This window comes from Thermocatellispora tengchongensis (assembly GCF_014202315.1).
Classification (GTDB): domain Bacteria; phylum Actinomycetota; class Actinomycetes; order Streptosporangiales; family Streptosporangiaceae; genus Thermocatellispora; species Thermocatellispora tengchongensis.
The window spans coordinates 571,264-680,561 of sequence record NZ_JACHGN010000003.1 but is presented as its reverse complement, the minus strand read 5'-3'; the positions used below and the strand labels follow the sequence as shown (position 1 = coordinate 680,561).

Here is a 109,298-nt window from a genome sequence, read left to right as displayed (position 1 = left end):
CTGGTCGATTCCGGCAGGTCGGTGATCGTGATCGAGCATCACCAGGCGGTGATGGCGCACGCGGACTGGATCATCGATCTGGGTCCGGGTGCGGGCCATGACGGTGGCCGGATCGTGTTCGAGGGTACCCCGGCCGATCTGGTCGCGGCGCGTTCCACCCTCACCGGGCAGCACCTCGCGGCCTACGTCGGCGCCTGAGGCGAGGCCCCGCCGGATCGGGATCGCCAGGTGGTGGGCGCCGGGGACGTGCGAGGGGCGGCCGGACCGCGGCCTCGCACGTCCCGGCCGGTCACATCGGTGATCGGGGGTCCTCGACGCCGATGATGCGGGCACCGCAGAAGAAGGCGAGCAGTTCGGCGTCGCCGTGCCCGCCGATGCCCGAGCCTCCCCAGAATCCCTGCGTCGAGTTCTCGGTGAGGTCCAGCAGGCCGGTGCCGTTGATCTTGATCTCGCCGCACTCCAGCCGCGCGCCCACGTCCATCGCCGCCTCCTCGTCGGCGCCGAAGACGTAGCCCGCCAGGCCGGTGGAACGGCGGTTGGCCAGGTCCACGGCCTGTTCGTCGTCCCGTACCGGGTGCAGGGTCAGCACCGGGCCGAAGATCTCCTCGGTGGCGTCGGCGGGATCGGCGTCGCGGACCACGGCCGGGGCCAGGAACCAGCCGGGGAGATCCGGCATGGGCGTGCTGCCCAGGACCTTGCCACCGGCCGACCGCAGCCGGTCGAGCTGCCCGCGTACCCGGGCCAGTTGCCCCTCGTTGGCCTGCGGGCCGAACCCGGTCCCGGGATCGAGGCCGTGGCCGGCCCGCAGGACGGCGAGCCGGTCGAGGATGGCGTCGAGAAGGGCGTCGTGCCGGGACGCCGGGACGAAGACGCTGCCCGGACTCTCGCACCACTGGCCGTTGAGCTTGGTGAACCCGGCGACCAGGGCGTCGGCGGTGGCGTCGAGGTCGGCGTCGGCGCGTACCACGGCCGGGTTGTTCGAGCCCAGCTCCAGTTGCAGCGCCTTCAGGTCACCGGCGGAGGCACGGACGATCGAGCCGCCCGTGCTCCGCCCGCCGGTGAAGCACAGGGCACGTATCCGGGGGTCTGCGGCCAGCGACGCCCCCGGAGCGGCACCGCCGTGCAGCAACTGGAACAGCCCGGCGGGGGCTCCGGCCCCGGCCAGCGCATCGGCGATCACGTCCGCGATCAGATTGGCGCCGGACGGCGCCGCCGGGGAGGGCTTGCAGATCACCGGCGCCCCCGCGGCCAGGGCGTACGCCGTCTTCTTCACCGCGATGAACGACGGCGCGTTGAACGGGACGATGACGGCCGCGGGCCCCCAGGGCAGCCGCAGCAGCCGCACCGGGCGCACCGCGCCGGGCAGTTCCTCGCGGAGCCGGGCCTCCGCCAGCCGGGCGGCGGCCCCGCGCACCACGTCGGCGAGCCCGGCGCCGAACAACCTGGTGATCGAGATCGGCACGCCGCTGTCGATCGCGTCGGCATGGGCGATCTCCTCGGACCGTCCCGCCAGCCCGTCGGCGATGGCGTGCAACAGGGCCACGCGGTCGGCGATCGGGGCGCCCGCCCAGCGGCCCTCCCGGTGCACCGCGTCCGCGACCGCGAGCGCGCGTTCCACCTGTTCGGGTGCGGACTCCATCGCGGGGGCCACCCGCCGGCCGGTGTTGGGGTCGGTGAGCCAGTCGCCGGTGGGCACCGTGGCGGGGCTCCGGCGGCCCTCGACCAGGTCGCGCTGCTCGGGCAGGACGGGAGTCATGGTCATCGGTTCGGCTCCTGGTCGGTGCGGGTTTCCGGGCCGGCCCCGGCGGCGGTCGCGGTGAGACCGGCGGGGGCCGGAGCCGGGATCTCCTCGTCGTTCCCGTCCTCGAAGGTGAGCCGGGCGGCGTCCATCAGCGCGCCACGGCGCGTGCGCCACAGCAGCGCCGCCACGACCACGCCCGCGGCCAGCCAGCACACGACGATGCCGAGCGCGAGGTTCATCGGCCACGCCGGCAGCGGCCAGACGCTGTAGTACAGGCCCGCGAGGAGGATCGCGGTGCCGGCCACCGGCACCACCCCGTGCCGGATCGGGCCGAACTCCGCGCGGTGTCGCCGCCAGTACAGGCGGATCACCGCGATGTTGCCCAGGGAGTACACGACGATGACCCCGAGGGTGATGAACAGGCCGATGAAGGTGAAGCCGCCGATGGGCCCGAGCCACGCGCCGAGCCCCAGGCAGACGACCACGTTGAGCAGCGTGGTGAGGATGAGCGCGGTGCCCGGGGTGCGGTGGGCCGGGTGGATCCTGGCCAGGCCGCGCGGCAGGATGCCGCTCCTGCCGAGCGCGTACATGACCCGGGCGCCGGCGTTCTGGCCCGCCAGCGCGGCGCCCAGCGCCGAGTTCAGCAAGGCGAAGGCGAGCAGCAGCCAGGCCCACCCGGCCACGTTGTCCGCCAGGGTGAAGAAGGGGTTGTCGGCCTCGGCGATGCCGCCGATCTTCTCCAGCCCCCAGCCGATGACCATCGCGTACGCCACGAAGGCCCAGATCAGCCCGACGGTGACGGTGGACCACAGCACCGTGCGCGGGATGGCCCGGCGCGGGTCGGCGGTCTCGTCGGCCAGCGGGGCGGCCGACTCGAACCCGGTGAACAGCAGCACGGCGAAGACGAACCCGAGGAACACCGGCTGCGGCCCGCCGGAGGTGTCGGGGAACGCCAGCGGGGCCAGGCTCAACTCCCCGCCGGATCGGACGAGCACGGCCACGGCGAACACCACCATGATCACGCTCTCCACGACGCCGAGCACGAGGGTGAGCCGGGCCGACATCTTGATCCCCCGGTACGTCGCGGTGAAGACCACCGCGAGCAGCACCAGCACGATCAGCCACCAGGGGACGTGGACGCCCAGGTTGGCCTCGATGACCGGGGTCAGGATCCCCGCGGTGACCAGGAGCGTCAGCGTGGGCAGCAGCGGGTCGTACAGGAAGTAGGCCCAGGCCGTGACGAAGCCGAGCCGCTCGCCCAGCCCGTGGCTGACGTAGGTGTAGTAGCCGCCCGCCGATGGGAGCTTGCGGGCCAGGGAGGCGACGCACAGGGCGGTGAGCAGCACCGCCACCATGGCGAGGAGCACGATGAGCGGGGTGCTCGCGCCGACGAACCCGGCGAGCACCGGGCCGATGATGATGATGCCGACGGCCGGGCCGAGGTGGCTGATGGCCTGGAAGACGACCTCGCGCTGGCCGAGGACGGCGCCGCGCAGCGCAGGGGGCTGTGCCTGGGGGGATCGCGGCTGGGGGGACCGTGACTGAGGGGACAAGGTGTGGGAGGACAGGGTGTGGGGGGTCGGGTCCGCTGGCATGCTGAACCGCCTTTGCGACGATGGAGCTTGGATTCGGTCGCGGGATGGGCCGGGTGTCCCGGCGCACGACGGGTGGCCGGGGGTCGTGGGGGTGCGGATCAGATGGCTTCGAAGTAGCGGACGAGTTCCCAGTCGGTCACCGAGCGCATGAACTGCCGCCACTCGTGGCGGGCGACGGCGTGGTAGTGCCGCACGACATCGGCGCCGAAGGTCGCGGCGGCGAACTCGCTGTTCAGGAACTGCTCGGCGGCCTCGGCCAGGTTCTGCGGGAACTCCTCGTGGATCTCGCCGTACGCGTCGCCGGCCGAGGGTTTGCCGGGGTCGGCGCCGTCGGCGATCCCGCGGCGCATCGAGCCGAGCATGCCGGCGATGGCCAGGTACGGGTTGACGTCGGCCCCCGGCAGGCGGAACTCCAGCCGGGTCGCCGACGGCTGCCCGGTGAGCACCCGGCAGGTGGTGGTGCGGTTGTCGAAGCCCCAGGTCAGGCCGTTGCCGGCGAAGTCCTGGCTGCCGATCCGCCGGGCCGAGTTGATCGTCGGCGCGTACCACAGCATGAGATCGGCCGCGTGCTCCAGCACGCCCGCGACGGCGCTGCCGAGCACGGCGCTCATGCCGCGGTCGCGGCCGGGGTCGAAGAACGGGGTGCCGCCGTCGAGGCCGCGCAGCGACGCGTGGATATGGCAGGACGAGCCGAGGTCGTCGCCGACCGGCCTGGGCATGAACGTGGCCGTCATGCCGTTGGCGGCGGCGAGGTCCTTGACGGCCTGCTTGAACAGGACGTGCTGATCGGCCGCCGCCATCGCCGGGCCGTACTCCAGGTTGATCTCCCACTGGCCGAGCCCGTACTCCACCTGCGAGACCTCCACCGGGATCCCGCTCGCCTCCAGCGCGCGGCGCACCTGGCGGAAGAACGGCTCCATCTGGTTTCCCTCGCCGATGTTGTAGTCGGCGTGGGCCAGGGTCGTCGGCTCCAGGTCCTGGTAGCGGCGTTTGCGCAGCTCGGCGGGGGTGCCGTGGTAGAGGTAGAACTCCAGCTCCGTCGCCGCGTACGGCCGGTGCCCGGCGGCCTCGAAGGAGTCGGCCTGCCGGCGCAGGATGGTCCGCGGCGCCACGGCGAGCGGTTCGCCGGTGTCCTCGTCCACGCTGTCGGCGAGGCAGATGGCCGTGGCGTCGAGCCACGCCGCGGGGCGCAGCGTGGTCAGGTCGGGCACCAGCCGGAAGTCCTGCCAGCCGGTGTGCGCGCCGGCGAACTCGACCTCCAGGCCGAGGCCCTGCTCGATGTCCCAGGAGTACACGCACGTGCAGATGTGCAGACCCTCGGCCAGCAGCGCGCGGAACCTCCGGGGCGACATCCGCTTGCCGAACAGCCGTCCCTGCATGTCCACGCCGGAGACGATGACGGTGTCGAAGCCGGCCTTCTCCAGGCCGGCCGGGTCCAGCGGCTCGAACGCCGGCTGCCCGTTCGCCTGCTGCCCCGTCATCGTGTCAGCCATCCGCCGTCGACCGGGAGCTGGACCCCGGTGATGAAGGACGCGTCGTCGGAGAGCAGGAACGAGGCCGCGGCGGCGATGTCCTCCGGACGGCCCACGCGATCGACGAGCAGCCGCCGCCCCATGAACTCCATCGCCTCCGGGGACGTGATGTCCCCGCCCGGGATGAAGCCGGTCGCCACCGGCCCCGGCGCCACGCAGTTGACCCGGATGCCGTACCGGGACAACTCGACGGCGAGTGCCTTCGTGAGCATCTTCACTCCTCCTTTGGAGGCGTTGTAGTGGACCTGGCAGAAGCCCTGGGAGGAGACCACGACCTCGGCCTCCACGGTCGAGAGGTTGAGCACGGCCCCGCCGGTGGCCTTCTTCAGGTACGGCAGCGCGAGCTGGGTGACGATGTAGACGCCCTTGAGATTGACGTCCACGACCAGGTCCCACTCCTCGTCGGTGAGCTCCTCCAGCGACGACATGGTCACCAGGCCGGCGTTGTTCACCAGGTAGTCCAGCCCGCCGAAGGCGTCGGCGGTCGCCTCCAGCGCGGCGGAGACCTCGGCCCGGTCGCGGACGTCGGCGCCGAGCGCGAGCGCCCGGCCGCCGTCGGCGGCGATCAGCGACACGGTCTCGGCGGCGCGGTCGTGCTTGACGTCCACGCACGCGACCCGGGCGCCCTCGGCGGCCAGCCGGCGGGCGATGCCGCGCCCGATTCCGGACCCGGCCCCGGTGACCAGGGCGGTGCGTCCCTCATGGCGGTCGTTCATACGGTTTCTCCCTGGTGGTTCTTCGCCTCATCGACGAGCCAGCCGAACAGCGGATCGGGCTCGGCGAACATCTCGGGGTGCCACTGGACGCCGATGACCGGGGCGTCGTCCATCTCGATCGCCTCGACGACCCCGTCGGGGGCGTGCCCGACGGCGCGCAGGCCGGCGCCGACGCGGTCCACCGCCTGGTGGTGGTAGCTGTTGACCACGAGGTCGGTGCCGAGGACGCCGGCCGTGCGGCTGTCCTCGGCGATGCGCACGGCATGGGACCGCCGGCCCCGTGGATACCCCAGGTAGGAGTGCCCTTCGCCGCTGTCGGGCGGCAGGTGCGGGACCAGCGTGCCGCCGAGGGCGACGTTGAGGAGTTGGGCGCCCCGGCAGATGGCGAGCAGCGGCAGCCGCCGGTCGAGCGCGGCGCGCAGCAGCGTGAGCTCGTACTCGTCCCGGTCCGGGTCGAGCGGGGTCTGGAAGGGGCTCGGCGTGCCGCCGTACCTGCGCGGGTCCACGTCCTCGCCGCCGGACAGCACCACGCCGTCCAGCCGGTCGGCGACCGCCTCCGGGGGCGTGTTGAAGGACAGCAGGATGGGCACGCCGCCCATGGCCGCCACCGCGCCGCAGTAGTCGGCGAAGTAGGTGAAGGCGACGATGCCGTACAGCGAGGGCGGCGTGCCGGGAACGCCCATCTGCCGCCGCCCGGTGATGCCGATCAGCGGGCCGCTCACCGCTCGTCCCCGAACAGCAGTTCCCGCAGCTCCGCTCGGGTGCGCTCGATGTGCTCGCGCATCGCGGCGGCGGCCGCCGCCGGGTCGCGGTCGGCGATCGCCTCGTGGATCAGCCGGTGGTCGCCGACGCAGGTCTCGATCTGCTCGACGTAGACGAGCTGGTCGGGGTGGGAGAACAGCTCGCCGCGGGCGTAGTGCACGGCCGCCTCCAGCCGCTTGCTCCGCGACGCGCGGGCGACGGCGCCGTGGAACTGCGAGTCGGCGAGGCGGAACTCCGAGCGGCCCTCGGCCGCGGCCATCCGCTCGATCGCCACCCGCTGGTCGGCCAGGTCGGACTCGCCCCGCCGGGTGGCGGCCAGCGACGCGGTCTGCGACTCGATGGCGATGCGGAAGTCGAGGATGTCCTCCAGCTCCGAGCTCTCCTGGCGCATCTGGCCGATCCACTGGCGGTACGGGCCGTCGAGGTCGGTGACGAACGTGCCGCCGTGCGCGCCCCGCCGCACCACCAGGTAGCCGTGCCCTTGCAGGATCTTGATCGCCTCGCGCAGGCTGACCCGCGCCACGCCGAGGGTCTCGGCCAGTTCCCGCTCGGGCGGCAGACGGTCACCGGGTGATATCTCGCCTTGATGAATCAGCCGGCGCAACCGCTCGGCGACGTCCTCCGTGACGGTTCGGGCTCCCCATTGGTCCATTGGTCTAGTGTTAGGAGCATTAGATGCCCTGTCAATCCCCTACCTCCCGTTGACCTGGGTCATTTGCCGGATTTCCGGGTGCTACAGGTCGCCGGGAGGCAGGAAGACCCGCCATCTCCTGTCGCCCACCGGCAGCTCCACCGCGACCCAGGGGGCGAGGAAGGGGGCCGGGAGGCGCTGGCGGCGGGTGAGGACGCCGACCCACTCGCCGCGGCCGATCGCGGCCCTCAGGGAGGACGGCACGTTCGCTCCGCCGTAGTGGTGGAAGACGCCGTGCGAGGTGCACCGGGCCAGGTAGCCGATCTGGACGGCGTCGTGGCCGTACAGGAAGCACGGGGGGCGCAGCCCCAGCGCCTGGAGGCGCGCCGCGACCAGCGGGGCGGCGGCGCGTCCGGCGTGGGTCTTGCCGATGTGCACGAAGGCCGTCACGCCCTGCACGGCGAAGTAGCACAACACGCCCGCGACGGTGAGCACCGCGGTCGCGCGCCGCCGGCACGCCCAGGCCAGGCCCGCGGCGACGGGCAGCGCCAGCAGCGCGTACGCGGGCAGCAGGAAGCGCGGCGCGGCGTACCCGACCGTGAAGAGGTAGGCGAAGGCCAGGGACGCCGCGGAGGCCAGGGCCAGCGTGAGGGCGCGCCGCCGCGCGGCCAGGACGCCCAGGACCGCGAAGACCGGCACGGCGGCGAACCAGGCGATCTGCTCCGGCGGGAAACCGCCGCAGCCGACGCCGAAGCGGCACAGCAGGGGGCCGTCCAGGGCGCGCAGGTGGTCGGGCAGGGTGAAGTGCAGCCCCGCCGCGTTCTCCACCGTCGCCGCCCTGAACCGCGCGAGCGGACCGCCGTGGTGCAGGAACGCCTCCACGGCCCACTCCCCCCACCCGATCGCCAGGCCCGCGGCGACGCAGCCGGCCACCAGCAGGCGCCTGGTCACGGCGGCGTACACCAGCAGCGGCAGCGCCAGCCACGTGGCGTCGGAGGGACGGAGCAGCGACGCCGCCGCGAACACCGCCACCAGCCCCGCGACGGGACGCAGCGGCCGGCGCCCTCCGGCGAGGCAGGCCAGCGCGACCCCGGCGACGGCGCAGTAGGCCACCCACATGTTCGGCATGACCTCGTTGGCGTAGAACAGCGACAGCCACAGCCCCGCGAAGAGGGCCGCGGCGACCGGGACGACCGGGCCGGGGCGCAGCCGCAGCCACGGCCGGTAGGCCAGGTACAGCCCGGCGCCGGACAGCAGGCCGAGGTAGACGCGTACGGCGGTCACCGAGGGGGTGAACACGGCGACCGGCGCCACCAGGAGCGGGACCCCGCGGGCCCGCGAGGCGGTGAACTCCGCCGCGGGCACGCCGCGGGCCACCTGGCTGAGGTAGACGCTCTCGTCCCAGCCGAGGCCGATCCGGGTGGTGAAGGCGAGCTGCACCGCCGAGTAGCAGATCGCCACCGCGGCCAGCGCCAGGTGCCAGGGCCGGGCGCGCCACCACGGCGGGGGCGCCGCCACCGCGGGCGCGCCCTCCCGCTCCGGGAGGGCCCGGCCGTCGAGCTCGTCGTGCTGCACATGTTCACGCTAGGAACGGGCGGGCCGGACGCCGGTCAGCTCGCGGTCAGCGCCTTGTCTTCCTTTCGTGTGGAAACGGCCGGTCGTGCGGATACGCCTGGGTCTCCTGCCTGGCGCTATCCTCCCGCCCGCCGGCGCCGCCGGGGCCGGGCGCGGGCGGGCCGAGGGCGTCGCGCAACTGGGCGCGCGAGGTGATGCCCAGCTTGGGGAACAGCCGGTACAGGTGCGTGCCCACCGTCCGGTGGGACAGGTAGAGCATCTGGCCGATCTCGCGGTTGGACAGGCCGTCCGCGGCCAGGCGGGCGATCTGCAGCTCCTGCGCCGTGAGCCGCTCGGAGGTCGGCGGGTCGCGTCTGACGGTCGCCTCGCCCGCGGCGCGCAGCGCCCGGCGCGCGCGCTCGCCCCAGGGCGGCAGGCCGAGCGCGTCGAACGCCTCGCAGGCCAGCCGCAGCGGGGTCCGCGCCTCGACCGTCCGGCGCCGGCGCCGCAGCCAGTTGCCGTACGCCAGCAGCAGGCGGGCCCGCGCCACCGGCCAGGCGGTCAGGTCGGCGTCCAGGGCCTCGCGGTAGTGCGGCTCGGCCGCGTCGTCCTCGGCGAGCAGCGCCCTGGCGTGCCTCAGGCCGATGTGCAGGATCGGCGCGGGCGTCCGCTCCGCCACCTTCTCCAGCTCGCGCACCGCCGCCGAAGCGCCGTCGCGCTGCCCGGCGCCGATCGCCGCCTCCGCCAGGTCGCCGATGAGCCAGCAGCGGACGAACGGGTGGTGCACCGGGTCGGCCGGGTCGAACACGCGCCGCAGGTGGGCGTACGCCTCGGCGTGCCGGTCGGAGGACAACGCGATCACCCCGCGGGCGTGCTGCAGCAGCGCCAGGCCGAAGCGGTTGCCCAGCGACAGCACGGTCCGCTCGGCCTCCGCGGCCAGCGCCAGCGCCCGCCGCTGCTCGCCGCGCAGCCCCGCGAGCAGCGCCAGCGCGGTCTGCGCCGCCGCCACCCAGCGCGGCTGCCCGGTCTCGCGCGCCAGCCGCTCGGCCTCCTCGGCCGCGAGCGTCGCCACCGTCCACTCCGCGCCGTGGACGGTCGCGTACGCCTGGCTCACCAGGGTCTGCGCGAGCAGCCCGAGCCGGCCCTGCGCCCGCAGCTCCGCGATCGAGGCGGCGAAGAAGCGGACGGAGAGGTCGAAGGCGCCCGCGGCCGTGGCCGCCTGCCCGCGCAGCCGCGAGATCGCCGCGTCGGCGCCGGGGGCCTCGGCGGCGCCGACCTCGGCCAGGCGCTCGATGACGTCCGCCCCGCGCTCCGCCGGCGCGGCCAGGCCGAGCACCGCGAGCAGCCGCGGGTCGCCGGGCCCCTCCGCCAGCCGTTCGGCCGCCGCCACCACCCGTGCGCGGACCTCCCACCCCGGATCGGCCCACCAGCAGCGCACCGCCGCCGCCCGGACGATGTTCAGGGCGAGGGCGCGGTCGCCGGCGGCCTCGCCGCGCTCGGCGGTCTCCAGCAGCTCCACCACTCTCGGCGCCCCCGCGGCGGGCTCCTCCTCCAGCATCTCGCGCAGCCAGGTCAGCCCGGCCCGCTCGGCGGCGCCCAGGTGGGGCGGCTCCACCTGCCCGAGCAGCGCCGCGACCAGGTCCGCGCGGCCCAGCTCGAAGGCCAGCTCGGCGGCGTGCAGCAGCCGCCGGCCGCGTTCGGCGGGCCGCTCGCTCAGCTCGGCCGAGCGCTGCAGCGCGGCCACGGCCACGGTGATCGCGCCGCGTGCGCGCGCCCGTAGGGCCACCGACTGCAGCTCGCGGGCCACCCCCTCGTCGCGCCGCCCGGTCGCCGCCGCGCGGTGCCAGGCCCTGCGGTCGGGGTCGCCGGCGTGCACCTCGGCCAGCGCCGCGTGGGCCGCGAGCCGTTCGGCGGGCTCGGCCCGCTGGTAGATCGCCGAGCGTACGAGGGGATGGCGGAAGCGGATGGTGCGCTCGTCGGCGCGTACCAGGCCGGCCTCGACGGCCGGGGCGAGCGCGGCGGGCGGCACCGGCGCGCCGGTGATCGCCTCGGCGGCGGCCAGCACGTCGGCCAGGCCGTCGCCGTCGTCGGCCGCGGCGGCCAGCAGCAGCGACCGGGTGGCCGCGGGCAGGTCGGCGGTACGCGCGGCGAACGCCCGCTCCAGCCGGGCGGTGAGCGGCAGGAACTCCGCCTTGGCCGGGGCGGACTCCAGCGCGAGCGGCAGCTCGACCAGCGCGAGCGGGTTGCCCGCCGCCTCGGCCAGCACGCGCCGCCGCATCCCGGCCGCGAGCCGGGGCGACCGGGCGTCGAGCAGCGCCCCGGCGGCCTCCGGGGGCAGCCCGCGCAGGCGCAGCTCCGGCAGGCCGCACTCGTCGAGACCGGTGGGGTAGCCATCGCGCAGCGCCATCACCAGCGCGATGGGCTCCGAGGCGAGCCGGCGGGCCACGAACCCCAGCACGTCCACCGTGGAGCGGTCCAGCCACTGCACGTCGTCGATGGTGACCAGCAGCGGGCCGCGCGCGGCCGCCTCGCCGAGCAGGTTCAGCGCGGCCAGCGCGATCAGGAAGAACTGCGGCGACTCGGCCGCGCCCATGCCGAACGCCCCCAGCAGCGCCTCCCGCTGCCGCGCCGGGAGCGCGTCCGCGGAGCCGAGCAGCGGCATGAGCAACTGGTGCAGCCCGGCGAAGGGCAGGTGGGTCTCGGCCTGCACCCCGGCGGCGCCCGACACCGCCATCGCCCGCCGCGCGGCCCGGCCGGTCGCCGCCTCCAGCAGCGCGGACTTGCCGATGCCCGGCTCGCCCCGTACGACGAGCGCGCCCCCGCGCTCGCCGGCCCGCTCGACGAGGTCGTGGACGAGCGCCAGCTCCTGGTCCCGTCCGTAGAGGATGCCCACCGCCACGCCCCTACTTTCCCATGACGAACGCCGTCTTCCCGGACGGGAGGTGAGCCGCGGACGTAAGTCGTCGTACTCCCCGAAACCGCCTGCCGCGCCCTGCCGCCGTACGTCGGTTGACGGCTGCTTCCCGGGCCCCGCCCGCTCTAGCGTCGATGGCGCCCCGTGCACCACGGCCACCACCGCCCCGAAGGGACAGCGCCCATGTCATCGACCTACGACGCCCGGGAGATCGAGCGGGCCAACGCCTCCGGCCGCGTCCCCGTCGTGTTCGTCCACGGCCTGTGGCTGCTGCCGAGCAGCTGGGACCGGTGGGCTCAGGTGTTCGCCGAGGCCGGGTACGCCCCCGTGACGCCCGGCTGGCCGGACGACCCCGACACCGTGGCCGAGGCCAAGGAGCACCCGGAGGTGTTCGCGCACAAGACCGTGGGCCAGGTCGCCGACCACTACGCCGGCCTGATCGGCAAGCTGGAGCGCAAGCCCGCCGTCATCGGCCACTCCTTCGGCGGGCTGCTCGCGCAGATCCTGGCCGGCCGCGGCCTCTCCTGCGCCTCGGTCGCCATCGACCCCGCGCCCTTCCAGGGCGTGCTGCCCCTGCCGATCTCCTCGCTGCGCGCCGCCGCCCCCGTGCTGACCAACCCGGCCAACGTCCACCGGGCGGTGCCGCTGACCTACGACCAGTTCCGCTACGCCTTCGCCAACGCGGTCCCGGAGGAGGAGGCCAGGGAGCTGTACGACACCTTCTCGGTCCCGGCGCCGGGGGCGCCGCTGTTCCAGGCGGCCGTGGCCAACTTCAACCCCTGGAGCGAGACCAAGGTGGACAGCACCAACCCCGAGCGCGGGCCGCTGCTGATCATCTCGGGTGAGAAGGATCACACCGTGCCGTGGGCGATCGCCAACGCCTCCTACAACAGGCAGGCCCGCAACGAGCACGCGGTCACCGAGATCGTGGAGATGCCCGGCCGCGGCCACTCCCTCACCATCGACCACGGCTGGCGCGAGGTCTGCGACACCGCGCTCGCGTTCGTGCGCCGCTTCGTGTGACGTCGGGCGTGATGCTCGGGTGAGGGCGAGTCGCCCGGCCCGCCCGGTTTCGGCGCCGGATGCGGGTGTTCGCCCGGGACCGCTACCATCCTCCGGTGATCAAGACAGCGGGGAGTCTGGGAGGATTCCGGGTGATCAGGGGGGACGCCGATGGCCGATCGTACTGAGGTCGCTTCCTTCATCATCGCGGGCGTTTGCGTGGCGGCCGGGGTGCTCCTCGGCCTGGTGCTGCGGGCGCTGTTCGCCCGGCTCGCGGGCCGGGCCGCCGACACGGCGACGGCATGGGACGATCTGTGGTGGAACCTGCTCAGGAGCGTCGCCCTGCCGGCCGCGTCCATCACCGGCGTGTGGTGGGCGATCGAGGTGCTGCGGCTCCAGCCGCCGATCCGGGGGTTCGTCGAGCGCATCCTGCTGGCCGTGATCGTGCTCACGGTGGCGCTGACGATCGCCGGTCTGGCCGCCGGGGTGGTGCGCTCGATCGCGCTGTCGCGGTCGGGCGTCGCGCAGTCGGCGAGCATCTTCGTCAACATCACCAGGGTGATCATCGTCGGTGTGGGCATCCTGGTGCTCCTGCAGAGCCTGGGGATCTCGATCACCCCGGTGCTGACCGCGCTGGGCGTCGGCGGTCTCGCCGTCGCGCTCGCGCTGCAGGACACCCTGGGCAACCTGTTCGCCGGCATCCAGATCCTGGCCTCCAAGAAGGTCCAGCCGGGTGACTTCGTCCGCCTGGCCAGCGGCGAGGACGGCCACGTGGTGGACATCAACTGGCGGAACACCACGATCGAGCAGCTTTCCGGAAATATCGTGATCGTGCCGAACGCGCACCTCGCCGACGCGATCCTGACCAACTACCACCAGCCGATGGAGGACACGGGGGTCACGGTCCAGGTCGGGGTGAGCTACGACAGCGACCTGGACCACGTCGAGCGGGTCACCATCGAGGTGGGCCGCGAGGTGATGCGGACCGTGGAGGGCGCGGTGCCCGACCACGAGCCGGTGGTGCGCTACCACACCTTCGGCGAGTCCGCGATCCAGTTCTCCGTGATCCTGCGGGTGAGCCAGTACACCGCCAAATACCTCGTCGTGCACGAGTTCATCAAGCGGCTGCACGCGCGCTACCAGGCGGAGGAGATCGAGATCCCGTCCCCGATCCGCACCATGGTCCTGGCCGACTCCGAGCCGGCCGACGAGCGCGAGCGCGACCGCTCCCGGCTCTCCACGTCCGCCTGACACGACCGCCGGCGGCCGGGCCGACCGCCCCGGCCGCCTCCCGGCCGCCGATGATGGAGGCGTGCCGAGGGGGACGGAGAAGACGGAGAAGACGGAGAAGACGGAGAAGACGCTCATGAGGTCCGACGCCGGCGAGTGGCGCCGCGAGCGCCGCCACCTCAACGCGCACCGGCACGCCCTCGCCGCTCTCGCGCAGGACCTCTACCCCGATCTGGCCCGGGTGGCGGGCACTCCCCTGCTGTGCCGGCCGGAGTGGATCGCCGCCTCGCCCATCGGCCTGGCGGACGTCGTGCTCTCCTGGCGGCCGGACGCGCCGGCGCCGGCGTGCTCGGGCGCCGAGCCGGAGGCGGGGGCCGTACGGGCCGGATACGCGACCTACGCCGAGGCCGTGCGCGCCATCGACCCGCCCCGCCTGTTCGAGAACCGCGTCGCCTACCGCCTCCTGGAGGTGTCCATGGCGGACGGGCACATGGCGTACGGCGAGGCGGCGTACTTCGACGGCGTCAACGTCGGCGAGGCGGCCGCGCACGAGTTCGCCCGCGCGGCGCGTGACGGCCGCCGGCCGGCGATGGCCGAGCTGCCGTTCCGGGCCCGCGTCGGCGACCCGGCCGGCCTCGCCCGCCGCGCCGTCCTGCCCGCGGTGAGCATGCTGACGCTGCGCCGCGACGCCGGGCGCGGCGAGATGACCTTCGTGCTGCACTGGCGCGACCCGGCCAGCGTGGCGCACGGCGGCGGCATGTACCAGGTCATGCCCGTGGGCGTGTTCCAGCCGGCCGACGACGCCCCCGCCTCCAGGCGCCGGGATCTCGACCTGTGGCGGTGCGCCGTCCGCGAGTACAGCGAGGAGTTCCTGGGCGCGGGCGAGGACTACGGCGCCGGCTTCGCCTACGAGACGTGGCCGTTCCACACCACGCTCACCCGCGCCCGCGACGAGGGCATGCTGCGCTGCTACCTGCTGGGCATGGGCGTCGATCCGCTGACCTTCGCCACCGACCTGCTCGCCGTCACCGTGATCGACTCCCGGGTGTACGACCGCGCCTTCGACCGGATGGTGGGCGCCAACGCCGAGGGACGCGTCCTGTCCGGCGGCGCCCGCGGGTTCCGCTTCGACGCCGAGACCGTGGCGCGGCTGACCACGCGGGAGCCCATGCAGGCCGCCGGCGCCGCCGTGCTCGCGCTGGCCTGGCGGCACCGCGACGTGCTGCGGGGGTGACACCGGGAACCGGGGCCCGGCTCCCGGTCGTTCACCGTACGTACAACCGTGCGGCGAGCCGAGGAGGGGGCATGGGCTGGCACTACCGCAAGTCGATCAAGGTGGGGCCGTTCCGGGTCGATCTGTCGCGCCACGGGATCGGGCACAGCATCGGGGGCCGGAGGTTCCACATCTCGACCACGCCCGACGGGCGGCGGCACGTCACCGTACGGCTGCCCGGCGGCTTCCACGTGGGCAAGAGCTTCGGCGGGCGGCGGCGCTACCGCTACTGAGCGTCCAGCTCGCGCAGCAGGGCGGTGAGGGCCGCGCCCAGGGGGGCGTCCAGGGTGACGACGGCGTCGGAGTCGCCTCGGGTCGGGCCCCGGTTGACGATCGCGACCGGGATGCCGCGCTCGGCGGCGTGGCGGACGAAGCGGTAGCCCGACATCACCGTCAGTGAGCTGCCCAGGACGAGCAGCATGCCCGCGCGCTCGGTGAGGGAGAAGCACTCCTCCACGCGCGGGCGCGGGACGTTCTCGCCGAAGAAGATGACGTCCGGCTTGAGCAGGCCCCCGCACCGGTGGCAGTCCACCACCCGGAAGGTCTCCACCTGCTCGTCGGTGAGCACGGCGTCGCCGTCGGGGTTGATCTCGGCGGCGACGGCGTGCCAGCCGGGGTTGGCCGCGGTGAGGCGGCGGTGCAGGTCCTGGCGGGGGCTGCGGCGGCGGCAGGACAGGCAGGCGACGCGGTCGAGGCTGCCGTGCAGCTCGATCACCTCCCGCGCGCCCGCGGCCTGGTGTAGGCCGTCCACGTTCTGGGTGATGATCCCGGCCAGCAGGCCGCGCGCCTGCAACTCGGCGACGGCGCGGTGGCCGGCGTTGGGGGCGGCGCGGGCGATGTGCCGCCAGCCGAGGTGGCTGCGCGCCCAGTAGCGCCTGCGGGCCGGGGCGCTAGAGACGAACGTCTGGTACGTCATCGGCTCGGCCCGCCGCGTGCGCCCGGTCTCGCCGCGGTAGTCGGGGATGCCCGACTCGGTGGACAGCCCGGCGCCGCTGAGGATCACCACCTCGCCGTCGGCGACGAGGTCGGCCAGCGTGCCGAGCGCCCGGCCGGAGGGGGCGGCGTCGTCCACGGTCTTGGTCACCCCTTCATGGTGCCGGACGCCGGCGGTGCCCGTGTCCGGCGCCCCTCGCGGGGTACACGGGAGGCGAGGGGAGGCGCAGTGGACCAGCGAAGGCGCGTGCCGCGCACCGATGCCGTGCTGGCCGACCCGCGGCTGGTCGCGGCGGCGGCGCGCGCGGGGCGGCACGTGGTGAAATCGGCGGTGACGCGGGCGCAGGAGCGGGCGCGCGGCGGGGAGATCGAGCCCGAGCGGGTGGCGGACGCGGCCCTGGAGGAGCTGCGCCGGGTGGCCCCGGCGCGCGCGGTGATCAACGCGACCGGGGTGCTGCTGCACACCAATCTGGGCCGGGCCCCGCTGTCGGCGGCGGCCGTGGACGCGGTGGCGACCGCCGCGGGGAACACCGACGTGGAGTTCGACCTGGACAGCGGCGGGCGGGCCCGGCGGGGGCGGGGGGCGCTGGCGGCGCTGGCGGCGGCGGTGCCCGAGGCCGGCGGGGTGCACGTGGTCAACAACAACGCGGCGGCGCTGGTGCTGGCGGCCACGGCGCTGGCGGCGGGCCGGGAGATCGTGATCAGCCGGGGTGAGCTGGTGGAGATCGGCGACGGGTTCCGCATCCCCGACCTGCTGGTATCGACCGGGGCGCGGCTGCGCGAGGTCGGCACGACCAACCTGACCCACCTGGCCGACTACACCGGCGCGGTGGGGCCGGAGACCGGGTTCGTGCTGAAGGTGCATCCGTCGAACTTCCGGGTGGAGGGGTTCACCGGGTCGGTGCCGGCGCGTGAGCTGGCCGCGGCGCGGCTCGGGGTGCCGCTGGTGGTGGACATCGGCTCGGGGCTGCTGGCCCGCGAGCCGCTGCTGCCGGATGAGCCCGACGCCGCCTCCACCCTCCGGGCGGGCGCCGACCTGGTGACGGCCAGCGGCGACAAGCTGCTCGGCGGGCCGCAGGCGGGGCTGCTGCTCGGGCGGCGCGAGCTGGTGGAGCGGCTGCGGCGGCACCCGCTGGCGCGGGCGCTGCGGGTGGACAAGCTGACCCTGGCCGCGCTGGAGGCGACGCTGCGCGACGCCGAGCCCCCCGTACGCCGTGCGCTGCGGGCCCGGCCGGAGGATCTGGCCGAGCGGGCGGCGGCGATCGTGCGGAAGCTGGAGGGGATCGTGACGGCGGCGGTGGCGCGGGTCCCGGCCACGGTCGGGGGCGGCGGGGCGCCCGGGGTGGAGCTGCCCAGCGCGGCGGTGGCGCTGCCCGCGGAGCTGGCCCGGCGGCTGCGTACCGGGGAGCCCGCGGTGGTGGGGCGCGTCGAGGACGGCCGCCTGCTGCTCGACCTGCGCACGGTACCGCCCGGCCAGGACGAGGCGCTGGCCGGGGCGGTGCTGGCGGCATGCAGGTGATCGCGCCATGCGGGTGAGCCGCGGTTCGGAGACGGCATGCAGGTGATCGCCACCGCCGGGCACGTGGACCACGGCAAGTCCACGCTGGTGCGCGCGCTCACCGGGATGGAGCCCGACCGGCTGGAGGAGGAGCGGCGGCGCGGGCTGACCATCGAGCTGGGCTACGCCTGGACGAGCCTGCCCTCCGGCGAGCAGGTGGCGTTCGTCGATGTGCCGGGCCACGAGCGGTTCCTGGCCACGACGCTGGCCGGGGTCGGGCCGGTGCCGGCGGCGCTGTTCGTGGTGGCGGCCGACGAGGGGTGGATGCCGCAGTCGGAGGAGCACCTGGTCGCGCTGGAGGCGCTGGGCGTGCGGCACGGGGTGCTGGCCGTGACCCGTGCCGACCTGGCCGACCCGGGGCCGGCGCGGGAGGAGGCGCTGGCCCGGCTGCGGCGCGGCCCGCTGGCCGGCGCCGAGGCGGTGGCGGTCAGCGGGCGCACCGGCGCGGGGCTGCCCGCGCTGGCGGCGGCGCTCGACCGGCTCGTGGCCGCGCTGCCCCCGCCCGATCCGGACGCCCCGGTGCGGTTGTGGGTGGACCGGGCCTTCACCGTGCGCGGCAGCGGCACGGTGCTGACCGGCACGCTGCCCGCCGGGCGGATCGCGGTGGGCGACACGCTGCTGCTGGACGGCGAGGAGGTGCGGGTACGCGGCCTGCAGTCGCTCAAGCGGGACGTCACCCAGGCGGTCGGGGTGGCCAGGGTCGCGGTCAACGTACGGGGCTCCGGCGCCGCGGCGCAGGCCGCCCGGGGCGCGGCGCTCACCTCTCCCGGCGCCTGGGCCCGCACCGCCGCCCTGGACGTGCGCCTCGTCCCGGCCGCGCGGGCCGACCCGGCCTCGGTGCCGTCCCGGCTGGTGGCGCACATCGGCAGCGCCGCCGTGCCGTGCTCGCTGCGGCCCCTGGGCGCGCCGGGTCCTCAGGGCGAGCGGCACGCCCGGCTGCGCCTGGACCGGGAGCTGCCCCTGCACGTCGGCGACGTCCTGCTGCTGCGCGATCCCGGCCGGGCGCGCGGCGACACGGCGGCCGGGCGCGTACGGGTGCTGTTCGCGGCCACCGCGCTGGACGTGCGGCCCGCTCCCCTGCCGCGGCGGCGAGGCGCGGCACGCGCGCGGGGCGAGGAGCTGGCGAAGGCGGCGGAGCCGGGGGCCGGGCCGCTGCTGCGCGCGCACGGCTTCCTGTCGGCGGCCGATTTGCGCGCGATGGGCGTGCCCGCGCCGGGCGAGCCGGTCGCGGGCGGATGGCACGCCGATCCCGCGCTGTGGCGGGCGCTTCCGGCGCGGCTGGCGGAGGCGGCGCGCGCGTACGCCGCCGCGCACCCGCTCGACCCCGGCATGCCGGTGGAGGCGGCGCGGCGGGCGCTCGGCCTGCCGGACCGGCGGCTGGTGCCCGCGCTGGTCCGGCCGCCGCTCGCGCTCGACGGCGGGCGGATCACCCTGGGCGGCGCGCCGGGGCTGCCGCCGCGCGTCGCCGAGGCCGTGCGGAGGCTGCACGCGGAGCTGGCGCCGTTCGAGGCGCCGGAGGCGGGCACGCTCGCCGCGCTCGGCCTCGGGCCGAGGGAGGTGGCGGCGGCCGTGCGGGCGGGCGCCCTGCTGCGGCTGGGCGGCGGCGTCGTGCTGCTGCCCGGCGCGGACGAGCGGGCCGCCGCGGTCCTGCGCCGGCTGCCCCAGCCCTTCACGGTCAGCCAGGCCCGGCAGGCCCTGCACACCACCCGGCGCGTGGCGGTGCCACTCCTGGAGCACCTGGACGCCCGGGGGCTCACCCGGCGCCTGTCGGAGGTCCTGCGCCAGTGCCCGGAGGTCGCCGGGGGCGCTATGCCGTCCGGACTGCCGCCTCCTCCGCGGTCAGCGGCGTGGCGATCTCCTCCAGGCTCCGGCACTCGGCCCTGACGCCGAGGAACATCTCCACCAGCCCGGCCGCGATCATCAGGCCGGCCCCGACGCAGAAGGCCAGCGCGGTGTCCCCGGGCACGCCGCTCTCCACCAGCCCGGCGAAGATCAGCGGGCCGGAGACGCCGCCGACCGCGGTGCCGATGGCGTAGAAGAACGCGATGGCCATGGCGCGGGTCTCCATCGGGAAGATCTCGCTCACGGTCAGGTACGCCGAGCTGGCCCCGGCCGAGGCGAGGAAGAGCACCGCGCACCAGCAGGCGGTGAGCGTGACCGCGGTCAGCGCGCCCTGCGCGAACAGCCAGGCCGTGCCGAGCAGCAGCAGCCCGGAGCCGATGTAGGTGGCCGAGATCATCTGCACCCGGCCGACCGAGTCGAACAGGTGGCCCAGCAGCAGCGGGCCGAGGAAGTTGCCGATCGCGATCACCGCGAAGTAGTAGCCGGTGTAGGTGGTGATGCCGAAGAACGTGGACAGGATCTGCGCGTACCCGAAGGTGATCGCGTTGTACAGGAACGCCTGCCCCACGAACAGCGAGAAGCCGAGCACCGTCCGCCTGGGGTAGAGCGCCACCATCGTGTGCGCGATCCTGACGAACCCGATCGAGCGGCGCTGCCGGATCGTGATCGACCGCTCGGGCTCGGCCAGCTCGGCGCCGCTCTCGCGGCGGACCTCCCGCTCGATGTCGCCGACGATCCGCTCGGCCTCGTCGCCCCGCCCGTGGATGAACAGCCAGCGCGGGCTCTCGGGCACGTGCCGGCGCACCAGCAGGATCGCCAGGCCGAGCACGACGCCGAGCCCGAAGGCCACCCGCCAGCCGATGTTGATGGGCAGGTCGTTGAGCAGCGGCACGGTGATCAGGGCGCCGCCGGCCGCGCCGAGCCAGTAGCTGCCGTTGATGATGATGTCGATCTTGCCGCGGTGGCGGCTCGGGATCAGCTCGTCGATGGCCGAGTTGATCGCGGCGTACTCGCCGCCTATGCCGAAGCCGGTCATGAACCGGAACAGGAAGAACCACCACACGCTGAAGGAGAACGCGGTCAGGGCGGTGGCCACGAGGTAGACCGCGAGCGTGATGATGAACAGCTTCTTGCGGCCGAACCGGTCGGTCAGCCAGCCGAAGAACAGCGCGCCCGAGCACGCGCCGATGACGTACAGGGCCGCGGCCGTCCCGGCGACCTGCGCCTGCGTGATGTCCAGCCCGCTGCCTGGCCTGGCGAGCTGCGCCGACAGGTTACCGACGATGGTGACCTCCAGCCCGTCCAGGATCCAGACGGTGCCGAGCCCGATGACGATCATCCAGTGCCACCGTGACCACGGCAGCCGGTCCAGCCTGGCCGGCACCTTGGTGGTGACCGTGCCGGTGCGCACGTCGCTCATACCGGTAACGCGTTACCCGGATTCGACCAAGGAACGCCCGGGGCTCGCCCAGGAGTGGGGCGGGCGGGATGGCGGCGGCGCGGGCGGGTAGGGGCCGGGCATGACCGAATACGAGCGATCACGGACCCTGCACGCGCCGCCCGAGCAGGTCTTCGACCGGGCCGCCGACGTACGCGCGCTGGACGCGTGGCTGCCGCGCGACCTGCACGTGCGCCCGGAGGAGCCGCCCGCGGTGACGGTGCACGAGGACCGCGAGGACCGCGACGAGCGGGCCCTGCTGCGCTCCGAGCGCGACCAGCTCCGGATGGAGTGGGGCACCCGCGACGAGGACAGGTACGCCGGGTGGCTCCAGGTGGCGGGCATCGACGACGACACCAGCTCGGTCACCGTGCACCTGTCGTTCTTCGACGAGGAGCACGCCCCGCCCCCGGAGCAGGTGGACCGGGCCATGGAGGACAGCCTGGACCGGCTGGCCCGCCAGGTGCAGAGCGGCTGAGCATCCCGGCGGCCTCACCTCCTCACCCGGCGAAGAGCTGGGCGACCTTCCGCACCAGTTCCCAGACGCCGTAGGCGAAGGGCACGCCGACCCAGGTCCAGCCCACGGCCATCAGCACCGCGCGCCCGCCGCCGGCCGTCCGGCCGGTCGTCTCGCCGGTCGTCTCGCCGGTCGGGTGCGGGCCGGTCGCGGCGGGGTCCTCGGTGGTCACGACTGCCTGCCCTCCGTGGTGAGCGGACGCCCCGCGGCGGGCGCGCCCGCCGCGGGCTCGTGGAAGCGCGGGTGGACCGGGCGGATCAGCTCGTTGGCGGTGAACCCGCCGACCAGCAGCGCGATCATGATGTAGAGCGAGGTCGTGTAGAGCGCGGGCCCGGAGCGGCCCGCGGCCTCCTGCGCGTCGGCGACCGCATTGACGATCAGCGGGCCGAGCACCCCGGCGGTGGACCATGCGGTGAGCAGCCGCCCGTGGATGGCGCCCACCTGGTAGGTGCCGAACAGGTCCTTCAGGTACGCGGGCACGGTGGCGAAGCCGCCGCCGTAGAAGGACAGGATGCCGAGCGCGGCCACGATGAACAGCGGCTTGGAGGCGTCGCCGGCCAGCGCGATGGCGAGGTAGAGCAGCGCGCCGGCGCCGAGGTAGAGGCGGTAGACGTTCTTGCGCCCGATCAGGTCGGAGGTGGAGGACCACACGATCCGGCCGGTCATGTTGGCCAGCGACAGCAGTGCGACGAACCCGGCCGCGGCGCCGGCGGCGACCGGGGTGGCGGTGCCGGCGAAGAAGTCGCGGATCATCGGGGCCGCCTTCTCCAGGATGCCGATCCCGGCGGTGACGTTGCAGCACAGCACGACCCACAGGCACCAGAACTGCGGGGTGCGGATCGCGTTGCGGGCCGAGACGTCGGCGGTGGTGACCAGCGGGCGGACGGCGGCGCGGGCGGGGGTCCAGCCGCGCGGCAGCCACCCGTCGGGCGGCACCCGCACCAGCAGCACGCCCATCGACATGAACAGCGCGTAGATCACGCCGTGCACCAGGAAGGTGGTGGCGATGCCGCCGGCGCCGGCGCCGAAGGACTCCAGCATCGCGGCCGACCAGGGCGAGGCGATCAGCGCGCCCCCGCCGAAGCCCATGATGGCGATGCCGGTCGCCATGCCCGGCCGGTCGGGGAACCACTTGATCAGCGTGGACACCGGCGAGATGTAGCCGATGCCGAGCCCGATGCCGCCGACGAAGCCGTAGCCGAGCACCACCAGCCAGTACTGCCGCGTCGCCACGCCCAGCGCCGACAGCAGGAAGCCGCTGGAGAAGCAGGTCATCGAGACGAACATGGCCCAGCGCGGCCCGTTGCGCTCCACCAGGGTGCCGCCGAAGGCCGCCGACAGGCCGAGCATGACGATGCCGAGCTGGAACGGCAGCGCGCTGGCCGTGCCGGAGAGCCCGAGCGCCGACTCCAGCGGCGGCTTGAACACGCTCCACGCGTACGCCTGGCCGATGGCCAGGTGGACGGACAGAGCCGCTGGAGGGACCAGCCAACGGCTCCAGCCCGGTGGCGCCACGGTGCGCGAGCGGTCGAGGAAACGGAACGATATGGGGAACCGGGATCGGAGACCGTCGTCACCTGGCATGCGACATACAGTATGCCGGGTTTGCGGCTGAGTCGAGGTCTTTCCGACAGATAGTCAAACACGACCCTGACTCGGCGGTGCGATGTTTCCTGCGGAGTCGACGGACAAGCCCATGCGACGGGAAGGGCTAGATGGAGTCCCAGGGGACCGACGCGTACAGGCCGGTCAGGGTGGTCATCAGGGCCTCGTCCACCGGGAGCGTGACGTCGTCTATGCGGGAGACGGGGGCGATGCCCTGGGAGTTGACGACGAAGGCGGCGGCGTAGGACGGGATGTCGGCCAGCCGCACCGGGCCGCGCGCCGAGGGGATGCCGGCGCCGGGAAGCAGAGGCTCCAGCAGTTGCATCGTGATGCCGTGCAGGCAAGGCGCGTCGGGCCAGACCACGCCCGCGCCGCCGGGCCGGACGAACGCGACGTTGGTGACGGCGCCCTCGGACACGACGCCGCCGGGGCCGGTGAGCAGGGCCTCGTCGTAGCCCTCGGCGCGGGCGAGGCGGCCGAAGTGGAGCTGGCCGAAGCCGCCGAGGTGCTTGATGTGCGCGAGCGGCCGCTGGTAGGGCACCGAGCGCAGGGCCTGCGGCGTCGTGGCCATGCCGGCCGGGGGACGCACGGCGACCAGGACGGACAGCTCGCGGGGGCGCCCCAGGTCGGGCGCGAAGACGATCACACGTACGGAGGCGTCGGCCACGTCGCCGAGGGCGTGCCTGATCCGCGCCCGGACCAGATCGGCGTCCAGGCCGGCGCCGAACAGCTCGATGCTCGCCGCGTCGAGCCGGGCGAGGTGGGCGGCCAGGCCGCGCACCCGCCCGCCGCGAACCTGCATCGCGGTGAAGTGGCCGTAGTTGACGGTCGCGAGGACGCCCATGCCCTCGGCCGTCGCCGCCCGGCCGTCGATCTCGTACCTGGGCAGCCCGCCCCCCGGCGCGGACCCCGTCATACCCGCGGACGCCTCATGCCGGTACGCCATCGGCCATGCGCGCGAGCGTCACCATGCCACCGGTGTAGACGTGCGTGGACACCTGGATATACGTGTGCACACGGCCATACCGTTGGACGCCGTCATGCCGGTGAACGCCGTCATGCCGGTGAACGCCGTCATGCCGGTCACCACCGTCGTGCCCGGCGGCGCGGGCGGCGCCGCCGTGTCAGACCCCATCGGGACGGCTCGCGCTCAGCCCTCGCCGGACTCCTCCGCCGAGCCGTCGCCCTCGCCGGAGCGCGCCTGGCCGTTCACCGTGGCGAGCTCCGCGCGCAGCCGTTCGAGATCTATGTGGTGGGTGGTGTACTTCAGCTCGCGAGCCACCTTGGTCTGCTTCGCTTTGGCTCGACCCCGACCCATTCGCCGCACTCCCTCGCGAGTCACGTTCGATCCTGCGTAGCTAGATTACCTCAGGTTCTCTCAACTTGAAGAGTTATGAAATTTGCTACATCCTGGCAACGTGATCTGGCAGCCGGAATCCACAGGATCGAGCGGGCCCGCGCCGGGCGGACTGCGAGGCGGCGAGGCGAGCTGATCATGACAGCGCCTCTGCACCAAATCAAGGCGGACCTGTTCCGCGCCCTCGGGCACCCCGTCCGGGTACGGGTGCTCGAACTCCTGCAAGACGGCCCCCTGCCCGTGCGTGACCTGCTCCTGGAGATCGACGTCGAGGCGTCGAGCCTGTCGCAGCAGCTCGCCGTGCTGAGACGCGCCGGGATCGTGAGCGCGACGCGCGAGGGCGGCAGCGTGGTCTACGAGCTGTCCAGCCCGGACGTGATCGAGCTGCTCGGCGCCGCCCGCCGCATCCTGACCAAGATGCTGGCCGACCAGGGCGAGCTGCTCGCCGAGCTGCGCGCCGAGTCGGGCAGGCAGTAGCGGCGGCAGCGGCGGCGGCTCACAGGTCGGGCTCGTCGCCGCTCCTGCGCCGTCTTCGCAGCACCATGGTGGCGACGGTCACGCCCATGACCCACATCGTCGCCGCCACCAGGATGACCATGGGTACCGTGCCGACCGCGTCCATGCCCTGCCTCTCCTCGGCGTCGCGTACGCCGTCAGGTACGGCCGGCCGCACGCCCCGGTTCACCGGCGCGCGCTGACGCATGCCCTCGCACTCCCTGAATCGGGCGGGCTGCCCGCCTGCCCGGATTCCCCCGGGTGACACGCTCCGCGCAGCCTCTTGACCGCGCGCGTCATCGGGCGGAGGATTCCGGAAAGGAATTCTAGAGCTTGCTTCTAGAACTCCGCCGCAGGGGCCGCGACGGACGGCCCCGGCAGCGAGAAAGGCGTCACATGCGGTTCTCCTATGTACGCGAGCTCGACGAGTACCCCACGGGTGCCCGCCGCATGCGGATCCTCACCATGGCCGTGCTGGCCATCCTCATCGGCTCCTACGAAGCGCAGATCGCCCCCGTGGTGCCGCTGCTGCTGAAGGACCTGGAAATGTCGCTGGCGACCTACGGCGCCGTCTCGGCCGCCGCGGCCCTGGCCGGGGCCGTCGCCTCCATCGTGGGCGGGCGGCTCACCGACCGGGTGGGCCGGGTGCGGCTGCTCGTGCCGCTGATGATGCTCACCGCCCTGTGCTGCTTCGCCATGACGCTGGTGCACAGCCCCCGCGACCTGCTCATCGCCCGGATCGTGCTGGCGTTCGTGGACGGCGTGGCGATGGCCAGCACCGCCCCGCTGGTCCGCGACTTCTCGCCCCGCCTGGGCCGGGCGCAGGCGTTCGGGTTCTGGACCTGGGGGCCGGTCGGCGCCAACTTCCTCGCCGCCGCCGTCGCGGGCTGGACGCTGCCGATCTTCAACGACTCCTGGCGCTCGCAGTTCGTCATCATGGGCCTCTTCTCGCTGGTGATCTCGGTGGTGATCGCGCTCAACATCGCCGACCTCTCCCCCGAGCTGCGCGCGATGATCCAGCACACCGAGCGCGACGGGCTGAAGGTGGTGGACACGAGCAGGCCGCCGCGGGTGCGCTCGCTGTTCGCGAGCCGGGCCATCTGGGCGCACGTCGTGGGCATCTCGCTGTGGCTGGTGCTGTACATCACGCTGTCGCTGTTCGGCCAGACCATGCTGGTCGGCGCGCTGGGCGTGAGCACCGCCGAGGCGTCCACGATCATGGCCGCGTTCTGGATCCTGGACCTGATCATGCTGATCGTGATCGGCCGCGTCTCCGACCGCACCGGGCTGCGCAAGCCGTTCTCCCTGGGCGGCACGGTCGCCGCCGTGCTGGTCACCGGCTACCTGGCGATCCAGCTCGGCTCCGCGGAGTTCTCCACCACCTCCCTGATGGTCACCGGGGCGCTGCTCGGCGGCTCGCTCGGGGTGGCGTACGCGCCGTGGATGGCGAACTACTCCGAGAACGCCGAAGATGTGGACCCGCGGCTGCAGGGCACCGCGTGGGGGCTGTTCGGCTTCCTGAGCAAGGTGATCGCGGTGGCCGGCCTGCTGCTCATCCCGCACGTCGTCGAGGCCACGAGCTGGCAGACCTGGCTGTGGATCTCGCTGGCCTGCCTGGCGCTGTTCATCCCGGCCATCCTGCTGTTCGACGGGCCGTGGCGGCGCCCGCGGCGCCCGGCCGCGGCGGGCCCGGCCGTGAAGGTGGCGAGCGGCGCCGAGTGACGGACGGGCCGGCGGCCCGGGAGGACGCATCCTCCCGGGCCGCGCGGCGTCATCAGAAGCGGCGTCACTTGTAGACGCGGACGTAGTCGACGAGCATCCGCGCCGGGAACGGGGTGCTCGCGTCCGGCGGACCCGGCCAGTCGCCGCCGACCGCGAGGTTGAGGATGATGTAGAAGGGGTGGTCGAAGATCCACGGGCCCCTGGTGGCCTCCACCGTGGCCTTGTCCACGGTGAACACGGTGCGGCCGTCCAGGGTGTAGGTGATCCCCTTGCTGTTCCAGATGGCGGCCCAGGTGTGGAAGTCGGCCGAGAACTCCGCGCCTCCGGGCAGCGTGTACGGCGAGCCGACCCCGCCCCCGCCGTTGTACGCCGGCGCGTGCACGGTGGAGTAGGAGGTCTTCACGTCCTTGCCCAGGACCTCCATGATGTCGATCTCGCCGTTGTAGGGCCACGGGCGCCCGGTGAGGAAGTCGGCGCCCATCATCCAGAACGCGGGCCACAGCCCGTTGCCCTTGGGCACCTTGATCCGCGCCTCGACCTTGCCGTAGGTGAAGTGGAACTTGTTCCCGGTGTTCATCCGGGCCGAGGTGTACTGGCAGGTGGTGCTGCCGGTCATCGGGTCGGTGGGGCAGGAGGAGCCGGGCGTGGCCTGTTTGCGGGCCTCCAGCACCAGGTGGCCGGCGCCGTCCATGGCCGCGTTGTCGTGGTCGGTGTAGTACTCCAGCTCGTTGTTCGGGCCGGTGCCGGGGTCGGCGGTCCACTTGGCCGGGTCGGGCCTGGCGCCGGCCGGGCCGTTGAACTCGTCGCTCCACACCAGCGTGGTGGGCGGGTCGGCCGGGTCGGGCGGCGGGGCGGGCGGGGTGATCGGCGCGCCGCCGGTGCCGTAGACCTGGAACTCCCACAGGGAGTAGCCGTACGGGGTGGCGCGCTCGGTGCCGTACATGCGCACGTACCGGCCGGTGCCGCTGACGGTGAGGGTCTGCTTGAACCCGGTCCCGCTGGTGGTGGAGTAGATCGGGGTCCAGGTGCTCGCGTCGGGCGAGACCTGGATCTGGAACGACCTGGCGTACGCCGGGTCCCACTGGAGCACGACCTTGCGGATCTGCGCCGTCGCGCCGAGGTCCACGTAGATCCAGCCTGGGTCGGTCCATCCGGTGGTCGAGCTGGTCGCCCAGCGGGAGGCCGGGTCGAGGTCGAACGCCCGCGCCGGCGTGCACTCCCAGCAGTTGCCGTCGTGCTGCGACGACGACGCCACGCCCTGCCGGCCGTACGACAGCAGCCGGTCGCCGCCGGGGTCGGTGGAGCCGGTGCTGCCGTACACCTGGAACTCCCACAGTGAGTAGCCCCAGACGGTGGCGCGCTGGGTGCCGTAAAGGCGGACGTACCTTCCCGATCCGGACACCGTGAACCGCTGGTCGCCCCCGGTGCCGTTCGTCACCGAGTGGATCGTGGTCCAGGAGGACCCGTCGGCGGAGGTCTGGATCTGGAAGGCGGTGGCGTGGGCGGTCTCCCAGTCCACCGCGATCTCGCTGATCGTGGCGGTGGCGCCGAGGTCCACCCGGATCCACTGCGGGTCGGAGAAGGCGCTGGACCAGCGGGTGCCGGGGTCGCCGTCCACGGCCGCCGAGGCGGGGAAGGCGACGCTCTCGGTGGAGGAGGCGGTGACCGGCCTGCCCTGGGAGATCAGCGGGTCGGCCGCGGCGGCGGGCGGCGGGGCGAGCAGGGACGGGACCAGGGCGGTGAGCGCGGCGAGCACGGCGAGCACCGCCGCGGGGCCGGTGCGGGACGGGACCGCGCGGAAGGGCCCGGCGCGGCCTGGGGTCGGGGACGAGCGCATGGCGGCTCCTCGGGGTGGGGGGTGCCCCTCGCAGAAAGGGGTGCGGGTCGGGGAGCGCTCTCTCACGGCGAGAGTGCGCTCGTGGTGAAGCCGCTGTCAAGAGCGCTTCACCCGCCGTCAGCCGGGAGAACGCTCTCTCGTACCCCTTTTCGGCACCCTGAGCTGCGGCTTTGGCCAGGGAGCGTTCCCGGCCCATTGACAGGGCGAACGGCGCGGTTCACCCTGACGAGCAGGGAGCGCTCTCTTCTTGATCGTTTCTTCTGGAGGTCATCGCGTGAAACGCCCCACCCTGGAGGCGGTGGCCGCGCGCGCCGGAGTGTCGAAGTCCAGCGTCTCGCGGGTGGTCAACGGCCAGAGCACGGTCACGCCGGAGATCAGGGAGCTGGTGCTGGCCGCGGTGCGCGAGCTGGGCTACCTGCCCAACCCTGCCGCGCGCAGCCTGGTCACCCGGCGCACCGACGCCATCGCGCTCATCGTCTCCGACCCGCCGGGCGGGCTCGTCTCCGACGACCCGATGTTCTCCGCCGTGGTGCGCGCGGCGAGCAGGACGCTGGAGGCGGCGGGCAAGCAGGTCGTGCTCACGCTCGCCTCCTCCGACGAGGCCCGCGAGCGCGCCGGCAGGTACGTCGCGGCCGGGCACGTGGACGGCGTGCTGCTGGTGTCCATGCACGGAGCCGACCCGCTGCCCGCCATGCTCGCGCGCACCGGGGTTCCGGTGGTCTCGCACGGCAGGCCCGCCCTCGCCGCCGGCCTGCCGTACGTGGACCACGACCACACGGGCGGGGCCGCGCTGGCCGTGCGGCACCTGATCGACAGCGGTCGGCGCCGCGTCGCCACCATCACCGGCCCTCTCGACATGACCGCCGCCCGCGACCGGCTCGCCGCGTACCGCGACACCGTGCGCGAGGCGGGCCGCCGCCCGATCGCCGCGATCGGCGACTTCACCCGCGTCTCCGGCGCACAGGCCATGCGCGAGCTGCTGGCCGACGAGCCGGACGTGGACGCGGTCTTCGCCGCCAACGACCTGATGGCGATCGGCGCGCTGCGCGCCCTGCGCGAGGCGGGCCGCAGGGTGCCCGGCGACGTGGCGGTCGCCGGCTACGACGACATCGAGGCGGCCCTGTACACCGACCCCCCGCTCACCACCGTGCGCAGCCCCATGGACGAGCAGGCGGAGGCGGGGGCGCGGCTGCTGCTCGGCCTGGTGGACGGCGGCCCGGCGGAGCCGGTCGTCCTGCCCACGTCCCTCATCGTGCGCGAATCCGCGTGAGCCCGCCTGAACCCGCCTGAACCCGCCTGGACCAGCGGCGGTCCTGCCGGCGGTGCCGGTCAGGACGCGGCGCCCGGCCACCGGGTCGGACCACTCGCAAGGAAGCCGATGGCCGGGCGTCGCGGGATCGGGGGCGGGCTCAGCCCGCGGCGGGCGCCCGGGAGGCGGCGGCGAAGCGGGCGGCCACGTCGGCCCAGTCGACCAGGGACCACAGCCGGTCCACATAGTCGGGGCGCACGTTGCGGTACTGCAGGTAGTACGCGTGCTCCCAGGCGTCGAAGACCAGCAGCGGGGTGGTGGCGGCCCCGACGTTGCCGTGGTGGTCGTAGACCTGCTCCACGACCAGGCGGCGGCCCAGGGGCTCCCAGGCCAGCACGCCCCAGCCGCTGCCCTGCACGGTGGTGGTCGCGGTGGTGAGCTGGCGCTGGAACGCCTCGAAGGAGCCGAAGTGCTCCTCGATGGCGGCGCCGAGCTCGCCGTCGGGGCGGTCGCCGCCGTCGGGCGACAGGTTGCGCCAGAAGATGCTGTGCAGCACGTGGCCGGAGAGGTTGAACGCGAAGGTCTTCTCCAGCCCGACCAGCCCGGCGTACTCCCCCTTGTCGCGGGCCTCGGCGAGCCGGTCGAGGGTGTCGTTGGCCCCCTTCACGTACGCCGCGTGGTGCTTGGCGTGGTGGAGCTCCAGGATCTCGCCGGTGATCGCGGGCTCCAGCGCCGAATAGTCGTAGGGCATGTCGGGCAGCGTGTATCGACCCATTCCGCCTCCTTGTTGCGAACTTATTGCAACAGCATAATGATCGCAACCATGAGGCCGCCGCGATCGGGGGTGCCGCGAGCGGAGACAGGCGAACGGCGGGGGGCGATGCGGCCTCGCCCCCCGCCGTCGCGGGAGATCGTGTACGGGGTCAGCGGGCGCCGTAGCGGCGCCGGAAGCGCTCCACCCGGCCGGCGGCGTCGAGGACGCGGCCCCGGCCGGTGTAGAACGGGTGGCTCGCCACCGAGACGTCCACGTCCACCACGGGGTAGACGTTGCCGTCCTCCCACTCCACGGTCTTCCGGCTGATGGCCGTGGACCTGGTCAGGAACGCGTAGCCCGCACCGGCGTCGCGGAAGACGACGGGGTGGTAGCCGGGGTGGATGCCCTTCTTCACGGGGTCATCGCTCCTCTCGGAAGTCGGTGTGCCGGCCGAGGACGGGGTCGTACTTGCGCAGGACGAGCCGGCCGGGGTCGTTCCTGCGGTTCTTGCGGGTCACGTAGGTGTAGCCGGTGCCGGCGGCCGACCGCAGCTTGACCACGGGCCGCAGCGCGCTTCTCGCCATCTCGGTTCCCTTCGGAGGTTGCACCGCCCTCAACCAGATGGCAATGGTTTTCATTCCCAAAGCTCGGGGTTCCAGTGGACTAGTCACGCTCCGCCGCCGTCACCGTGCCCCTGGTGCCGTCCACGGTCACCACCCGGCCGTCGGCCAGCACGGAGGTGCCGCGCACCGTGCCCATCACGGCGGGCAGGCCGTACTCGCGGGCGACGATCGCGGCGTGGGAGGCGACGCCGCCGGTGTCCGCCACGACGGCGGCGGCGCGCTGGAACAGCGGGGTCCAGGCGGGGTTGGTGTAGGGGCAGACGAGCACGTCGCCGGGGGCCAGCCTGCCGAACTCGGCCGGGCCGCGGATCACCCGGGCGGGGCCGGTGGCCGTGCCTCCGGCACCCGGGGTGCCGGTCAGCAGGGCGCCGGCGCCGCGGCGTACCGGGAAGACCAGGGCGGGGTCGAGCAGCGGCACCCCCGTCAGCTCCTCCCGCCGGGCCGACCTGGCGCGTACGGCCGTGCGCAGCCGCGCGGCGGCGGCATCGGTGAGCGCGGCGGGGTCACCGGCCGCCTCCAGCTCCTCAAGGCGCAGGTGGAACACGTCCCGCGGCTCGGCCAGCACGCCCGCGTCGCGCAGCCGGCGGCCGATCTCCAGCAGCGCGCGGCGCAGGACGGGCAGCGGCTTGGTGAAGTAGAAGTGGGTGTCCTCGCGGAAGGCGACGCCGGCGCGGGCCGCCTCCACCCACCGGGCCGCGACTGCCGCGGCCCGGCGCCCGCGCAGCGGCGGCCAGGCCAGCAGCTCGCGCATCGCCCGCTCGACCCGCCGCTCCTCGCCGCCGGGCGCGGCGGGCGCGGTGACCAGCGTCTTGACCAGGCCGAGCACGGCCGCCGGATCGTCCTGCCAGGTGGGCGGGGAGACCAGGATGGGGCTCGCGGTCTCGCGGTGGCCGTACTCGGCCAGGAAGGCGCGCAGCGCGGCGGCGAACGCGGGATGCGCGACGGCCACGGCCAGGTCCGCCACATCGGCGGCACCGGCAGTACCGGCGGCATCCGCCGCACAGGCCGCACCGGGCGGTCCGAGTGGTGCGGATGGTGCGGATGGTGCGGCCAGTTCGGCGGGGTCGTGGCGGGCGAAGGCGGCGGCCAGGCCCGGGTCCTCGCGTACCCGCGCGGCCAGGGACTCCAGGGCGCGGTTGGCGTCCTTGGTCCGGGTGCGCGCGCCGAGGATCAGGTCGCCGAACAGGCGCCTGCGCCGGGCCAGGGTCAGCAGCGCCAGCAGCCGCAGCAGCGCCAGGCCCGCGCCGGGCAGGTAGTCCACGCGCAGTCCGGCCACCGGGCGGACCAGGTCCAGGGCCTGCCGGGGCAGCGCGATCAGCTCCGGCCAGGGCAGGGTGGCGGGGTCGCGGGCGGCCAGTTCCCCGGCGCGGCGCAGGAAGGAGGTGAACCGGGGGTCCTCGGTCCATCGGGCGGGGTCGTGGCGGCGGGCGCGGCACAGCAGCCTGATCGGCGCGAGCGGCAGCGTGGGCGCGGGGCGGGGGCTGGGCGGCACCATGCGGTCCACCACGCCGTCGGTCTCGCCGAGGAACGCCGTGAACGAGCGCCGCAGTCCGACGCTGTTCAGCACCCGCTCCATCAGCCCGGCGGGGCCGTGCGGGACCCAGGTGGACATGTCCATCGGGTACGGCCGGACCGGCACGTACTCCAGCAGCACCGAGCCGATCCGGCGCTGGATCGCGTTCAGCCTCACCGGGGGCGGCGGCACGGCGGTCATGGGGCGGGCCTGAAGCAGGTGGACCGCGCCGTCCGCGTACGCCCACTCGATGTCCTGGGGCCGGCCGAAGTGCGCGGCGACGGCCGTGCCCAGCCGGGCCAGCTCGCGCAGCGCCGGGCCGGGCAGGGACGCCCCGGCGCGATCCGCGGCGGGGACGCGGGTGACCCCGCCGCCCTCGGCGGGCCTGATCTCGGCCTCGCCGCGGCCCGGGGTGAAGGCGCGCACCCGGCCGGCCCGGTCCAGCACGTAGTGGTCCGGGGTGACCAGGCCGGAGACCACCGCCTCGCCGAGCCCGCCGCCGGCGTCCACGACGATCTCGTCCCTGGCGCCGGTCACCGGGTCGGCGGTGAACATCACGCCCGCGGCCTCGGCGGGGACCATGCGCTGCACCACGACCGCGATGCGGACGCCGGCGGGGGCGATGCCGCGCCTGGCGCGGTAGGCGATGGCCCGATCGGTCCACAACGAGCCCCAGCAGCGGCGTACGGCGCCGAGGAGGGCGTCCTCGCCGATCACGTTGAGGTAGGTGTCCTGCTGGCCGGCGAACGCGGCGCCCGGCAGGTCCTCGGCGGTGGCGCTGGAGCGTACGGCGACCGGTCCGCCGCCGAGCCGCGCGTACGCGCCGGCGATCTCGCGGCGCAGGGCTCCGGGCAGCGGCGCGTCCTCGAACGCGGCGCGGATCGCCGCGCCGTCCCCCCGATCCAGGCCGGCGGCGATGACCGCGTCGAGCCCGGCCGCCCGCACCACCGCGTCGTACGCGGCGGTGGTGACGACGAAGCCGCCCGGGACCGGGAACCCGGCCCGGACGAGCTCGCCCAGGTTGGCGCCCTTGCCGCCCGCCCGCCCGAGGTCGCCGGCGCCGAAGGCGGCCAGCGGCGCGGTGAACCGCTCGTTCATGCCCGCTCCTCCTCGACGTGCCGGCTCCTCCTCGGCGTGCGCGGCCGGTGCGCGGGGCCGGGCGGGGGTGCCCGGTCAGGAGGGGGTGGTGCCGTGCCAGCGGGCGTCGGCCTCGCTCCAGGCGGTCTCCCACTCGCGGTAGCGGTGACGGTCCAGGACGGCCCGGAAGCAGGCGAAGCCCGCGACCGAGACCGTCACCCCGGCGGTGATGACCAGGCCGGCGCCGATGCCGGACCTGGCGACGGTCTCCAGCCGGGTCTGCGGGGGCGGCACGCGCCTGCCCTCGTCGTCGACCCAGATGCGGACGGGGGCGCCGGCCTTGGCCCCGGTGGGCACGACCACGGTGCCGCTCAGCGTCCGTCCGTCGGGGGCCCGCCAGCTCGCGGGAGCGGTGACCGCGGTGACGCGGCCGTCGGCGGTGGTGACGGCCTGGACCGGGCCCTCCTCGGCCAGGGTGGCGGTGACCTGTACCCGGCCGCCGGGGCCCACCCGTTCGGCCGCGAGCCCGTCGGCGTAGACCGCGCGGGCGGTCAGGACCGCGGGCCAGACGCAGAGCAGGACGATCAGTATCGCGAAGGCCACCGCCGCCGCTTCGATCCGGTCGGATCGCCGGCGCAGCTCGTTGCCGTCCGGCCGGTATCGGCGCAGGCGCAGCAGCAGCCAGTTGTCAGCATGCCGCATTTTCGCACCTCCACCCCATTATCGCCCCTGAACAGGGCTTCTGCCCCGGACAGACGCACTCAGTCCTGTCGGTTCGGGGCCCGTCCGCGGATCATCGGGGGCGGCGGGTCAGGTGCGGGACGTCAGCCCGGAGCGGCCGTAGTCCTTCACCTGCACGGTGTCGTGCAGGCGCACGCGGGTGCGCTGGGTGAGGGCGGCTGCGCGGATCAGGAACCGGGGCAGGCGGGCGACCAGGCGGGTGCCCCGGATCGTGGTCCGGACCTGGGCCGGGGTGGCGGGGATGAGGCGCTTGGCGGCGGCGGCCCCGAACCTGCGGCTGTGGGCGACATAGGCGGCCAGCTCCCGCTCGTACGCGGGGAACGCGCGCTCGTGGTCGCCGCCCGCCGCCGCCAGCTCCCCCGCCAGGACGTACGCGCCGACGACCGCCAGGCTGGTGCCGCCGCCGACGGCGGGGCCGGGCGAGTAGCCCGCGTCGCCCGCCAGGCTGACCCGGCCCCGGGACCAGGTGTCCATGTGGATCTGGGTGATCGAGTCGAAGTAGAAGACCTCGGCGGCGTCCATCTCGTCCAGCAGCCACGGCACGTCGCCGCCCACGCCCTCGTACGCCGCGCGCACCAGCGCCTTCTGCCGGGCGACGTCGCGGTGGTGGTAGTCGAGCGGGGCGCTGTGGAACATCATCAGCGCCCGCGCCTCGCCGTCGAGATGGGCGGCGCTGTAGTACGCGGCCATCCTGCCGGGCGCGGCGCGGGCGATCATCTCGCCGTCGAGAGGCCGCCGGTCGGGCATGGAGAACACCGACAGGTACGCCCCCGTGAAGCGGGCGTACCGCGACTCCTCGCCGAACACCAGGCGGCGCACGGCGGAGTGCAGGCCGTCGGCGCCGAGCACCAGGTCGAAGCGGCGCGGCGCGCCGCGCTCGAAGGTGACGTCCACGCCGCCCGGGTCCTGGGCCAGCCCGCTGATGGAGTCGCCGAAGACGTACTCCACCCGATCGCGGGTGGCCTGGTGGACGATCTCGCTGAGGTCGTCGCGCATGATCTCGACGTGCCGGTCGGAGAAGGCGGCGACCAGCCGGTCCACCTCGATGCGGGCCGGGCGGCCGGCGCCCTCGCCGGTCACCGTGAGCAGCCGGGTGCCGGTCCGCTTGGCGAGCACCGCCTCCAGCAGGCCCATCCGCTCCACGATCCCCGTCGCCGGCTTGAACAGATCGACCGCGTGCCCGCCCGCCTTGCGCAGCGCGGGGGCCCGCTCGACCACGGTCACGGCGAAGCCGTGCCGGTCGAGCCAGTACGCGAGCACGGGACCGGCGACGCTGGCGCCGGAGATCAGGACGTGCATGGCCGGGACTCCCTCGGGAAGGTTACTTACTTAACGGAAGGTAAGCTAGCGCGCCCGGCCGCGCAACTCCTTACCTGTCGTCAGGTCAGTAAGCTGGCCCCGGCGCCGGACGCGGGCTCGCCGGGCCGGGAGGGAGACGTCGCACGTGGCGAGGCCGTCGGACACCAAGGCGCGCATCCTGGCGGTGGCGCGCGAGCTGTTCGCCGAGAAGGGCGTGCAGCAGACGAGCCTGCGCGACATCTCCGAGCGGCTGGGCATCACCAAGCCCGCCCTGTACTACCACTTCGCCTCGCGCGAGGAGCTGCTGCGCAGCGTGGTACAGCCGCTGGTGGACGAGGTGGAGGCGTTCCTGGCCGAGATGGAGGCGGCCGGGCGGCCCGATCCGGAGCTGCTGCTGCGCCGCTACTTCGAGGTCACCTACCGCCACCGCGACATCATCGGGATCGTGGTGCGCGAGCTGTCCATCCTGGACCACCTGGACCTGCCCGGCCGGATGTTCGCCTGGCGGCTGCGGCTGATCGAGCTGCTGCTCGGCCCGGAGGCCGGGCTCGGCGCGCGCGCCCGCGCCGTGGTGGCGATCGGCGGGCTGTCGGACTGCACGGTGGCCTTCCCCGGGGTGCCCGCCGAGGAGCTCGGGCCGCCCGCGGTGGCCGCCGCCCTGGACGCCCTGGGCCTGCCCTAGACGCCTCTCATCTCAGGCGCCTCTCATCTCGCCTTTCGGCGCGAGAGGAGGGTCGACACCCGTCCGCCGCGCCCGCGATGCCGGTGCCGTACGACCCGGGTCGCCGGATGGCACGGCCGCGCCGCGGACGGGTTGCCGCCAAGTCGGAACCGTTGTGTGTCGGTCTCCTCACGCCATACTCGAATCCCCGGTGATCCCAAGTCAATTCCTGGATTTCCTAAGACAAGCCCCAGAGATATCTTGGGCCGGTGACGCTTGACGATCTGCGCGTGTTCATCGCGGTGTACGAGACCGGTAACCTCAGCACCGTAGCGCGTACCATGTCCTGCACCCAGTCGGCCGTCAGCCAGCACGTCCGGCGCCTGGAGCGCGAGACCGGCCTGGCGCTGATCGAGCGCCGGCCCCGCGGCGTGGTGCCGACCCAGGCCGGGCGCATCCTCTACCAGGCGGCGCAGGGCGGCATCGCCTCGCTGGACGCGGCGCTGCGCCGGCTCGGCGAGCTGCGCGACGGCAACGGCGGCGCGGTGAAGATCTCCACCGGCGGCGTGACCGTGCGCCACTTCATGGCCGACGCGATCACCGCGTTCCGGTCCCGGCATCCGCACGTCACGCTGGAGTTCCGCTCGGCGCAGTCGGCGCGGCGGTGCATCGAGCTGCTGCACAGCGGCCGGGTGGACCTGGCCTGGATCACGCTGGGCCAGCCGCTGCCCGGGGTGCAGCAGCGCCCGGTCATCGACCTGCCGTGGGTGCTGGTGACCCACCGCGACGACCCGCTGGCCGCGCGCGAGGCGATCGAGCCGGACGACCTGCCCTCGATCCGCTACATCGCCCACCCGGAGAACTCGGCCTCACGCAGGCGCCTGGAGGAGGACTTCGTACGGGTCGGGTTCACCCCGCCCCCGCCGGTCGGCGTCGCCGACTGGGACACCGCCGTGCTGCTGGCCGAGCTGGGCATCGGCCACGCGGTCGTGCCCGCGCTGCCCCGGCTGGTGCTCTCGCCCGGCAGCCCGGCCAAGGTCGTGCCGATCCCCGCGCTCAACCCGATCACCGTCGGCTGGGCCGTGCGCCAGTGGGACGCGCTCAGCCCGCTCGCCACCGAGTTCGCCGATCTGGTCGCCGGCGGCTGAGCCCCCGCCGGCGGCGAGCGCCGCGGCGACGTGCGGGTGGCGCGCGAGCGCGCCGCGTACGACGGGGTCGGTGGCCATGAGGAAGGCCAGGTGGCGTACGGCGTGCGCGGCCACGTGCCGCACCTCCAGCCGCTCGGGCGAGGGCGCGGCCGGCGCGGCGCCGCGCGCGATGGCGAGGCCCGGCAGCGCGACCGCCGGGACCGAGGGGGCGGGGTCGGGGCAGACGGCGTAGGTGAGCACCACCTGCCCCTGGTAGCGCCAGCTCGTGGAGTGGACGACGGTGGAGGCGGCGGCCGGTATGATTCCGGCCACACGGCGGACGGCCTGGTCGGGGCTCTCGCCCGGCTCCGGCGCGGTGACGATCCTGCGGTACGCCCAGCCGCCTGCCGCGTCGGCCCGCAGCATCAGGGCCTCCACCACGACGGGCGCCGCCTCGGCCGCCTGATCCGCCACTTGTCCTCCTGCTCCGTTCAGTTGCCTGCTCCGGTCAGTTGCGAGAAGTGTGCAAGAGCCTACCCAATGCACGAGCACTATTGCCGTTCCGGCTCCGGCGTGCATGTCTTGTGTCGAGAGGACGTACACGGGGAAGGCGGGCACGCGATGCCGGAGCGGCCGGGGGTGCTGGTCCTGATGGGGTCGGGCGAGACCAGCCCGACCATGGTCGAGGTGCACCGGTCGGTGGTCAGGCCGCTGGGCGGCCGGCCGCGGGCGGTGCTGCTGGACACGCCGTACGCGTTCCAGGAGAACGCGGCCGACATCTCCGCGCGGGCCAGGGCCTACTTCGCCCGCAGCGTCGGCCTGGAGGTCGAGGTCGGGGAAGACGTGGCGGGGGCCGACTGGGTGTTCTCCGGCCCCGGCAGCCCGACGTACGCTCTGGGCCGGTGGACGGCCTCCCAGGTCGCCGGGGACCTGCGGGCGCGGGTGCGGGCCGGCGACGGCGTGACCGTGCTCGCCTCGGCCGCGGCCTGCACCGCGGGCCTGGCCACCGTGCCGGTGTACGAGATCTACAAGGTGGGCGCGGAGCCCGGCTGGCGCGAGGGCCTGGACCTGCTCGGCGCGATCGGGCTGCGCGCGGCGGTGATCCCGCACTACGACAACGCCGAGGGCGGCACGCACGACACCCGGTTCTGCTACCTCGGCGAGCGGCGGCTGTCGCGGATGGAGCGCGAGCTGCCCGAGGACGCCGCGGTGCTGGGCATCGACGAGCACACCGCCGTGCTGCTCGACCTGCGCGCCGGGACGGTGCGGGTGGCCGGGCGCGGCGGGCTGACCGTGCGGCGGCGGGGCGCGCAGCGCGTGCTCCCGGCCGGCTCCGCCACGACGCTGGCCGGGCTGCGCGACCTCATCGCCACCGGCGGCGCCGGCCACGTGCGGGTGGCCGGGAGCGCGGCCCCGGAGCACCGGGAGCCCCCGGCGGTCACCCTCGCCGAGTCCACGGCGGAGTACGCCGGCCGCTTCGACGCCGCGCTCCGCGCGCGCGACACCGAGGCCGCCACGCGGGCGGTGCTGGACCTGGAGACCGAGATCACCAAGTGGGCCGCCGACACCGAGGAGGACGAGGGCGGCGTGGAGCAGTCGCGCGAGGTCCTGCGGCGGCTGATCGTCCGGCTGGGCCGCCTGGCCGACGCCGCCGACCCGCGCGAGCGGCTGGCCCCGCTGGTGGAGCCGCTGCTCGGCCTGCGCACCCGGATGCGCGAGCGCGGCGCGTACGCCGACGCCGACGCCGTGCGAGAGGCGCTGGCGGCGGGCGGCGTCATCGTGCGCGACACCCCCGAAGGGCCCACCTGGGCCCCCGCCGCCCCGCCGCGTACCTGACCCCGGCCGGGTGGCGATCTCCCCCCGCGTCCGCGCGAGGTGGGAGGATGGCGGTCATGGCCGCCGGCGGATCGAACGGATCGAGCGGATCGAGCGCATCGAGATCCGAGGCGCCCGGAGCCCGGCTCCCGGCGCCCGCCGGCGTGCTGCTGCGCGCATCCCGCGCCCTGGCCTTCGCCACCGTCTGCACCGTGATCTCGGCCTGCGGCCACGCCCTGGCGGGCGGCGGCCCCGTGCCGGTGGGCGTCGCGGCCCTGGCCGCGGGCGTGGCGTTCGGCGCCGCCTACCTGCTCGGCGACCGGGAGCGCGGCCTGGACACGATCTTCCCGGCCGCGCTGGCCGCGCAGAGCCTGGCCCACGAGCTGTTCGCGCGGGCGGGCCCGCCCGAGCCCGCCGTGCCGGCGTCCCCCGGCCACGGCCATCCGGGTCCGGGCATGCTGCTCGCCCACCTCACCGTGGCCCTGCTGACGGCCTGGTGGATGCACCGCGGCGAGAGCGCGCTGTGGCTCATGGCCCGCCTGTGGGGCGCGCCGCCGCCCCGCCCGCGCCTTCTCGCCCCCGTCCCGCCCGCGCCCGTACGCGTCGGCCCCCTCCCCCTCGCTCCGCGCCCCACCCCCTCCGGCGGTCAGGACGCGCCCGCGACGGCCATCCGCCGCCGCGGCCCGCCCTCGCGGCGTTCCGCCTCCCGGCACCTGCCGGGTGCCGCGTGAGGCGGAGCGGTGAGCGTGCCGTGGCGTGGCGCCCGGACGCCACCGCCCGTGTCCGTCCAGTGACCCATGCCGATAGACGCAGGTGGAGTACCAGTGTTGATGACATCGCGGAACGTGTGCCGGGCCCTCGCCGCCCTGTGCTGCCTCGCCGTCGTGCTGCTCGGCGGCGCGCGGCCCGCGCTCGCGCACGACAGGCTCAAGAGCAGCTCGCCGGCCAGGGACGCCACGGTGGAGTCCGTGGCGGAGATCGTGCTGGAGTACAGCGCCAAGGTGCGCTTCCCGGCCGTGGTGCTGCACGACGCCTCGGGCCGCGCCGTGCCGCTCGGCAAGCCGAGGACCGACGGGCCGAAGGTGATCACCGAGGTGACCGGGCAGGTCCCGGCCGGCGAGTACACGATCGGCTGGCGGGTGGTCTCCTCCGACGGCCACCCGATCGAGGGCGAGATCCCGTTCACCGTCACCGGCGGCCCCGCCACGGCGACGCCTTCCGGCACCGCGACGCCCACCGGACCTTCCGCCACGGCGGCGCCCTCTGACACAACGGCGCCCTCTGACACGACGGCGCCCTCCGGCGCCGCGACGCCCTCCGCCGCGGCGGCTCCCGGCGCCTCGCGGGCGGGGGCCACGGCGGCGGTGGAGCAGGACGCGCCGCAGGGCGTGCCGGTCTGGTTCTGGCTCGCGCTGGGCGTCCTGGTGGCGATCGGCGGCGCCGTGTGGTTCCGGGCCGGCCGTCGCAGCGGGGCGGGCGGCGGCGAGGGCTGAGCCCTGGAGCCGCGTGGCCCGGGACCGCACGGCTGCCCCGCTGGGGCCGTGTGGTCCCGGGCCCGCCGGGCATCCGGGCCCGCGCGGGCTACGGGAGCGCTACGGGAGCAGCGCGTCCACGTAGCCGCCGTCCACCCGCAGTGCTCCGCCGGTGGTGGCCGAGGCGAGCGGCGAGGCCAGGTAGACCACCATGTTGGCGATCTCCTCGGGCTCGATCAGCCGCTGGAGCAGCGACTGCGGCCGGTGCAGCCGCATGAACTCGCGCTGGGCCCGGTCCCAGGGCAGGTCGCGGTCCACGAGCTGGTACACGAAGTCCTCGACGCCGCCGGTGTGGGTCGGCCCGGCGATCACGCAGTTGACGGTCACGCCGGTGCCGGCCGCCCGCTTGGCGAACCCGCGCGACACGGCCAGCAGGGCGGTCTTGGACATGCCGTAGTGGATCATCTCGGCGGGGATCACGACGGCGGAGTCGCTGGCGATGTACTGCACCCGGCCCCAGCCCCGCTCCATCATGCCGGGCAGGTACGCGCGGGTCAGCCGCACCGCGGCCAGCACGTTGACCTCGAAGTAGCGCCGCCACTCCTCATCGCCGATCTCCAGGGCGGGGCGCGACTCGAAGATGCCGAGGTTGTTGACCAGCACGTCCACCTCGGGCAGCCGCTCCACGACGCTCGCCGCGCCCTCCTCGGTGGCCACGTCGGCGGCGAGCGGGACCACCTCGGCGCCGTCCACCTCGGCGCGCAGCTTCTCCGCCGCCTCCTGCACCGTGGCGGGGCTCCTGCCGTTGACCGCCACCCGCGCCCCCGCCCGCGCGAGCCCGGTCGCGATGGCCGCGCCGATGCCCTGCGTCGAGCCGGTGACCAGCGCGGTCTTGCCGTTGAGGTCGATTCGCATGGTCCCCATCCTGCCCAGGGCGGGGCCGGTTCATGAGGGCGGGCTCAGGGCTGCGCGGCGGCGGCGGCGTACTCGGCGGTGACCTCCAGGGGGAGCAGGTGGCCCGCGCCCGGGAAGACGCGCACCCGCCAGTCGGGGCGGCGGGAGGTCACGTCGTCGATCGCGGCGGTCTGGACGAGCGGGTCGCGGTCGCCGTACAGCAGGGTGACGGGGGCCGCCACGCGCTCGATGACCTCGCGCAGGCGGGCCGGGCGGATGAACATCGCGGCCAAGGTGGCGGCGAAGGCGCTCAGGGCCGGGCCCATGTTGGCGTGCCGGGACCGCATCTCGGCCAGTTCCTCGGCCCACACGGCCACGGTCTCCGGCGCGATCCGGGACGGGTCGCCGCCCAGGACGTCCAGCCGCCCGCCCGCGGCCAGCGAGGCGGGATCGCTGTAGCGGCGGATCTTGGCGTCGTACAGGAAGGGGCCGAACACGCGCAGCAGGACGCGGGCGAGCGGCGGGCCGGCCAGCAGGACGGCGCGGCCCACCGTCTGCCAGAACACGACCTCATCGGGCGGGAGCGGCCCCGGCAGGGGCGGGGCGGTGAGCACCATGCGCACGACGTGCCGGGGCGCGATGTCGGCGTGCATCAGCGCGACCAGGCCGCCCATGGACCAGCCGTGCAGCACGTACCGGTCCAGGCCGAGCGTGGCGGCGAAGGCGCGCAGGAAGCGGGCGTTGGTCTCGGGCCGCACGGCGTTGGGGCGGGGCGCGATGGTCTCGCCGGCCATCGTGCCCGGCATGTCGGGCGCGAACACGGGCCCGTACGCGCTGAGCGCCCGCATCACGTCCAGCCAGATGGTCGCGCTGCCCGCCATGGGGTGGACCAGCAGGTGCGGGACGGCGTTCGGCGGCGCGCCCGGGGCGGCGCCGGCCGCGAGGTACCCGACCCGCACCCCGTGCACCCTGGTGATCTCGCTGCGGATACCCGCCCAGCGGGGCGAGCGCTCACCCCAGTCCGTGTACCGCACGAAAGACAGCCTCCTCGCCGCGGACCCGGCCGGCCGCCCCGCCTCCACCCGCCCCGCGCGGCGCCCGGCCCCGGATCATGAGCCTATCGTGACCCCCCGCCCCGGCGAAGGCCCCATGCCCGCCTGGGGGCGGCAGGCGGCGCCGGGCGACCCGGCGCACGGGAACGGCGGCCCGGCGGCGGACGGGAGCGGCGGCCCGGCGGACGGGACCGGCAGCACGGCGACCGGCGGCACGGCGACCGGCAGCACGGCGGACGGGAGCGGCGGCCCGGCGCCGAGCGCGGGCGGCAGGAGCCGGGCCGGGACGACCGGTACACTGAGCGGCGTGTCTTCCGCGGCGGTGGGGCCCGCCGCCTCCCGCCTTCGCGGCGGGAGCAACCGCGGTGAGCGCCGCCAACGGTCCCTGCCAGGTGTCGATCTCTCATGCCGGCAGGAGGAACGCATGCCCGCAGCACCGGCCCCTCGGTCCCAGCCGTCGTCGCAGGCCGTCCTGGCCGCCGTCGCGGCGGGCGGCGCCATCGGGGCGGTCGCGCGCCACGGCCTGGCCGCCGTCCTCCCCCACGGGCACTTCGCGTGGTCCACGCTGGCCGTCAACCTGACCGGATGCCTGCTCATCGGCGTGCTCATGGTGCTGATCACCGAGGTGCGCCCGGCGCACCCGCTGGTGCGGCCGTTCCTGGGCGTGGGCGTCCTGGGCGGGTTCACCACCTTCTCCACCTACATCGCCGACATCAGGCAGGCGCTCGACGCGGGCGCGGGGGCGGCGGCGCTGGCGTACCTGGTGCTGACCGTCACGGGGGCGGTGGCCGCCGTGTGGGCGGGCGCGTCCCTGACCCGCCTCGCCGCCGCGGCCGTCCCGCGCCGGGCCGCCGAGCCCGCGGGCGAGGAGGGCGCCGCGTGACGGTGCTGCTCGTCGCACTGGGCGCGGCGCTCGGGGCCCCGCTGCGCTACCTGGCCGACCGGCTGGTGCAGGCCCGCCACGGCACCCCGTTCCCCTGGGGCACGTTCACGGTCAACGTCTCGGGCTCGGCGCTGCTCGGCTTCCTGATCGCGCTCCCGGCCGGCGACACGCTGATGGCGGCGGCGGGCACCGGGTTCTGCGGCGCCCTCACGACGTACTCCACCTTCGGCTACGAGACCCTGAAGCTCGCCGAGGGCGGCGCGCGCCTGCTCGCGGTGCTCAACGCGGTGGCGAGCGTGGTCGCGGGCCTGGGCGCCGCCTATCTCGGCGCGGCCCTGGCGCACGCCTTCCTGGCCTGACCGCCCCCGGCGGACGACGGCGTGTGCGGGATCACATTGTGCACCTTTACCGCCTGATCTCTCCGCTTACTGCGGTGTTTTACGCAGATATGGGCGATCGCCGCCACACATCATGAACGCACGACATGAGCGGGCCTCACGGCCCTTTCCGAAGCGATCACGATGAACAGGAGCATTGCCATGCAGAAGATCAGTCGGCGTGTGGCGCGCACGACCATGCTGGGCGGCCTCGTGGCCGCCGCCCTCGCCACCACCCCCGGCATCGGGCAGGCCGCCGCCGCGCCCGGCGACCTGACGGTGGCCAGGGTCTCCGGCGCGATCACGATCGTGCCCGGGACCGTGGACGTCAACGACACCGTCGAGGTGGTCAGGTCGGGGACGTCCTTCCTGGTACGCAACTCCACCGGCACGCTCAGGGCCACACCGGGCGGCGGGTGCGACCAGGTCAACGCGAGGGAGGTGAACTGCGGCACCGGCATCGGCGGCCTGTCGGCGAACCTCGGCGGCGGCAACGACACCTTCACCGCCCGCGTGCCGCTGACCGGGGCGGTGAGCGGCGGCAACGGCGCCGACGTGTTCAACGGCGGCCTGGCCACCGGGGGCGGCACCACGCTGACCTACCAGGGCGGCGGGGGCAGCGACACGGTCAGCTACGCGGGGGCGGGCGTGAGCGTCCAGGTCACCGTGGACGGCGTGAACAACGACGGCCGCAACTCCGGCGGCTTCATCGACCGCGACAAGGTCCTGACCGACGTCGAGGTCATCATCGGCAGCCGGTTCGGCGACACCATCACGGGCGACGACACCGCCGAGATCATCAACCCGCTCGGCGGCGACGACCGGATCTCGGCCAACGGGGGCGCCGACACCGTGGAGCTGCGCGACGGCGGCAGGGACACCTTCGCGGACTGCGGCTCCGGCCGGGACATCGCGAACGCCGACGCCGGCGACCGCCCCACCGCCTGCGAGACCGTCAACCGCTGACCGGCCAGGGCGGCGGGGCGGGTAGGGCGGCAGGGCGGGCGGGGGGCGGTGCCCGGCCCGCCCGCCTCGGCGCGTCCTCGGGGGCGGGGCGGCGGCTAGGCCTTGACCTTGCGGTTCTGCTTGGCGTCGGCGGCGTTCGCGGCGCCCATGGTCTTGGCCGCCGCGCCGGCAGGCATGGCGGGCTCGCCGTCCGCGGCGGCCGGTGGGACGTGCACGATGCCGCCGCGGTTGTCGTAGGCGTCGGCCTCGGGGTCGTCCATCCAGATGCCGCCGTGGGCGAGGTACCGGAAGCACACGCTGGTCCCGGGCGGCACCGGCACGACGGCCGTGTGCATCCCGTTCGCGTCGGGCGTCATCGGGTGGGCGTACGGGTCCCAGCCGTTGAAGTCGCCGACCACCGAGATCGGGCCGCGGATGTCGGCCGGAAGCGAGAAGGTGAGGTCGACCAGTCCGTCCCGGCGAATCTTGTCCCGTTCGATCATGACAGCCCCCTGTCCGTGTACGCATGCTCGCCATGCGGAGCTTCACGCGGTTCACGCGTTTTTCCTGTCGAGACCTAGCTGAAGCCGAACGGCGATTCCGCACAACGCGCCACACCGCCCCCCCGCTTATCCTTTATCCCGTCCTTTATCCCGGCGAAGCGGAGGCGTGGGACATGCCGGAATCGGGCGACCGGCCCCTGGCGCTGGTGACCGGGGCGGGGCGGATGGCGGGGATCGCGGCGGCGGTCGTGACCCGGCTGGCGGAGGCCGGCTGGGACGTCGCCTTCACCTACTGGCGGTCCTACGACGCGCGCATGCCGTGGGGCGAGGACGCGGGCGCGGCCGGTGAGCTGCGTGCCCGGGTGGAGGCGGCGGGGGGCCGGGCGCTGGCGGTGGAGGCCGACCTCGCCGACCCGGCGGCGCCGGCGGCCGTGTTCGGGCGGGCGGAGGAGGCGCTGGGGCCGGTGACCGCGCTGGTCATGTGCCACTGCGAGTCCGTCGACTCCGGCATCCTGGACACGAGCGTGGAGAGCTTCGACCGCCACTTCGCGGTGAACGCGCGCGCCACCTGGCTGCTGGTGCGCGAGTACGCCCTGCGCCACCGCGCCGCTCCGGGCGCGGGCCGGATCATCGCCTTCACCAGCGACCACACGGTGTTCAACCTGCCCTACGGCGCGAGCAAGGCCGCCCTGGACCGGATCACGCTCGCCGCGGCCCGGGAGCTGGCCCATCTGGGCGTGACCGCGAACGTGATCAACCCGGGGGCGGTCGATACGGGCTGGATGACCCCGGAGCTGAAGGCGCAGGTGGTCGAGGCGACGCCGCTGGGCCGGCTGGGCACGCCGCGCGACTGCGCCAACCTGGTGGCCTTCCTGTGCTCGCCGGAGGGCGGCTGGATCAACGGCCAGCTCCTGTACAGCAACGGCGGCTCCACCGCCTGAGGCCGCTCTTCCGGCGGGCGGTCAGCCCGCCGTGGCGCGGGCGGCGTGGATCTCGTCGAGGTGGTCCTCCACCCAGGCCCGCAGCATGCCGAGCGGGCCGGCGACGCCGCGGCCGAGGTCGGTCAGCGCGTACTCGACGTGCAGCGGGACGGCCGGGTAGATCGTGCGGTCCACGAACCCGTGCTCCTCCAGGCGGCGCAGGGTCTGGGTGAGCACCTTGGGGCTGATGCCCTCCAGGCGGCGCTGCAGGGCGCCGAAGCGCTGCGGGCCCTCCTCCAGCGCGCCCACGGCCAGCGCGGACCACTTGTTGGCCAGCAGGTCGAGCACCTCGCGGCAGGGGCACTGGGCGGCGTAGACGTCGTGCCGGTCGTGCTGGCCGGTGCCGCAGGTCATCGCCATGACGTGGTCCTTTCCTGGCAGGGGGATTACTTTCCGAAAGATAGCAGGCTCCCTTGCTAGTTACTACCACCCTTTGGGTAGCTTCGGCTCGCCGGACGGCGGCCCGCCGTCCGCGCGACCGCATCCCAGAGGAGGGAAACCGTGTCATCCACCATGCGCGCGATCACCCAGGACGCCTTCGGCGGCCCGGAGGTGCTGCGTCTCGCCGAGGTGCCGCGCCCGGAGCCGCTGCCGACCGAGATCCTGGTCCGGGTCCACGCGGCGGGCGTGAACCCGGTGGACTGGAAGACCCGCGCGGGCGGCGGCATGGCCGGCACGCTCGGCGGCCCGCCGTTCATCCTGGGCTGGGACGTCTCCGGGGTGGTCGAGCAGACCGGGTTCGGCGTGACGACCGTCGAGCCGGGCGACGAGGTGTTCGGCATGCCGTGGTTCCCGCGGCAGGCGGGCGCGTACGCGGAGTACGTGACCGCGCCGTCCCGCCAGTTCGCCCGCAAGCCGCACAGCCTGAGCCACGAGGCCGCGGCCGGGGTCCCGCTGGCCGCGCTGACCGCATGGCAGGCCCTGATCGACACGGCCGGCATCGCCCGCGGGCAGCGGGTGCTGATCCACGCGGCGGCGGGCGGCGTGGGGCACCTGGCGGTCCAGATCGCCCGGCACGCCGGCGCGTACGTCATCGGCACCGCCTCGGCCGCCCGGCACGACTGGCTGCGCTCGCTGGGCGCGGCCGAGGTGATCGACTACACCGCGACCCGGTTCGAGGACGCGGTGGGCGACGTGGACGTGGTGCTCGACCTGATCGGCGACTCCCACGACCGGACCGGCACGCGCTCGCTGGAGGTGCTGCGCCCCGGCGGCCTGCTGATCGAGGTGCCGTCGGGCGTCGCCCCGGACCTGCTGGACCGCGCCCGCGACCGGGGCGTGCGGGCCACCGGGATCCTGGTCGAGCCCGACGGCGGCGCCCTGACGCGGATCGCCGGCCTGATCGACAAGGGCGAGCTGGGCGTCGAGGTCGAGGAGGTCTACCCGCTCCAGGACGCCGCCGAGGCGCACCGGCGCGGCGAGCTGGGCCGCACCCGCGGCAAGATCGTGCTCAGGGTGGCCTCCTGACGGTCGTGACCCCCCTCACGACAGCAGCCGCGCGGGGGTGATCGGCAGATCGCGGACGCGGCGTCCGGTGGCGTGGTAGACCGCGTTCGCGATCGCGGCGGCGGTGCCGACGATGCCGATCTCGCCGATGCCCTTGCTGCCCATCGGGTTCAGGTAGGGGTCCTCCTCGTCGATCCAGACCGCCTCGACGTCCTGCACGTCGGCGCAGGCGGCGACGTGGTACTGCGCCAGGTCGTGGTTGAGGAAGTCGCCGAACCTGGGGTCCACGAAGGACTCCTCCATCAGGGCCATGCCCAGGCCCATGGTCATGCCGCCGATGAACTGGGAGCGGGCCAGGACCGGGTTCACGATCCTGCCCGCGGCGAACACGCCGAGCAGGCGCGGCACGCGCACCTCGCCGGTGTCGGCGTCCACCCGCACCTCGGCGAACTGCGCCCCGAAGGCGTGCCGGGCGAAGGCGGAGCCCGCCGCGACCTCCTCGGAGGTGTCGGCGCGCCCCTCCTGGCCGCCGTTCTTCAGCAGGGCCTCGCAGGCGCGCACGACGGCGGTGCCCCAGGACGCGGTGCCCATGGAGCCGCCCGCGAGCGAGGCGCGCGGCAGGTCGCTGTCGCCGATCTCGACCCGCACCCGGTCGGGCGAGGTGTTCAGGGCCTCGGCGGCGATCTGGGTGAGCACCGTGCGGGCGCCGGTGCCGATGTCGGCCGCGGCGACGCGTACGACGTAGCCGCCGTCCTCGGCGACGGCCGTGGCGGAGGACGGGCGGCGGTAGGCCGGGTAGGTGGAGCACGCGACGCCGGTGCCGACCAGCCACCGGCCCTCGCGGCGCACGCCGGGACGCGGGTCGCGCCGGTCCCAGCCGAAGCGGCGCGCGCCCTCGCGCAGGCAGGCGACCAGGTTGCGGGAGCTGAACGGCCGCCCGCTCTCGGGCTCGGCGGCGGGCTCGTTGAGGACGCGCAGCTCGACCGGGTCGATGCCGGCCGCCTCGGCCAGCTCGTCCATGGCCGACTCCAGGGCGAACATCCCCGGGCACTCGCCGGGGGCGCGCATCCACGACGGGGTCGGCACGTCGAGCCGGACCAGGTGGTGGGTGGTGCGCAGGGCGGGCGCCGCGTACATGACCCGGGTGGGGGTGGTGGTCTGCTCGGCGAACTCCTTCAGCGTCGAGCTCTGCTCGACGGCGTCGTGGTCGATCGCGGTGAGCCGGCCGTCCTCGTCGGCGCCCAGCCTGACCCGCTGGATCGTCGGCGTGCGGTAGCCGGTCATGTCGTACATCTGCTGCCTGGTCAGCGCGACCTTCACCGGGCGGCCGGCGGCGCGGGCCGCCACCGCGGCCACGATCACGTGCGGGCGCGGGGTGCCCTTGGAGCCGAAGCCGCCCCCGACGTGCCGGGAGATCACCCGGACCTGGTCCTGCCGCAGCCCGAGCACCGCGGCGATCGTGTCGCGGTGCGCGGTCGCGCCCTGGGTGGAGTCGTAGACGGTCAGTGAGCCGTCGGGCTCCCAGGCCGCGATGGCGGCGTGCGGCTCCATCGGGTTGTTGTGCAGGGCCGGGGTGGTGTAGGTCTGGTCCACCGTGTACGCGGCGTCGGCGAGCCCCGCCTCCACGTCGCCCTTCTCGGTGCGGCCTGGGAAGGCCGGGTTGACCCGCTCCGGCGCGTACAGGCGGGGGTGGTCGGGGCGCAGCACCACGTCGTGCGGCTCGGCCTGGTACTCGATGCGCAGCGCGGTCTCGGCGGCCTCGCGCGCGATCTCGGCGGTCTCGGCCACGACGACGGCCACGACCTGCCCGTGGTAGGCGACCTGCGGGCTCTGGAAGACGGCCAGCTCGGGGTCCTCCACGGACCCGAGCGGGGGCGGGTCGGCGCTGGACACCACGGCCAGCACGCCGGGCACGGCCAGCGCCGCCTCGGCGTCGATCGTGGTGATCCGGCCCCGGGCGATCGGGGCCTGCACGGGATGCCCGTACGCCGCGCCCTCCACGGCGTACTCGAAGGCGTAGGTCGCGCGGCCGGTGACCTTCTCCCGGCCCTCGACGCGGCGCATGCCGCCGATGGTGCTCATGGGGCCAGCTCCGTCAGTGTGGCGACGATCAGGTTGCGGGCGAGGGTCACCTTGTAGGCGTTGCGGGGCAGCGGGCGCGCGAGGGCCAGCTCGGCGTCGGCCGCGGCGGCGTACGCGTCGGGGCCGGCGGTCCTGCCGAGCAGGGCGCCCTCGGCGCGCGCCGCGCGCCACGGCACGTGCGCGACGCCGCCCAGCGCGATCTTGCAGTGCCGCACCACGCCGGCGGAGTCCACGCCGAGCAGCGCCGCCACCGAGACCAGCGCGAAGGCGAACGACGCCCGCTCGCGCACCTTGCGGTAGACCGAGCGGCCCGGCGGCGGGGCCGGCAGCTCGATCGCGGTGATCAGCTCGCCCGGTTCGAGCACGGTGTCGCGGCCGGGCTCGGCGCCGGGCAGGCGGTGCAGGCCGGGCATCGGCACGACCCGCTCGCCTCCGGGCCCGATGACGTGCACCCGGGCGTCCAGCGCGGCGAGCGCCACCGCCATGTCGGAGGGGTGGGTGGCCACGCAGGCGTCGGAGTGGCCGATGATCGCCAGGTTGCGGTGGTCGCCCTCGATCGCCGGGCAGCCGTCGCCGGGGTGGCGCTTGTTGCACGGCTTGGACACGTCCTGGAAGTACGGGCAGCGGGTGCGCTGCAGCAGGTTGCCGCCCACGGTGGCCATGTTGCGCACCTGGCCGGACCCGCCGCTGAGCACGGCCCGCGCCAGCATCGGGTAGCGCCGCCGGATCACCGGGTGGGCGGCGAGGTCGCTGTTGCGCACGGCGGCGCCGATCCGCGCTCCCCCGCCCGACGGGGCGGCCTCGATCCGGTCGTACGGCAGGCGGCTGACGTCCACGAGGCGGGCGGGCGTCTCGACGCCGAGCCGCATCAGGTCCACCAGGTTGGTGCCGCCGCCGAGGTACCTGGCGCCCGGCTCGCACAGCGCCACGGCCTCGCGGCCGTCGCGGGCGCGGGCGTACTCGAACTCCCTCATCGCCCGGCCACCTCCCGTGCCCGCTCGGCCGCGACGCGGTGGACGGCGGCCACGATGTTGACGTACGCGCCGCAGCGGCACAGGTTGCCGCTCATCCGCTCGCGGATCTCCTCGGCGGTCAGCGCCGGGTCCTCGGTGAGGTCGCCGGTGACCGCGCTCGGGCCGGGCTCGCGCAGCATGCCGGCGGCCGAGCAGAGCTGGCCGGGCGTGCAGTAGCCGCACTGGAACGCGTCGCACTCGACGAATGCCGCCTGGAGCGGGTGCAGCTCCTCGCCGTCGGCCAGCCCTTCGACCGTGGTGATCTCCAGGCCGTCGCAGGCGACCGCCAGGGCGAGGCAGGCGTTGGCCCGCCTGCCGTCGATCAGCACGGTGCAGGCGCCGCACTGGCCGTGGTCGCACCCCTTCTTGGAGCCGGTGAGCCCCAGGTGCTCACGCAGCAGGTCGAGCAGCGAGACGCGGGTGTCGAGGCTCAGCGAGCGCTCCACCCCGTTCACGCGCAGAGTGATCTCCGCCATGCGGACTGCCGTACCCGAGCCCCCGGAGGCTAACCCTCCTGCTCAGGGGCATGTCCCCGGTCCTGTTCCCGGACCGCCCTGCGGTCCGCGGCCAGGTCGGCGAGCGCGGCGCACAGCGCGATGAGCACGAAGCCGATGACGACGGCGAGCGCGCGCTGGAACGCCAGGGCCCAGTCTCCGCCGCTTGCGGACAATGTGGCGAAGTACACCGCGCCGGCCGCCGCGATGCCGACCGCGGTGCCGATCCGCTGCCCGGTCTGCAGGACCCCCGCCGCGCTGCCGCCGCCCGCGGGCGGCACCTCCGACAGCGTGATCGTCTGGTTGGGCGAGATCACCAGCCCGCTGCCGACCCCGGCGGCGAGCAGCGGCGCCGCAGTGACCAGCCCGGCGTGGTCCCCGGGCACCAGGTGCACGGCGAGCATGGTCACCGTCAGGCCCGCCACGACCGCGACCAGCCCGGCGGCGACGACCTGGCGGCCGTACCTGGCCACGATCCGCCCGCCGACCATCGCGGCGGCGGCGGAGCCGAGCGCGAAGGGCGTGATGGCCAGCCCGGCGAGCAGGGCGCTGTAGCGCAGGCCGTTCTGCAGGTAGAGGGTGAAGGCGAAGAAGATCCCGGTGAACCCGGCGAAGTAGAGCAGCGAGATCGCCGCGCCGAGGCGGTAGGAGCGCAGGCGGAACAGCTCCAGGTTCACCATCGGCTCGGGGTGCCGCCGCTCCCAGGCGGCGAAGCAGGCCAGCACGAGCGCGGCGGCGGGCAGCAGCAGCCACTTGCCGGCCCCGCGCCACTGCTGCTCCTGCACGAACGGGAGCAGGAGCAGCAGCACGCCCAGCCCGAGCAGCGCCACGCCCACCGGATCGAGGCTGTGGCGGCGTCCCCCGGCGCCGCTTCCCCCGGCACCGCTTCCCCCGGCACCGCTTCCCCCGGCCCGGAGGTCGCGCGGGGAGGGCAGCAACCGCCAGGCCAGCGGCAGCGCCACCAGCCCCACCGGCAGGTTGACGTAGAACACCCAACGCCAGCCGTCCTGGTTCCCGGCCACGGCGATCAGGACGCCGCCGATGAGCGGGCCGGCGGCGGTGGCGAGGCCGATCACGGCGCCGAGGGCGCCGAAGGCCCGGCCGCGCTCCTCGCCGCGGAACAGCGTCTGGATCAGCCCGGCCGTCTGCGGCGTGATCAGCCCGCCCGCCAGGCCCTGCACCAGGCGCGCGGCCACCAGCCACCCGATGGACGGCGCGGCGCCCGCGACCGCGCTGGCCACCGTGAACAGCCCCAGCCCGGTGGTGAACACCGCCCGCCTGCTGCGCGCGTCGCCCAGCCGCCCGGCGGCCACCAGCACCAGCCCGAAGGTCAGCGCGTAGCCGCTGAGGATCCACTGCAGCGCGTCGGAGGTGGCGCGCAGCCCCTGGTGGATGGACGGCAGCGCGACGTTCACGATGCTGACGTCGAGCAGCGTCATGAAGGCCGCGACCAGGCACACGGCCAGCGCCCGCCACCGCCGTGCCACCACCGCCTCGGGAACCGCGTCCGCACCCGCTCGTGCCCGCATGTGCGTGCATTGTCCGAGCCGCCCGCCGCCAAACCCCCGAATACCGGCCAAACCCCGGACATCGACCGGACCCCCACACACCGGCCAGCCCCGACACCGGCCGACCCCCACACCGCCGCCGCCCGCACACCCACCGCCCCCCACACACCGACCCGGCCCCCCACATATCCACCGCCGCACACCGATCGCCCCCGACACCCACCTCCCCCCGAGTGCCCCCCACAACTCACGGCCCCCCGCCACACCAGCGACCCCGCACACCCACCGCGCCCCGACACACCGACCGAACCCCACACACCCGCCCCTCGCACACCGAGCGAACCCCACACAGCGACCGGTCACACACACCGGTCGCCTCCCACGGATCGGCCCCCCACACACCGGTCGCCTCCCACCGACCGGCCCCCCACACACCGGTCGCCCCCCACACCGACCGAACCCCACACACCGGTCGCCCCCCACACCGACCGAACCCCACACACCGGTCGCCCTCCACACCGGCCGAAGCCCACACACCGACCGGACGAGGTCTGGGGCCGGAACGGTCTTGTGGGAGTTGTGGGGAAACACCTAACCAGGGCTCCGGGCGGGTTAACCTGCCACGGTGGATCGTGACAAGGACGACGTGGCGGCGGGCGCCAACGGGACGGCGGGCTCCAAGGGGATAGCGGGCTCCAACGGGACGGCGGGTCCCTCCGGAGCGGCGGGCCCCAACGGGACCGCGGGGCTCCCCGAGGCGGCGGGCCTTCCGGGGGCGACGGGCCTTCCGGGCGCGGCGGGCCTTGCGGGGACGGCGGGCCTTCCCAGAGCGGCGGGCCCCAACGGGACCGCGGGGCTCCCCGAGGCGGCGGGCCTTCCGGGGGCGACGGGCCTTCCGGGGGCGGCGGGCCTTCCCGGAGCGGCGGGCCTTCCGGGGGCGACGGGCCTTCCGGGGGCGGCGGGCCTTCCGGGGGCGGCGAAGGTTGCGGGGGCGGGGAACGGTGTCGCCGGGGCTGAGGCCGTGGGGCGGGTGCTCGGCACCCAGGCCGCCTCGCCGCTGTCGTTCTGGGTGGGGCTGGAGCCCGGGTCGGTGGCGCAGCTCGACGACGTCCTGGTGACGCGGCGGCACGTGCCGGGGCACGGCGACGTGCTGGTCGCGGGGGTGGTGACCACCGTCGAGGCGCGGCACGAGGGCGCCACGTACGACTCCGACGTGTTCCTGATCGCCGGCGGCGCGCTGCCCGCCGCCGTGGTCGAGTCGGCCGAGGTGCGGGTCACCCGGGTGGAGCCCGAGGTGTTCGTGCCGCCGCTGCCCGGCGCGGTGGCCTACCGCGCCGGCGACTCCGACCGCGACCAGGCGCTCTACTTCGACGTCATGGAGCGGCGCATCCCGGCCGGGCTGGGCCGCGACGGGCAGCCGATCTACCTCAACTTCGACTTCCTCGACGGCACCCGCGGCGCGCACGTGTCGATCTCCGGGGTGTCCGGCGTGGCGACCAAGACCTCCTTCGCCACCTTCCTGCTGTACTCGATCTTCAACTCCGGGGTGCTCGGCCCCGAGTCCGCCAACACCAAGGCGCTGATCTTCTCGGTCAAGGGCGAGGACCTGCTCTTCCTCGACCACGCCAACAAGCGGCTCGACGACGCGGCGACGGGGGCGTACTCCCGGCTCGGGCTGCCCGCGCGGCCCTTCCAGAGCGTGCACGTCTTCGCGCCGCCGCGGCCCGGCGACGCCAACGGGGTGCCCCACGTCTCCGCCCGCACCACCGGGGTCAGCGCGTTCTACTGGACCCTGGCCGAGTTCTGCGACCAGGAGCTGCTGCGGTTCGTCTTCGCAGACGCCGACGACGAGCGGGCGCAGTACTCCCTGCTCGTGGGCCAGGTCGCGGCGCGGCTGCGGGCGGCGTACGAGGTGGCGGGCGACTCGGGCGCGGTGCTGCTGCGCGGCCCCGACGGCCAGGCCGGCCCGGTGTGCCGCACCTACGGCGACCTGATCGAGTTCCTGGACGATCAGCTCACCGGCGAGGCCACCCGCGCCACGTGGGCGGGCGCGCAGGTGCCGCTGGGCACCGTCAACGCGTTCCTGCGCCGCCTGCGCTCCTCGATCCGGCCGCTGTCGCCGATCGTGCGCGGCGACCTGCCGCGGGGGCGTCCGCACTCGATCAGCACCTCCGACGCCCAGGTGTCGATCGTCGATCTGCACAACCTGCCCGAGCGGGCGCAGCGGTTCGTGGTCGGCGTGGTGCTGCGCGGGGAGTTCGCGCGCAAGGAGGGCTCGGGCAGCGCCCGCCCGCTGCTGTTCGTGGTCCTGGACGAGCTGAACAAGTACGCCCCGCGCGACGGCGACTCGCCGATCAAGGAGATCCTGCTCGACGTCGCCGAGCGCGGCCGGTCGCTGGGCGTGATCCTGATCGGCGCCCAGCAGACCGCCTCGGAGGTCGAGCGGCGCATCGTGGCCAACTGCGCGGTCAAGGTCGCGGGCCGGCTCGACCCGGCCGAGGCCACCCGCTCGGAGTACGGCTGGCTGACCGGCACCGCGCGCGACCGGGCCACGATCGCCAAGCCGGGCACCATGTTCGTGGCCCAGCCCGAGATCCCGGTGCCGCTCGCGGTGGCCTTCCCGTTCCCCGCCTGGGCCACCCGCCCCTCCGAGGCCGGCGCCGGCCCCGCGCCCGCCCTGTCCCCCGGCTCCCCGCGCGGGCTGGCCGCGAGCGTCATCGGCCGCGCCGCGCCCGGCGGGGCCGAGGAGCCGGAGAAACCGGCCGACCCCTTCCACGGCCTGGCCGGCGCCGACGACGACGTCCCCCCGTTCTGAGCCCCCGAAGGAGATCCGATGAAGATCCTGCACACGGCCGACTGGCATGTCGGCAAGGTGCTCAAGGGGCGCTCGCGCACCGAGGAGCACACGGCGGTGCTGCGGGAGCTGATCGGCATCGCCCGCCGCGAGGACGTCGATCTGGTGATCGTGGCGGGCGACGTGTTCGACACCTCCGCGCCCCCGCCGGAGGCGCAGGCGCTGGTCATGCCGGCGCTGATGGCGCTGCGCGAGGGCGGGCGCGACGTCGTGGTGCTGGCGGGCAACCACGACAACCCGCGGCTGCTGGACGTCTACCGGCCGGTGCTGGGCGCGCTGGGCATCCACGTCGTGGGCGGGTTCCGCCGTCCCGACAAGGGCGGGGTGATCTCCTTCACGGCGCGCGGCGGCGAGCCGGTGCGCCTGGCCGTGCTCCCGTTCCTGTCCCACCGGTACGTCGTGCGCGCCGCCGAGGCGCTGACCGGCACCGCCGCCGAGCACAACCGGGGCTACGCCGAGCGGTTCGCCGAGCTGACCGCCGCGCTCACCGCCGATTTCGCCGCCGACACGGTCAACCTGGTCGCCACGCACGCCACGCTGCCGGGCGGCAAGTTCGGCGGCGGCGAGCGCGAGGCGCAGTCGATCTTCTCCTACTACGTCGAGCCGAGCGCGTTCCCGCCCGCCACCCAGTACGCCGCGCTCGGCCACCTGCACCGCCGGCAGCGGATCGACGGGCCGTGCCCGATCTGGTACAGCGGCTCCCCGCTCGCGGTGGACTTCGGCGAGGAGGGCAACACCCCGGGCGCGCTGCTGGTCACCGTGGAGCCGGGGGTGCCCGCGGTGGTCCGCGAGGCGCCGATCGGGTCGGCGCGCAGGCTGCTGACCGTACGCGGGTCGCTGGAGGAGCTGGCGGCCCGCCGCGAGGAGCTGGGCGAGGCGTGGCTGCGCGTGGTGGTCGCCGAGAAGCCGCGGCCCGGCCTGGCCGACACCGTGCGCGAGCTGCTGCCCGGCGCGCTGCAGGTGGACGTGGACGAGCGGTTCCGCCCCACCGAGCACCTGCGCTCGCGGGCCGAGGGCGGCCGGGTGCGCGGCCCGCGCGAGCTGTTCCGCGACTACCTCGCCGCCAGCGGCAAGGAGGACCCCCGGATCGCGGCCCTGTTCGACCGGCTGCACGATGAGGTGACGAGCTGATGCGACCGCTGCGGCTGCACATCGAGGGATTCGGCAGCTTCCGCGAGCCAGCCGAGATCGACTTCACCGACACCGACTACTTCGCGCTGGTCGGCCCCACCGGCGCGGGCAAGAGCACGGTCATCGACGCGATCTGCTTCGCCCTGTACGGCACGGTGCCGCGCTGGGGCGCGCAGAACGTCGTGCACCTCGCGCTGGCGCCCTCGGCCACGCTCGGCCGGGTCGCGCTGGTCTTCGAGTCGGGCGGGCGGCGCTTCGGCGTGGTGCGGGTGCTGACCCGCAACGCCAGGGGGGCCGTCGGCACCAAGGAGTCGCGCATCGACGAGCTCGACCCGGGCGGCCGGGGCTCGATGGCCGAGCTGCTCACCGCCGGGGCGCGCCCGCTGGCCGAGGGCGAGGCGGTGACCGGCGAGGTGCAGCGCATCACCGGCCTGGAGTACAGGTACTTCACCCAGTGCGTGGTGCTCCCCCAGGGCCGCTTCGCCGAGTTCCTGCACGCCAAGCCGGCCCAGCGGCAGGACCTGCTGGTGCAGCTCCTCGACGCGTCGGTGTACGAGGACATCCGCCAGCGCGCCGTCCGCGAGGAGGACGCCGCGGCGAGCAGCGCCGCGTTCGCCAGGCGGCAGCTCGCCGAGCTGTCCGGGGCCGACGAGGAGGCCGAGCGGGCGGCGCGGGCCAGGCTGGAGTCACTGGGCGCGGTCGCGGGCCTGATCGCGGCGGAGGTGGAGGAGCTGCGCGAGCGCGACGCCGCGCTGCGCGCCAAGGAGCAGGAGCGGCGCGAGGCCGCCGGACTGCTGGCCACGCTGGGCCGGCTGGCGATGCCCGCCGAGGCGGCGACCCTGGCCGAGTCGCTGCGCGCCGCCGCCGACGAGACCGCCGCGCTGGCCGCGCGGGTGGCCGGCCTGGAGGAGCGCGAGCAGGAGGCCGAGCAGGCGCTCGCGGCGCTGGGCGACCGCACGGCCCCGGCCCGCGCCCTCGCCGTGCTCGACGAGCACGCCCGGCTCACCCGCGAGCACTCCGTCGCCGCGGGCCGGGCGGCCGAGGCGGCGCGGGCGGTCCCGCCGCTCGCCGAGCGGGTCGCGCGGGCCCGTGAGGCGCTGGCGGAGGCCGAGGCGCGGCTGGAGCGCGAGCGGACCGCCAACGCCGCCGCCGCGCTGGCTGCGCGCCTGGCCGTGGGCGAGCCGTGCCCGGCCTGCCTGCGCGAGGTGACCGAGCTGCCGCACCACCCGGCCCCGGCCGACCTGCGCGCCGCCGAACGGGCCGTGCGCGAGGCGCGTACGGCGGCCGAGCGGGCGCAGGCCGCCCACGCCGCGGCCGAGGTCGAGGCCGCCCGGCTGGCCCAGGCCGAGGGCGACCTGACGCGGCGGCTGACCGAGCTGGCCGCGCAGGTGAGCGGCGACCGGGCCACGATCGAGGCCCGGCTGGCGGCCATCGAGGCGGCCGAGAAGGAGGCCGGGCGGGCCAGGCAGGAGGCGCGGGCCGGGCGCGACCGGCTGCGCGCGGCCGAGCGGCACGCCGAGGGGCTGCGGCGCACCGCCGAGCGGTCCTGGCACGACCTGGCAGCCGCCCGCGACACGGTGGTGGCGCTGGGCGCGCCGCCGCTGCCCCGCGACGACCTGCACGCCGCGTGGCGGGCCCTGCTCGCCTGGCGCGACGAGGCGGCCGGGCGGCAGCGGGCGGCGCTGCAGGCCCTGGACGCCGAGCTGGCCGAGGCCGTACGCGAGCGCGACGCGCGGCGGGCGCGGCTGGTCGCGGGGCTGCGGGCGCGCGAGGTCCGGGTGCCCGACGACGCCGGCCCCGACCAGATCGCCCGCGAGGTCACAGCCGCCACCGTGCGGGCCGAGGCCGCGCTGCACAAGGTGCGCGAGGACCGCGCGCGGGCCGCCAAGCTGGAGGAGCGGGCGCGCGAGCTGGAGCAGCAGGCCCAGGTCGCGCACGAGCTGGCCCAGCTCCTGCGGGCCAACCAGTTCGAGCGGTGGCTGTGCGCCGAGGCGCTGGAGCTGCTGGTCGCGGCGGCCTCCGAGACGCTGCGCGAGCTGTCCGACGGCCAGTACGAGCTGGTGCTCGGCGCCCGCGGCGAGATCGAGGTGATCGACTACGCCGAGGCCGGGATGCGCCGCAACGCCCGCACCCTGTCCGGCGGTGAGACCTTCCAGGCGGCGCTGGCGCTGGCCCTGGCGCTGTCCGACCAGGTGGCGGGGCTGGCCGCGGCGGCGGCGCGCAGCCTTGACTCGATCTTCCTGGACGAGGGCTTCGGCACGCTCGACCCGGCCACGCTCGACACCGTCGCCACCACGCTGGAGCGCCTGGCCTCCAGCCGCGAGCGCATGGTCGGCGTCGTCACCCATGTGCCCGCCCTGGCCGAGCGGGTCCCGGTACGCTTCGAGATCACCCGCGACGGCAGCGGCTCGCACGTCAGAAAGAGGACCCTTTGACCGTAACCTCGCTCGGTTCGCCCGGCTTCACCGTCGATCCGTGGGACCCCGGCTACGCGGCCGCGCTGGCCGCCGAGGCGCTGACCGAGGGCGGCGCCGAGCTGGGCGCCAGCTCCGCCACGCTCGACCTGGAGGTGGAGGTCCCGGCCGCCAAGTGGGGGCCGGTGACCCCGGCGCCCGGCACCTCCGTGCCGGCGGTGCTGCTGATCGCCGACGGGGTGCGCCGGATCGACGCCCGGGTGTGGATCGACGACCCCGACGGCGCGATGCCCGCGCCCGGCATCGCCGCCTCGTACGCCGCCGGGCTGGTGCGCTGCGAGCCCGGCGCGGGGAACGCCGCGGTCCTGGCGGCGCTGGAGGTGCGCCGCTCGCTGTTCTCGCCCTCGCCGCACGTCGCCGACGTCGTGACCGGCGTGGGCCGCTACTCCGCGCGCCCGGCGGCCGACGGCAGCGTCGAGGCCCTGTCGCTGGCCCTCCAGCAGCAGGTGACCGCGCTGGAGGTGGAGCTGGCCGCGTCCTACCGCGCGGGCGGCGGCCAGGAGCTGCTGCTGGTAGACGGCCCGCTGCGGGGCCGCACCCACCTGAGCGGCACCGTGGGCTACATCAAGACCCACCACACCGCCTACCTGCCGCCGCCGCAGGCGGCGGTGGTCTCGGCGCTGCGCGGCGGGCAGCGCACGCCGGTGTTCCAGATGGGCACGAGCTGGCGGCGGCACGCCTGGTACCTGCGCCTGCCCACCGCGTCCACCGCGCCCTGGGCCGGCATCGCCCGCTGCGAGGCCGGCGCCGACCTGAGCGCCGAGGAGGTGGTGACGCTGGCCGACGCGATGGCGCTGGTGCTGCCCTCCCTGGCCGGGGTCGACTACAAGGACCCGCGCGCCCCGCAGAACCTGGTCCCGATCGGCGGCCTGGAGCGCCTGCTGCGGCACCGCCTGGGCGAGCCCCGGGTCCTGTACCGCGCCCTGCGCGCTTCCGCCGCCCGCCCCGGCGCATGACGCCGGGGGCGGCGTGCGCGACGCCGCCCCCGGCGATCACGGCTAGGCCCAGGGCTGGTCGGCCGGGATGTCGGCCTCGGCGGTGCCCCAGGTCTGGCTGGGCTGCCAGCCCAGCTCGACGCGGAGCGTGCCGCCGCGCTCGATCAGCGAGCCGTCCACCCACGACTTGGTGTGCGCCTTGCCGCGCAGCTCGACGCCGGTGACGTACTTGTTGACCGGCGAGGCGTCCGGCGCCTCGATCGTGATGGTCTTGCCGCCGGCCGGGCGGATCTCGGCCCGGGTGAACAGCGGGCTGGACAGCAGCATCTCGGCGCGGCCCGGAGCCTGCGGGTACAGGCCCAGTGCGGCGTAGACGTACCAGGCGGACATGGTGCCGAGGTCGTCGTTGCCGGGCAGGCCGGCCGGGCCGTCGCTGTAGACGGTGTCCACGATCTGGCGCACGGTCTCCTGGGTCTTCCACGGCTTGCCCAGCGCGTTGTACAGCCACGGCGCGTGGATGCCCGGCTCGTTGGTCGGGTCGTAGCGCAGCGCGTCGCCGCCGCGTACCGACCAGGAGCCGTCGGGCTTGTGGAAGAAGCCGTCCAGGCGGGCCGCGGCGACCTCGCGCCCGCCCATGGCCTCGGCCAGGCCCTGCACGTCCTGCGGCACCATCCACGTGTACGTCGCGCTGGTGCCCTGGGCGAACCCGGCGTCGGAGCCGGGGTTGAACGGGGTCAGCCAGGAGCCGTCGAGCTTGCGCGCCTGGATGTAGCCGGCGTTCGGGGTGGCCTGCGGGTTGTACACGTTCCGCCACCACCGCCCGCGCTCGGAGAACGTCTTGTACTCCTCGTCGCGGCCGAGCAGCCGGGCCCAGTTCGCCAGCGCCGCGTCCGCGACCGACGCCTCCAGGGTCTCGGCCGCGCCGCCCCAGCAGTGGCACACGTCGTGCGCGGAGTACTTGGAGTCCATGTACTGCTGCAGGTTGGGCCGCTGGCCGACGCACTGGCCGGGGCAGCCGGCGTCGAGCAGGCCGTCGGGGTGCGGCACGGTGGCCTGGCGGACCAGGGAGTCGAAGGCGCCCTCGACGTCGAAGTTGCGCACGCCCATGGCGTAGAAGGTGGCCAGGGTGGCGGCCGAGGGGTCGCCGGTCATGACGTGGGTGGCGCCGTTGACGTGCACCCAGCGGTCCCACACGCCGCCGTTCTGCTTGGCGTAGTTGAACAGCGACTGGGCGAACTCGCCGGCGACCTCGGGTTCGAGCAGGGCCAGGAGCTGCACGTGGGCCCGGTACTGGTCCCAGCCGGAGAAGTTGCCGTACTGCGCCTTCTGCCCCTTCTCCACCTTGTGCACGGCCCGGTCCATGCCGAGGTAGCGGCCGTCCACGTCGCTGAGGATGTTGGGCTGGAGGAAGGCGTGGTAGAGCGCGGTGTAGAACGCCGTGCGCTGCGGGGTGGTGCCGCCCGCGATCCGTACGGCGCGCAGCTTGCGGCGCCACTCGCCGGCGGCGTCCTCGGCCACCTTCTCGACGGTGTCCCGCTGCCCGATCTCGGCCTTCAGGTTGCGCTCGGCGCCCTCAAGGCTGACATAGGAGATGCCGACGCGCATCCGCACGGTCGGGTCGCCGGAGGTGTCGAAGCCGACCCACCCGCCCGAGCCGCGGCCCTGCCGGTCGGCGCCGGTGGCGTAGCCCTCGCCGCCGCGGGCGGTGGTGCCGCCCGGCTGGTGCGTGCCGTCCTTCCAGGTGCCGGTGGAGGCGAAGGGGCGGTCGAAGTGGGCGGTGAAGTACAGCCGGTAGTAGCTCTTGCGGTTGTTGATCCCGCCGTTGGCCCGCCGCCCGCAGAACGCGCCGGTCAGCACCGAGCCGGTCACCTTCTGCCCGGCCGGGTCGATGGTGATCTCGGCGTCCTCGCTGCCGTTGAGGGAGTTGGAGACCCGGAACAGCAGGTTCGCCTGCGAGCCGCGGGGGAAGGTAAACTCGCCCACGCCCGCCCGGGTGGTGACCGCGAGGTCGGTGGTGACCCCGCTGGACAGGGTCACCTTGTAGTGGCCGGGCTCGGCCTGCTCATGGTTGTGCAGGAAGTCGGCCGCGTAGATCCTGTCGGTGGCGTCGGCGGACGGCGAGCTGTTCACCGCCCCGACGTACGGCATGATCGGCACGTCCCCGGCCGCGCCCGGGTGACACCCGGCGCCGTTGACGTGCGTCAGGGCGAACCCGCGCACCCGCGTGACGTCGTACTGGTAGCCGTTGGCCCCGCCCGTGTTGGTCTGGTCGCCCTGGGTGCTGGTCGGGCTCCAGGAAATCATGCCGAACGGCCGCGAGGCCCCCGGCCAGGTGTTGCCGCCGTTCCTGGTCCCGATGAACGGATCGACGTAGGGCACCGGATCGCTGACGGTCTTGGCGGAGGCCGCGGCGGACGCGGAAGCAGACGCGGGCACGGCGCTCACCCCGGCGCCGGACAACACGACTCCAGCGGTTAAGAGCACCGCGAACCCGTGCCGCGCCACCCGATTGGCTCTCATCGACACTCGAACCCTCCCGAACGTAAGGCACGCCATCCGGCGCGCCTCGCGGCACCCTAAAGATCACAAACCACCTCATTTCATACACTTTCGGACTGCCCCCTGAACACCACGTGACCACTGCCGTCAACCCCGCCCCACAGGTCGGAAGAGTCGGTTGCGCCCCACCGGCCGGTTACGGCCCGCCCATAAGGCGCGGGTCACCGCGTACCGCCCGCCGTCGCGGCGCCCCCGGGAAGGGCCGAGGTGAGAGCGGATGCGCCGAAGGAGGCATGGCGCGCGGCCGGCAGGCCGGTCACGCGAGGAGGGGCCGGTCGCGGGCGGATGGCCGGTCGCGGCGGATGGGCGGTCGCGGGCGAACGGGCCGGTCGCGGGCGAACGGCCGGTCCCGGGCGGACGGGCCGGTCCCGCACGGACGAGCCGGTCCCGCACGGACGAGCCAGCCCCACACGGACGAGCCAGCCCCACACGGACGAGCCGGGCCCGCACGAACGAGCCGGTCCCGGGCGGAGGGGCGGGTCATGGGGAAGGGCCGGTCCGAGGTGTGCCTCAGGAGGGTTCGGTGAAGATCTCGTCGAGAGGGCGGCGGCGGGTGGCGCCGGGCTCGTCCGTCACGCCCAGGCGCATGATCATTTGGGGGTACGCGTCGGCGAAGACCTCGCGGCGCAGGAAATCGCGCAGGTGGTACATCTCCAGGGCCTGGGTGTGGAAGGCGGCGGAGACCCCGTGGGCGGAGGCGAACAGCAGTACACGCTGGAGCGCCCGGCCGGCCGCGATCCAGTCCTCGCGGCCGTCGCCGGCGGTGACGACGGCGGCGACGGCGCCGGTCGCGGGCGAGGCGGCGCCGGGGCGGGGCACGTAGCCCCAGGACCGGCCGCGGGAGTAGTCCCGCTGGGCGAACTCCGGCTCGCCGCGGTGGCCGGCGCGCGAGACGAACGCCGGCTCGGCCCGGTCGCGCGGATAGGCGTCGGCGGGCACGCCGTCGGGGCGGTCGCTGCCGGGAGGACGGGCCCAGCGCATCAGCTCGCCCGAGTACGCCGCGTCGGCCCGCTGCACGTTCTCCGCGGCCCGGGTGACGTCCGCGACGGCGGCCACGGCCGGTTCGGGCAGGCCGGTCAGCAGCCGGGCGCCCTCGGCGCGGGCCTCGCCGTCGAGCGCGTGCAGGAACGGGCGCGGCAGCGGGCGGTGGAGGAAGCCGCCGCGGTGGGTGCGCCGCCGCTCGATCTCCTCGGCGAGCATCTGGGTGTGCTCGTCCGCCGGCGCCTGCGGCCCGAGGCGTACCGTGCCCGCCAGCGCGGGCCGGTCGGGGTCGGGCAGCACGCGCACCACCGGGTCGTATCCCGCCGCGCGTAACGCGAGCCGGAGCGTGTAGAGCGCCGCGCCGCAGCTCACGTACAGCTCCCGGGCCGTGGGGTCGGAGACGCGCAGCAGCCGGTCGGTGTCGGCGTGCACCCTGATCTCCCCGCCGGCGGCCTCGAAGGACCACGGCTGGGTGTTGTGCACCGACGGCGCCCACGAGGCGGCGGCGATGGCCGCCCGCACCGCCGTCCCCGCGTCGCTGACAGGCCGAAGGTCCATGGGTACTCCCCCTTGTTCACGGTTGCGGCTGTCTGACGGTTGCGGCCCACTCCACTCGATCCGGCCGTGGCCGGGCAGTGGCGAAGGACCCCCGCCGGGCGGGACCAAGGACCCCGCGCGGGACCGGCACCGCCGAAGGAGACGGGGAGCCCAGGATTTGCGACACGTTCGCGGCGCGCTCCTGACCGGGCCGAGGGCCGGCGGATACACCTGGACACGAGCCCGGCGCGACCCGCGCCGCGTCCGACCTTCCAGGGGGTTTCCATGGCCAGGCCCGTGTCCGGTAACGTCCGCTTCTCCCCGCTCACCCTGCTCACCCGGCGCTGGGCGACCCTGGCGGCGATAGCCACCACCGCGGCGGTCGCACTGGCCGCGCCCTGGCTGCCCGAGACCTTCGCCGCCTGGGGCCTGTTCTCGGCCGCGCTCATCTACGTGGCCTGGGGCTCGGTACGCGCCGCGCGCGGGCGTCCCGGCCGGATCGCGCTCAACCTGGCGGGGCTGGTGCTGTTCACCGTGATCGCGATCGTCTCGGTCGAGCTCGGCGGGGACGCCGGGCGCTACCTGCTGGCCGCGGGCTGGCTGGGCCACGCCGTCTGGGACTGGGTCCACCACCGGGCGAACCAGGTCGTGCCCCGCCCGTACGCGGAGTGGTGCGGCGTGGTGGACGTGCTGACGGCCGGCGCGGTGCTGTTCCTGCCCTGACCCGTCAGGGGGCCGGGAGCCCGGCGCGCAGCCGGGACGGGGCCCGCCGCCTCACAGCCGGGTCGCGGTGCCGTCGAGGAGCAGGGCCAGTTTGGCGCGGTACCACTCGCGGGGGTCGCCCTCGATCACCTCGCGGACGATCTCGGCCAGGGCGGCGGACTCGGGCTCGGGCCGCGCCGCCCAGGACTCGCGGAGCAGGTCGAGCGCGCCGGCCGTGCCGCCCTCGGGGACGTCGTGGCGGCGGGAGAGCTGCTCGTACCCGACGTACACGTCGGCGGCCAGATCGACGACGCTGTCCACGGCGAGCACGGCCAGCCGGGGCGGGAAGCCGAACCCGGTGAGCGCGTGGGCGGTCTTGTAGAACAGGCGGATGACGGCGGGCGGGGTGCGCGGCAGCTCGCGGACGCGCTCGGCCATGCCGGGATGGGCGGCGAACACCTCCCACACGGTGTCGCCGGTGCGTTCGAGGTACACCCGCCAGCCGGCGTCGGGCTCGGGCCACTCGACCCGCCGCACCGCCAGGTCCATCGCCGCGATGAGCAGGTCGTCGCGGCTCGGCACGTGGCGGTACAGCGAGGAGTGCTTGACGCCGAGCCGGGCGGCCACCGCGGTCATGGTGAGGTCGCGGAAGCCCACGGCGAGGGCGGCCTCGGCGATGTCGGCGATCTCGAAGGTCGGCCGCCGGCCCGGCCGCGGCCCCGCCCGCCACGGCCGGCCCGATGTGACGCTCATGGCCACCATCATGCCCGTCCCCCGGGCAGGCGCCAGGCGCGGGAGCGTTCGCGCCGGAACGCGGCGTAGCGGCCGTCGCGGGCGAGGAGGGTGGCGTGGTCGCCGTGTCCGGCGATCCGGCCCTGCTCGAGGACAGGATCTGGTCGGCGGCCATGACCGTGGACAGGCGGTGGGCGATGACCACGAGGGTCTTGTCCTCGGTCAGGGCGTGCAGCGCCTGGGTGACGGCGGCCTCGTTCTCCGGGTCCAGGGCGGCGGTGGCCTCGTCGAGCAGCACGATCGGGGCGTCCTTGAGCATCGCCCTGGCGATCGAGGCAGCGCCGCGCCCAGCCGCCAGTCGAAGGCCAGGCTGACCAGGACCACGGTCACCGGCGTCACGTACGCCGTGACCAGCGGGTGGAGCAGGTGCTCGGGCACGCCCACGACCGCGCGCACGCCCTGGACGACCAGGCGGCCGATGCGTCCCACCCGCTCGGCCTCGAACCGGCCCAGCGGCGGCGTCAACCCCCCGTCACGCTCGGGCAGGGAGTGCCGGAGGCGGACGGTCCGGGCGGCTCGCCCTTCGCCGGCGCGACCGGCGCGGCCGAAGTGGCGGGCGTGGCCGGTGCCGCCGTGCACTCGGGCCGCGGCGGTTGCTCCGGGCCGGGGTCCCAGCCGCAGCGCACAACGAGGGCCAGCGTGAGCAGCACGGCGACGGCCCCGGCCAGCAGGGCGAACACCCTCGGGATCGGGCGCGGCGGGGACGGCGGCGCGGGCTCGGGGGCGGGCCGCCCTGAGGACACCGAGCCACCCGGAACGGGGCCCACCCGAACAGGGCCCACCGGGCCGGGGACGGCGGCCGGCGTACTGTGCGGGGAGCGCAGCGGGAACGCCGGGCCGGAGATCAGGGTGAAGCCCTCCTCGTCGGCCAGGAAGCGGCGGTAGGCGTCCAGCGCGGCCGACCTAGCGGCGTCCAGGTCCTCCGGCGCGGGCTCCAGGGACGAGGTGCGCGGGCAGGCGAATCCGTACAGGAGCTGGAGCGGGCGGCCGTGCTCGTCCAGGGGGTCCTCCGGCTCGCCGGCGTCGGCGGCGGTGACCCGATGGGTGACCTGCGCCACCGTGTACGCCCGCCCGCCCGGCGTCGTGACCTCGATCACCGACGCGCGGTCCCGTGCGGTCTGGGGGCGTACGGCGTCGGTCAGGACGCCGTACTCGCGGTCGGCGACCATCGGCTCGGGGGCCAGGAGCGCCCGGTAGCCGAGGCGGCGGCCCCGGGCGATCAGGAACGGCCAGCCGGGCGTCACGCGGGCCACCCCTGCGACAGCCGCGAGTTGGGCAGGCGGCCCTCCAGCATGTCCGGTTTGCTGCGCATGTCGCGCAGCACCCGCTTGCGCGCCTCCATGAACCGCCGTACCCGCTCCTCCGCCTCCCCCAGCTCGCGGCCCACCGCCTCCGCCCGGCTCCCGGTGGCGGAACGGCGCGCGTCCAGGTACATCCCCATGAAGACGTCGCCCATGATCGCCACCGCGGGCTGGCCCAGCGCGGCGAGCAGCGCCCGTCCGGCCGTCTGCCCGGCCAGGGCGGTCGCGGCGGCGATGCTCTCCAGGGGGCTCTGCCGGGTGCGGCGGCGGGTCTCCTCGTCCAGGGCCGCCTTGAACTCGGCCTGCAGCCGCATCTCGGCCTGGTCGAACAGGTCGGGCACGACCGCCGACAGCGGCACGTCCACGTACACGGGGCGGGCCTGGGCGTGCGGCACCTTGACCACGTGGCCCTGCCCGTCCATGCGCGCGAACCCGGGGCCGACCGCGCTGACCGGGATGAGCCGGACCACCCGGTCGCGGCTGTGCGTGCCGACCAGCGCGCGGAAGTGGTCGTTGGACATCAGCATGTTCCGCACGATCGCCAGCCGGGCGTTCTCGTCCTCGTCGAGGTCGTCGAGCAGGTCCCACTTGGTGATCACGAAGTGGATCGGGCAGGTCGCGTTCATCATGTGCGGGATGAGGATGTTCAGCGTCCGGTCCAGCTCGGCCCAGCCGCCCGGGTGGCCGTCCAGGTGGCGGCGGATGCGCTGACCGTCCAGGATGCCGAGCAGCGCGTGCGCCGACTCCATGTGCGCGAACAGCTCCTCGCGGCCGCGCGCCCCGTCCTCGTCGGTGCCGGTGAGCAGTTCCCCGGCGTACTCCAGGTAGTCCAGCCGCAGCACCTCGTGCACGACGCCGCCCGACCTGGTCCTGACCGAGAACAGGAACCGCCTGGTGTCGCCGACGGCGGTGCCGTAGGGCCAGTCCCGGTCCGAGCCCGAGGAGGACGTGTCGGCCATGGTGGAGTACCACTCGGTGAGCCTGGCGACGTCGGCGGGCGGGGCGGAGAGGTAGTAGCTCTGCCGGGTGGGGGCCTTGAGCTCCTGGAACATGCTGGCCAGCAGCAGGGTCTTGCCCGAGCCCTGCAGGCCGAGCGCCACGATGCGGAACGTCGGGATGTTCGCCTCGATGCTCGCCTGCCCCAGCGGCGCCCGCGGCTCCCCGTCCCGGCGCCGGCGGCGCCGGCGTACCAGGGCCGCGACGACCCCGGCGCCCAGGATCGCCACGGCGACCACCAACGTGATCACGCTCATCCGCACCGCCCTCCGCGAACGGGTCTTGTCGGGTCCGGCGACCACCCTGCGTCCGCGCGCCGGGGGCCGCATGAGTACCCCCCTGCTCATTTCCGTTCACCTGGCTTGCGCGAATTGCCGGAAAGGCCGGTTGAGAGATCACGAACGTGCGTAACATACGGATCTTGCTAGCCGTCAAACCGTCCTTCGGGGGAGAGTCAACGATGCTCACGCGCAGGAACGTGCTCATGGGCGCCGCGGCGCTCGCGCCCGCGGTCGCGCTGGACGCGCGTCCCGCGGCCGCGAGGGCGGGCGCGCCCGCGCTCAGCGTCACCGGAGTGGCGCCCTCGCAGCTCGCGCCGCTGGACGACGTGCTGAAGACCTACATCAAGGAGCGCGAGATCTCCTGCGCCCAGCTCGCCGTGACCAAGAACGGCAAGCTGGTGCTGGCCCGGGGCTACCGCTACACCGACGACGCGTCCATCCCGGCCGTGCAACCGACCTCGCTGTTCCGGATCGCGAGCCTGAGCAAGAACATCACCGCCGCGGCGGTGCTCAAGCTGGCCCAGGACGGCCAGGTGTCCCTGGGCACGCCGATCACGACGCTGCTCGACCTGCCCACCGAGGGCGACGCCCGGCTGAGGAACGTCACGCTGTGGCGGCTGATGCAGCACACCGGCGGGTGGGACCGGGAGATCTCCAAGGACTACCTGTGGCTGGACCGGACCATCTCCAAGGAGCTCGGCGTCCCGCTGCCGATCGGCCACCAGCAGATCATCGAATACGCCGGCGCCCGCCCGCTGGACTTCACGCCGGGCTCGCGGATGGCCTACAGCAACTACGGCTACATGCTGCTCGGCCGGGTCGTCGAGAGGGTGTCGGGGCGGAGCTACGAGTCGTACGTGAAGGAGAAGCTGCTCGCCCCGGCCGGGATCACCAGGATGCGCCTGGGCCGCAGCCTGAGGTCGCAGGCGGCGCGGGGCGAGGTGCCGTACTTCTCGCTCTACACCACCACCATGGTCATGGACGCCTCCGGCGCCACCGTGCCCTACCCCTACGGCGGCTTCAACATGCCCAACCAGGACGCCAACGGCGGCTGGCTCGCCTCCGCCCCCGACCTGGTCAGGTGGGCCCGGGTGTTCGACGCCCCCAGCTCGATCCTGAGCTCCCTGTCGATCTCGCGCGCCTTCGCCAAGCCCGAGATCGGCGTCAACGAGCACGGCTCCTGGTACGGCTGCGGCTGGTGGGTGCGCCAGGTGCCCGGCCACCTCAACACCTGGCACAGCGGCAGCATGCCGGGCACGTACACCTACATGGCCCGCCTGCAGAACGGCGTCACCTACGCCGCGCTGTTCAACCGCCGCGAGGAGGAGGGCACCCCCGACTACGACGTGCTCAGCTCCCGCGTCAACACCGCCCTCGGCCAGATCTCCGCCTGGCCCACGACCGACCTCTGGTCCCGCTACTTCTAGCCGCAGCCGGGCCCGTCCGGCGCGTCCCCGGGCGGGCTCACCGCTGCTGCTCGCGCCTGAGCTTCCGGCGTTCCCAGGCGTTGGGATGGCGGATGACCGCGCCCCCCATGCCGCCGGTGCCGGTGACGCGGACCAGCGGCGTGCCCGGCAGCCGGTCGGAGGTGGTCTTGTCCCTGAACCCGCCGAGGCCCGGGTCGACCCCGCCGGTCTCGGCGATCCAGCCGTCGGGGATCACGACCGTGACGCCGCCCGCCTCGCCGTGCACGTCCAGCTCGATCTCGGGCAGTTGGCACACGACCTGGGTGAAGTCCAGCTTGGCGCCGCCAAGGCCGCCGTACGCGGTTATCCTCGCCGGGACCTGCCAGCGTCCGGCACGTGTCGCCCCGTGGAGACCCCCCTTGACGACCAGCGGCTGCCGCGGCGCCGGCGGAGCCTCGGGGGGAAGGTCGGCGGTGAGGGGCGTCAGGTCGGCGTAGGTCTTGGCGGTCAGCGCCCGGTCCAGCCGCGCGTCCAGCTCGTCAAGGTCGATACGCCCTTCGGCCGCCGCGTTGTTCAGCCTCTCCACCACCGCGTCGCGGTCGGCGTGAGAGACGCGCCACTCACCGCGCAGGGCAGGCTCTGGGGGTTCGCCGGTCATGCCTCGATGATACGGAGGAACCGCCCGCGGCATCGCACATGATCGAAACCGGCGCTCACGCCCGCCTCAGGAGGCCGCGCGGCGGCCCGCCCACTCCGTCAGCTCGCCGAGCGGCCAGGTGTTCACCACCCGCCCGGCCTCCACGCCGCACAGCGCGGCCCGCTCGCAGCCGAAGCGCTGCCAGTCGAGCTGCCCGGGGGCGTGCGCGTCGGAGTCGATCGCGAACACGCACCCCATCTCGTACGCCAGCCGCAGCAGCCGCTTGGGCGGGTCCAGCCGGTCGGGCCGGGAGTTGATCTCCACGGCCACGCCGAACGTGCGGCACGCCTCGAAGACCAGCTCGGCGTCGAAGTCCGACTCCGGCCGCAGCCCGCCCCGCCGCCCGCCGGCCTTGACGATCCGGCCGGTGCAGTGGCCGAGCACGTCCACGTTGGGGTCGGCGATGGCGGTCACCATGCGGCGGGTCATCTCGAACCGGCTCATCCGCAGCTTGGAGTGGACGCTCGCCACGACGACGTCCAGGCGGGCCAGCAGCTCGGGCTCCTGGTCCAGGGTGCCGTCGGGGTTGATGTCCACCTCGATGCCGGTCAGCACCCGGAACGGCGCCAGCTCCGCGTTCAGCGCCTCGACCTCGTCGAGCTGGCGCCGCAGCCGCTCGGCGGACAGCCCGTTGGCCACGGTCAGCCGGGGCGAGTGGTCGGTCAGCGCCAGGTAGGAGTGGCCGAGCCCCATCGCCGCCTCCGCCATCTCCCGGATCGGCGACCCGCCGTCGGACCAGTCGGAGTGGGAGTGGAGATCCCCCCGCAGCGCCGCCCGCAGCGCCGCCGTCTCCTCGTCCAGGTCGGCCCCCGCCGTCGCCTGCAACCGCCGCAGGTAGGTCGGCACCTGCCCGTTGAGCGCCTCGGTCACCGCCAGCGCCGTGACCTTCCCGATCCCCGGAAGCTCCGCCAGCCCGCCCGTCTCGGCGAGCCGCACCAGCTCCTCGCGCGGCAGCCGCTCCACCACCCCGGCGGCCCGCCGGAACGCCCGCACCCGGTAGGTGGGCTCCCCCGCCCGCTCCAGCAGGAACGCGATGTCCCGCAACGCCTCAAGCGGCTCCATGGGCCGAGTGTAGTCATGCGCTCCGCGGCCACGGCCGGGCGGCGGGCGTGACCCCCGTTCGGGGGTCGTGCGCGGCGGGGCCCCGGGGATGGATGCTGGGCGGGCAGAGCGGGCAGGAGAGGACCCGTGGGAGGGGCTATGCGGGCAGTGGCCGTCACGGCGCCGCCGGCCGGGGCGAGTCCGTCTCCTGACCCGTTCGGTCCACGGGCTTGTGACATCGCGGTGAAGATCGAGGCCGCCGGGCGTACACTGGGCGTCCCTCCGTCCTTCCCACCTGCCCGCACGTGGTCGGCCAATGCCCCCCGGTCTGCTGTCGCTCGACCCGGAGAGCCGCGATCCCGCTCGGGCCGCGCTCAACCGGATCGTCGCCCTGTGCGCCGCCGTGATGCGCGGCGCCGAGGGAGTGGTCGCGGCGGTCGCCGCGCTGCTCGGAGCGGTGCCCCCGGTCTCGTACGCGTGGCTGGGCCCGGCCGTGGCGGTCAACCTGTCCTGGACCGCGCTGTTCGTGTGGACGGCGCTGCGCCACGGCCTGCCCTCCCGGCTGATGGCCGGTGAACTCGTCGTCACCGGCGCCTTCTGCCTGGCTCAGGGGCGGCTCGTCGTGGCGGAGGCGACGGTGGGGGGCGCGAGCTGGATCGCGGTGCTGGTCACGATGACGATCCTGCTCGCGTCGATCACCTGGCGGGCGCGGGCCGCGGTGCCCGCCGGGCTGGCGCTGGCCGGGGCCCACCTGGCCGGGGCGGAGCTGGCCGGGTTCGCGGGCGGGGCGTTCACCTTCGGCATCCACCTCCTCCAGATCGCCGCGACGGTCACCCTGATGACCCTGCTGCGCCGCTCGGCCGGCCTCGCCGACGCGGCGCTGGCCCGGCTGCGCGCCGCGCAGAAGGAGTCGGCGGTGCTGCGGGCGCGCCGCGCCGACGAGCGCATGCAGTACAGCCGGGTGCACGACACCGTGCTCAACACACTGACGACGATCGGCGCGGGCGGCGCGGCGGCCACCTCCCGGACGCTGCGCGAGCAGGCCGCCTCCGACCTGGGCGAGCTGGAGCGCATCGCCGCGGGCACCGCGGCGACGGGCGGCGCGGTGGACCTCGGGGAGGTGCTGTCGGGCGTCGCCGGGCGCAGCGCGCTGAGCGTCGCCGCCGAGCTGAGGCCGCAGACCGTGCCGCGGCACGTCGCCGAGGCGTTCGCGGGCGCGGCGGCGGAGGCGCTGACCAACGTGGCCAGGCACGCCGGGGTCGGGGAGGCCCGGCTGCGCTGCGACGGCGCGGCGGGCCGGGTGCTGGTGGAGGTGATCGACGCCGGCGGCGGCTTCGACCGGGCGCGGGTGCCCGAGGGCCGCTTCGGGCTGCGCCGCTCGATCGTGGAGCGCATGGAGTCGGTGGGCGGCGGGGCCGGCGTCGAGTCCGGCGCGGGCGGCACCCGCGTCACGCTGTGGTGGTCGCCGTGAGCGAGGACCCCGAGGTCGAGGTGGCGCGCCGCTACGCCGGCGCCGCCACGGTCGCCGCCGTCGTGGTGGCCGCGTGCTGGCACCTGGGCTACGACCTGACCGCCATGCTCGTGAGCTGGGAGCGGTACCGGTGGCCGCTGCTGGCGGCGGGCGCGTGGGCGGCGTACCTGGCGATCGGGGTGGCCGGGAGCGTCGCGCTGCTGCGCCTGCGCCGGCCGCTGCGCATGGTGTGGGCGTACGCCGCGGGCGCGCTGGCCCTGGACGCGGCGGTGATCGCCGCGTCCTCGCCGGGCGAGGTGCTGGGCCTGGCCGACTGGGGCTGGGGTTCGGTCGGGTGGCTGGGGCTGATCCTGTTCTGGCGACGCCGGCGCCACCTGCGGGAGCTGATCTGGTTCCTGCTCGCCGACGGGGCGATCATCGTGGCCGGGATGGCGCTGGCCGGGGTCTACGACCGGGTGTCGCTGGCGCGGGTGCTGATGGTGTACGCGGGCGGCGTCACCCTGCAGATCGGCGCGAGCGTGGGCGGGCACGCGCTGGCGTTCGCCGCCCGCCTGGCCGCCGAGAAGTCCGCCGAGCAGGCCGCGACCGAGGCCGCGCGCGAGATCGCCGAGCGGGTGCACGCCGACCGCATGCGCCGCTACGAGGCCGTCCGGCACGCCACGGCCGACCTGCTGACCGCGATAGCCGAGGGCGCCGACCCGGCCGACCCGCGCGTGCGCCGCGAGTGCGCGGTGGGCGCGGCCCGGCTGCGCCGCCTGATGACCGAGACCGACGACGTCCCCGATCCGCTGCTGGCGACGCTGCGCGAACACGTGCTCGACGCCGAGCGGCGCGGGGTGGTGGTGTCGCTGGAGCCGCCCGTCGGCACGATCCCCGAGCTGCCCGCCGGCGTGCGCCACTCGCTGGCCCGCGCCCCGCTGGAGGCGCTGCGCCGGGCGCGCGGCGAGGCCCGGGTCACCGTGTACGCCGGCGGCGGCGAGGTGATCGTGAGCGTGGTGGCCGACGCGGAGGACGTGCCCGTGGAGCACCTGGAGGGCGTCCAGGTCACCCAGCAGAGGGAAGGGAGGTCGGTGTGGATCCAGAGCCGCTGCGCGGTCCCGTGACGCTCGCCGTCGTGGAGGACCACCCGGTCACGGTGGACGGCATCAGGCTGTGGCTCTCACAGGACCCCGGGCGCAGGGTGGAGCTGGTGGCGAGCGGTCCCACGGTGGAGGCGGTGCTCGGCGGACCGGGCGCCACCGCCGACGTGCTCCTGCTCGACCTGGAGCTGGACGGCGTCATGATCATCGACCGGGTGGCCGAGCTGTGCGCCGGAGGCCGCCGGGTCGTGGTCTTCTCCGGCCACCGGGAGCCCGAGACGGTGCTGAGGGTGCTCGACGCCGGCGCCTCGGCGTTCCTGGCCAAGCACGAGAGCGCCGAGCACTGCGTGGACACGATCGTGGCGGTCGCCACCGACCGGCCGTACGTGACGCCGACCATGGCCCGCGCCCTGATCTCCGACGACCGCCCGCAGCGGCCCAGGTTCTCCGAGCGCGAGCACCTGGCGCTGCTGCTGTGGTTCCAGTCCATGTCCAAGGCGTCGGTCGCCCGGCGCATGGGCATCAGCGAGGCCACCGTACGCCAGTACATCGACCGCGCCCGGGTCAAGTACGCCAAGATCGGACGCCCCGCGCCCACGAAGGCGGCGCTGCTCGCGCGGGCGATCCAGGACGGGCTGATCCGGCCCGAGGAGGTGCGCGACTACCGCTCCTTCGCCGCAGGCGGCGACTGACCACCCCGGCAGCCCCTGCGAACCGCCCACCCGGCAGCCCTTGCAGACCGCCCACCCGGCAGAACTTGCGCACCGCCTCCCGGCAGACCCTGCGGACCGCCCACCCGGCAGACCCTGCGGACCGCCTCCCCCGGCAGAGCTTGCGCACCGGCCCTCGGCGGACCCTGCAGACCGCCGCCGCCCGCTCGCTACCCGCCGTGCGGCAGGCCGGGAGCGCCGTCCTGCGGACCGCCGCGCCGGATCGCCGCGGACCTGCGGCGGGCCCAGCGGCGGCCGAGCAGCAGCGAGCCGGGCACGGCGACCACGCCGAGCAGGCCGGCACCGAGGTCGATGCCGAGGTCGCCCACCCGCACGCCCACGTCGGCGTCCAGCAGGCCGCCCCCGCCTTCCCCTCCGCCCCCGCCCAGGCCGGGCAGGCCGACCGAAGCCGAGACGCGGACCTCGATCAGGGCGTCGCGCCGGGGCGGCGGCTCCGGCTCGGGGCCGGAGGTGGCGGGCGGGGGCTCGGTGGGCCCGGACGTGGCCGGCGGCTCGGGCTCCTGGGAGGGCGGCTGCGACGGCTCCTGGGACGGCCCCGGCCCCTGCGAGGGCTGCTGGGACGGCCCCGGCCCCTGGGTCGGGCCCTGCGACGGCCCGGCGGTCGGCCGGGTCGGCCGTTCCGAGGGCTCGGCGGAGGGGACGGAACGCGTGGGCGAGGGCGCGGGCCGGGTCGGCGGCCCGGCGGTGGGCCGCGTCTCGGGGCCGGCGGACGGCGGGGCGGTGATTGGCTCCTGGGCGTCGGGGGTCCGCTCCGGCGGCACGCTGACGGACAGGCTCGGCGCCGGTGTGACCGGAGGCGCGGTGTCGGACGGGTCGGTGGCGGGCGGCGTACGCGTGGGCGCCGTGGCGGCCGGCTGGGCGACCGGCGGGCCCGGAACGTCGTCGTCCATCACCACGAACGCGGTCACGACGCCGCCGCCCGCAACCACCGCGAGCACGCCCGCCGCGATCAGCTTGCCGGCCGGGGTCAGCAGCGTCTGGGCCAGGCTGGTGCCGGTGCTGAACTCCGGCGGCGGCAGCACGCCGAACCCGACATGGGTCGCCGCGAGGCCGCCGAGTCCGAGCCTGCCGCGCCGCTCCCAGTCGGCCCCGTACGCCGCGACCGCCATCTCCTCCAGTTCGGCCAGGAACGCCCGCGCCGACGCGGGCCGCTCGGCCGGGCTCTTGGCCATGCCGTGCGCCACCAGCGGGCGTACCGGCTCCTGGACCGGGTCGAGCGGCGGCTCCGCGTTCTGGTGCTGGTAGGCCAGCGCCGCGATGTTGTCGGCGGCGAACGGGCGCTTGCCGGCCAGGCACTCGTAGAACACGACCGTGGCGGCGTAGACGTCGGTGGCCGCGCTCGCGGGGGCCTCCTCCCACAGCTCCGGCGCCATGTACGGCGGCGTGCCCACCATGTGCCCGGTCTCGCCCGACGGCACGGCGATGCCGAAGTCGACGAGCTTGCTGTGGCCGTCCACCGTGACGATCACGTTCTCCGGCTTGAAGTCCCGGTGCACGACGCCGACCTCGTGCGCGGCGGCCAGGCCGAGCAGGGAGCCCTTCAGCACGACCAGGGCCGCCTCGGGCCCGGTGGCGCCCTCCTCCCGCAGCATCCGGCGCAGGGTGACGCCGTCCACCAGCTCCATCACGATGGCCGCGCCCTGCTCGTCCTCGACGTATTCGCGCAGCCTGGCGATATGCGGGCTGTCGAGCGCGGCGATCAGGCGGGCTTCGTCACGGAACCGGCGGACGAACTCCTCATCTGCCCGCATTCCCCTAGAAAGGTATTTGATGGCGACGAGCGTTTCGTCGGCGTCATGGCGGGCGAGCACGACCCGGCCGGAGCCGCCCGTGCCGAGCTCCCGTATGTGGGTGTATCCGGGCACCTGCCATGCCCCGCGCTTCCCCATGAGCGGACTCCCTCCGCGCCCGGCGGCCTCAGTCGAATACTGGTCGGAAGTTATCCTTTACTTTGCCGCATGTCGAGATCCCTTCCCATGGGACCGCTATTTGCAATAAAGGGAGTGCTTTATCCGCTTTTACTGCTTGTCAAGGCCAGATTTGTGACTTATACGGAATGCGGCTGAGCGGGTCCCGGCCCCAGGACCGCGCACGCGCACAGAACGCGCCCGCCACGGCCGACCGCCGCCCCACACCTGCCCGCGCCCCAGCAAGCCGGGCAGGCGGGCACAGCGATCGACTCACCGCCGAGAGCTGCGGGATGGCGTCCCCACACGCCAGGCGCCCGGCAAACGACGGCGGCGCGCCCACCACGGGCCCCAGCAGCCGCCACGCCTCCTCACGCGCCGTGCCTCCTTCACCCGCCCGCCCAGCACCAGCGTCAGCGCACAGACGTCGCGCACCGCGTGGCCGCGCGGCCCACGCGCCGCCACCCCCGCATCCCCCGGCAAGGCGGCACGCCGACCGGTTCGGCCTGGCGGCCCTCGACCAGGATGACGGTGACACGGAGTTCCCGAACCGGTCGCAAGTCCAGCAGGCGCGTCTGCTCGACAGGACACACGACGTGGTCGAGCGACCCGCTTTCGGCAGAAGGCATGCGGTCGCCAAGTGGCCCACGCGCCGCTGCCTCCACATCCCCCGGCAAGGCGGCACGCCAGCCGGTTCCGCCTGACGCCCTCGGGCAGGATGGCGACGGCGCGGAGTCCCCGGGCCCGATCGCGGATCTCCCCACCACGCGTGCCTGTTCCGGCAGGGCGAAGCTGCGGTCGTCAGGGTCGGCGTACGGGGTGCCGCGCCACGGCGCCGGACGGCACGGCTGAGCCGGATGACGAGCCGCCTGCTGAGGGGGCGGCGCCGGGCGAGGAGCCGCCCGCCTAGGGGGCGTCACCTGGGCGAGGCGTGCTGCGGGTGGCGCTTGGCACTGTGTGCGGCAGGGAGGCCGCGTCAGATGCCCGCGCTCGGTGACATGTCGCCTATGTCACCCTTCGGCCACGCCCGCGCCTGCACCCGTCGCATCAGGTGCTTGCGCGCAGTCGCCCGCCGCCTGTGCGCCTGTGCGCGGTCGGCACCGCAACTCCTGACTCCTCCGTCACAGCGCGGCCGTGGCCAAACGGCCTCGAAGGTAAAGAATTCGTCCCGGCATCCCCTACTGCGCCGGGGAATTCGGCGTGGGGGCTATGCGTTACGTTTGCTATCGAATGTCCGAATCCTCTAAGTTCGGGCTTCAGGTAATGAGTCGGCGGTCAGACGTGCAACGAAGCGCGACGCCGACGTGTCAATCCGAGACCGTGTCTCCCCCGTGCCGCCGTCGTGGCGCACTGGGGCACGGCCGCCGAATCCGCGATCTCGCGGAACCGGGGACCCATCGCATCTGGGGTGAATCGGACGCCCGCCCAGCGGGCGCCCGTAGGGCACTTCCACGCCCGAACCCGTCAGCTAACCCGGTAGGCGGCATGGAAGCAAGGAGCGAAATACCCCCATGGCGATCAACGTCAAGCTGCCCCGATCCGTCACGAAGACCCTGCGCCTGTCCCTGGGCGCCGCCGTCACCGCCGGCGCGATCGTCTCCGCGGCTCCCGCGTTCGCCGCGGCCCCCGAGGCCGCCCCCAAGGCCGCCCCCGCCGCGGTCGCCGACCAGCCGCAGACCCTTCCGCAGGCCAAGGTGTCGGCCCAGACCGTGCTGCGCATCGCCGAGAGCCAGCTCGGCATCAGCGAGAACGCCGCCGGTGGCGGCACCCCGTACCACACCTGGTACATGTCCTCGCAGCGGGCCAAGGAGACCGCGGCCCGTGACGGCGGCACCATCAACGCCTATGCCAACGCACCCTGGTGCGCGATGTTCGTGTCCTGGGTCGGCGAGAAGGCCGGTATCACGCCCAGCATCGGCTGGGACGCCTACACCGTCTCCTGGGCCAAGTGGTTCGAGGCGAACGGCCACTACGGCCACGTCGCCCAGCCGGGCGCGGTCGTGTTCTTCAACTGGGAGGGTGACCGCACCATCAGCGGCATCGACCACGTGGGCCTGGTCAAGAAGGACAACGGCGACGGCACCATCACCACCATCGAGGGCAACACCGGCAACGGCAAGGTCGAGGAGCGGGTGCGTCCCGTCTCGCACGTGGCCGGCTACGGTTACCCCGCCTACAAGGCCTGACGAGAGTCGCGTACAGGCACACGGCCGCCCGGTCCCGGATCATCCGGGGCCGGGCGGTCGCGTGTCCGGCTACGGGGTCAGACGGCGGGTCAGGCGGGGACGCGGGCGAAGGCGCGTACCGGGATCGTGCCGAAGCCCTCGACGCGGAGGGGCACGGCGGTGAAGCGGGCCCCGGTCGCGGGCAGTTCGCCGAGCCCGGTCAGGTGCTCGACGACCGGGATGCCGGCGCCCAGCAGCAGCGTGTGCGCGGGCCGTTCGGGGTCGCCGGTGTCGTCGATGTTCACCGCGTCGATGCCGACCAGGGCCGCGCCGCGCTCGGCCAGCAGGGCCGCGGCGCCGCGGGTGAGGAAGTGGTGCCCCTGGGAGTACTCCGGGGTGCCGAAGCGGACGTCGTCGCCGGTGTGCAGCAGCACGGCGGCCCCGGCGACGTCCAGGCCGGCCAGCGTCCCCGCGTCGATGCCGCGCGGCGCGCCGGGCTCCGGCCGCACCACCAGCGCGGGCAGATCGACGGTGCGCTCCAGCGGGATGGCGGCCAGGTCGGCGCCATCGGCGAACCGGTGGTAGGGGGCGTCGAGATAGGTGCCCGTGTTGCCCACCATGGTGATCTCGTCGATGGCGAACTCGGTGCCGGGCGCGTACAGCCCGCGCGAGTCCTCACGGGTCAGGTGCGGCGTGATGACCGGCCCCGGCAGCCCGGGGTAGGTGACCATGCCTGCCCGGATGACGTGGCTCAGCTCGACGAGCCGCCCGCCCGGCTGTCCTGCGTGCTGGTCGGCCATCCTGACTCCTCTCCTCTCAGGGCACGTACACCGTGCCAGATCAGTGCGTACGCCGCCAGCACCGCCCCCGCCCCGACGGCCGCGCCGATCCCGCCCCGCACCACGAGACCGGGCAGGCCGAGCGCCGGATCGGGTGGGGCGGCGAGCCAGACCCAGGCGACCCCCGCTGTCACGGCCAGGCCCGTCACGCCACGGCGTACCGGCGCGGGCAGCGAGGGGGCGCGCGGCACCGGCGCCACGGCCGTCAGCCCGCGCCCGCACCACCAGGCCACCACCGCCAGGCCGCCCGCGGTCGAGGCGTATTGCGCCAGCTTGTACGCCGGCAGCGTCCCGGCGACCGGGGCCGACAGCCACGCCCAGCCCCAGGAGTGGGTGAAGGAGTCCCACAGCACGTGAGTGACGGCGCCGGCCAGGACGCCCGCCGCCATCGCGGGCGCGCGGCGCCACCCGGGGCGTTCCAGGGCCGCCACCCTGGCCGCGAGCGGCGGCGGCAGCAGGGCCGTCAGCGGGTCGCGCAGGACGTACTGGAACAGCGCGAGCAGGACCAGCCCCGCGGGCAGGCAGCGCAGCGCGATGCCCGCCGGGGAGTGCCACTCGCGGTACTCCCCCAGTGGGAGGAACAGCGGCAGGTCGGGCACCATGGCCCCGGCCGCGAGCGCCCAGGGCTCGGCCAGGCGCCGCACCCGCGCGGCGCCGATCAGGGGGATGACCGCGGCGACGTGGCTGACCGTGAACGGCACGGCGGCGTGCCGGGCTAGGGCAGGCGGCCGACGTGGGCGAGGGCCTGGCGCAGCAGGACGTCCTGGCCTCCGGTCATCTCCTGCTGCACCGAGGGGGACGCGGCCTCCTCGGGGGTGAACCAGATGAGGTCGAGCGCGTCCTGACGGGGACGGCAGTCGCCCGCGACCGGGACGATGTAGGCGAGCGAGACCGCGTGCTGGCGCGGATCGTGGTACGGCGTCACGCCCGGCGTCGGGAAGTACTCGGCGATGGTGAAGGGCTGCGGCGACAGCGGGACCCGGGGCAGCGCCACCGGGCCGAGGTCCTTCTCCAGATGCCGTACGAGCGCGTCACGCACCCGCTCGTGGTGCAGCACCCGCCCGGAGACCAGGGCACGGCTGACCGTCCCGTCTGATCCGATGCGCAGCAGCAGGCCGACGTGGGTCACCACGCCCTTGTCGTCGACGCGTACCGGCACTGCGTCGACGTACAGGATCGGCATGCGGTCCCGCACCGACTCCAGCTCGTCCGGCGCCAGCCATCCGGGTACGGATTCGGTCATTTCGGTCACGAACCGATCGTACTGGCCCGGCCACTCTACCGGGGCACCGCCCGGCGTGCCCCCGATATGGTGTCGCAGGTGGATCTCTGGGTGATCAGCGGACCGCCCGGGGCGGGCAAGTCCACGGTCGCCGCCGAGCTGCTGGCCCGCCTCGACCCGGTGCCCGCGCTGCTGGACAAGGACACGCTGTACGGCGACTTCGTGGCCGAGATCCTGCGCGCCCACGGCCGTCCGCCCGGCGAGCGCGAGGGCCCCTGGTACGACGAGCACATCAAGCGGCACGAGTACGCCGGCATGACCAGGCTCGCCCGCGAGATACGGTCGCACGGCTGCCCGGTGATGCTGGACGGCCCGTTCACCTCCCAGGTGCACTCGGCGGAGTTGTGGCACGCCTGGGTCGAGGAGCTGGGCGGCCCGCCGGTGCGCCTGGTGTGGGTGCGCTCCGACGGCCCCACCCTGCGCGAGCGGCTGCGGGCGCGGGGCCTGGAACGCGACGCGGGCAAGCTCGCCGCGTTCGCGGAGTTCCTGCGGGCGATCCGGGTGGACGAGCCGCCGGCGGTGCCGCACCACGAGATCGACAACCGCCGCGGCGCGCCTCCGGTCGCGCGGTCCGTACGCGATCTGCTCGCCGCGCTCTGAGTGTTTGCATGATGGGAGGAGGACCGTCCCCCCAGGAGGGCACATGCCGCGTCCCGGCTTCGCCGTGTCCTGTTCACTCCTTCCCTTCGGCTTCGGGCTCTCCGTCGTGCTGGTGCTGCTCCTGGAGTGGCTGGCGCCCGATGTGATCCCCTACGAGCTGGCCACGTTCTGGCCGGTCGGCGGGGAGCCGTGGCCCGCCTTCACCGACTCGCTGCGCCTGGCCTGGCCGGTTCTGGCCGTGGGGCTGCTGCTGTCGCTGCTGGTGCTCCCCCGCGCCCGGCGGGTCCAGCGCGAGCTGGCCTGGTACGGCAGCGGCGAGGGCCGCGTGATCACCCTCGGGCCCGGCTCCATGCTGGTGTGGAGCACCGTGGAGGAGATCGTGTTCCGCTGGCTGCTGTTCTACGCGGCCATCGCGGGCGCGGTGTTCATGGACTACATCGTGCTCGGCTTCGCCGGCCTGCACCCGGTGCGCTGGGTGTTCACCGAGGTGCTGATCCCGCTCGCCGACCTCGCCACCGGCCGCCAGTTGCACGAGATCCTCATCGGCATGCCGTGGATCGTGGCCGCCGCGATCCTGACCAGCAACGGCAGGTTCCGCAACGGCCACGGCTACCAGGGGATACTGGGCTGGATCTGGTCCTGGTACATGGGCATGTTCCTGTTCCTGATCATGTTCGAGCACGGGCTGCCGCTGGCCATCGCCGTGCACGTGGTCTACAACCTCACCACCCTGCTGCTCCACCTCGCCGTCGTCGGCACGCTGCCCCGCCTGGTCGTGCCCGGGTGAGCGCTCTCGGGGGAGGGCCCCTCCCCGAGAGGGGCCCTCAGGCCGCGCCCAGCGCGACGGCCGGCGAGAGCCGGGAGGCGCGCACGGCCGGATACAGGCCGGCGAGACAGCCGATGACGACCGTCGCGCCGAGGCCGCCGGCCACCGCCCACATCGGCAGCACGGCCGCGAACCCGTTGGCCAGGGCGTGACCGAGCGTCACCGTCACGCCCAGCGCCAGGCCGGCCAGGCCGCCGAGCCCCGACAGCAGCAGCGACTCGGTGAGGAACTGCGTGCGGATGTGGCCGCGGGTCGCGCCGAGCGCCCGGCGCAGCCCGATCTCCCCGCGCCGTTCCAGCACCGAGACCACCATGGTGTTCGCCACGCCCACGCCACCGACCAGCAGGGCCACGGCGCCCAGCCCGAGCAGCAGGTTCGTGAACGCCCCGGCGGTCGCGGCGCGCGCCGCCAGCGCGTCGGACGGGCGGCTGACCGTCACCTCCTCGGGGTTCTCCGGGTTGACCGTGCGCGGCAGCACCGCCCGCACCGCCTCGACCTCCTCCGGGATGGAACGCTCGTACACGGTGGTGGGGTGGCCGTCGAAGCCGAGCAGGGCGGTGGCGGCGCTCCAGCCCACGAGCGCGGCGCGGTCGATGCCGGGCGCGAGCGGCACCGGCTCCAGGACGCCCAGCACGGTGAACCAGCGCCCGCCCAGCCACACCTGGCCGCCCGCCTGCCGTACGCCAAGCCGCGCGGCCGCGAGGTCGCCGAGCACGACGGTCGGGTAGCGCTCGGTGGCGGCGGTGAACCACCGCCCGGTACGCAGCTCGCCCCGCACGGTGCTCAGCAGGCCGAGGGTGGCCGCGCGGACGGAGATGCCACCGGTGTGGCCGGCCGGGATGCGATCGGTGCGGTAGACATCGGCCGCCACGTCGCCGGTGGCGGCCACCGCGTACACCGACTCGATCCGGCCCACCATGGCCACCGACGACCGCGGCAGCTTGGAGTCCTCCCCCAGCAACGTCTGCCCCGCCTTGACGGTGAGCATGTTGGTGCCCAGCTCGTCCAGCCGCCGCAGCAGGTCGGCCTGGCTGGAGGACGAGATGCCCACCACGGCCAGCATCGTGGCGATCCCGATGGCGATCCCCAGCGCGGCCAGGACCGCGCGCAGCCGGCGCACCCGCACCCCGGCCAGCCCCACGCGCAGCACATCGGCGGGCCGCAGCCGGGACGGCGGCGCCTCCACCCGCGTCCCGGCCCTCCCGGTCCCGGTTCCACGCCCCCCGGAGGGGCGGCGGCCGGTCACGGCGCGGCCCCTGCGGGCCCTGCCACCGCGCCGCGGCCCGCGTCGAGACCGGCGCCAGAGCTGATAGCGGGGCCGGTGTCGGCGACGATGCGGCCGTCGCGGACGCGCACCTGGCGGGCGGCGGCCCCGGCGACCTCCCGGTCATGGGTGATGATCACCACCGTGGTCCCGTCGGCGTGCAGGCCGCGCAGGACGTCGAGCACCTCGCCGCCGGCCACGCTGTCGAGGTTGCCGGTGGGCTCGTCGGCGTACAGGATCAGGGGCCGGCGGACCACGGCCCTGGCGACGGCGACCCGCTGCTGCTCGCCGCCCGACAGCTCGTGCGGCCGGTGGGTCATGCGCCCGGCCAGGCCGACGCGCTCCAGGGCCGCGGCGGCCCGCTCGCGCCGCTCGCGCAGCGGTACTCCCGCGTACAGCATGCCGTCGGCGACGTTGTCCAGGGCCGGGACGCCCGCGGCGAGGTGGAACCGCTGGAAGACGAAGCCGATCAGCGAGGCGCGCAGCGCCGACAGCCTGCGGTCGGGCAGGGCGGCGACGTCGTGCCCGGCGAGCGTCACCGTGCCGGAGGTGGGCCGGTCCAGGGCGCCCATCATGTGCAACAGGGTGGACTTGCCCGAGCCCGAGGGGCCGACGACGGCCACCAGCTCGCCGGGGTGGATCCGCAGATCGACCCCGCGCAGGGCGGTGACCCCTCCGGGGTAGGTCTTCGCCACGTTCTCCAGCCGGACGACGGGCTCCGTGGTGCTTCCGGGCGTCGCGGTGTCGCGGGATTCGGCGGCGTTCACGATGCCGGCACCCCCACCTTCACGCCCTGGCGCAGCCCGCCGCCGGACACCTCGACCCTGCCGGAGGCGAAGACGCCCGCGGTCACCGGCACCAGGCGCACCGAGCCGCCCTCCACCACCTCGACGCCGTAGCCCCCCTCGCGCAGCGCGAGCAGCGCCTCGACGGGCACCGACAGCACATCGCGCCGGGTCTGACCGCGCAGCTCCACGCTCACCGGAGCGTGGTCCAGGTCGCCGGCCTCGTCCGGGTCGCCGAGGGCGATCCGGACGTCCACCGTCGCGCCCTCGCCGTCCTCGCCCGTCTCGGCCACGGCGCCGACCTCGCTGATCTCGCCCTGCACCTTCGCCCCGCCGGGCAACTCGACCTCGGCCGGAGCGCCCTCGTCCGCCAGGTTCCGCCGCCCGGCGTCCAGGGCGACCGTGACGATCCGCTCGGTGCCGGTGACGGTGAGCGTGGCCTGCCCCGGCCTGGCCGCGGCCCCGACGTCCGCGCGGACCTCCTGCACCCGGACCTCGCCGGGCAGGAACACGACCTGGGCGCGGGTGACCTCGCCGGTCGCGGGCAGGCCGGTGTCGTCCTGCCAGGCCCGCACGGCCGCCCTCGTCGCCAGGTCGAAGTGGTCGTCCACCTTCACCTTGTGGCCGAGGGCGCGCAGGTTGGACTCCAGGTGCCGGACGTCGGCGCCGTCGCTCACGCCGTAGGCGAGGGAGCGGTGCATCGGCTTGGGGGCGTACATCAGGACCACCGGGTCGCGGTCCACCTCGTACAACTCCTCGCCGCGGCGGATCACCGCGCCCTCGGCCGGAAGCGCCGTCAGCGTCCCCGAGGCCGCGTTGACCACCGGGCTCCGCTCGCCGTAGCCGAGGGTGCCGCTGACGGTCACCGTGTCCACCAGGTCGCCGCGCACCACGGTGGCGGTGGCCGCGGGCGGCGTGGCGGCGCCGCCCGCCGTGGCGGCGCCGCCCGCCGTGGGGTCCCCGCCGAGGGCGAGCGCCGCGGCGCCCACGACGCCGAGCGCCACCGCCGCGCCCGCGGCGAGCAGGGCCCGCCGGTTCATCGCGGACCGCCCGCGCCGCCCGGCAGGCGGCTCTCGCACGCCGTGTGCGCCTTGACGTACCGCGGCGAGTCCGTGGCCGTCTTCGGCTCCAGCACGATCTCGCCGTTCGCGTCCGCCACCGGGTCGGGCATGTCGACGCCGTTCTCGCGCATGCACCGCGCGTACGCCAGGTACTTGTCCATGACGCCGGCGTCGTTGGCGTTGGGCCGATCGACCGCGGCCGACTGGACGTACCGGCGGCACGCCTCCTGCGCCTTCTCCAGCACCTCCGCGCCGACGCCGGTGCCGGCGGCGCTGAGCCTGCCGCTCTCGCGCGGGTCCTCGACCGGCACGCCGTTCTCGCGCATGCAGGTCATCCACTTGGCCAGGCTGTTCTCGGTGCCGCCGGGGCTCCCGCTCGCCCGCGGGGTGGCCGCGCCCGGCGCCGTGCCGCCTCCACCGGAGCACCCCGTGAGCGTGAGCACGGCCGCGAGCGCGGCCCCGGCCAGGATCGCGGGCCGACGTGGTCCCATCATCGATCACCTCCGTGTCGGTGTGAGGCCAATCTCCCGGCCGAAGCTGACCGCTCCGGCTCCGCCCGCAGAAAACCCGCAGAAAGTCCGCGTGCCCGCGGAAGTCCGTGGCCGGCCCTCTGGCCGGCCGTCAGTCGGCGGCGGGGATGCGGACGCGGAAGGTGGCGCCGCGGCCGGGGGCGGTCTCCACCTCGGCGGTGCCGCCGTGCGCGGCCGCGAGGCCGGCCACGATCGCCAGGCCCAGGCCGGTGCCGCCCTCGTCGCGGGAACGGGCCCTGTCGGCGCGGTAGAACCGCTCGAAGACGCGTTCGGCCTGCTCGGGCCGGAGGCCGGGGCCGTGGTCGGCGACCTCCAGCACGACGGCGGGGCCGCCGTCGCGCAGCCTGCCCTCCACCAGGCGCACCTCGACGGCGGTGCCGGGCGGCGTGTGCCGTACGGCGTTGCCGAGCAGGTTGGCCACCACCTGGCGCAGGCCGGAGCCGTCGCCGATCACGTGGGGGGCGTTCTCCCCCGCCACCACCAGGTCGATCGTGCGGTCGCGGGCGAGCAGCGCGGTCTCGCGCACCACCTCGGCGGTCACCGCCAGCAGGTCCACCCGGTCGCGGCGCAGGGGCCTGCTCTGGTCCAGGCTCGCGAGCAGCAGCAGGTCCTCCACCAGCAGGCCCATCCGCTCGGCGGCGCCGGCGATCCGCGCCACGAGCTCGTGGTCGCCGTGCTGCCGCCGGTAGAGGTCGGCGAAGCCGCGGATCGTGGTGAGCGGCGTACGCAGCTCGTGCCCGGCGTCGGAGACGAACTGCCGCATGCGGGCCTCGGAGGCCGTCCGGGCCCGGAAGGCCGTCTCGATCTGGGCCAGCATGCCGTTCAGCGACCGGGCGAGCCGGCCCACCTCGGTACGCGGCACGCCCTCCCCCGGCTCGGACTCCTCCACCCGGCGGGACAGGTCGCCGGCGGCGATGATCCCGGCCGTCTCCTCGATCTCGGTGAGGGGTCGCAGGCTGCCGCGTACGACGAGGGCGCCCGCCGCGGCCACCACGGCCACGACCGCCAGCGCCACCAGCGCGTCCAGCCAGGCCACCTGACCGACGGTCTCCTCGATGCCGGCCAGCGGCATGGCGACCACCAGGCCGTCGCCGGAGAGCACCCGCCATCCCCCCACGGTGAACCCGCCCTCGGGCACGGGCTTGGGCAGCGCCGCCTCCAGGCGGGGATCGACGTTCCTGGAGCGCGCGACCACGGCCCCGTCGGCGCCGAGCCGGAGCACCAGGACGTCACTGGGGACGTACACGCGCAGACGGCCGTCCGGCGCGGGCCGCTCGTCGCGCATGTCGCGCCGGAGCGTCTCGGTGGTGCGCCGGATCTGGTCGTCCACCCGGCCGAACAGCCGGTCGCGCAGCACGATCACGCTGATCACGCTGATCACCGCCGCGGCCAGCGTGACGAGCAGCACCACGGCGACGGTCAGCTTGACCCGCAGCGAGACCGGCCTCATCGCGCGCTCACCGGGGCGGACGCAGCACGTATCCGACGCCGCGCAGCGTGTGGATCAGCCGCGGGTCGCGGTTGTCCACCTTCCTGCGCAGCGCGGAGACGTACTTCTCCACGATGCCGTCGTCGCCCCGGAAGTCGTAGTGCCACACGTGGTCCAGGATCTGCGGCTTGGACAGCACCCGGCCGACGTTGAGCATGAAGTAGCGCAACAGCTTGAACTCCGTCGGCGACAGTTGGACCGGCTCGCCGTCGCGCCAGGTCTGATGGCTCGCCTCGTCCAGCTCGATCCCGGCGAACACGAGCCGGGGCGGCGGCTCGGCGGCGCCGTCGCGGAAGCGGCGCAGCACGGCCCTGATCCTGGCCACGACCTCGTCCAGGCTGAACGGCTTGCTGACGTAGTCATCACCGCCGAGCGTCAGCCCTGCGATCCGGTCGTCCACGGCGCCGCGCGCGGTGAGGAACACCACCGGCGTGCGGTCGCCGCCCGAGCGCAGCCGCCTGATCACCTCGAACCCGTCCATGTCGGGGAGCATGACGTCCAGCACGATCAGGTCGGGCCGGTGCCGCAGGACCGCCTCCACCGCACCGACGCCCTTCGGCAGCCCGATCACCTCGAAGCCGGTGAAGCGCAGGCTGGCGGAGAGGAGTTCGAGGATGTCCGGCTCGTCCTCCACGACGAGCAGCCGCGCCTCGGGCACCCGCGCGTTGTCCACCATCGCAGCCCCTTTCGCGTGCGCTGTCGCCGTCATGGTGCGCCGCGCGGCTGAGCGCAACCTGAAGGGCCGCCGACCGCCAGATCAGGGTTGCCGCGGGATCGCCACAGCGTCGCCGATTCAGCAGGTCGCCGATCCGGCAGGTCGCCGGCTTCTCCCGCGCGATGCGCGCGGTCAGGGGCGGGCGGCGGTGTGGCAGGCGCCGCGGCCCTCGGCGCGGGCGGTGATGCGGCCCGCCTCCACCCGTACGGCGGCCTCGGTCGTGTCGCCGACGCCCGGCACGCCCGCCGCCGCGGCCAGGGCGCCCGCGTAGTCGAAGACGACCTGGAGCGGGGGCCAGGCGGTGGGCGGGAACGCGCGGCGCAGCGGGACGCACAGCTCGGCCAGGGCCAGGCGGGCCAGGGGGGCCAGCTCGCCGGGCTCGGCGGTGACCATGGCGACGGTGACCCTGGTGCCGGGCGGGGCGGCGCGCACGGCCTCCTCGGCGGCGTCCAGGCGGTGCAGGCCGAGGACCGCCACGACGCCGTCGGCGGCCAGGCGGGCGGGCTCGCCGCGTACCAGGTCCAGGGCGCGCGGCGGGGACCACGGCTCGTCGGCGGGGCGGGCCGGGGCGGCCCAGGGCAGGTGCGGGGGACGCCAGGCGTCGTCCATGCCGAGGGAGGCCAGGTGCTCGCAGGCGGCGATCACGTCGAAGGGCTCCACGAAGCCGGGGGCGTCGGCGGCCATCCGGCTCGCACCGTGCAGGGTGGTGAGCACGGCCTGCGCCAGGCGTACCCGGCGCTCGCCCCGGCCCGGCCCCAGCCGCTCCAGCGCCAGGCCGAGCAGGAGCGCGTCCAGCGTCATGAGCTGCGCGTACGCCCGGCGTACCGGCTCCTCCCCCAGTACGTCCGCGCTCAGCCCGGTGCCGGCGAAGGGCGGGGCGCCGGGGCCGGCGGTCGCGAGGGGCAGCCCGGCCACCCAGGCGCGGGCCAGCGCCGCCAGCGCCGCGCCGACCGTCCGGACCGGGCGCGGCGGCGAGCCGGGCGCGCGGCGCTCGGCCTGCTCGGCCAGGACCGCGAAGTACAGGGCGCGCTTGCCGGGGAAGTTGGAGTAGACCGCGCCCCGGGTGAGCCCGGCCCGCTCGGCGATGCCGTCGATCTTGGTGTCGCGGAAGCCGCGCTCGGCGAACTCGTCCCTGGCGGCGGCCAGCACCGCGGCCCGATTGCGTTCCTGCGCCTCGGCCCTGGTGAGCCGGCCCATGGGTCCCCTCGCTCCCTCCGTGAGGGCCACCACGATATCGCGCGCCTCAGGTGCCGGGGGCGTCCAGGAACGGGATGAGCTGCTCCTCCTCGTAGGTCAGGTGCTCCTCCAGCAGGCCGGTGAGCCGTTCGACCTCGGCGCGTACGGCGTCCGCGTCCGGGTGCGCGGCCGAGAGGGTGTCTTGCAGCTCGCCGAGGAGGACGGCCATGCGCTCGTGCTCCCGCCCGAGCCGGTCCATGACCGGGGCCAGCTCGGGGTGGCGCCCGGCCAGGGCGGGGAACATCCCGCCGTCCTCCTGGGTGTGGTGGTAGTGCAGGCCGCCGCACAGGGTCAGGCAGTTGACCCGGAGCTGGGCGCCCAGGCGGGGACCGGCCTGGGCGGCCTCCTTGCGGATCAGGGCCAGCTCGCGCCGGAAGGCGTCGTGGACCAGCCGCAGCGCCTCCCCCCACGACTCCGCCTGCGGCGGCCCGCCCGCGACCTGCCGCAACGCGACCACGGGGAGGACCCGGCCGGCCTTGTCCTGGTAGGCCGCCCACCCGGGATCGGCCTCGACGGCACGGGCGAAGATCCGGTCGCGCTCGCCGCCCTCCAGCACCTCGGCCTCGGCCTCGTAGGTGAACACCCCGTTCTCGACGGTGGCGCGGGGGTGGGCCAGCAGGTTGCGGTACCAGTCGGGATGCCGCGGCGAGCCCCCGGCCGAGGCGATGACCAGAATGCGGTCACCGCCGTCCGGAAGATAGCCGAGCGGCGTGGTGTGCGGGGCGCCGGAACGCGCGCCGGTGGTGGTGAGCAGGATGAGCCGGGCCCCCTCGAAGGGCCCGCCGACCCTGCCGCGGTTGGCCCGGAACTCCTCGATGATCTGCCGGTTGAAGTCGATGGGCATTCTTGGGTCTTCTTCTCCTTGGTCGGCGGACGCGCGGGCACGGCGAAATGGCCGCACGCGCGGCATGGAAATCGGGAAAGGGACGACGGAGCGTCATTTCAGGGGCGCCGGAAAACGGCGCGGCGAAATCACCCCACGGCCGTATTGGGCCCTCGGCGCCGGAGCGGCGGGACGCACGTCGTACGCGGGGGACGGGCGGGGTACGCCGCAAGAACGTCGCGCAGGCGGGCATCGCCCTACGCGGAAGAAGGAACGCGACGGCGGGCCCCTGGCCCGCCGGATGGTCACGGCGCGGCCGGGCGCCTCACTCGATCGTGGCCCATGGCCGACCCGGCAGTCACGGAATTGACCTTAATGCCACGGCATTTCAAATGCAACCGCACGGCCCCCGGTTTTTCCACCAGGAATGACACGGGCACACTCCGGCACCGCACCGCGTTCCCTCCGCGCCGCAATCGCCCGCCGCACACCCCCACGCCGATACGCACCGCACCTCCGCCCCCGCCCCCGGCGGAGGGTGAGACGAGTCCCCGCCCCACCTTGGAGGGGCGAGAAGGGCGTGTCCCCGTCCGGGAGGAGGCGGCGGGAGGAGGTCGCGTCCCGCTTGTTCCGGCGTCACCCCATCCCACCATGCGGAAAATCCACCGTCGCTCCTGCTGAGAAACCGCTCGAAGCCCGCCGTTCCCCCGGGCACCGGCGTCCACTTCCATTCCGTCATGCGGAAAGATCCACCGTCGCCCGGACACGGAGGCTTCCCCGCGCACCGTGGGATGGGGGTGGGGGCATGGAAGGGCCGGCGGAGGGCTTGCCTCCGCCGGCCCCGTCATGTGCCCCGTCATGTGGCGGCGGGTGTCAGGGGGTCGCGAGGACCTCGACCTCGTAGACGCGGGCGACGTCGATCGGGCTGCCCGAGGGGTCGCTGATCAGCAGGCGCACCTGGTCGGCGGTGGCGCCGCCGGCGGGGACGGTGACGAGGGGGGAGGTGTTGCCGGTGACGGCGCCGGCCTCGCGCCACGCGCCGTCCACGCGGAGCTGGACGGTGAAGGAGCGCAGCACGTCGGTGCCGGGGTCGGGGGCCTTGGAGTAGCCGCTGCGCACCCGCACGCTGTCGATCGGCACGGCGCGGCCCAGGTCCACGGTGAGGGTGGGGGCGGTGTCGCCCTCGGCGGAGATCCAGCGGCTGTCGTCGCCGCAGCGGCCGTCCACGGCTTCGGTGGCCGGGGTGTCGGCGCGCAGGGTGGAGGAGGCGGTGACGGAGGCGTTCAGCGCCACGTTGGTGCCGCCGCCGGATGCGGCGGCCAGGCGCGCGGCGACGGCGGCGTACGGCTCGCCGCGCGCCGGGGGCTCCGTACGCGGGACGACGGCCCGCCACAGCGCGCCCTCGATGGGCGCGGTCAGGTAGACCAGGTCGGCGCCGTCCCGGCCGCGCAGGACGCGCAGCCGCTGCAGGCCCTGCCGCACCTCGCCCAGCGTGCGGAAGGCCCACTCGCCGGTGCCGCGCTCGGCCACGACGACCTGGCTGTGGGTGCCGGCGCAGCCGTTGGCCTCGGCCACGAAGTACAGCCGGGTACGCCCGCCCGCGTGCGTCGCGCCGAGGGTGGCGGAGTTGTCGATCGGCAGGTCCCCGTTGGCCGCGACCGTCTCGCGCCGCCACGCCGAGCCGTCCCAGGTGGCGTAGCGGACGTCGAAGCCGGCGAAGTTGCTCCCGGCGGCCTCGGGCAGGTAGCGGTAGGCGATGCCGCGCAGGCCGGTGTCGTCCACGGCCAGCTTGGCGGTCTGCACCGCGCGGTTCTGCGAGGTGATCGTCTCATCGCCCTCGAACGGCTGGTACACCACGTTGCCCACCCCGGGCGCGAGCGGCGTGGTGACCGGGGCGCCGGACGCGTCGGCGAAGGTGCCGGCGGCCGGGTCGTAGACGGCGTAGGAGCCCAGGTGGCGGTGGGCCGAGGCGGGCCAGGACGCCCACTCCCACAGGATGTGCACCCGGCCGCGCCCGTCCACCTGGAGGTCGTCGGGGTAGAAGGAGTGGTTGGCGCCGGAGGCGACGATCGCGACCCTGCTCCAGGTGTCGGCGGCGGTGTCGTACCGGTAGAGGCGGCCGGCGCGGACGCGCTGGGCGTCCTGGTCGGCGCGGACCAGGACGTAGGCGTCGCCGTCCGCGCCGCGCACGGTCACGGGGTAGGTGAAGCGCAGGTCCCGGTCGGGGAGCTGGGCGGCGGCCTCGGCCATGGAGGTCACGTCGCCGGGACGGGTGCTCTGGTAGTAGCGCCAGGCGTTGTTGTGCATGGACACGAACGCGTGGATGCGCCCGTCGCCGTCCACGACGATCGACGGCTGGTTGTGGCCGATGTCGTCCACGTACGTGACGCACCCGCCCGCTCCGTCGGGCAGGCACGCGTCACGCCACTGCCCGTCACCGCCCCGGGAGGCGATGTGGACCTCGTGCCGTCCGGCCTCGGCCGCCGGGGCGTTGTAGGCGAAGTAGGTGACGCCGTTCAGCGTGTCCGCCGGGCGCCACCACCCCGCCTGGTTGCTGCTGTCCACCTGGTACGGCAGCCGTTCGAGCTGCGGCGCACGGGCCGACGCGGCCGCCGGGGTGGCGACGGCCACGCCGGTCACACTGGTCGCCGCCAGGGCGAGTGAGAGTAACAGGGAGCGCAATGACCTCTCCTCACGTACGAGCCGGGGCCGGGACCGGCCATTCCGCGCACAGGACGGCACCGTTTCGGGAACCGAGATCGCAATGCTGCACGCGATTTCCGACATGTGCGATAGTTACGCACATATTGCAAGGGCGTCAATAGATCGGCATCGCGGTTGTGCGAGGAGGGCGGGGGACGGGAGGCCGGGGTACGGGGGGCGCGGCGGGGCGGGCGTCCGGAGCGGCTGGAGGGCTGGGCGGCCAGAGGGCTGGGCGGCTGGACGGGCGAGAAGGCCAGAGCGTGAGGTGGGGCGAGTTGGCGGCGTCTGGGGCGGGCGGGCGCGCGGGGTCGGTGGCCCGCGTCGCCCGCCTCGGCTTCGGTGCTCTGCCTCGCCGGACTTGGCCTCAGTGTCCTGCCTCGCCGGACTTGGCTTCGGTGTCCTGCCTCGCCGGACTTGGCCTCAGTGTCCTGCCTCGCCGGACTTGGCCTCGGCCGTGTCGCCGGCCTCGGCCATGAGTTCCGCCAGGTGGCGGGCGCGGGTGTGGGCGAGCTGGGCGAGTTGCGTACGGCAGGAGAAGCCGTCGGCGAGCAGGACCGTGCCGTCGGCCGCCTCGCGGACGGCGGGGAGGAGCTGGGTCTCCGCGACCGCGACCGACACGTCGTAGTGGCCGCGTTCGACGCCGAAGTTGCCGGCCAGGCCGCAGCAGCCGCCGACCGAGGAGACCTCGGCGCCCGCGCGGGTGAGCAGGGCGCGGTCGGTGTGCCAGCCTATGACGGCGTGGTGGTGGCAGTGCGGCTGGGCCAGGACCTTGGTGCCGGAGAGGTCGGGCGGTGTCCAGTCCGGCAGGGCGGTCAGGAACTCGGCCAGGGTCCGCACCGACCGGGCCACCGCCGCCGCGTCGGGGTGGTCGGGGCCGAGCAGGTCGAGGGCGTCCGCGCGGAGCACCGCGGCGCAGGACGGCTCCAGTGCGACGATCGGCATACCCTCGGCCGCGTGCCGGGCCAGGGCGGCGACGGTGCGGCGGAGCCTGCGCCGTGCCGCGTCGAGCTGCCCGGTGGAGATCCAGGTCAGGCCGCAGCACAGTGAGGCCCGGGGCACGGCGACCGTGTGGCCGGCGCGCTGGAGCACCCGGATCGCCGCCTGTGCGACGCCGGGCGAGAAGCGGCCGGTGAAGGTGTCCACCCACAGCAGCACGCGCGGTCCCGTGCCGGGCGTGGCGGCGCGCGGCGGGCGGTGGCGGGAGAAGGGCCGCTCGGCGAAGCTCGGCAGCTCACGGCGCGGGTCGATGCCGCCCATCCGTTTGGCGAGCCCTCCGAGTACGGGCGCGTGCAGCAGCGCGTTGGCCGCGCGCGGCGCCGCCCCGGCCAGGCGGGCCCAGCGCGGCAGCCAGCCCAGCGTGTAGTGCGAGACGGGACGCGGACGGCGCCGGTAGGTCTGGTGCAGCACCTCGGCCTTGTAGGTCGCCATGTCCACGCCGGTCGGGCAGTCGGAGCGGCAGCCCTTGCAGGACAGGCACAGGTCGAGCACGTCGCGCACCTCGGGGGCGCGCAGGCCGCCGGGCAGGGCGCCGCGCACCGCCTCCTGCAGCACCCGTGCCCGGCCTCGGGTGGAGTCGCGCTCGTCGCGGGTGGCCAGGTAGGACGGGCACATCACCACGCCGCTGCCCGCCGTGCCGGAGCGGCACTTGGCGACGCCGGTGCAGCGGTGCACCGCGGCGGTCAGGTCGCCGCCGTCCTCGGGGTAGCGGAAGGCGGTGCCGGTGGCGCGCGGGGGCGGCGGCTGCAGCCGGAGGGCGGCGTCCAGCGGCGCCGGGCGTACGATCACGCCGGGGTTGAGCACGTCGTCCGGGTCGAACACGGCCTTGGCGGCGGCGAAGGCCGACAGGGCGGCGGGTGAGTACATCAGCGGCAGCAGCTCGCCGCGCGCCCGGCCGTCGCCGTGCTCGCCGGACATCGAGCCGCCGTGCGCGGCGACCAGGCGGGCGGCGTCGAGCAGGAAGCCGCGGAACGTCTCGGCGCCGCCGGGGCGGGCGAAGGGGAAGTCGATGCGCACGTGCACGCAGCCGTCGCCGAAGTGCCCGTACGGCAGGCCGGTCAGCCCGTAGCCCGCCATCAGCTCCTCGAACGCGCGCAGGTACGCGCCCAGCCGTTCCGGGGGCACGGCCGCGTCCTCCCAGCCCGCGTGGGCGGGGGCGCCCGCGGGGGTGCGGGCGGCCAGTCCCGCGCCGTCCTCGCGGATGCGCCACACGGCGGCGGCCTGCGCCGGGTCGTCGATCACGAGGTGGTCGCCCGCGCCGGCGTCGGCGGCCAGCGCCTCGGCGCGCGGACGCAGCTCGGCCGCGGACTCCCCGCCCAGCTCGGCCAGCAGCCAGCCCCCGCCCCGGGGCAGCGGCGGGACGGCGTGCGGGCCGCGGTTGCGGCGCACCACGTCCACGATGCGGCTGTCGATGCCCTCCAGCGCGACCGGCCGGTGCGGCAGCAGGGCGGGCACCGCGTCGGCCGCCGCGGCCATGTCGGGGTAGCCGAGCACGACCAGCATCGTGCGCGCGGGCGCCTCGACCAGGCGTACGCGCGCGCCGAGCAGGACGCCCCAGGTGCCCTCGGTGCCGGCCATGGCGCGGGCCACGTCGAAGCCGTGCTCGGGAAGCAGGTGCTCCAGGGAGTAGCCGGAGATCTGGCGGGGGAAGCGCCCCAGCTCGGTGCGGATGACCGCCAGGTTGGCGTGCACCACCCGCCGCAGCGCGGCCAGCGTGGGCGACGCGTCCGCGCCCCGCCCGGCCGTGATCCGCTCCCCCGCCCCGGTGAGCACGTCGAGCGCGAGCAGGTTGTCGGCCGTGCGCCCGTAGGCCAGGGCGCGCGACCCGCACGCGTTGTTGCCGATCATCCCGCCGATCGTGCACCGGCTGTGCGTGGAGGGGTCGGGGCCGAAGCGCAGGCCGTGCCGGGCGGCCCGGCGCTGGAGCGCGTCGAGCACCGCGCCCGGCTCCACCTCCGCGGTGCGCGTCTCGGGGTCCACCGACAGCACCCGGCCGTAGTGGCGGCTGAAGTCCAGCACCACGCCGGGCCCGACGGCGTTGCCCGCTATCGAGGTCCCGGCCCCGCGGGCGGTCAGCGGCACCCCCTCGGCCCGGCAGACCGCGAGCGCGGCGGCGACCTCCTCCGCGTCGCGGGGGAAGACCACCGCCGCCGGGGGCACCCGGTAGAGGGAGGCGTCGGAGGAGTACTCCGCCCGGCGCCGGGACGAGACGTCCACCTCGCGGACGCCCGCCCGGCGCAGGGCCGCGGCGAGCGCTTCGGGCTTCAGGGCGTCCCCTTTCCGGCGCCCTCCGCGTGCCCGTGCCCGTGCCCGTGACCGTGACCGTGCCCGTGCCCATGGGTGTGGGTGTGGCCGGAGGCGTGCGTGAGCGGGTGGTCGCCGGCGCGGAGGGGGGCGTGCTCGTAGCGGCCCTCGTGAGCGACGATCGGGCGCCGGTCGCCGGCCAGCTCGGGGTGCCGCTCCTCCAGGGCGCGGCGCCGCTCGGCGGTGCGGCGCAGGCCGGCGACGTACTCGCGGTCGGCGCCGTACGTGCCGCGCCACGTCTGCGGCATCCGCTCCGGCGGCGGCGGGACGGAGGCCCGGCCGCCGACCGCGAACGTGCTGGGGACCTTGCCGGTGGGCGCGCCGCACTCGGGGCAGCCGGGCAGCGGCGCGGTGAAGGACTGGATCACCTCGAACCGGTGCCCGTCCCGGCAGCGCAACTCGTAGATGGCCATGCTCACCTCACCACAGCGCGATCGAGCGGGTCAGGATGCCGGCGAGGTCGTCCTCGCCGACCGGGCGCGGGGCGGTGGCGAGCAGGCGCTGCTGCTTCATCGCCCCCTCCACCAGCGCGGGCACGTCGGCCTCGGTGTAGCCGACGCCGCCGATGCCGTTGGGGATGCCGATGTCGCGCATCAGCTCCATCAGCACCGTGGGCAGGAACTCCGCCAGGTCGTCGGGCTTGCCGGCGGTGGGGTCGAGCAGCTCGGCGGCGCGCAGGTGCCGTTCGGGATCGGCCTCGAAGGTGAACCGGAACGCCTCCGGCGCGGTGAGCGCGACGGCCATGCCGTGGGGCACCATCGGCTCCTCGCTCGGGTAGCCGTCGGGGTGGAAGTCCTTGACCCGGCCGGCGATCGGGTAGGCGTTGGCGTGCGGGATGTGCACGCCCGCGTTGCCGAACCCGAGCCCGGCGAACGTCGCCGCCAGCGCCATCCGGGCCCTGGCCTCGGCGTCGTCGCCGTGCCGCACGGCGGTGCGGAAGGAGCCGGCGAGCAGTCGCAGGGCCCGCTCGGACCACATGTCGGCCACGGGGTTGGCCCCGCAGTACGGCACCCGCTGCTCCGGCCGCTTGCGCTCGAAGGAGGTGTACGGCCGCGCGGTGTAGCTCTCCAGGGCGTGGCACAGGATGTCCATCCCGGCGGCGGCGGTGACCCCGGGCGGCTGGGTGAGCGTCAGATCGGGATCGACGACCGCCAGGACGGGCCGGAGCCGGGCGTGGCTGATCCCGGTCTTGACCTTCAGGTCGAGCACGTCCAGGACGCAGATGGTGGTGCTCTCGGAGCCGGTGCCGGTGGTCGTGGGCACCGCGACCAGCGGCTTGAGCGGCTGTGTGGGCGCCCGCCCGCCGCCGACGGGGGCGTTGATGTAGTCCATCAGCTCGCCGGGGTTGGTGGTGAGCAGGTTGACGGCCTTGGCGGTGTCGATGCTGGACCCGCCGCCGACCGCGACGTAGGCGTCCCAGGGGCCGGTGGCGCGGGCGTGCTCGATGGCGGCGAGCAGGCTCTCGTCGGTCGGCTCGACGTGCACGCCGTCGTACACGCTCGCCTCCATGCCGTAGCCGGCGAGCCGGTCGGCGACGCGCTGCGGCGCCCCCGTGGCGGCCACGCGCGGGTCGGTGATGACCAGGACGCGGCGGGCGCCGTACTGGCCGAGGTCGAAGCCGATCTCGGCGGAGGCGCCGGGGCCGAACTTCAGGGCCGGGGCGCCGTAGGTGAAGACGGACTCTGGGTCGGCCGGAGCGGTGAACACGCCTGATCCCCTCTCACTGGTAGTAGCCGGTGGGCGCGGTGCGCATCGAGCGGAGCTGCTCGGCGTCGTGGCCGAACACCACCGTCGCGGAGGAGCGCTCGGCGATCGAGCGGATCTTCTCCACCGAGGCGTACCAGGCGCTCAGGTCGTTGACGATGGCGGCGGGGGTGGCGGGCGGGCCGTAGGAGTCGCCCATGTAGATCGCGTCGGAGGTGAAGATCATGGTGCCGGTCTCGGGGAGGTCCACCCGCATCGCCATGGTGCCCGGCGTGTGGCCGGGGGCCTCGATGAGGGTGACGCCGGGCAGGATCTCGGTGTCGCCGGAGACGGTCTCGAAGTCCAGGCCCTCGTAGTCGGTCTTGAGGTGGGCGCCGGTGAACAGGCCCTCGAAGCCGAAGGCGAACTCCTTCTCCTTGTCGTTGCACACCAGCTTGGCGCCGGTGCCGGCGAAGGCGCGCACGTTGCCCGCGTGGTCGAAGTGGAGGTGGGAGAGCACGACGTAGTCGAGGTTCTCGGGGCCGACGCCGAGCCTGCCGAGCTGGGCGTCGAGGTACTGCTCCTCGCTGACCTGGTCGTAGGGGAAGAACTCCTGCAGCCCGGTCGGCTCCCAGCGCGTCTCCCAGTCGCGCGGGCAGCTCGTGTCCCACAGCAGGTTCCCCTCGTCGGTCTCGACCAGGACCGCGTGCGTGGTGCACGGGTACCACTCGACCGGCTTGTCCCGCTCCGCGCGCGGCCTGATGGTACGTCCGGGCTTGAGCAGCAGCCAGGTCAGGTCGCAGCTCATCGCACCGCAGTCGAGTACGTGCACTTTCATGACGATCCTCCGGAACCGTTAACGGGACGTGTCCGAAGGTGGCATGTAGCATGCTGCATGTCAAGCATGCCCACTTCCCCCTTCTGTACACTCCCCGCAGTGACGCCGAACCGAAAGGTCTTCACGGTGCGACCGGTCGATGGCACGTCCAGCCTCACCCAGCAGGTCATCGACTCTGTGCGGGAGGCCATACTCTCCGGCGAGCTGCGACCGGGGGAGCTCTACTCGGTGTACCAACTGGCCGCGCAGCTCAACGTGTCCCGCACGCCCGTCCGCGAGGCGATGCTCCGGCTGGCCGAGGCCGGCATGGTGCGCTTCGAGCGCAGCCGCGGCTTCCGGGTGCTCCGGCGCGACCCGAGGGAGATCGCCGAGGTCTTCCACCTGCGGCTGCTGCTGGAGGTGCCGGCGGCGCGGCTGGCCGCACGCCGCGCCGGGCCCGAGCTGGTCGAGTCGGCGCGGGCGGAGCTGGAGGCGATGCGCGCCGCCGCCAAGGACCACGACGAGCCCCGGTTCATGCGCCACGACCGGGCCTTCCACCGGCTGCTGCTCACCGCCGGGGCCAACCGCAAGCTGGTCGGCATGGTGGACAACCTGCGCGACGCCACCATCACGCTGGGCGCCTCCACCGTCGATCGCTCCCGCTCCCTGGCCGACATCGCCGAGGAGCACGAGCCGATCCTGGCCGCCCTGGAGGCCCGCGACCCCGAGGCGGTGGCCGGGGCGATGCGGGCCCACGTGTCCCACACCGGCGAGCTGCTGCTCGCCCAGGTCGCCACGGAGGCCGGCGTGGCCGCCGACCCCGCCGACATCGACCTCCTGCACGCCACCTGACCCGGTTCCCCGGCCCGGTCCCGGGGGTGAGCCTGCCGGCAGGCCCCGCCGGCCCCGGGTCCCGGCGCGGTCCCGGGGGTCAGCCTGTCGCAGATCGGCCGGCCGGCGGCGGGGGTGGCCGCGCCGGCCGCGGGTTCAGGGGGGCGGGGCCACTGGGCCGGGGGTGACCGCGCCGGCCGCGGGTTCAGGGGCGGCGGAGCAGGAGGGCGGTCGCGAGCGTCGCGGCGGCGCACAGGGCCGCGGCGGACCAGGACACGGTGTGCCAGGCGGCGGTGAGGTGGGCGGCGTCCGCCGGGCCCGCCGGATCGCCGGCGACGATGCGGGCGGCGGCGCCGGCCGAGCCGGTACGGGCCTCGACCAGGTTGGCCAGGGCGGTGCCGGTCAGCGTGGTGGCCAGCGTGGAGCCCGCGCCGCGTACCGTGTTGAGCAGGCCCGAGGCCATCCCGAGCCGGTCGGGCGGCACCCGCTCCAGCGCCCGCGAGTCGGCGACGCCGACGAGCAGGCCCATGCCCGCGCCGAGGGTGAGCAGCGGCCCGGCCAGGCCGGGCACTCCCGCGGCCGGATGCAGCGTGGTCAGCCAGGCGTTGCCCGCCGCGATCAGCAGCACCGCCCCCGGCGCGAGCGCCCCCGCGGGCACACCCCGGTTCAGCAGCCACGCCCCGGCCGGGGGCAGCACCAGCACCGGCCCGGTCAGCAGCAGCATCGCCGCCCCCGCCGCCCCGGCCGTCATGCCGCCCGCCCCTTGCAGGTACGTCGGCAGGTACGCCAGCGCGCCCGCGGGCCCCATCGCCAGGCTCAGGCAGGCCAGGCACCAGGCCAGGAACGGCCGGTCGCGCAGCAGGCCCAGGTCGAAGACCGGATGCGCGGAGCGGCGCTCGGCGAGGACGAACAGCACCAGCAGCACCGCGCCCGCGGCCAGCGGCGCCAGCACGCGGAGGCTGCCCCACCCGGCCGCGGCGGCCTGGTTGACCCCGGCCATCACCAGCGCGAGCGCTCCGATCAGACTGGCCATGCCCACGCCGTCGATGCGGGGCCGGGCGGCGGCGCGGGCCTCGGCGATGAGCGCGCCGCCCGCGCAGATCAGCACCCCGGCGGCGGCGAAGGCCGCGAACGTGGCCCGCCAGCCCAGCGCCCCGATCAGCCATCCGGACAGGGTGGGGCCGATCGCCATGCCGACCCCGGCCGTGGTGCCCATGGCGGCGAACGCCCGGGTGCGGGCGGGCCCGGTGAACGCGCCGCCGAGTATCGCGCCGCCGGTGGCCATCACCCCGGCGGCCCCGGCCCCCGACAGCGTGCGGGCGACGTCCAGGACCAGGATGCCGGGGGCGAGCGCGGAGGCCAGCGCGCCGGCGGCGTACAGGGCGGCGCCGAGCACGAAGACGCGGCGGCGGCCGAGCACGTCGCCGAGCGACCCGGCCACCAGCATCAGCGAGGAGGCGGCCAGGAAGTAGCCGACGACCACCCACTGCAGCGCGGCGCCGGTGGCGCCGAGGTCGGCGCCGATGCGGGGCAGCGCCACGGCGGTGCCGGACATCAGCATCGGCAGGGTGAGGTAGCCGAGCAGCACCACCGCCAGCGTGGCCCCGGGCCGGGTGCGGGGCCGGGTGCCGCCGGCGGCGTCCCGGGTCAGGGTCATCGGACGGGCTGGAGGCCGGCGGGCTCGCGCACCGTCCTGAGCGCGCGGGACCAGGAGATCAGCTCGTCCAGCATCTCGGTCAGGGTCCGCTCCTGGTGCTCGCCGGGGACGCAGACGCCGGGCTCGGCCGGGGCGGTGACCTGGAAGTCGGTGTACGCCGACAGCGCCACCTGGGCGCGTACGGTGGCCACCTTCACCTCGGCCAGGGCCAGGCGCAGGTGCTCCACGGCCCGGGTGCCGCCGTGCACGCCGTGGCTGACGAACCCGGCCGCCTTGTCGTTCCACTCGGCGAACAGGTAGTCGATCGCGTTCTTCAGCGCGGCGGGCATGGAGTGGTTGTACTCCGGGGTCACGAAGACGAAGCCGTCGAAGGAGGCGACGGCGGCGGCCCATCTGCGGGTGTGCGGGTTGCGGTAGTCGCCGAACAGGGCGGGCAGGGGCTCATCGAGCAGCGGCAGGTCGTACTCGGCCAGGTCGAGCACCTCGACGGCGGCCTCCCCGGCCGCGACCGCCGGGTGCCGGGCGGCGACGTCGGCGACCCAGCGGGCCACGACCTCCGTACGGCGGGACTGCCGGGTGCTCCCGACGACGACGGCGATCCGGATCACGTTGTTCCTCCTCGTGGACGGGATGCGGGGACAACCGGTAAAGTACAACGCACGTTGTAAAAAGTAAAACGCTCACTGCAAACAGGCCGAGGAACACTCCATGACCAGCAGCGACACGGGCCGCCCGCGCGGCGGCACGTCCGGCAAACGCCGCGCCATCCTCGACGGCGCCCTCGCCGTCTTCGCCCGCGACGGCTACAGCCGCGCGAGCATCGACGCGATCTCGGCCGAGGCCGGCGTGTCCACGCGCACCGTCTACAACCACTTCACCGACAAGGCGGGGCTGTTCCAGGCGGTGATCCAGGAGAGCGCCTCCCGGGCCGCCGCGGCCCAGATCGAGATCATCGAGCGCCATCTGCGCAAGGTCACCGATCTTGAGGCCGACCTGATGGAGTTCGGCCTGGCCTGGGCGATGCCGATGGCGGCCGACCACGACGCGCACTTCGCCCTGGTCCGGCAGATCAACGCCGACGCCGGGCACATCCCGCAGGAGGCCATCGACGCCTGGCAGGAGACCGGCCCGCTGCGGGTGCGCCGCGCGCTCGCCGCGCACCTGAGCCGGCTCACCGAGCGGGGGCTGCTGCGCACGGACGACCCCGAGCGTGCCGCGCTGCACCTCTTCCTGCTCATCTCCAGCGTCAACCCCTCCTACCACCGCGTCACGCCGAGCGAGAAGGAGATCGCCGACATGGTCACCGCGGGCATCCGCGCGTTCCTGTACGGCTACGCCGCCCGTTGACCCACACGCCGGTTCCAAGTGATCGTCAAGTGGCCGCCGCCACAGTTGGGGGCATGGAGATGAAGATGATCAGACGGGCGGCGGTGCCGCTCGCCCTGGCGGCGGCCCTCGCCGCCGCACTGGCCTGGACCGCCGCGACCGCCTCCGCCCCGCGGGGCGGCGGCGTGGTGGCCGCGGACAACGGCGAGTACGACATCAAGGACGTGCCGCACGCCTAGCCGCGCCGTCCGGGTTTACCGGCTCCTCCCCCGGTCAGGGGACGGGGGTTCCGGCGCCTGCCGGGGGAAGGAGTGGAACACATGGGCACCGACGACAAGATCGGTAACAAGGCGGAGGAGCTGGGCGGCAAGGTCAAGGAAGGCGTCGGCCGGGCGACCGACGACGAGGAGCTTGAGGCCGAAGGCCGCGCCGACCAGGCCAAGGGCAACGTCAAGCAGGCGGGCGAGAAGGTCAAGGACGCCGTCAAGGGCGTCTTCAAGCGTGACTAGCCTTCCGCCACGCCACCCCCCGCACGGCCACCGGGCACGTACCCGGTGGCCGCTCTCGTCTCCCGGCTTCCGGCCGCCCGGCCCGGCGGCCCCGCCCGGTCAGGAGCCGGGGTACTTGGCCCGGTCCAGCGGGGCGCCGGCGATGTGGGCGGCGAGGTCGCCGGCGAGTTCGGCGATCGTGTCGCGACCCTCCAGCGCGGACAGCCAGCGGCTGGGGAGCGCCTGCTCGCCGTGGCGGGCGCCGAGCAGGTTGCCGCAGACGGCGCCGGTGGAGTCGCTGTCGCCGGAGTGGTTGACCGCCAGCAGCAGCGCCCGCGTGATGTCGTGCTCGTGGACGAGCGCGCAGTAGACCGCGATGGCCAGGGCCTCCTCGGCGACCCACGCCCCGCCCAGGCTCTCCACCGCCTCGGGGGCCGGATCGCCGGAGGCGGCGAGATCGGCCGCGGCGCGCAGGGCGGCGGAGGTCTCCTCGTGGCCGGGATGGGCGGCCAGCAGGCCGAGGGCGCCGGTCACCGCCTCGCCCACGGACGCGCCCCGGGCCAGGAGGGCGACGATCGCGGCGAAGGCGCCCGCGGCCAGATAGCCGGTGGGGTGGCCGTGAGTGATCTGCGCGCACTCGGCCGAGAGCCGGAACGCCGCCCCGGGATCGGCGGCGGCCAGGCCGAAGGGGGCAGAGCGCATGACCGTGCCGCAGCCCTTGGAGCCCGGGTTCACCGGTCCCGGTGCGCCGCCGGCGGCGGGCGCGGCCGGCCCCTGCCGCAGCCCCGACAGGCAGGTGGTGCCGGGGGCGCGGCGGGAGTACAGCCACGCCTGCTCGCGCAGCCACCCGGTGCGCACCAGGCCGCCGGCGGGCGGCGGGGCGGCGTGGTCCTGGGTGTCCAGCCAGCGCAGGTACGCGTTGCGCACCACCTCGACCGGCGCGCAGACGCCCCGCTCCCGCTCGCGTACGCCGGCGCGGATCAGCCCCTCGGCGGTGAACAGCGTCATCTGGGTGTCGTCGGTGATCAGGCCGGTCTTCCCCCGCCAGTCGGCGGCGTAGTCGTCCAGCCCGCCGGGGCCGTACCGCTGCCTGATGCGCGCCAGCGAGTCGAACTCGACCGGCGCCCCGAGCGCGTCGCCGATGGCCCCGCCGAGCAGGCAGCCGCGTACCCGGGACTCCGGTGAGATCATGACCCCATTGTCCCTCAGTTGACGCCTTCGACGTTCAGCGTCATCTGGTCCAGGCCGCCGTTGTCGAACGCGCTGCGCCGGACCACGTCGTTCTGGGAGGGCGCGAAGATGGACACGCTGTGGCCCCAGGACCGGAAGCGGGCCTCGTACGTCACGTCGTACCGCGACGGCGACGCCGCGGCGACCACCCGCTCGACCAGGCCGGACGCGTCCAGCCACACCGTGTAGGCGATCTTGGCGCTGCCGCCGCGCCCGAACTGCCGGCGCGCCGACGGGGAGGCCGCCGCGAGCTTGGCCGTGGTGATCGTGCCCTTGATCACGCCGTCGCGGTTGGAGCTCGCCGCCGACACCAGCGCCTTGAGCGTGGCCGGCTCCAGGACGTCCACCAGACCGGAGCGGCCCGGCACCTCCTCGTACCGCACCCAGCTCTTGCCCACCGGCAGCTCGTCGGGGTAGGGGGCGCGCGAGACGTAGCTGGCCGAGTTCACCGAGATCGTGCGCACGGGCCCACGCTCGGCCTCGGCCCGCTCCCGCTGGTCCTTGTTCAGCTTGCCCAGGTAGGCCGAGTTGTACGACCGCTCGGAGGTCAGGTCGGAGGCCACCGGCGCGCTCCCGCCGAACTCGATCACGCCCGACTCGCGCACCGTCGTGCTGGGCCCGCCCGGGATCGCCATCTTGGTCAGGCTCGCGACCTCGACCCCCTTCCCGCCCTCGAACTGCTCCCTGAGCGCCTTGACGGGGTCCACCTTGGCCGCCGCGTGCACGGGTACGGGCGCCACCAGCGCGGCGCCCGCGGCTACGGCGAGGCCGGCGACGATTCGCTTCATGTGCTTCCTTCGAACTTGGAGGGGGGAGAGAATCCTGCCACATCCAAGATCAAACCGTCAGCTCAACGGCCAGATCCGGCCAAAATCCGCGGCCTCATACGGACGCCGCGTGGCGTTCGAGGAAGGTGTAGACGTCGGCCTCGTCCACGCCGGGGAAGGAGCCGGGGGGCAGGGCGGCCAGGACGTGGGAGTTGGCGCGGGCGGAGGGCCAGGCGTACCCCTCCCAGCGCTGGGTCAGCTCGGCGGGCGGGCGGCGGCAGCAGTCGCCGTTGGGGCAGAAGGACTTGGTGCGGTTGGTCGTCTCGCGCCCGCGGAACCAGCGGGACTCGCGGTAGGGCACGCCGAGGGTGATGGCGAAGTCGCGCTCGCGGGACGGATCGACGTGCGCCATGCAGAAGTACGTGCCGGTCGGCGAGTCGCTGTACTGGTAGTGGACCGAGAACCGGTCGGGGCGCAGGAAGATCTGGCGGCCGGACCACTGCAGGCACATGCGCTGGCCCTCGATGGCGCCCTGCTCGTCGGCGGGGAAGACGATGCCGTCGTTCTCGTACGCCTTGTAGATGATGCCGCCCGCGTCGTTGCGCACGAAGTGGCAGACCAGGTCGAGGTGGTGGGTGGCCAGGTTGGTGAAGCGGTGGGCGGCCATCTCGTAGGAGACCGCGAAGACGTCGCGCAGGTCCTCCACCGACAGCGCGCGGGCCTGCTTGGCCTCCGACAGGTACGCGACCGCGGCGCTCTCGGGGACCAGGACCGCGGCGGCGAAGTAGTTGGCCTCGGTGCGCTGGCGCAGGAAGTCGGCGAAGTCGCGCGGCTTGTGGTGGCCCAGCGCGAGATGGCCGAGGGTCTGCAGCAGGATGGTGCGGGGCGTGTGCATGCCCAGTTGCTCGTGCTTGACGTAGATGCGCCGGTTGCGCATGTCGGTGATCGAGCGCACCGTGCGCGGCAGGTCCTGCGCGGTGTGCACGGTGTAGCCGAAGTGGGTGACCAGCGCCTGGACCATGCTCTGCGACAGGGCGCCGGTGCGGTAGCCCACCGCGGCCAGCGCCTCGGCGGCGGCCTTCTCGATGTCGACGAAGTAGTTGCCCTGCTCGCGCTGTTTGCGGCGCAGCTCGGCGTTGGCGGCCCTGGCCTCCTCGGGGGTGGCGGTGCCCTTGGCCTGGCGGGCGCGCAGCTCCTCGTACAGGCCGAGGATGTGCTCCAGGACGTCGTTGGGCACCCGCGCGGAGACCTTCAGCTTGGGCAGCCCGAGCCCGGCGTAGATGGGGTCGCGCTGCGCCTCCTCCAGCGCGATCTCAAGCTGCGCGCGCCGGTTGGGCGCCTGGCGGCGCAGCAGCTCCTCCACCGGCACGTTCAGGGCGGCGGCCAGCGCCTTCAGCAGCGACAGCTTGGGCTCGCGCTTGCCGTTCTCCAGCAGGGAGAGCTGGCTGGGCGCGCGGCTGACCCGTTCGCCGAGGCCGGAGAGGGTCAGCCCCCGCTGCTTGCGAAGATGCCGCAGCCGCTGCCCGAACGCGATCAGATCGATCTCCTGCGTCAAAGACAGCGGTTCTTCGCTCACAACGGGTCTCATAGCACGATCCTAGGCGTAATTTCCAGGGTTCTTCCAGGCGTGCCGCCACGGTCGGCGGCGCCGAGGACGGGATTGGTCTAGTCCAAAGGTAAAAGATGCATGTTCTTCTCCGCCGAAGAGTAGCAAGGATTCGCTCTCTGAGAAATTCAGCGGTTCTTCTGTGAGAGAGATTCTGGTTCGGCGGCCGACCCGGGACACACACTCGAAGCAAGCCCCCAGGGGACGACAAAGGAGTGAATGATGGACCCTCGCCTCAAGGGAGCACGTGACCAGGTCCTCGCCGCCGCCGCGGACGAGCTGCGCAGAGAGTGGGAGAACGATCCGCGCTGGAGCGGCATCGAGCGTACGTACACCGCCGAGGACGTGGTGCGGCTGCGCGGCTCGGTGCAGGAGGAGTACACCCTCGCCCGGCTGGGCGCGGAGCGGCTGTGGCGGCTCCTGCACACCGAGGACTACGTCAACTCGCTCGGCGCGCTGACCGGCAACCAGGCGGTGCAGCAGGTGCGGGCCGGGCTGAAGGCCATCTACCTCTCGGGCTGGCAGGTGGCCGCCGACGCCAACCTCAGCGGGCACACCTACCCCGACCAGAGCCTGTACCCGGCCAACTCGGTGCCGGCCGTGGTGCGCCGCATCAACAACGCGCTGCTGCGCGCCGACCAGATCACCTGGGCCGAGGGCGACGAGAAGGCCCCGCACTGGCTCGCCCCGATCGTCGCCGACGCCGAGGCCGGCTTCGGCGGCGTGCTCAACGCCTTCGAGCTGATGAAGGCCATGATCGCCGCCGGCGCGGCGGGCGTGCACTGGGAGGACCAGCTCGCCTCGGAGAAGAAGTGCGGCCACCTCGGCGGGAAGGTGCTCATCCCGACCGGGCAGCACATCAAGACCCTCAACGCCGCCCGCCTGGCCGCCGACGTCTGCGGCGTGCCGAGCCTGGTCATCGCGCGCACCGACGCGCAGGCCGCAACGCTGCTCACCAGCGACGTGGACCCCAGGGACCAGCGCTTCACCACCGGCGAGCGCACCGCCGAGGGCTTCTACCGGGTGCGCAACGGGGTGGACGCCTGCATCGCCCGCGGCCTGGCCTACGCCCCCTACTCCGACCTGCTGTGGATGGAGACCTCCACGCCGGACCTGGGCGTCGCCCGCGAGTTCGCCGAGGCGATCAAGGCCGAGTACCCGGACCAGATGCTCGCCTACAACTGCTCGCCGTCCTTCAACTGGAAGAAGCACCTCGACGACTCCACCATCGCCAAGTTCCAGCGCGAGCTGGGGCACATGGGGTACAAGTTCCAGTTCATCACCCTGGCGGGCTTCCACTCGCTGAACTACTCGATGTTCGACCTCGCCCGCGGCTACGCCGAGGAGGGCATGACCGCCTACGTCGGGCTGCAGGAGGCGGAGTTCGCCGCCGAGGCGCGCGGCTACACCGCCACGCGGCACCAGCGCGAGGTCGGCACCGGCTACTTCGACCTGGTCAGCACGGCCATCGCGCCCGACTCGTCCACCACGGCGCTGACCGGCTCCACCGAGGAGGAGCAGTTCGAGGTCGCCGCCCACTGAGCCCGGCCCCGCCGCCGGTCGCGGCCCGCCGCAGCGGGCCGCCTCTTGACCGGGCCCGGCCGGGTCACCTCCAGGGCATGGGACGGTTCCCCCCGGCCGGGCTCCGCCCGTCGGTCGCGGCCTCGGTGGCCCCCCGGTCGCGACTGTCGCGGTCCAGATGACCGCTCGCCTGCCCCGCCGCGCCCGATTCTCCCCCCGGATCGGGCGCGGCGGGGTCTTTCGCGTCCTGCGCCCGCCGCCCGCGTACGCCGCCGGTCAGATGCGCGGCGCGCGGGCGTACCAGCGGCCGTCCACCCGGTCCAGGTGCAGGGGGCGGCCGAAGCAGTCGGAGAGGTTGCGCGGCGTCAGAACCTCCTCCACCGGGCCCGCGGCCAGGATGCGGGTCTCGCGCATCAGCAGGGCGTGGCTGGTGGTGGCCGGCACCTCCTCCAGGTGGTGGGTGACCGTCACCGTGGTCAGGGCGGGACGGCTGGTGGCCAGGTCCTCGACCGCCGCGATCAGGTCCTCGCGGGCGGGCAGGTCCAGCCCCGCGGACGGCTCGTCCAGCAGCAGGAGCGCCGGGTCGGCCATCAGCGCGCGGGCCACGCGGACCCGGGCCCGCTCCCCCTGCGAGCACACCCCGAACGGGCGGTCGGCGAGGTCCTTGCAGCCCAGGTCGGCCAGCAGCCGGTGGGCCCGCTCGTGCTCGGCGGGGCCGTACCTGTCCCACAGCGGCGCGGCCGTGCCGGTGTGGCCGGTGAGCACCACCGTGTGGGCGGTCTGGTCCTCCTCCTCCATCAACGCCTCGTCCACCAGGCGCTGGCTGGCCGCGACCAGGCCGATGTGCCGGCGCAGCTCGCGCAGATCGACCCGGCCCAGGCGGTGGCCGAGCACATGGGCGGTGCCGGCGCTCGGATGGCGCACGGCCGAGGCGACGGACAGCAGCGTCGTCTTGCCCGCGCCGTTCGGCCCGAGGATCACCCAGTGCTCACCGTAGCCGACCCGCCAGGTGATCTCGTTCAGCAGCGGGCGGCGGCCCGCCCTGACCTGCACGCCGGTCAGTTCGAGCGCCGGCCCGGACCGGTCGGGCGCGATCACATCGCTCATCCGCGCGTAC

At 74.7% G+C, this 109,298-nt stretch carries 100 protein-coding genes, 1 pseudogene and 1 riboswitch; of the genes and pseudogenes, 40 read left to right on the top strand and 61 right to left on the bottom strand.

Going from position 1 to position 109,298, the window contains the following annotated elements; genetic code table 11:
• Positions 1-198: pseudogene (locus tag HNP84_RS09365) on the top strand (ATP-binding cassette domain-containing protein); the annotation flags it as partial.
• Positions 199-289: 91 nt separating this feature from the next.
• Here HNP84_RS09365 and HNP84_RS09360 read toward each other — a convergent pair.
• The 8 genes from HNP84_RS09360 to HNP84_RS55920 all read right to left on the bottom strand — a co-directional run bounded on the left by HNP84_RS09360 (position 290) and on the right by HNP84_RS55920 (position 11,430).
• Entirely contained in the window at positions 290-1,762 is a 1,473-nt protein-coding gene (locus HNP84_RS09360) for an aldehyde dehydrogenase family protein (protein WP_185048969.1), read from the bottom strand.
• Positions 1,759-3,336 (bottom strand): APC family permease, encoded by a 1,578-nt coding sequence (locus HNP84_RS09355; RefSeq protein ID WP_185048968.1) that lies wholly within the window; start codon positions 3,334-3,336, stop codon positions 1,759-1,761. Before HNP84_RS09355 ends, HNP84_RS09360 begins: the two co-directional genes overlap by 4 nt.
• 98 nt (positions 3,337-3,434) lie before the next feature.
• Positions 3,435-4,829 (bottom strand): glutamine synthetase family protein, encoded by a 1,395-nt coding sequence (locus HNP84_RS09350; protein ID WP_221335997.1) that lies wholly within the window; start codon positions 4,827-4,829, stop codon positions 3,435-3,437.
• On the bottom strand, positions 4,814-5,584 hold the full coding sequence (locus HNP84_RS09345; protein ID WP_185048967.1) for an SDR family NAD(P)-dependent oxidoreductase: 771 nt from the start codon (positions 5,582-5,584) through the stop codon (positions 4,814-4,816). The genes HNP84_RS09350 and HNP84_RS09345 overlap by 16 nt, the downstream gene beginning before the upstream one ends.
• Complete coding sequence (locus HNP84_RS09340) at positions 5,581-6,306, bottom strand: gamma-glutamyl-gamma-aminobutyrate hydrolase family protein (protein WP_185048966.1); 726 nt, start codon at positions 6,304-6,306, stop codon at positions 5,581-5,583. Before HNP84_RS09340 ends, HNP84_RS09345 begins: the two co-directional genes overlap by 4 nt.
• Positions 6,303-6,998 (bottom strand): FadR/GntR family transcriptional regulator, encoded by a 696-nt coding sequence (locus HNP84_RS09335; RefSeq protein WP_185048965.1) that lies wholly within the window; start codon positions 6,996-6,998, stop codon positions 6,303-6,305. Before HNP84_RS09335 ends, HNP84_RS09340 begins: the two co-directional genes overlap by 4 nt.
• Before the next feature lie 81 nt (positions 6,999-7,079).
• The gene (locus tag HNP84_RS09330; protein WP_185048964.1) at positions 7,080-8,552 is read right to left on the bottom strand and encodes a hypothetical protein; all 1,473 of its coding nucleotides are present in this window, start codon (positions 8,550-8,552) and stop codon (positions 7,080-7,082) included.
• Positions 8,553-8,598: 46 nt separating this feature from the next.
• Positions 8,599-11,430 carry an ATP-binding protein gene (locus HNP84_RS55920; RefSeq protein WP_221335996.1) on the bottom strand — a complete coding sequence of 944 codons (2,832 nt, stop codon included), beginning with the start codon at positions 11,428-11,430 and terminating at the stop codon, positions 8,599-8,601.
• 198 nt (positions 11,431-11,628) lie between these two features.
• Here HNP84_RS55920 and HNP84_RS09320 point away from each other — a divergent pair, with 198 nt between their 5' ends.
• From HNP84_RS09320 to HNP84_RS09305, 4 genes are all read left to right on the top strand, one after another.
• The gene (locus tag HNP84_RS09320) at positions 11,629-12,468 is read left to right on the top strand and encodes an alpha/beta hydrolase (protein ID WP_185048963.1); all 840 of its coding nucleotides are present in this window, start codon (positions 11,629-11,631) and stop codon (positions 12,466-12,468) included.
• A gap of 150 nt (positions 12,469-12,618) precedes the next feature.
• Complete coding sequence (locus HNP84_RS09315) at positions 12,619-13,698, top strand: mechanosensitive ion channel family protein (protein ID WP_185048962.1); 1,080 nt, start codon at positions 12,619-12,621, stop codon at positions 13,696-13,698.
• Positions 13,699-13,759: 61 nt separating this feature from the next.
• Complete coding sequence (locus HNP84_RS09310; protein ID WP_185048961.1) at positions 13,760-14,911, top strand: transcriptional regulator; 1,152 nt, start codon at positions 13,760-13,762, stop codon at positions 14,909-14,911.
• 71 nt (positions 14,912-14,982) lie between these two features.
• Entirely contained in the window at positions 14,983-15,183 is a 201-nt protein-coding gene (locus HNP84_RS09305; RefSeq protein WP_185048960.1) for a DUF4236 domain-containing protein, read from the top strand.
• Here the strand turns inward: HNP84_RS09305 and HNP84_RS09300 are convergent.
• The gene (locus HNP84_RS09300; protein ID WP_185048959.1) at positions 15,177-16,034 is read right to left on the bottom strand and encodes an NAD-dependent protein deacetylase; all 858 of its coding nucleotides are present in this window, start codon (positions 16,032-16,034) and stop codon (positions 15,177-15,179) included. The two genes, HNP84_RS09305 and HNP84_RS09300, sit on opposite strands and share 7 nt — an antisense overlap.
• 78 nt (positions 16,035-16,112) lie before the next feature.
• On the opposite strand from HNP84_RS09300, the gene selA reads away from it, so the two are divergent.
• Positions 16,113-17,402 carry an L-seryl-tRNA(Sec) selenium transferase gene (gene selA / locus HNP84_RS09295; RefSeq protein ID WP_312924180.1) on the top strand — a complete coding sequence of 430 codons (1,290 nt, stop codon included), beginning with the start codon at positions 16,113-16,115 and terminating at the stop codon, positions 17,400-17,402.
• 36 nt (positions 17,403-17,438) lie between these two features.
• Positions 17,439-19,325 carry a SelB domain-containing protein gene (locus HNP84_RS09290; protein WP_185048957.1) on the top strand — a complete coding sequence of 629 codons (1,887 nt, stop codon included), beginning with the start codon at positions 17,439-17,441 and terminating at the stop codon, positions 19,323-19,325.
• Here the strand turns inward: HNP84_RS09290 and HNP84_RS09285 are convergent.
• On the bottom strand, positions 19,249-20,703 hold the full coding sequence (locus HNP84_RS09285; protein WP_185048956.1) for an MFS transporter: 1,455 nt from the start codon (positions 20,701-20,703) through the stop codon (positions 19,249-19,251). The genes HNP84_RS09290 and HNP84_RS09285 overlap by 77 nt on opposite strands.
• A 100-nt stretch (positions 20,704-20,803) precedes the next feature.
• On the opposite strand from HNP84_RS09285, the gene HNP84_RS09280 reads away from it, so the two are divergent.
• Positions 20,804-21,199, top strand: coding sequence for an SRPBCC family protein (locus HNP84_RS09280; RefSeq protein WP_185048955.1), 396 nt, complete (start codon positions 20,804-20,806; stop codon positions 21,197-21,199).
• Positions 21,200-21,221: 22 nt separating this feature from the next.
• Here HNP84_RS09280 and HNP84_RS09275 read toward each other — a convergent pair whose 3' ends face one another.
• The 4 genes from HNP84_RS09275 to HNP84_RS54795 all read right to left on the bottom strand — a co-directional run bounded on the left by HNP84_RS09275 (position 21,222) and on the right by HNP84_RS54795 (position 24,125).
• Positions 21,222-21,410, bottom strand: coding sequence for an MFS transporter small subunit (locus HNP84_RS09275; protein ID WP_185049053.1), 189 nt, complete (start codon positions 21,408-21,410; stop codon positions 21,222-21,224).
• Positions 21,407-22,822, bottom strand: a complete 1,416-nt coding sequence (locus HNP84_RS09270; RefSeq protein WP_185048954.1) for an L-lactate MFS transporter — start codon at positions 22,820-22,822, stop codon at positions 21,407-21,409. The genes HNP84_RS09275 and HNP84_RS09270 overlap by 4 nt, the downstream gene beginning before the upstream one ends.
• 127 nt (positions 22,823-22,949) lie before the next feature.
• Entirely contained in the window at positions 22,950-23,759 is an 810-nt protein-coding gene (locus HNP84_RS09265) for an aminotransferase class IV family protein (RefSeq protein WP_185048953.1), read from the bottom strand.
• A 234-nt stretch (positions 23,760-23,993) separates the two neighbouring features.
• Positions 23,994-24,125 carry a DUF3073 family protein gene (locus tag HNP84_RS54795; protein ID WP_376771847.1) on the bottom strand — a complete coding sequence of 44 codons (132 nt, stop codon included), beginning with the start codon at positions 24,123-24,125 and terminating at the stop codon, positions 23,994-23,996.
• Between the two features lie 213 nt (positions 24,126-24,338).
• On the opposite strand from HNP84_RS54795, the gene HNP84_RS09255 reads away from it, so the two are divergent.
• On the top strand, positions 24,339-24,677 hold the full coding sequence (locus HNP84_RS09255; RefSeq protein WP_185048951.1) for an ArsR/SmtB family transcription factor: 339 nt from the start codon (positions 24,339-24,341) through the stop codon (positions 24,675-24,677).
• Positions 24,678-24,696: 19 nt separating this feature from the next.
• Here HNP84_RS09255 and HNP84_RS09250 read toward each other — a convergent pair whose 3' ends face one another.
• Entirely contained in the window at positions 24,697-24,903 is a 207-nt protein-coding gene (locus tag HNP84_RS09250; RefSeq protein ID WP_185048950.1) for a hypothetical protein, read from the bottom strand.
• 188 nt (positions 24,904-25,091) lie between these two features.
• Here HNP84_RS09250 and HNP84_RS09245 point away from each other — a divergent pair, with 188 nt between their 5' ends.
• The gene (locus HNP84_RS09245; protein WP_185048949.1) at positions 25,092-26,417 is read left to right on the top strand and encodes an MFS transporter; all 1,326 of its coding nucleotides are present in this window, start codon (positions 25,092-25,094) and stop codon (positions 26,415-26,417) included.
• A gap of 64 nt (positions 26,418-26,481) precedes the next feature.
• Here the strand turns inward: HNP84_RS09245 and HNP84_RS09240 are convergent, their stop codons facing one another.
• Positions 26,482-28,254, bottom strand: coding sequence for a discoidin domain-containing protein (locus tag HNP84_RS09240; protein WP_185048948.1), 1,773 nt, complete (start codon positions 28,252-28,254; stop codon positions 26,482-26,484).
• Between the two features lie 274 nt (positions 28,255-28,528).
• On the opposite strand from HNP84_RS09240, the gene HNP84_RS09235 reads away from it, so the two are divergent.
• Complete coding sequence (locus HNP84_RS09235; RefSeq protein ID WP_185048947.1) at positions 28,529-29,524, top strand: LacI family DNA-binding transcriptional regulator; 996 nt, start codon at positions 28,529-28,531, stop codon at positions 29,522-29,524.
• 139 nt (positions 29,525-29,663) lie between these two features.
• Here the strand turns inward: HNP84_RS09235 and HNP84_RS09230 are convergent, their stop codons facing one another.
• The 6 genes from HNP84_RS09230 to HNP84_RS09205 all read right to left on the bottom strand — a co-directional run bounded on the left by HNP84_RS09230 (position 29,664) and on the right by HNP84_RS09205 (position 35,510).
• On the bottom strand, positions 29,664-30,278 hold the full coding sequence (locus HNP84_RS09230) for a superoxide dismutase (protein ID WP_185048946.1): 615 nt from the start codon (positions 30,276-30,278) through the stop codon (positions 29,664-29,666).
• 148 nt (positions 30,279-30,426) lie between these two features.
• Entirely contained in the window at positions 30,427-30,672 is a 246-nt protein-coding gene (locus HNP84_RS09225) for a type B 50S ribosomal protein L31 (protein WP_185048945.1), read from the bottom strand.
• Positions 30,673-30,676: 4 nt separating this feature from the next.
• On the bottom strand, positions 30,677-30,841 hold the full coding sequence (gene rpmG / locus HNP84_RS09220; RefSeq protein WP_185048944.1) for a 50S ribosomal protein L33: 165 nt from the start codon (positions 30,839-30,841) through the stop codon (positions 30,677-30,679).
• Positions 30,842-30,920: 79 nt separating this feature from the next.
• Positions 30,921-33,491 (bottom strand): PEP/pyruvate-binding domain-containing protein, encoded by a 2,571-nt coding sequence (locus HNP84_RS09215; RefSeq protein ID WP_185048943.1) that lies wholly within the window; start codon positions 33,489-33,491, stop codon positions 30,921-30,923.
• Positions 33,492-33,566: 75 nt separating this feature from the next.
• Entirely contained in the window at positions 33,567-34,172 is a 606-nt protein-coding gene (locus tag HNP84_RS09210; protein ID WP_185048942.1) for an Rv1733c family protein, read from the bottom strand.
• Positions 34,173-34,280: 108 nt separating this feature from the next.
• Positions 34,281-35,510, bottom strand: coding sequence for an FAD-dependent monooxygenase (locus tag HNP84_RS09205; RefSeq protein ID WP_185048941.1), 1,230 nt, complete (start codon positions 35,508-35,510; stop codon positions 34,281-34,283).
• 145 nt (positions 35,511-35,655) lie between these two features.
• On the opposite strand from HNP84_RS09205, the gene HNP84_RS09200 reads away from it, so the two are divergent.
• The 7 genes from HNP84_RS09200 to HNP84_RS09170 all read left to right on the top strand — a co-directional run bounded on the left by HNP84_RS09200 (position 35,656) and on the right by HNP84_RS09170 (position 40,606).
• A complete protein-coding gene (locus tag HNP84_RS09200) occupies positions 35,656-36,192 on the top strand; it encodes a TetR/AcrR family transcriptional regulator (RefSeq protein ID WP_185048940.1) in 537 nt (178 codons plus the stop codon).
• Positions 36,193-36,440: 248 nt separating this feature from the next.
• Complete coding sequence (locus HNP84_RS09195; protein ID WP_185048939.1) at positions 36,441-37,319, top strand: LysR family transcriptional regulator; 879 nt, start codon at positions 36,441-36,443, stop codon at positions 37,317-37,319.
• A gap of 70 nt (positions 37,320-37,389) precedes the next feature.
• The gene (locus tag HNP84_RS09190; RefSeq protein WP_185048938.1) at positions 37,390-37,551 is read left to right on the top strand and encodes a hypothetical protein; all 162 of its coding nucleotides are present in this window, start codon (positions 37,390-37,392) and stop codon (positions 37,549-37,551) included.
• Positions 37,552-37,617: 66 nt separating this feature from the next.
• The gene (locus HNP84_RS09185) at positions 37,618-37,764 is read left to right on the top strand and encodes a hypothetical protein (RefSeq protein WP_221335994.1); all 147 of its coding nucleotides are present in this window, start codon (positions 37,618-37,620) and stop codon (positions 37,762-37,764) included.
• A 155-nt stretch (positions 37,765-37,919) separates the two neighbouring features.
• The gene (locus HNP84_RS09180) at positions 37,920-39,134 is read left to right on the top strand and encodes a CysS/YqeB C-terminal domain-containing protein (RefSeq protein WP_185048936.1); all 1,215 of its coding nucleotides are present in this window, start codon (positions 37,920-37,922) and stop codon (positions 39,132-39,134) included.
• Positions 39,135-39,181: 47 nt separating this feature from the next.
• Positions 39,182-39,844 (top strand): hypothetical protein, encoded by a 663-nt coding sequence (locus HNP84_RS09175; RefSeq protein ID WP_185048935.1) that lies wholly within the window; start codon positions 39,182-39,184, stop codon positions 39,842-39,844.
• 99 nt (positions 39,845-39,943) lie between these two features.
• Positions 39,944-40,606 (top strand): copper resistance CopC family protein, encoded by a 663-nt coding sequence (locus HNP84_RS09170; RefSeq protein ID WP_185048934.1) that lies wholly within the window; start codon positions 39,944-39,946, stop codon positions 40,604-40,606.
• Between the two features lie 99 nt (positions 40,607-40,705).
• Here HNP84_RS09170 and HNP84_RS09165 read toward each other — a convergent pair whose 3' ends face one another.
• On the bottom strand, positions 40,706-41,500 hold the full coding sequence (locus HNP84_RS09165; RefSeq protein WP_185048933.1) for an SDR family NAD(P)-dependent oxidoreductase: 795 nt from the start codon (positions 41,498-41,500) through the stop codon (positions 40,706-40,708).
• Between the two features lie 44 nt (positions 41,501-41,544).
• On the bottom strand, positions 41,545-42,513 hold the full coding sequence (locus HNP84_RS09160; RefSeq protein ID WP_185048932.1) for an alpha/beta fold hydrolase: 969 nt from the start codon (positions 42,511-42,513) through the stop codon (positions 41,545-41,547).
• A 442-nt stretch (positions 42,514-42,955) separates the two neighbouring features.
• On the opposite strand from HNP84_RS09160, the gene HNP84_RS09155 reads away from it, so the two are divergent.
• The 3 genes from HNP84_RS09155 to HNP84_RS09145 all read left to right on the top strand — a co-directional run bounded on the left by HNP84_RS09155 (position 42,956) and on the right by HNP84_RS09145 (position 44,757).
• The gene (locus HNP84_RS09155; protein WP_185048931.1) at positions 42,956-43,414 is read left to right on the top strand and encodes a fluoride efflux transporter FluC; all 459 of its coding nucleotides are present in this window, start codon (positions 42,956-42,958) and stop codon (positions 43,412-43,414) included.
• Complete coding sequence (crcB, locus tag HNP84_RS09150; RefSeq protein ID WP_185048930.1) at positions 43,411-43,773, top strand: fluoride efflux transporter CrcB; 363 nt, start codon at positions 43,411-43,413, stop codon at positions 43,771-43,773. The genes HNP84_RS09155 and crcB overlap by 4 nt, the downstream gene beginning before the upstream one ends.
• A 180-nt stretch (positions 43,774-43,953) precedes the next feature.
• A complete protein-coding gene (locus tag HNP84_RS09145) occupies positions 43,954-44,757 on the top strand; it encodes a hypothetical protein (protein ID WP_185048929.1) in 804 nt (267 codons plus the stop codon).
• A 95-nt stretch (positions 44,758-44,852) separates the two neighbouring features.
• Here the strand turns inward: HNP84_RS09145 and HNP84_RS09140 are convergent, their stop codons facing one another.
• A complete protein-coding gene (locus HNP84_RS09140; protein ID WP_185048928.1) occupies positions 44,853-45,239 on the bottom strand; it encodes an isoamylase early set domain-containing protein in 387 nt (128 codons plus the stop codon).
• Positions 45,240-45,412: 173 nt separating this feature from the next.
• On the opposite strand from HNP84_RS09140, the gene HNP84_RS09135 reads away from it, so the two are divergent.
• Positions 45,413-46,180 (top strand): SDR family oxidoreductase, encoded by a 768-nt coding sequence (locus tag HNP84_RS09135; protein ID WP_185048927.1) that lies wholly within the window; start codon positions 45,413-45,415, stop codon positions 46,178-46,180.
• Positions 46,181-46,201: 21 nt separating this feature from the next.
• Here the strand turns inward: HNP84_RS09135 and HNP84_RS09130 are convergent, their stop codons facing one another.
• Positions 46,202-46,579: a winged helix-turn-helix transcriptional regulator gene (locus HNP84_RS09130; protein ID WP_185048926.1), complete on the bottom strand. Its 378-nt coding sequence runs from the start codon at positions 46,577-46,579 to the stop codon at positions 46,202-46,204.
• A 153-nt stretch (positions 46,580-46,732) separates the two neighbouring features.
• Between HNP84_RS09130 and HNP84_RS09125 the strand changes: the two genes are divergently transcribed.
• Positions 46,733-47,686 carry an NADP-dependent oxidoreductase gene (locus tag HNP84_RS09125; RefSeq protein ID WP_185049049.1) on the top strand — a complete coding sequence of 318 codons (954 nt, stop codon included), beginning with the start codon at positions 46,733-46,735 and terminating at the stop codon, positions 47,684-47,686.
• A 15-nt stretch (positions 47,687-47,701) separates the two neighbouring features.
• Here HNP84_RS09125 and HNP84_RS09120 read toward each other — a convergent pair whose 3' ends face one another.
• From HNP84_RS09120 to HNP84_RS09105, 4 genes are read right to left on the bottom strand one after another with little or no spacing between them, the layout of a single operon-like run.
• Complete coding sequence (locus HNP84_RS09120) at positions 47,702-49,747, bottom strand: xanthine dehydrogenase family protein molybdopterin-binding subunit (RefSeq protein WP_246517925.1); 2,046 nt, start codon at positions 49,745-49,747, stop codon at positions 47,702-47,704.
• Positions 49,744-50,721, bottom strand: a complete 978-nt coding sequence (locus HNP84_RS09115) for an FAD binding domain-containing protein (protein WP_185048925.1) — start codon at positions 50,719-50,721, stop codon at positions 49,744-49,746. The genes HNP84_RS09120 and HNP84_RS09115 overlap by 4 nt, the downstream gene beginning before the upstream one ends.
• Positions 50,718-51,236: a (2Fe-2S)-binding protein gene (locus tag HNP84_RS09110; protein ID WP_185048924.1), complete on the bottom strand. Its 519-nt coding sequence runs from the start codon at positions 51,234-51,236 to the stop codon at positions 50,718-50,720. Before HNP84_RS09110 ends, HNP84_RS09115 begins: the two co-directional genes overlap by 4 nt.
• 29 nt (positions 51,237-51,265) lie before the next feature.
• Positions 51,266-52,783, bottom strand: coding sequence for an MFS transporter (locus tag HNP84_RS09105; protein ID WP_185048923.1), 1,518 nt, complete (start codon positions 52,781-52,783; stop codon positions 51,266-51,268).
• 1,009 nt (positions 52,784-53,792) lie between these two features.
• Here HNP84_RS09105 and HNP84_RS09100 point away from each other — a divergent pair.
• Genes HNP84_RS09100 through HNP84_RS09085 form a run of 4 tightly spaced genes read left to right on the top strand, consistent with a single transcriptional unit; the run spans position 53,793 to position 60,177 of the window.
• Positions 53,793-55,577, top strand: coding sequence for an ATP-binding protein (locus tag HNP84_RS09100; RefSeq protein ID WP_312924176.1), 1,785 nt, complete (start codon positions 53,793-53,795; stop codon positions 55,575-55,577).
• 18 nt (positions 55,578-55,595) lie between these two features.
• A complete protein-coding gene (locus HNP84_RS09095; RefSeq protein WP_185048921.1) occupies positions 55,596-56,747 on the top strand; it encodes an exonuclease SbcCD subunit D in 1,152 nt (383 codons plus the stop codon).
• Positions 56,747-59,182 (top strand): AAA family ATPase, encoded by a 2,436-nt coding sequence (locus HNP84_RS09090; RefSeq protein ID WP_185048920.1) that lies wholly within the window; start codon positions 56,747-56,749, stop codon positions 59,180-59,182. Before HNP84_RS09095 ends, HNP84_RS09090 begins: the two co-directional genes overlap by 1 nt.
• Positions 59,179-60,177, top strand: coding sequence for a hypothetical protein (locus HNP84_RS09085; RefSeq protein ID WP_185048919.1), 999 nt, complete (start codon positions 59,179-59,181; stop codon positions 60,175-60,177). The genes HNP84_RS09090 and HNP84_RS09085 overlap by 4 nt, the downstream gene beginning before the upstream one ends.
• Positions 60,178-60,219: 42 nt before the next feature.
• Here HNP84_RS09085 and HNP84_RS09080 read toward each other — a convergent pair whose 3' ends face one another.
• Both HNP84_RS09080 and HNP84_RS09075 read right to left on the bottom strand, forming a co-directional pair.
• A complete protein-coding gene (locus HNP84_RS09080; protein ID WP_185048918.1) occupies positions 60,220-62,676 on the bottom strand; it encodes a GH92 family glycosyl hydrolase in 2,457 nt (818 codons plus the stop codon).
• A 549-nt stretch (positions 62,677-63,225) separates the two neighbouring features.
• The gene (locus HNP84_RS09075; RefSeq protein ID WP_185048917.1) at positions 63,226-64,254 is read right to left on the bottom strand and encodes an Acg family FMN-binding oxidoreductase; all 1,029 of its coding nucleotides are present in this window, start codon (positions 64,252-64,254) and stop codon (positions 63,226-63,228) included.
• 264 nt (positions 64,255-64,518) lie between these two features.
• Between HNP84_RS09075 and HNP84_RS09070 the strand changes: the two genes are divergently transcribed.
• Positions 64,519-64,956: a hypothetical protein gene (locus tag HNP84_RS09070; RefSeq protein WP_185048916.1), complete on the top strand. Its 438-nt coding sequence runs from the start codon at positions 64,519-64,521 to the stop codon at positions 64,954-64,956.
• Between the two features lie 51 nt (positions 64,957-65,007).
• Here the strand turns inward: HNP84_RS09070 and HNP84_RS09065 are convergent, their stop codons facing one another.
• From HNP84_RS09065 to HNP84_RS09050, 4 genes are all read right to left on the bottom strand, one after another.
• The gene (locus HNP84_RS09065) at positions 65,008-65,688 is read right to left on the bottom strand and encodes a TetR/AcrR family transcriptional regulator (protein WP_185048915.1); all 681 of its coding nucleotides are present in this window, start codon (positions 65,686-65,688) and stop codon (positions 65,008-65,010) included.
• Between the two features lie 201 nt (positions 65,689-65,889).
• Complete coding sequence (locus HNP84_RS09060; RefSeq protein WP_185048914.1) at positions 65,890-66,192, bottom strand: hypothetical protein; 303 nt, start codon at positions 66,190-66,192, stop codon at positions 65,890-65,892.
• Positions 66,189-66,971, bottom strand: coding sequence for a hypothetical protein (locus HNP84_RS09055; protein WP_185048913.1), 783 nt, complete (start codon positions 66,969-66,971; stop codon positions 66,189-66,191). Before HNP84_RS09055 ends, HNP84_RS09060 begins: the two co-directional genes overlap by 4 nt.
• Positions 66,968-68,281: a hypothetical protein gene (locus HNP84_RS09050; protein WP_185048912.1), complete on the bottom strand. Its 1,314-nt coding sequence runs from the start codon at positions 68,279-68,281 to the stop codon at positions 66,968-66,970. Before HNP84_RS09050 ends, HNP84_RS09055 begins: the two co-directional genes overlap by 4 nt.
• Before the next feature lie 203 nt (positions 68,282-68,484).
• Here HNP84_RS09050 and HNP84_RS09045 point away from each other — a divergent pair, with 203 nt between their 5' ends.
• Positions 68,485-69,732, top strand: a complete 1,248-nt coding sequence (locus HNP84_RS09045) for a serine hydrolase domain-containing protein (RefSeq protein WP_185048911.1) — start codon at positions 68,485-68,487, stop codon at positions 69,730-69,732.
• Positions 69,733-69,769: 37 nt separating this feature from the next.
• Here the strand turns inward: HNP84_RS09045 and HNP84_RS09040 are convergent, their stop codons facing one another.
• Positions 69,770-70,369: a DUF1707 SHOCT-like domain-containing protein gene (locus tag HNP84_RS09040; protein WP_185048910.1), complete on the bottom strand. Its 600-nt coding sequence runs from the start codon at positions 70,367-70,369 to the stop codon at positions 69,770-69,772.
• A gap of 66 nt (positions 70,370-70,435) precedes the next feature.
• Positions 70,436-71,470 (bottom strand): PHP domain-containing protein, encoded by a 1,035-nt coding sequence (locus HNP84_RS09035; protein WP_185048909.1) that lies wholly within the window; start codon positions 71,468-71,470, stop codon positions 70,436-70,438.
• A gap of 295 nt (positions 71,471-71,765) precedes the next feature.
• On the opposite strand from HNP84_RS09035, the gene HNP84_RS09030 reads away from it, so the two are divergent.
• From HNP84_RS09030 to HNP84_RS09020, 3 genes are read left to right on the top strand one after another with little or no spacing between them, the layout of a single operon-like run.
• Positions 71,766-72,920: a sensor histidine kinase gene (locus tag HNP84_RS09030; protein WP_185048908.1), complete on the top strand. Its 1,155-nt coding sequence runs from the start codon at positions 71,766-71,768 to the stop codon at positions 72,918-72,920.
• Positions 72,917-74,023, top strand: coding sequence for a hypothetical protein (locus HNP84_RS09025; RefSeq protein WP_185048907.1), 1,107 nt, complete (start codon positions 72,917-72,919; stop codon positions 74,021-74,023). The genes HNP84_RS09030 and HNP84_RS09025 overlap by 4 nt, the downstream gene beginning before the upstream one ends.
• Positions 73,993-74,691: a response regulator gene (locus HNP84_RS09020; RefSeq protein WP_312924175.1), complete on the top strand. Its 699-nt coding sequence runs from the start codon at positions 73,993-73,995 to the stop codon at positions 74,689-74,691. The genes HNP84_RS09025 and HNP84_RS09020 overlap by 31 nt, the downstream gene beginning before the upstream one ends.
• Positions 74,692-74,879: 188 nt before the next feature.
• Here the strand turns inward: HNP84_RS09020 and HNP84_RS09015 are convergent, their stop codons facing one another.
• The gene (locus HNP84_RS09015) at positions 74,880-76,619 is read right to left on the bottom strand and encodes a serine/threonine-protein kinase (protein WP_221335993.1); all 1,740 of its coding nucleotides are present in this window, start codon (positions 76,617-76,619) and stop codon (positions 74,880-74,882) included.
• Between the two features lie 1,370 nt (positions 76,620-77,989).
• A riboswitch (cyclic di-AMP (ydaO/yuaA leader) is annotated at positions 77,990-78,135 on the top strand.
• A 13-nt stretch (positions 78,136-78,148) separates the two neighbouring features.
• On the opposite strand from HNP84_RS09015, the gene HNP84_RS09010 reads away from it, so the two are divergent.
• A complete protein-coding gene (locus HNP84_RS09010) occupies positions 78,149-78,823 on the top strand; it encodes a CHAP domain-containing protein (RefSeq protein ID WP_185048906.1) in 675 nt (224 codons plus the stop codon).
• Between the two features lie 89 nt (positions 78,824-78,912).
• Here the strand turns inward: HNP84_RS09010 and HNP84_RS09005 are convergent, their stop codons facing one another.
• The 3 genes from HNP84_RS09005 to HNP84_RS08995 are packed head-to-tail and all read right to left on the bottom strand — an operon-like array spanning position 78,913 to position 80,884.
• A complete protein-coding gene (locus tag HNP84_RS09005; protein ID WP_185048905.1) occupies positions 78,913-79,602 on the bottom strand; it encodes a cyclase family protein in 690 nt (229 codons plus the stop codon).
• Complete coding sequence (locus HNP84_RS09000; RefSeq protein ID WP_185048904.1) at positions 79,554-80,342, bottom strand: DUF4184 family protein; 789 nt, start codon at positions 80,340-80,342, stop codon at positions 79,554-79,556. Before HNP84_RS09000 ends, HNP84_RS09005 begins: the two co-directional genes overlap by 49 nt.
• Before the next feature lie 14 nt (positions 80,343-80,356).
• The gene (locus HNP84_RS08995; RefSeq protein WP_185049045.1) at positions 80,357-80,884 is read right to left on the bottom strand and encodes an NUDIX hydrolase family protein; all 528 of its coding nucleotides are present in this window, start codon (positions 80,882-80,884) and stop codon (positions 80,357-80,359) included.
• A gap of 66 nt (positions 80,885-80,950) precedes the next feature.
• Here HNP84_RS08995 and HNP84_RS08990 point away from each other — a divergent pair, with 66 nt between their 5' ends.
• Positions 80,951-81,523: a P-loop nucleotide/nucleoside kinase family protein gene (locus HNP84_RS08990; protein WP_185048903.1), complete on the top strand. Its 573-nt coding sequence runs from the start codon at positions 80,951-80,953 to the stop codon at positions 81,521-81,523.
• Between the two features lie 43 nt (positions 81,524-81,566).
• Positions 81,567-82,310, top strand: a complete 744-nt coding sequence (locus HNP84_RS08985; protein WP_185048902.1) for a hypothetical protein — start codon at positions 81,567-81,569, stop codon at positions 82,308-82,310.
• A gap of 37 nt (positions 82,311-82,347) precedes the next feature.
• Here HNP84_RS08985 and HNP84_RS08980 read toward each other — a convergent pair whose 3' ends face one another.
• From HNP84_RS08980 to HNP84_RS08920, 13 genes are all read right to left on the bottom strand, one after another.
• On the bottom strand, positions 82,348-83,535 hold the full coding sequence (locus tag HNP84_RS08980) for an ABC transporter permease (protein ID WP_185048901.1): 1,188 nt from the start codon (positions 83,533-83,535) through the stop codon (positions 82,348-82,350).
• A gap of 56 nt (positions 83,536-83,591) precedes the next feature.
• The gene (locus HNP84_RS08975; protein WP_185048900.1) at positions 83,592-84,380 is read right to left on the bottom strand and encodes an ABC transporter ATP-binding protein; all 789 of its coding nucleotides are present in this window, start codon (positions 84,378-84,380) and stop codon (positions 83,592-83,594) included.
• Complete coding sequence (locus tag HNP84_RS08970; protein ID WP_312924171.1) at positions 84,377-85,477, bottom strand: peptidoglycan-binding protein; 1,101 nt, start codon at positions 85,475-85,477, stop codon at positions 84,377-84,379. The genes HNP84_RS08975 and HNP84_RS08970 overlap by 4 nt, the downstream gene beginning before the upstream one ends.
• The gene (locus HNP84_RS08965) at positions 85,435-85,953 is read right to left on the bottom strand and encodes a hypothetical protein (protein ID WP_185048899.1); all 519 of its coding nucleotides are present in this window, start codon (positions 85,951-85,953) and stop codon (positions 85,435-85,437) included. Before HNP84_RS08965 ends, HNP84_RS08970 begins: the two co-directional genes overlap by 43 nt.
• 127 nt (positions 85,954-86,080) lie before the next feature.
• Entirely contained in the window at positions 86,081-87,439 is a 1,359-nt protein-coding gene (locus tag HNP84_RS08960) for a sensor histidine kinase (protein ID WP_185048898.1), read from the bottom strand.
• 7 nt (positions 87,440-87,446) lie between these two features.
• A complete protein-coding gene (locus HNP84_RS08955) occupies positions 87,447-88,154 on the bottom strand; it encodes a response regulator transcription factor (RefSeq protein ID WP_185048897.1) in 708 nt (235 codons plus the stop codon).
• A 171-nt stretch (positions 88,155-88,325) separates the two neighbouring features.
• Positions 88,326-89,390: a TetR family transcriptional regulator gene (locus HNP84_RS08950; RefSeq protein WP_185048896.1), complete on the bottom strand. Its 1,065-nt coding sequence runs from the start codon at positions 89,388-89,390 to the stop codon at positions 88,326-88,328.
• Between the two features lie 46 nt (positions 89,391-89,436).
• A complete protein-coding gene (locus tag HNP84_RS08945; RefSeq protein ID WP_185048895.1) occupies positions 89,437-90,273 on the bottom strand; it encodes a nitroreductase/quinone reductase family protein in 837 nt (278 codons plus the stop codon).
• Between the two features lie 852 nt (positions 90,274-91,125).
• Positions 91,126-92,934 (bottom strand): BNR-4 repeat-containing protein, encoded by a 1,809-nt coding sequence (locus HNP84_RS54790; RefSeq protein WP_221335992.1) that lies wholly within the window; start codon positions 92,932-92,934, stop codon positions 91,126-91,128.
• A gap of 441 nt (positions 92,935-93,375) precedes the next feature.
• A complete protein-coding gene (locus HNP84_RS08935; protein WP_312924169.1) occupies positions 93,376-96,168 on the bottom strand; it encodes an FAD-binding and (Fe-S)-binding domain-containing protein in 2,793 nt (930 codons plus the stop codon).
• Between the two features lie 47 nt (positions 96,169-96,215).
• Entirely contained in the window at positions 96,216-96,668 is a 453-nt protein-coding gene (locus HNP84_RS08930; protein WP_185048893.1) for an FmdB family zinc ribbon protein, read from the bottom strand.
• A 7-nt stretch (positions 96,669-96,675) separates the two neighbouring features.
• Positions 96,676-97,962 carry a hydroxyacid-oxoacid transhydrogenase gene (locus HNP84_RS08925; RefSeq protein WP_185048892.1) on the bottom strand — a complete coding sequence of 429 codons (1,287 nt, stop codon included), beginning with the start codon at positions 97,960-97,962 and terminating at the stop codon, positions 96,676-96,678.
• 13 nt (positions 97,963-97,975) lie between these two features.
• Positions 97,976-98,776 carry an N-acyl homoserine lactonase family protein gene (locus HNP84_RS08920; RefSeq protein ID WP_185048891.1) on the bottom strand — a complete coding sequence of 267 codons (801 nt, stop codon included), beginning with the start codon at positions 98,774-98,776 and terminating at the stop codon, positions 97,976-97,978.
• 99 nt (positions 98,777-98,875) lie between these two features.
• On the opposite strand from HNP84_RS08920, the gene HNP84_RS08915 reads away from it, so the two are divergent.
• Positions 98,876-99,607 carry a GntR family transcriptional regulator gene (locus tag HNP84_RS08915; RefSeq protein ID WP_312924168.1) on the top strand — a complete coding sequence of 244 codons (732 nt, stop codon included), beginning with the start codon at positions 98,876-98,878 and terminating at the stop codon, positions 99,605-99,607.
• Positions 99,608-99,791: 184 nt separating this feature from the next.
• Here HNP84_RS08915 and HNP84_RS08910 read toward each other — a convergent pair whose 3' ends face one another.
• Positions 99,792-101,243, bottom strand: coding sequence for an MFS transporter (locus HNP84_RS08910; protein ID WP_185048890.1), 1,452 nt, complete (start codon positions 101,241-101,243; stop codon positions 99,792-99,794).
• Positions 101,240-101,851, bottom strand: coding sequence for an NADPH-dependent FMN reductase (locus tag HNP84_RS08905; RefSeq protein WP_185048889.1), 612 nt, complete (start codon positions 101,849-101,851; stop codon positions 101,240-101,242). The genes HNP84_RS08910 and HNP84_RS08905 overlap by 4 nt, the downstream gene beginning before the upstream one ends.
• 100 nt (positions 101,852-101,951) lie before the next feature.
• Here HNP84_RS08905 and HNP84_RS08900 point away from each other — a divergent pair, with 100 nt between their 5' ends.
• The 3 genes from HNP84_RS08900 (at position 101,952) to HNP84_RS08890 (ending at position 103,078) form a co-directional block, all read left to right on the top strand.
• A complete protein-coding gene (locus HNP84_RS08900) occupies positions 101,952-102,590 on the top strand; it encodes a TetR/AcrR family transcriptional regulator (RefSeq protein WP_185048888.1) in 639 nt (212 codons plus the stop codon).
• Positions 102,591-102,643: 53 nt separating this feature from the next.
• On the top strand, positions 102,644-102,808 hold the full coding sequence (locus HNP84_RS08895) for a hypothetical protein (protein ID WP_185048887.1): 165 nt from the start codon (positions 102,644-102,646) through the stop codon (positions 102,806-102,808).
• A gap of 81 nt (positions 102,809-102,889) precedes the next feature.
• Entirely contained in the window at positions 102,890-103,078 is a 189-nt protein-coding gene (locus HNP84_RS08890) for a CsbD family protein (RefSeq protein ID WP_185048886.1), read from the top strand.
• Positions 103,079-103,177: 99 nt separating this feature from the next.
• Here HNP84_RS08890 and HNP84_RS08885 read toward each other — a convergent pair whose 3' ends face one another.
• The 3 genes from HNP84_RS08885 to HNP84_RS08875 all read right to left on the bottom strand — a co-directional run bounded on the left by HNP84_RS08885 (position 103,178) and on the right by HNP84_RS08875 (position 106,642).
• Positions 103,178-104,248: an ADP-ribosylglycohydrolase family protein gene (locus tag HNP84_RS08885; RefSeq protein ID WP_185048885.1), complete on the bottom strand. Its 1,071-nt coding sequence runs from the start codon at positions 104,246-104,248 to the stop codon at positions 103,178-103,180.
• A gap of 14 nt (positions 104,249-104,262) precedes the next feature.
• The gene (locus HNP84_RS08880) at positions 104,263-105,075 is read right to left on the bottom strand and encodes a hypothetical protein (RefSeq protein ID WP_185048884.1); all 813 of its coding nucleotides are present in this window, start codon (positions 105,073-105,075) and stop codon (positions 104,263-104,265) included.
• 94 nt (positions 105,076-105,169) lie between these two features.
• A complete protein-coding gene (locus HNP84_RS08875; RefSeq protein WP_376771845.1) occupies positions 105,170-106,642 on the bottom strand; it encodes a helix-turn-helix domain-containing protein in 1,473 nt (490 codons plus the stop codon).
• Positions 106,643-106,879: 237 nt separating this feature from the next.
• Here HNP84_RS08875 and aceA point away from each other — a divergent pair, with 237 nt between their 5' ends.
• Positions 106,880-108,202, top strand: coding sequence for an isocitrate lyase (gene aceA / locus HNP84_RS08870; RefSeq protein WP_376771844.1), 1,323 nt, complete (start codon positions 106,880-106,882; stop codon positions 108,200-108,202).
• 255 nt (positions 108,203-108,457) lie between these two features.
• Here the strand turns inward: aceA and HNP84_RS08865 are convergent, their stop codons facing one another.
• Positions 108,458-109,288 carry an ABC transporter ATP-binding protein gene (locus tag HNP84_RS08865; RefSeq protein WP_185048883.1) on the bottom strand — a complete coding sequence of 277 codons (831 nt, stop codon included), beginning with the start codon at positions 109,286-109,288 and terminating at the stop codon, positions 108,458-108,460.
• Between the last annotated feature and the right edge of the window lie 10 nt (positions 109,289-109,298).

Coding starts and splice junctions, on each gene's coding strand:
- HNP84_RS09285 (WP_185048956.1), bottom strand. CDS start 20,703: ATGAGCGACGTGCGCACCGGCACGGTCACCACCAAGGTGCCGGCCAGG.
- HNP84_RS09305 (WP_185048960.1), top strand. CDS start 14,983: ATGGGCTGGCACTACCGCAAGTCGATCAAGGTGGGGCCGTTCCGGGTC.
- HNP84_RS09240 (WP_185048948.1), bottom strand. CDS start 28,254: ATGCGCTCGTCCCCGACCCCAGGCCGCGCCGGGCCCTTCCGCGCGGTC.
- HNP84_RS08965 (WP_185048899.1), bottom strand. CDS start 85,953: ATGATGGGACCACGTCGGCCCGCGATCCTGGCCGGGGCCGCGCTCGCG.
- HNP84_RS09140 (WP_185048928.1), bottom strand. CDS start 45,239: ATGATCGAACGGGACAAGATTCGCCGGGACGGACTGGTCGACCTCACC.
- rpmG (WP_185048944.1), bottom strand. CDS start 30,841: ATGGCGAGAAGCGCGCTGCGGCCCGTGGTCAAGCTGCGGTCGGCCGCC.
- HNP84_RS09090 (WP_185048920.1), top strand. CDS start 56,747: ATGCGACCGCTGCGGCTGCACATCGAGGGATTCGGCAGCTTCCGCGAG.
- HNP84_RS09070 (WP_185048916.1), top strand. CDS start 64,519: ATGGCCAGGCCCGTGTCCGGTAACGTCCGCTTCTCCCCGCTCACCCTG.
- HNP84_RS09245 (WP_185048949.1), top strand. CDS start 25,092: ATGCGGTTCTCCTATGTACGCGAGCTCGACGAGTACCCCACGGGTGCC.
- HNP84_RS09030 (WP_185048908.1), top strand. CDS start 71,766: ATGCCCCCCGGTCTGCTGTCGCTCGACCCGGAGAGCCGCGATCCCGCT.
- HNP84_RS09040 (WP_185048910.1), bottom strand. CDS start 70,369: ATGACCGGCGAACCCCCAGAGCCTGCCCTGCGCGGTGAGTGGCGCGTC.
- HNP84_RS09175 (WP_185048935.1), top strand. CDS start 39,182: ATGGCGGTCATGGCCGCCGGCGGATCGAACGGATCGAGCGGATCGAGC.
- HNP84_RS08885 (WP_185048885.1), bottom strand. CDS start 104,248: ATGATCTCACCGGAGTCCCGGGTACGCGGCTGCCTGCTCGGCGGGGCC.
- HNP84_RS08985 (WP_185048902.1), top strand. CDS start 81,567: ATGCCGCGTCCCGGCTTCGCCGTGTCCTGTTCACTCCTTCCCTTCGGC.
- HNP84_RS09075 (WP_185048917.1), bottom strand. CDS start 64,254: ATGGACCTTCGGCCTGTCAGCGACGCGGGGACGGCGGTGCGGGCGGCC.
- HNP84_RS09050 (WP_185048912.1), bottom strand. CDS start 68,281: ATGAGCGTGATCACGTTGGTGGTCGCCGTGGCGATCCTGGGCGCCGGG.
- HNP84_RS09180 (WP_185048936.1), top strand. CDS start 37,920: ATGCCGGAGCGGCCGGGGGTGCTGGTCCTGATGGGGTCGGGCGAGACC.
- HNP84_RS09345 (WP_185048967.1), bottom strand. CDS start 5,584: ATGAACGACCGCCATGAGGGACGCACCGCCCTGGTCACCGGGGCCGGG.
- HNP84_RS09270 (WP_185048954.1), bottom strand. CDS start 22,822: ATGCCAGGTGACGACGGTCTCCGATCCCGGTTCCCCATATCGTTCCGT.
- HNP84_RS09105 (WP_185048923.1), bottom strand. CDS start 52,783: ATGCGGGCACGAGCGGGTGCGGACGCGGTTCCCGAGGCGGTGGTGGCA.
- HNP84_RS08865 (WP_185048883.1), bottom strand. CDS start 109,288: ATGAGCGATGTGATCGCGCCCGACCGGTCCGGGCCGGCGCTCGAACTG.
- HNP84_RS09125 (WP_185049049.1), top strand. CDS start 46,733: ATGCGCGCGATCACCCAGGACGCCTTCGGCGGCCCGGAGGTGCTGCGT.
- HNP84_RS09155 (WP_185048931.1), top strand. CDS start 42,956: ATGCCCGCAGCACCGGCCCCTCGGTCCCAGCCGTCGTCGCAGGCCGTC.
- HNP84_RS09290 (WP_185048957.1), top strand. CDS start 17,439: ATGCAGGTGATCGCCACCGCCGGGCACGTGGACCACGGCAAGTCCACG.
- HNP84_RS09255 (WP_185048951.1), top strand. CDS start 24,339: ATGACAGCGCCTCTGCACCAAATCAAGGCGGACCTGTTCCGCGCCCTC.
- HNP84_RS08900 (WP_185048888.1), top strand. CDS start 101,952: ATGACCAGCAGCGACACGGGCCGCCCGCGCGGCGGCACGTCCGGCAAA.
- HNP84_RS09130 (WP_185048926.1), bottom strand. CDS start 46,579: ATGGCGATGACCTGCGGCACCGGCCAGCACGACCGGCACGACGTCTAC.
- HNP84_RS09015 (WP_221335993.1), bottom strand. CDS start 76,619: ATGGGGAAGCGCGGGGCATGGCAGGTGCCCGGATACACCCACATACGG.
- HNP84_RS08995 (WP_185049045.1), bottom strand. CDS start 80,884: ATGACCGAATCCGTACCCGGATGGCTGGCGCCGGACGAGCTGGAGTCG.
- HNP84_RS09355 (WP_185048968.1), bottom strand. CDS start 3,336: ATGCCAGCGGACCCGACCCCCCACACCCTGTCCTCCCACACCTTGTCC.
- HNP84_RS09320 (WP_185048963.1), top strand. CDS start 11,629: ATGTCATCGACCTACGACGCCCGGGAGATCGAGCGGGCCAACGCCTCC.
- HNP84_RS09205 (WP_185048941.1), bottom strand. CDS start 35,510: ATGCACGTCCTGATCTCCGGCGCCAGCGTCGCCGGTCCCGTGCTCGCG.
- HNP84_RS08880 (WP_185048884.1), bottom strand. CDS start 105,075: ATGAAGCGAATCGTCGCCGGCCTCGCCGTAGCCGCGGGCGCCGCGCTG.
- HNP84_RS09215 (WP_185048943.1), bottom strand. CDS start 33,491: ATGAACGAGCGGTTCACCGCGCCGCTGGCCGCCTTCGGCGCCGGCGAC.
- HNP84_RS09065 (WP_185048915.1), bottom strand. CDS start 65,688: ATGAGCGTCACATCGGGCCGGCCGTGGCGGGCGGGGCCGCGGCCGGGC.
- HNP84_RS09095 (WP_185048921.1), top strand. CDS start 55,596: ATGAAGATCCTGCACACGGCCGACTGGCATGTCGGCAAGGTGCTCAAG.
- HNP84_RS09110 (WP_185048924.1), bottom strand. CDS start 51,236: ATGGCGGAGATCACTCTGCGCGTGAACGGGGTGGAGCGCTCGCTGAGC.
- aceA (WP_376771844.1), top strand. CDS start 106,880: ATGATGGACCCTCGCCTCAAGGGAGCACGTGACCAGGTCCTCGCCGCC.
- HNP84_RS09230 (WP_185048946.1), bottom strand. CDS start 30,278: ATGGGTCGATACACGCTGCCCGACATGCCCTACGACTATTCGGCGCTG.
- HNP84_RS09080 (WP_185048918.1), bottom strand. CDS start 62,676: ATGAGAGCCAATCGGGTGGCGCGGCACGGGTTCGCGGTGCTCTTAACC.
- HNP84_RS09010 (WP_185048906.1), top strand. CDS start 78,149: ATGGCGATCAACGTCAAGCTGCCCCGATCCGTCACGAAGACCCTGCGC.
- HNP84_RS09115 (WP_185048925.1), bottom strand. CDS start 50,721: ATGAGGGAGTTCGAGTACGCCCGCGCCCGCGACGGCCGCGAGGCCGTG.
- HNP84_RS08955 (WP_185048897.1), bottom strand. CDS start 88,154: ATGGTGGACAACGCGCGGGTGCCCGAGGCGCGGCTGCTCGTCGTGGAG.
- HNP84_RS08875 (WP_376771845.1), bottom strand. CDS start 106,642: ATGAGACCCGTTGTGAGCGAAGAACCGCTGTCTTTGACGCAGGAGATC.
- HNP84_RS09005 (WP_185048905.1), bottom strand. CDS start 79,602: ATGGCCGACCAGCACGCAGGACAGCCGGGCGGGCGGCTCGTCGAGCTG.
- HNP84_RS09045 (WP_185048911.1), top strand. CDS start 68,485: ATGCTCACGCGCAGGAACGTGCTCATGGGCGCCGCGGCGCTCGCGCCC.
- HNP84_RS09210 (WP_185048942.1), bottom strand. CDS start 34,172: ATGCGGCATGCTGACAACTGGCTGCTGCTGCGCCTGCGCCGATACCGG.
- HNP84_RS09035 (WP_185048909.1), bottom strand. CDS start 71,470: ATGGAGCCGCTTGAGGCGTTGCGGGACATCGCGTTCCTGCTGGAGCGG.
- HNP84_RS08990 (WP_185048903.1), top strand. CDS start 80,951: ATGGTGTCGCAGGTGGATCTCTGGGTGATCAGCGGACCGCCCGGGGCG.
- HNP84_RS09185 (WP_221335994.1), top strand. CDS start 37,618: ATGATTCCGGCCACACGGCGGACGGCCTGGTCGGGGCTCTCGCCCGGC.
- HNP84_RS08950 (WP_185048896.1), bottom strand. CDS start 89,390: ATGGGCCGGCTCACCAGGGCCGAGGCGCAGGAACGCAATCGGGCCGCG.
- HNP84_RS09250 (WP_185048950.1), bottom strand. CDS start 24,903: ATGCGTCAGCGCGCGCCGGTGAACCGGGGCGTGCGGCCGGCCGTACCT.
- HNP84_RS08945 (WP_185048895.1), bottom strand. CDS start 90,273: ATGCCCATCGACTTCAACCGGCAGATCATCGAGGAGTTCCGGGCCAAC.
- HNP84_RS08890 (WP_185048886.1), top strand. CDS start 102,890: ATGGGCACCGACGACAAGATCGGTAACAAGGCGGAGGAGCTGGGCGGC.
- HNP84_RS08910 (WP_185048890.1), bottom strand. CDS start 101,243: ATGACCCTGACCCGGGACGCCGCCGGCGGCACCCGGCCCCGCACCCGG.
- HNP84_RS09360 (WP_185048969.1), bottom strand. CDS start 1,762: ATGACCATGACTCCCGTCCTGCCCGAGCAGCGCGACCTGGTCGAGGGC.
- HNP84_RS09315 (WP_185048962.1), top strand. CDS start 12,619: ATGGCCGATCGTACTGAGGTCGCTTCCTTCATCATCGCGGGCGTTTGC.
- HNP84_RS09170 (WP_185048934.1), top strand. CDS start 39,944: ATGACATCGCGGAACGTGTGCCGGGCCCTCGCCGCCCTGTGCTGCCTC.
- HNP84_RS09120 (WP_246517925.1), bottom strand. CDS start 49,747: ATGAGCACCATCGGCGGCATGCGCCGCGTCGAGGGCCGGGAGAAGGTC.
- HNP84_RS08920 (WP_185048891.1), bottom strand. CDS start 98,776: ATGAAAGTGCACGTACTCGACTGCGGTGCGATGAGCTGCGACCTGACC.
- HNP84_RS09135 (WP_185048927.1), top strand. CDS start 45,413: ATGCCGGAATCGGGCGACCGGCCCCTGGCGCTGGTGACCGGGGCGGGG.
- HNP84_RS08960 (WP_185048898.1), bottom strand. CDS start 87,439: ATGAGGCCGGTCTCGCTGCGGGTCAAGCTGACCGTCGCCGTGGTGCTG.
- HNP84_RS08895 (WP_185048887.1), top strand. CDS start 102,644: ATGGAGATGAAGATGATCAGACGGGCGGCGGTGCCGCTCGCCCTGGCG.
- HNP84_RS09335 (WP_185048965.1), bottom strand. CDS start 6,998: ATGGACCAATGGGGAGCCCGAACCGTCACGGAGGACGTCGCCGAGCGG.
- HNP84_RS09145 (WP_185048929.1), top strand. CDS start 43,954: ATGCAGAAGATCAGTCGGCGTGTGGCGCGCACGACCATGCTGGGCGGC.
- HNP84_RS09350 (WP_221335997.1), bottom strand. CDS start 4,829: ATGGCTGACACGATGACGGGGCAGCAGGCGAACGGGCAGCCGGCGTTC.
- HNP84_RS09165 (WP_185048933.1), bottom strand. CDS start 41,500: ATGCGAATCGACCTCAACGGCAAGACCGCGCTGGTCACCGGCTCGACG.
- HNP84_RS09280 (WP_185048955.1), top strand. CDS start 20,804: ATGACCGAATACGAGCGATCACGGACCCTGCACGCGCCGCCCGAGCAG.
- HNP84_RS08930 (WP_185048893.1), bottom strand. CDS start 96,668: ATGGCCATCTACGAGTTGCGCTGCCGGGACGGGCACCGGTTCGAGGTG.
- HNP84_RS09265 (WP_185048953.1), bottom strand. CDS start 23,759: ATGACGGGGTCCGCGCCGGGGGGCGGGCTGCCCAGGTACGAGATCGAC.